The sequence below is a fragment of the Streptomyces sp. NPDC047453 genome (assembly GCF_040643155.1).
Classification (GTDB): domain Bacteria; phylum Actinomycetota; class Actinomycetes; order Streptomycetales; family Streptomycetaceae; genus Streptomyces.
The window spans coordinates 1-112,281 of sequence record NZ_JBEYTS010000025.1; the positions used below are offsets into that span (position 1 = coordinate 1).

Genomic DNA, 112,281 nt, shown 5'->3' on the forward strand with positions numbered 1-112,281 from the left:
GTGCCGCCGGGGCCCGCACGGACGCCGTGGGGCCCGCAGCAGTACTGCTGGGGGCCCCTCGGCGTCCGTGTGCACGCCCCCCGCGGGCCCACCGGACCATGTCCACCCCGCCAGGGCCGCGTCCGCCCCTTCAGGGCCGCGGAAAAGCGGCCAGGGTGGCCGGAACCAAACGGTTCCGGCCACCCCGGCGGCACGTTTCTGCTAGGTCTGCCGAGCGGTCAGCTGTCCTCGTGGGACGCCACCGCGCGGCGCGCGTCGGCGTCCAGCACGCCCCAGCTGATCAGCTGTTCGGTGAGGACCGAGGGCGACTGGTCGTAGATGACGGCGAGTGTGCGCAGGTCGTCCTGGCGGATGGAGAGCACCTTGCCGTTGTAGTCACCGCGCTGGGACTGGATCGTCGCCGCGTACCGCTGGAGCGGGCCCGCCTTCTCGGCCGGCACCGTGGCCAGCCGCTCCAGGTCCAGGACCAGCTTCGGCGGGGGCTCGGCGGCGCCGCCCGGGGTCGTGCCCGGCAGCAGTTCCTGCACGGGGACCCCGTAGAAATCCGCCAGCTCGGCGAGGCGCTGCACCGTCACGGCACGGTCGCCGCGCTCGTACGAACCGACCACGACCGCCTTCCAGCGTCCCTGGCTCTTCTCCTCGACACCGTGGAGGGAAAGGCCCTGCTGGGTGCGGATCGCCCGGAGCTTGGCCCCGAGCTGTTTGGCGTATTCGCTGGACATATGGCTCCCCGGACACTGTGTCGACGCGACTGGCTCGGGTGCCACGCCGCGCGGCTGGTAACTCACTGTGAGGTTACGCAGCGTTACTCTGCCGCGTCAAGCCGAATGGTCCGCAGCGCTGCTTCCGTGGTAACCGCGGCCCGTTGCGCCAAGGGGGTGATCGGGGAGGCCTCCGGTACCTGGTAGCGTGTATGGCGCAATTCCGACGTCCTTTAAGGTCCGTCCCGTGAGGCGGAGAAGGAGGTCCGTTTCTTATGGACTCGCACGAAACCGCGCAAGCCTCCGATGCCCGGCCCGTTCTCGAGGGCCCCGACATCGAGCGGGTGCTGACCCGCATCGCCCACGAGATCGTCGAGCGCGCCAAGGGCGCCGACGACGTGGTGCTCCTCGGCATTCCGACCCGGGGCGTCTTCCTCGCCCAGCGGCTCGCCGTCAAACTCGAGCAGATCACCGAGCGCAAGGTCCCCTGCGGCTCGCTCGACATCACCATGTACCGCGACGACCTGCGCATGCAGCCCCCGCGCGCGCTGGCCCGCACCGAGATCCCCGGTGACGGCATCGACGGCCGCCTGGTCGTCCTCGTCGACGACGTGCTCTTCTCCGGCCGCACCATCCGCGCCGCCCTCGACGCCCTGAACGACACCGGGCGCCCGCGCGCGGTGCAGCTCGCCGTCCTCGTCGACCGCGGCCACCGCGAACTGCCGATCCGCGCCGACTACGTCGGCAAGAACCTCCCCACGTCGCTGCGGGAGACGGTCAAGGTCCTGCTCACCGAGGAGGACGGTCGCGACACCGTGCTGCTCGGTGCCAAGCCGGCCGCCCAGGGCGACCAGCCGTAACACGCGCGCGTACGCATCGCCGTACGCCCCGCGCGTGTGCCCTCGCACGCGCCCGTCTGCCCCAATTCTCCCGAATGAACCGCCTTACGGAGCCTGACAGATGCAGCGTCATCTCATCTCGGCCGCCGACCTCACCCGCGACGACGCCGTCCTGATCCTCGACACCGCCGAGGAGATGGCCCGGGTCGCCGACCGGCCGATCAAGAAACTGCCGACCCTGCGCGGCCGCACCGTCGTCAACCTCTTCTTCGAGGACTCCACCCGCACCCGGATCTCCTTCGAGGCCGCGGAGAAGCGGCTGTCCGCGGACGTCATCAACTTCACCGCCAAGGGATCCTCCGTGTCCAAGGGCGAGTCCCTGAAGGACACCGCCCAGACCCTGGAGGCCATGGGCGTCGACGCCGTGGTCATCCGGCACGGCGCCTCCGGGGCCCCGTACCGGCTGGCCAACTCCGGCTGGATCGACGCCGCCGTCATCAACGCCGGCGACGGCACCCACCAGCACCCCACCCAGGCCCTGCTCGACGCCTTCACCCTGCGCCGCCGGCTGGTCGGCAGGGACGCGGGCCTCGGCCAGGACCTGTCCGGCAGGCGCGTCACCCTCGTCGGCGACGTGCTGCACAGCCGGGTGGCCCGGTCCAATGTCGACCTGCTGCACACCCTCGGCGCCGACGTCACCCTGGTCGCCCCGCCGACCCTGCTGCCGGTCGGCGTCGAGTCCTGGCCCTGCGAGGTCTCCTACGACCTCGACGCCACGCTGCCCAAGTCCGACGCGGTGATGATGCTCCGCGTGCAGCGCGAGCGGATGCACGCCGCCTTCTTCCCGACCGAGCGCGAGTACTCGCGGCGCTACGGGCTGGACGGCGAGCGGATGGCGAGGATGCCCGAGCACGCCATAGTGATGCACCCCGGTCCGATGGTCCGCGGCATGGAGATCACCGCCGAGGTCGCCGACTCCGCCCGCTGCACCGCCGTCGAGCAGGTCACCAACGGCGTCTCCATCCGCATGGCCGTGCTGTACCTGCTGCTCGGCGGCATGGAACCCGCCGCCCAAGCCCGCACCACCGAGGAGAAGTAAGAGACATGAGCAAGATCCTGATCCGTGGTGCCAGGGTGCTCGGCGGCGCGCCGCAGGACGTCCTGATCGACGGCGAGGCCGTCGAGGCGGTCGGCACCGGGCTGTCCGCCGAGGGCGCCGAGATCGTCGAGGCCGACGGCAAGGTGCTGCTGCCGGGCCTGGTCGACCTGCACACCCATCTGCGCGAGCCGGGCCGGGAGGACTCCGAGACCGTCCTGACCGGCACCCGCGCGGCCGCCTCCGGCGGCTACACCGCCGTGTTCGCCATGGCCAACACGTTCCCCGTGGCCGACACCGCCGGCGTCGTCGAGCAGGTCTGGCGTCTGGGCCGGGAGCACGGCTACTGCGACGTGCAGCCCATCGGCGCCGTCACGGTCGGCCTGGAGGGCAGGAAGCTCGCCGAACTCGGCGCCATGCACGAGTCGGCCGCCGGGGTCACCGTCTTCTCCGACGACGGCAAGTGCGTCGACGACGCGGTGATCATGCGCCGGGCGCTGGAGTACGTGAAGGCCTTCGGCGGTGTCGTCGCCCAGCACGCCCAGGAGCCGAGGCTGACCGAGGGCGCCCAGATGAACGAGGGCGTCGTCTCCGCCGAACTGGGCCTGGGCGGCTGGCCGGCCGTCGCCGAGGAGTCGGTCATCGCCCGCGACGTCCTGCTCGCCGAGCACGTCGGTTCCCGCGTCCACATCTGCCACCTGTCGACCGCGGGCAGCGTCGAGATCGTCCGCTGGGCCAAGTCCCGCGGCATCCAGGTCACCGCCGAGGTCACCCCGCACCACCTGCTCCTCACCGACGAGCTGGTGCGTACCTACAACCCGGTCTACAAGGTCAACCCGCCGCTGCGCACCGAGCGGGACGTGCACGCCCTGCGCGAGGCGCTCGCCGACGGCACGATCGACATCGTCGCCACCGACCACGCCCCGCACCCGCACGAGGACAAGGACTGCGAGTGGGCCGCGGCCGCCATGGGCATGGTCGGCCTGGAGACCGCCCTGTCGGTGCTCCAGGAGACCATGGTCGACACCGGCCTGCTGGACTGGGCGGGCATCGCGGACCGCATGTCCTTCGCGCCGGCCCGGATCGGGCGGGCCGTCGGCCACGGCCGCCCCGTCTCGGCAGGTGAGCCCGCCAACCTCACGCTGGTCGACACGGCATACCGTGGGCAGGTGGACCCCGCGGGCTTCGCCTCGCGCAGCAGGAACACCCCGTACGAGGGACGTGAGCTGCCGGGCCGTGTCACCCACACGTGGCTCCGGGGCAAGGCCACGCTCGTCGACGGGAAGCTCACGTGACACCTGCACCTCTGCTCGCAGCCGGGCTCGCGACCGAAATCGCCACGGAAGGGAAATCGGCCGAGGTCACCGACTGGGCCGCCCGTATCGGCTGGCTGATCGGCCTCGTCCTGTTCATCGCCCTCGTCTACTGGCTGATGCGCGAGGGCTGGAAGTGGCGCGCCACCCTCCAGGGCGACCTGCCCGAGCTGCCGAGCACACCCGAGGAACCCGGTCCGGCGAAACTGACGATGACCGGCCGCTACCACGGATCCACCACCGCCGGACAGTGGCTGGACCGCATCGTGGCGCGCGGCCTGGGCACCCGCAGCCGGGCCGAGCTGACCCTGACCGGCGCGGGCCTGGACGTGGTGCGCCCCGGAGCGAGCGACTTCTTCGTCCCGGCCGAGCGGCTGCGCGGGGCCCGGCTCGACAAGGGCATCGCCGGCAAGGTGCTCACCGAGGGCGGGCTGCTCGTCGTGACCTGGGAGCACGGCGATCGCCTGATCGACTCCGGGTTCCGCTCCGACCGGGCGGCCGAGCACACCGAATGGGTCGAGGCCCTCAACTCCATGATCGAGAAGAACAGCACGGAAGGCGCCGAACGATGACCACCTCCACCAGGGGAACCTCGAGGGTTCCCGCCGTACTCGTCCTGGAGGACGGCCGGATCTTCCGCGGCCGTGCCTACGGGGCCGTGGGGGAGACGTTCGGCGAGGCCGTGTTCTCCACCGGGATGACCGGCTACCAGGAGACGCTCACCGACCCGTCGTACCACCGCCAGGTCGTCGTCATGACCGCCCCGCACGTCGGCAACACCGGCGTCAACGACCAGGACCCCGAGTCGAAGCGGATCTGGGTCTCCGGCTACGTCGTGCGCGACCCCGCGCGCCGGCCCTCCAACTGGCGTGCCCAGCGCACCCTGGACGAGGAGCTCGCCGCCCAGGGCGTCGTCGGCATCAGCGGCATCGACACCCGCGCCCTCACCCGTCACCTGCGCGAGCGCGGCGCCATGCGCGTCGGCGTCTTCAGCGGCCCGGCCCTCCAGGACGACGCCGCGCTGCTGGCCCGGGTCCTCGAGTCGCCCCGGATGGAGGGCGCGGACCTGTCCGCCGAGGTGGCCACCGAGGAGGCGTACGTGGTCCCCGCGATCGGTGACAAGAAGTTCACCGTCGCCGCAGTCGACCTCGGCATCAAGGGCATGACCCCGCACCGCATGGCCGAACGCGGCATCGAGGTGCACGTGCTGCCCGCCACCGCCACCGTCGAGGACGTGTACGCGGTCGAGCCCGACGGCGTGTTCTTCTCCAACGGCCCCGGCGACCCGGCCACCGCCGACCACGCCGTCTCCGTCATGCAAGGCGTCCTGGAGCGCGGCACGCCGCTGTTCGGCATCTGCTTCGGCAACCAGATCCTCGGCCGCGCGCTGGGCTTCGGCACCTACAAGCTGAAGTACGGCCACCGCGGCATCAACCAGCCGGTGCAGGACCGTACGACCGGCAAGGTCGAGGTCACCGCGCACAACCACGGCTTCGCCGTCGACGCCCCCACCGACGGGGTCTCCGACACCCCCTTCGGCCGTGTCGAGGTCTCCCACGTCTGCCTCAATGACAACGTGGTGGAAGGCCTCCAGCTGCTCGACAAGCCGGCCTTCAGCGTCCAGTACCACCCCGAAGCGGCCGCGGGACCCCACGACGCCGCCTACCTGTTCGACCGCTTCGTCTCCCTGATGGAGGGCCAGCGTGCCTAAGCGCACCGATATCCAGTCCGTCCTGGTCATCGGCTCCGGCCCGATCGTCATCGGCCAGGCCGCCGAGTTCGACTACTCCGGCACCCAGGCGTGCCGCGTCCTGAAGGCCGAGGGCCTCAGGGTCGTCCTCGTCAACTCCAACCCCGCGACGATCATGACCGATCCGGAGATCGCCGACGCCACCTACGTCGAGCCGATCACCCCGGAATTCGTCGAGAAGATCATCGCCAAGGAGCGCCCCGACGCCCTCCTGCCCACCCTGGGTGGCCAGACCGCGCTCAACACCGCCATCTCGCTGCACCAGAACGGCGTCCTGGAGAAGTTCGGCGTCGAGCTGATCGGCGCCAACGTCGAGGCCATCCACAAGGGCGAGGACCGCGACCAGTTCAAGGAGGTCGTGGAGGCCGTCCGGCGCAAGACCGGGCACGGCGAGTCCGCCCGCTCCGTGATCTGCCACACCATGGACGAGGTCCTGGCCGGCGTCGACGAGCTCGGCGGCTACCCGGTCGTGGTCCGCCCCTCCTTCACCATGGGCGGCGCCGGCTCCGGCTTCGCGCACGACGAGGAGGAACTGCGCCGCATCGCCGGACAGGGCCTGACTCTCTCGCCGACCACCGAGGTGCTCCTGGAGGAGTCCATCCTCGGCTGGAAGGAGTACGAGCTGGAGCTGATGCGCGACAAGCACGACAACGTCGTGGTCGTCTGCTCCATCGAGAACTTCGACCCGATGGGCGTGCACACCGGCGACTCCATCACCGTCGCCCCGGCGATGACGCTCACGGACCGCGAGTACCAGATCCTGCGGGACATCGGCATCGCCGTCATCCGCGAGGTCGGCGTCGACACCGGCGGCTGCAACATCCAGTTCGCGGTGAACCCCGAGGACGGCCGGGTCATCGTCATCGAGATGAACCCGCGCGTGTCGCGCTCCTCCGCGCTCGCCTCCAAGGCGACCGGCTTCCCCATCGCCAAGATCGCCGCCAAGCTCGCCGTCGGCTACACCCTCGACGAGATCCCCAACGACATCACGCGGGAGACCCCGGCCTCCTTCGAGCCGACCCTCGACTACGTGGTCGTCAAGGCGCCCCGGTTCGCCTTCGAGAAGTTCCCGCAGGCCGACTCCACTCTGACCACCACCATGAAGTCGGTCGGCGAGGCCATGGCCATCGGCCGCAACTTCACCGAGGCCCTCCAGAAGGCCCTGCGCTCGCTGGAGAAGAAGGGCAGCCGGTTCACGTTCGTAGGCGACCCCGGCGACCGGCACGAACGGCTGCGCGAGGCCGTCCGCCCGACCGACGGCCGGATCAACGCGGTGATGCAGGCCATCCGCGCGGGCGCCACGGCCGAGGAGGTCTTCGACGCCACGAAGATCGACCCGTGGTTCGTCGACCAGCTGTTCCTGATCAAGGAGATCGCCGACGAGCTGGCCGACGCGCCCGAGCTCACCGCCGAACTCCTCGCCGAGGCCAAGCGGCACGGCTTCTCCGACCAGCAGATCGGCGAGATCCGGGGCCTGCGCGAGGACGTGGTCCGCGAGGTACGGCACGCGCTCGGCATCCGCCCGGTCTACAAGACGGTCGACACCTGCGCCGCCGAGTTCGCCGCGCGGACGCCGTACTTCTACTCCTCCTACGACGAGGAGAACGAGGTCGCCCCGCGCGAGAGGCCCGCGGTGATCATCCTGGGCTCCGGCCCCAACCGCATCGGCCAGGGCATCGAGTTCGACTACTCCTGCGTGCACGCCTCCTTCGCGCTGCACGACGCCGGGTACGAGACCGTGATGGTCAACTGCAACCCGGAGACCGTCTCCACCGACTACGACACCTCCGACCGGCTGTACTTCGAGCCGCTGACCCTGGAGGACGTCCTGGAGATCGTCCACGCGGAGCGGCAGGCCGGCCCCATCGCCGGTGTCGTCGTCCAGCTCGGCGGCCAGACCCCGCTGGGCCTGGCACAGGCCCTGAAGGACAACGGCGTGCCGATCGTCGGCACCCCGCCCGAGGCGATCCACGCGGCCGAGGACCGGGGCGCCTTCGGCCAGGTGCTGGCCGAGGCGGGCCTGCCGGCCCCCAAGCACGGCACCGCGACCACCTTCGCCCAGGCCAAGACCATCGCCGACGAGATCGGCTACCCGGTCCTGGTCCGCCCGTCCTACGTCCTGGGCGGCCGCGGCATGGAGATCGTGTACGACGAGGCGCGCCTGGAGGCGTACATCGCCGAGTCGACCGAGATCAGCCCCTCCCGCCCGGTGCTCGTCGACCGGTTCCTGGACGACGCCATAGAGATCGACGTCGACGCCCTCTACGACGGCGAGGAGCTGTACCTGGGCGGCGTCATGGAGCACATCGAGGAGGCCGGCATCCACTCCGGCGACTCGGCGTGCGCGCTGCCGCCGATCACGCTCGGCGGGTTCGACATCAAGCGGCTGCGGGCCTCCACCGAGGCCATCGCGCGCGGTGTCGGGGTGCGCGGCCTGATCAACATCCAGTTCGCGCTGTCCGGCGACATCCTCTACGTCCTCGAGGCCAACCCGCGCGCCTCCCGTACGGTCCCCTTCACCTCCAAGGCGACCGCCGTGCCGCTCGCCAAGGCCGCCGCCCGGATCTCGCTGGGCGCGACCATCGCCGAACTGCGCGAGGAGGGGCTGCTGCCGAAGAACGGCGACGGCGGCACGCTGCCGCTGGACGCGCCGATCTCCGTCAAGGAGGCCGTGCTGCCCTGGAGCCGCTTCCGGGACACCTCCGGACGCGGTGTGGACACCGTCCTCGGCCCCGAGATGCGCTCCACCGGCGAGGTCATGGGCATCGACTCCGTCTTCGGCACCGCGTACGCCAAGTCGCAGTCGGCGGCCTACGGTCCGCTGCCGACCAAGGGCCGCGCCTTCATCTCGGTCGCCAACCGGGACAAGCGGTCGATGATCTTCCCGGCCCGTGAGCTGGTCGCCCACGGCTTCGAGCTGCTCGCCACCTCCGGCACGGCCGAGGTGCTCAAGCGCAACGGCATCAACGCCACGGTCGTGCGCAAGCAGTCCCAGGGCGCCGGGCCGAACGGCGAGCGGACCATCGTCCAGCTGATCCACGACGGCGAGGTCGACCTCATCGTCAACACCCCGTACGGCACCGGTGGCCGCCTGGACGGCTACGAGATCCGTACCGCGGCCGTGGCGCGCTCCGTGCCGTGCCTGACGACGGTCCAGGCGCTGGCCGCGGCGGTCCAGGGCATCGACGCCCTCCACCGCGGCGAGGTGGGTGTCCGCTCCCTCCAGGAACACGCGGGATTCCTGACCGCGACCCGCGACTAGCGGACCCGAGGGGGACACCGGAAACGGTGTCCCCCTTCGCACGAGGACCCATGGGGACCCATGAGGCCCCGAGGACACCCGAGGACTCAGTGATGTACAAGCTCTTCTTCCGTCTGTTCTTCCAGCGGATGGACCCGGAACAGGCACACCACCTGGCCTTCCGCTGGATCCGCCTCGCCGCCCGCGTCCCGGTGCTGCGCACCTTCGCCGCCGCCGTGCTCGCCCCCCGCCACAAGGAGCTGCGCACCGAGGCCCTCGGGCTGCGGATGCACGGCCCCTTCGGGCTCGCCGCCGGCTTCGACAAGAACGCCGTGGCGATCGACGGGATGTCGATGCTCGGCTTCGACCACGTCGAGATCGGCACGGTCACGGGGGAGCCGCAGCCCGGCAACCCCAGGAAGCGGCTGTTCCGGCTGGTCGCGGACCGCGCGCTGATCAACCGCATGGGCTTCAACAACGAGGGCTCGCTCGCCGTCGCCGCGCGCCTGGCCTCGCGCACGCCCGTGTTCAGGACCGTCGTGGGCGTCAACATCGGCAAGACCAAGGTCGTCCCGGAGGAGGAGGCCGTCGGCGACTACGTGAAGTCCGCCGAGCGGCTGGCCCCGTACGCCGACTACCTGGTCGTCAACGTCTCGTCACCGAACACACCCGGACTGCGCGACCTCCAGGCCACCGAGGCGCTGCGCCCGCTCCTTGCCGCCGTGCGCGAGGCCGCCGACCGGGTCGTGCCGGGGCGCCGGGTGCCGCTGCTGGTGAAGATCGCGCCGGACCTCGCCGACGAGGACGTCGACGCCGTCGCCGACCTCGCCGTGGAACTGGGCCTGGACGGGATCATCGCCACCAACACCACCATCGCGCGCGAGGGACTCGGGCTGACGTCCGCGTCCTCGCTGGTGAAGGAGACCGGCGGGCTCTCGGGCGCGCCGCTCAAGGCGCGCTCCCTGGAGGTGCTGCGCCGCCTCTACGCGCGCGTGGGCGACCGCATCACCCTGGTCGGTGTCGGCGGCATCGAGGACGCCGAGGACGCCTGGCGGCGCATCCTGGCCGGCGCCACCCTGGTCCAGGGCTACAGCGCCTTCGTCTACCAGGGGCCGTTCTGGAGCCGCGCGATCCACAAGGGGCTCGCCGCACGCCTGCGGACCAGCCCGTACGCCACCCTCGCCGACGCGGTCGGCGCCGACGTAAGGAAGGCAGGGGAGACGGCATGAGCCCGACGGAACCCTTCGGCACGCGTCTGCGTCGCGCCATGGACGAGCGCGGCCCGCTGTGCGTCGGCATCGACCCGCACGCCTCGCTGCTCGCCGAGTGGGGCCTGAACGACGACGTGGCCGGTCTGGAGCGGTTCAGCCGCACCGTGGTGGAGGCGCTGGCCGACCGGGTGGCCGCCCTGAAGCCGCAGAGCGCCTTCTACGAGCGTTTCGGCTCGCGCGGCCTCGCCGTCCTGGAGAAGTCGGTCGAGGAGGCCCGGGCGGCCGGGGCGCTGGTCGTCATGGACGCCAAGCGCGGCGACATCGGCTCGACCATGGCCGCCTACGCCGAGTCGTTCCTGCGCAAGGACGCCCCGCTGTTCTCGGACGCGCTCACCGTCTCGCCGTACCTCGGCTACGGGTCGCTGAGGCCCGCGGTCGACCTGGCGCGGGAGAGCGGCGCGGGCCTGTTCGTGCTGGCCCTGACCTCCAACCCGGAGGGCGCCGAGGTCCAGCACGCCGTGCGGCCCGACGGACGCTCCGTCGCCGCGACCGTGCTCGCGCACCTCGCCGAGGAGAACGCGGGGCAGGCCCCGCTCGGCTCCTTCGGCGCGGTGGTGGGGGCCACGCTGGGCGACCTGTCGTCGTACGACCTGGACATGGGCGGGCCGCTGCTCGCGCCGGGGATCGGCGCGCAGGGAGCGACGCCGGCCGACCTTCCGCGGGTGTTCGGCTCCGCGGTGCGCAACGTGGTCCCGAGCGTCAGCCGGGGTGTTCTGCGTCACGGTCCCGAGGTGGGGGCGCTGCGCGGCGCCGCGGAGCGCTTCGCGGAGGAGATCAGGAGTGCGGTGACCGGCGGCTGAGTCACCGGGCGGGCGGCCCGGGGCCCGCCTGAGCCTGGATACATCCTCAAATCCAGGGCATTATGTCCTAAATGCCCGACCTGACGGAGGCTGACCAGGACTTTTCCGCTGTTCTCGCTGACTCTGGCGGACGGGACCGCTAGTCTCCGTCGAGTGGGGGCGCCTCCCACGCCCTCCAGGTAGGGGAGAACGGGCAAGTGTGTTGCTCGTAGCTCCCCAGGTGTGGGGCGACTAGGTTCCTCACCGGTCCGTATCCGACAGTTCGACATCCGAGGTGACGTAGGCGTGGCTCTTCCGCCCCTAACCCCTGAACAGCGCGCAGCCGCGCTCGAAAAGGCCGCCGCGGCTCGCCGGGAGCGGGCCGAGGTCAAGAATCGACTCAAGCACTCCGGCGCCTCCCTGCACGAGGTCATCAAGCAGGGCCAGGAGAACGACGTCATCGGCAAGATGAAGGTCTCCGCCCTTCTTGAGTCCCTGCCGGGCGTGGGCAAGGTCCGCGCCAAGCAGATCATGGAGCGGCTCGGCATCTCCGAGAGCCGTCGCGTGCGCGGCCTCGGGTCCAACCAGATCGCCTCCCTGGAGCGCGAGTTCGGCAGCACCGGCTCCTGAATCCGGGGGCTTGGGGCCGACGTCCCGGGCATCGTGCCATTGCTGGAATAATCGGCGCATGGCTGTAACACCCCGGGGCGCGACCCCCGTACCCCCGGACGCACGTCCGCGGCTGACCGTGCTCTCCGGCCCCTCAGGGGTCGGCAAGAGCACGGTCGTCGCCCATATGCGCAAGGAACACCCCGAGGTCTGGCTGTCGGTGTCCGCGACGACCCGCAAGCCCCGCCCCGGTGAGCAGCACGGCGTCCACTACTTCTTCGTCACCGACGAGGAGATGGACAAGATGATCGCCAACGGCGAACTGCTGGAGTGGGCCGAGTTCGCGGGCAACCGCTACGGCACGCCGCGCGCCGCCGTGCTGGAGCACCTGGAGTCGGGTGTGCCGGTGCTGCTGGAGATCGACCTCCAGGGCGCCCGGCAGGTCCGCGAGTCCATGCCCGAGGGGCGGCTGGTGTTCCTGGCTCCTCCCTCCTGGGAGGAGCTCGTGCGCAGGCTCACCGGGCGGGGGACCGAGCCGCCCGAGGTCATCGAACGGCGGCTGGAGGCGGCGAAGGTCGAACTCGCGGCCGAGCCGGAGTTCGACGAGACCCTGGTCAACACCTCCGTCAAGGACGTGGCTCGCGAGCTGCTAGCCTTGATGGACGTTGTGTGATCGTGACAGTGACCGTGACGGTCGCACCGACTGATTCTTTCCCATCCATCGGAAGGTAGAGCGTGTCCTCTTCCATCTCCGCGCCCGAGGGCATCATCAACCCGCCGATCGACGAGCTCCTCGAGGCCACCGACTCGAAGTACAGCCTCGTGATCTACGCGGCCAAGCGGGCCCGCCAGATCAACGCGTACTACTCGCAGCTCGGCGAGGGCCTCCTCGAGTACGTCGGTCCGCTCGTCGACACCCACGTCCACGAGAAGCCGCTCTCCATCGCCCTGCGCGAGATCAACGCGGGTCTGCTGACGTCCGAGGCCATCGAGGGCCCGGGTCAGTAATTTCTGCGGTTCTTCATATCTGCAGATCGCAGGAGGTTTTTCCACAGGCCCGGCAGCGCGACTGCCGGGCCTGTGGTGTGCTCGGGGGGTGCGGGAGGCGATCCCGCGATGATGCAGCATGGACGCGTACGCCGACGAGCCGCGGCGTGCCTGTTGTCGAGTGCGGGGAGGCCCGGTGAGCAAGCCCAAGGTCGTTCTGGGGGTCGGTGGCGGCATCGCCGCCTACAAGGCGTGCGAGCTGCTGCGCAGGCTGACCGAGTCGGGTCACGACGTGCGTGTGGTGCCGACCGCCTCCGCGCTGCACTTCGTCGGCGCCGCGACCTGGTCCGCCCTGTCCGGCCACCCCGTCTCCACCGAGGTCTGGGACGACGTCCACGAGGTCCCGCACGTCCGCATCGGGCAGCAGGCCGACCTGGTGGTCGTCGCCCCTGCCACCGCCGACATGCTCGCCAGGGCCGCCCACGGCCTTGCCGACGACCTGCTGACCAACACCCTGCTCACCGCCCGCTGCCCGGTGGTCTTCGCCCCCGCGATGCACACCGAGATGTGGGAGCACCCGGCCACCCAGGACAACGTGGCGAGGCTGCGCCGCCGCGGCGCCGTCGTCATCGAACCGGCGGTCGGCCGGCTGACCGGCGTCGACACCGGAAAGGGCCGGCTGCCCGACCCGGCGGAGATCTTCGAGGTCTGCCGCCGAGTGCTCGCCCGGGGCGCGACCGAGCCCGACCTCGCCGGGCGGCACGTCGTCGTCAGCGCCGGCGGCACCCGCGAGCCCCTCGACCCCGTCCGCTTCCTCGGCAACCGCTCCTCCGGCAAGCAGGGCTACGCCCTCGCGCGGACGGCGGCGGCCCGCGGGGCCCGGGTCACGCTCGTCGCCGCCAACACCGCCCTGCCGGACCCGGCGGGCGTGGACCTGGTCCGGGTCGGCACGGCCGTGCAGTTGCGGGAGGCGGTGCTGAAGGCCGCCGCGGACGCCGACGCGGTGGTCATGGCCGCAGCGGTCGCCGACTTCCGTCCCGTGACCTACGCGGCCGGCAAGATCAAGAAGAAGGACGGCGAGGACCCCGCGCCCATCGCGCTGGTACGCAATCCGGACATCCTCGCGGAGATATCAGCCGAACGGGCGCGGCCCGGACAGGTGATCGTGGGCTTCGCCGCCGAGACCGACGATGTCCTCGCCAACGGGCGCAAGAAGCTCGCGCGCAAGGGCTGCGACCTGCTCGTGGTCAACGAGGTGGGGGAGCGCAGGACCTTCGGCGCGGAGGAGAACGAGGCCGTGGTGCTGGCCGCCGACGGCGGCGAGACCCCCGTGCCGCACGGTCCGAAGGAGGCGCTGGCCGACACCGTGTGGGACCTGGTGGCCGCCCGGCTGGGCTGAGCGCCCCCTGCCCTCGCCCGGCCCCCTAAACGCCGAAGCCCGGCGCGTGGCGACTCTGGTCAAGGTCGCCGGGCTTGGGCAGAATGCCCGTGCCGCAGGTCACAGCGCTCCCGAGAGGCGAGACAGGTGGGCCGGTGGCCGAGCGCGACCGATAAACTGTTCTCGGACGACGCCGGGCGCAGCCCCGTGCCCGTCCGCCAATGATCAGCCAGCAGCCGCTGCAACCCCAGGGAGCGTTGTGTCCCGTCGCCTCTTCACCTCGGAGTCCGTGACCGAGGGTCACCCCGACAAGATCGCTGACCAGATCAGCGACACCATTCTCGACGCGCTTCTGCGCGAGGACCCGACCTCCCGGGTCGCCGTGGAGACACTGATCACCACCGGCCTGGTGCACGTGGCCGGCGAGGTCACGACCAAGACCTACGCGGACATCGCGACCCTGGTCCGAGACAAGATCCTCGAGATCGGCTACGACTCCTCCAAGAAGGGCTTCGACGGCGCCTCCTGCGGCGTGTCCGTCTCGATCGGCGCGCAATCCCCGGACATCGCCCAGGGCGTGGACACGGCGTACGAGTCGCGGGTCGAGGGCGACGACTTCGACGAGCTGGACCGGCAGGGCGCGGGCGACCAGGGCCTGATGTTCGGCTACGCCTCCGACGAGACCCCGACGCTGATGCCGCTGCCGATCTTCCTGGCGCACCGGCTGTCCAAGCGCCTGTCGGACGTGCGCAAGAACGGCACGATCCCCTACCTGCGCCCGGACGGCAAGACCCAGGTCACCATCGAGTACGACGGCGACAAGGCGGTCCGCCTGGACACCGTGGTCGTCTCCTCGCAGCACGCCTCCGACATCGACCTGGAATCGCTGCTGGCGCCCGACATCCGCGAGTTCGTCGTCGAGCCGGAGCTGAAGGCGCTGCTGGACGACGGCATCAAGCTGGACACCGAGGGCTACCGGCTGCTGGTCAACCCCACCGGCCGGTTCGAGATCGGCGGCCCGATGGGCGACGCCGGACTGACCGGTCGCAAGATCATCATCGACACCTACGGCGGCATGGCCCGCCACGGCGGTGGCGCCTTCTCCGGCAAGGACCCGTCCAAGGTGGACCGCTCGGCCGCGTACGCGATGCGCTGGGTCGCCAAGAACGTGGTGGCGGCGGGCCTGGCCTCCCGCTGCGAGGTCCAGGTCGCCTACGCGATCGGCAAGGCCGAGCCGGTGGGTCTGTTCGTGGAGACGTTCGGCACCCACAAGGTGGAGCCCGAGAAGATCGAGAAGGCGATCGACCAGGTCTTCGACCTGCGTCCGGCCGCCATCATCCGCGACCTCGACCTGCTCCGCCCGATCTACGCCCAGACCGCCGCCTACGGCCACTTCGGCCGCGAGCTGTCCGACTTCACCTGGGAGCGCACCGACCGCGTGGACGCGCTGCGCGAGGCGGCGGGGCTGTAGGACCGGGGCCGCAGGACCCCGTCCGCCGCGAGACGTGAGCGAGGCCCGGACCCCAGGAGGGTCCGGGCCTCGCTCGCCGTCGGTTGTCGGTCCCGTTTGGTAAGAATGCAAGCGTGAGCAGCGAGAACGGGACGGGGGACGGCGGGGCCGAGGGGGCGCCGCCGGAACAGCTTGCGCTCATCCGGGAGAGCGTGCGCAAGGCGAAGGAGCCGCGGGCCAAGCCGCGCACCTGGCGCGGTGCCGCGCTCGCCGGGGAACTGCCCGTGGCGCGCGTACTGGTCGACAAGGGCGCACTGCACCTCGACCGTTACTTCGACTACGCCGTGCCCGCCGAACTGGACGCCGACGCGCGGCCCGGAGTGCGGGTGCGCGTGCGGTTCGGAGCCGGACGGCACCGGGTGCGCGAGGGACGGCGCGAGGGCGGCGGGCTCATCGACGGGTACCTGATAGAGCGCCGGGCCGAGTCCGACTACGCGGGACCGCTCGCCGCGCTCGCCCAGGTCGTGTCGCCCGAGCCTGTGCTCAGCGAGGAACTGCTCGGCCTGGCACGGGCCGTCGCCGACCGGTACGCGGGCAGCGTCGCCGACGTACTCCAACTCGCCGTGCCGCCGCGCAGGGCACGCGCCGAGGAACGGCCCTCGCCCGCACCCCTGCCGCCGCCGCCCGCACCCGACGCGGGCTCCTGGGCCCGCTACGAGCGGGGGGCCGCGTTCGTGCAGGCCCTGGCCGCGGGTGGCTCGCCGCGTGCCGTGTGGAACGCGCTGCCGGGGCCCGAGTGGAGCGAGGAACTGGCCCGCGCCGTCGCCGCCGCGCTCGCCTCGGGACGCGGTGCGCTCGTCGTCGTTCCGGACGGGCGGGCCGCCGCCCGGGTGGACGTCGCGCTGACGGCCCTCCTCGGCGAGGGACGGCACGCGCTGCTCACCGCCGACGCCGGGCCCGAGAAGCGGTACCGGCAGTGGCTCGCCGTGCGCCGGGGCTCCGTACGGGCCGTCGTCGGCACCCGGGCCGCCATGTTCGCGCCGGTGCGGGATCTCGGGCTGGTCGCGCTGTGGGACGACGGGGACGACAGCCACAGCGAGCAGCACGCGCCGCAGCCACACGCCCGCGAGGTGCTGCTGCTGCGCGCCGCGCAGGACAAGTGCGGTTTCCTGCTGGGCGGTTGGAGCTGCACGGTGGAGGCGGCACAGCTCGTCGAGAGCGGCTGGGCCCGGCCGCTCGTCGCCGCGAGGGAGCAGGTGCGGCGGGCGGCTCCGCTCGTGCGCACGGTGGGCGACGCCGAACTCGCCCGGGACGAGGCCGCGCGGGCGGCCCGGCTGCCCTCGCTGGCCTGGCAGGCGGCCAGGGAGGGACTGCGGCACGGGCCCGTGCTGGTACAGGTGCCCCGCCGGGGCTACGTACCGCGGATGGCCTGCGCGCAGTGCCGAGCGCCCGCGCGGTGCCGGCACTGCTCGGGACCCCTCCAGGGGCAGGACGCGGGGGCGCTCGCCTGTGGCTGGTGCGGGCGGGAGGAGTCCGCCTGGCACTGCCCGGAGTGCGGCTCGTTCCGGCTGCGGGCCCAGGTCGTCGGGGCCCGGCGGACCGCCGAGGAACTGGGCCGGGCGTTCCCGTCCGTACCCGTGCGGACCTCGGGACGCGAGCACGTGCTGGACACGGTGCCGGGGACACCCGCGCTGGTGGTGAGCACCCCGGGCGCGGAGCCGGTCGCCGAGGGCGGATACGCGGCGGCCCTGCTCCTGGACGGCTGGGCCATGCTCGGGCGCCCCGATCTGCGCGCCGGCGAGGACGCGCTGCGGCGCTGGATCGCCGCGGCCGCGCTCGTCCGGCCGCAGCCGGCGGGCGGCACCGTGGTCGTCGTCGCCGAGCCGACCCTGCGGCCCGTGCAGGCGCTGGTGCGCTGGGACCCCGTCGGTCACGCCCTGCGGGAGTTGTCCGAACGCGCCGAACTCGGGTTCCCGCCGGTGTCCCGGATGGCGGCCGTGTCGGGTCCGGAGGAGGCGGTCTCGGACTTCCTCCCCACCGTCGAACTGCCGCGGGAGGCGGAGGTGTTGGGCCCTGTCCCGTTGCCGGTCACGCCTCCGGGCCGCCCCCGCCGCTCCGGTGCGCCTCCGCCCGGCGAGCACTGGACCCGGGCCCTGATCCGCGTCCCGCCCGGCAGCGGGGCCGCACTGGCCTCCGCCCTCAAGTCCGCCCAGGCGGCCCGTATGGCCCGCGGAAACCACGACCCGGTGTGGGTACGCGTCGACCCACCGGACATCGGCTGACTCGGCGACGCCCGCGTGGTGAGGGGCTGCGAACTCCGACCGCCTGTACTGCCGTTCTGCCGCAGGTGCGCGTCCCGGCCGGGCCGCGGGCGCAGAGGTCCGAGTCTCTGTGCGGCGCGGGCGAGTTGGTGCCCCGAGGTGGACGGATCGCCGGTCGGATCGGGCGGTTGGGGCTGTGGGGGCCGGTGTGCCTGGAGGTGCGCCCGAGGGCTTGGCGCGGCGGCGGAGGCCGTTTCACGTCGTACCGGCACGGGCCTCGCCGAGGTGCGCGGCGGCTGTCGGGCCGGGGCGGGTGAGCGGGCCGCATGGTGTCCGGCTGCGCCCGGGACCGCGTGAGAGGGGGGCCGACGGGGCGTCGTCGATGCCCGGTCGGCGGGGGTGTCAGAACCCTCCCGGATGCCCGCCGGGAGGGGACACGGGAAGGGGTCGTCAGCCGTTGCGGGGGCTGGGGAAGGCGGTGGGGCGGGGCTCGTCGCGCAGGACCGGGCTGCCGGACATCGGCTGGGTCGGCATGGAGCGGGCCGCGGGGACCGTGGCGATGCCGGTGCCGACATTGACCGTACGGCTGCCCGTCGGCTCCGGGGTCCGCTCGGTCTCGGTGGCCGCCTGGGCCGCCGCACGGCGGGCGCCGTAACGCCGGTGGACCGCCTGCTTGGTGACGCCGAGGGCCGAGCCGACGGCGTCCCACGAGAAGCCGAGCGAGCGGTCGAAGTCCACGGCGGCCGTGACCAGGGTCTCGACGCTGTCCCGCAGCTCCTGCGCGAGGCGGACGGTCGGGGCGGGGGCGCGTCCGTAGACGACGAAGCCCGTGGAGGGGCCGGAGCGGCGTGGGCGGTAGACGTTGCCCAGCTGGGCGGTGAGCGTGCGCAGCGCGTCCACCTGCCGGCGGACCCGCTCGATGTCCCGCACCAGCAAGTGCAGGCTCGCCCGGGCCTGGGCGTCGTGGGTTGCGTGGTCGGCCATGAACAAGCCTCTCGAACCGGCGTTGAAAGGAATCGGGCCGAGCAGGCGGCCCGCTGGGGTCAACTCTTCCTTGACCAACGCGCTTGCCCTCCACGGGTCACGGTATGGGGGCGTAGGGAAACATTCGTACGCCCCCGGCGCGCCGGACGTGCGCTGCACGGGCGGCCGACGGCCCTCCCTCGTCATCTGCCGCCCGGCCCCGTCACCTGCTGCCCGGCTCCGTGGTCGCCCGTTCGACCTGCCGTCCGCTGCCTGGTCCGGTCATCTGCGGCTCGGCTCTGCGGTCCGCCGCCTGCCGCCTGGTCCTGTTGTCTACGGCTCGGCTCTGCGGTCCGCCCCTGGACTGTCGTCCGCTGCCCGGCCCGGTCGTCCGCTGCCCGCTCCGTGGGCCGCCGCCCGCCGCCCGCCGCCCGTCGCCTGGCCCCGCGGCCCGCCACCCGCCCCGGTCATCTGCCGCCTGGGCCGCCGCCCGCCGCCCGCCGCCCGTCGCCTGGCCCCGCGGCCCGCCACCCGCCCCGGTCATCTGCCGCCTGGTCCGCCGCCCGCCGCCCCGCCCGTCAGCCGCGGGCTTCCGTCCGTGGTCATAGACTGGTGCGCTGCCCGCCGTCCAATCCGCCCGAGAGGCCCAAGCCACCCCATGAAGCTCGTCTTCGCCGGTACCCCCGAGGTCGCCGTTCCCGCTCTGGACGCCCTGCTCGCCTCCGGGCGGCACGAGGTGGCCGCCGTCGTCACCCGGCCCGACGCGCCGGCGGGGCGCGGGCGCAGGCTGGTCGCGAGCCCGGTCGCCGAGCGGGCGGAGGAAGCCGGGATCGAGGTGCTCAAGCCCCTCAAGCCGCGGGACCCGGAGTTCCTGGAACGGCTGAAGGAGATCGCCCCGGACTGCTGCCCGGTCGTCGCCTACGGTGCCCTGCTGCCCAGGGCGGCCCTCGACATCCCCGCCCGCGGCTGGGTCAACCTGCACTTCTCCCTGCTGCCCGCCTGGCGCGGCGCCGCCCCCGCGCAGCACGCCCTCATGGCCGGGGACGAGATCACCGGCGCGTCCACCTTCCTCATCGAGGAAGGACTCGACTCCGGCCCGGTCTACGGCACCGTCACCGAGCGGATCCGGCCCACCGACACCAGCGGCGACCTGCTCACCCGGCTCGCCCTCGCCGGGGCCGGACTGCTCGCCGCGACGATGGACGGCATCGAGGACGGCACCCTCGAGGCCGTGCCGCAGCCGGCCGAGGGCGTCACCCTCGCCCCCAAGATCACCGTCGAGGACGCCCGGGTCGACTGGACGGCGCCCGCCCTGCGCGTGGACCGCGTGGTACGCGGCTGCACACCGGCGCCCGGCGCCTGGACCACGTTCCGCGGCGAGCGGCTCAAGCTGATCCAGGCCGCCCCGGCGCCGCAGCGCACCGACCTCGCCCCGGGCGCGCTCGCCGTCGGCAAGAACGACGTCCACGTCGGCACCGGTTCGTACGCCGTCGAGCTGCTGTGGGTGCAGGCGCAGGGCAAGAAGCCGATGCGGGCGGCGGACTGGGCGCGCGGGGTGCGCATCGCCGAGGGCGAGACGCTCGGCGGCTGACCGGGCGGCCCGAACCGGGACGTAGGCTGGGTGCACCGCGTGTCCGAGCGCGGCGCACCCAGACAACCGGAGCACCTTTTCCGTGAGCGACACCCGTCGGCCCCGCAGGCCCGCCAAGCCCTACCGCCGACCCCAGAAGGACCCCGTCCGCATCCTCGCCTTCGAGGCGCTGCGCGCCGTGGACGAGCGGGACGCCTACGCCAACCTGGTCCTGCCCCCGCTGCTGCGCAAGGCACGCGAGAAGGGCGACTTCGACGGCCGGGACGCCGCGCTGGCCACCGAGCTGGTGTACGGCACGCTGCGCCGCCAGGGAACGTACGACGCGATCATCGCGGACTGCGTCGACCGCCCGCTCCGGGAGGTCGACCCGCCCGTCCTGGACGTGCTGTCCCTCGGCGCCCACCAGCTCCTCGGGACGCGCATCCCGAGTCACGCCGCCGTGTCCGCCACCGTCGAGCTCGCCCGGGTCGTCCTCGGCGACGGGCGGGCGAAGTTCGTCAACGCCGTGCTGCGCAAGGTCGCGCAGCACGACCTCGACGGATGGTTGGAGAAGGTCGCCCCGCCCTACGACGAGGACCCCGAGGACCACCTCGCCGTCGTCCACTCCCACCCCCGCTGGGTCGTCTCCGCCCTGTGGGACTCCCTCGGCGGCGGACGCGCCGGGATCGAGGACCTGCTGGAGGCCGACAACGAGCGGCCGGAGGTGACCCTGGTCGCCCGGCCGGGACGGGCCGGCACCGAGGAGTTGCTGCGCGAGGAGGCCGCGCTGCCGGGCCGCTGGTCGCCGTACGCCGTACGGCTGACCGAGGGCGGCGAACCGGGCGCCGTGGACGCCGTACGGGAGGGCCGGGCCGGCGTGCAGGACGAGGGCAGCCAGCTCGTCGCGCTCGCCCTGGCGAACGCGCCCCTCGACGGCCCCGACGGGAAGTGGCTCGACGGATGCGCGGGCCCCGGCGGCAAGGCGGCCCTGCTGGCCGCGCTCGCCGCCGAGCGCGGAGCCGTCCTGCTCGCCTCCGAGAAGCAGCCCCACCGGGCCGGTCTGGTGGCGAAGGCGCTGGCCGGCAATCCCGGCCCGTACCAGGTGATCGCCGCCGACGGCACGCGCCCCGCCTGGCGGCCGGGCAGTTTCGACCGTGTCCTCGTCGACGTCCCCTGCACCGGGCTCGGCGCCCTGCGCAGGCGCCCCGAGGCGCGGTGGCGGCGCCGCCCGGAGGACCTGGACGGCTTCGCCCCGCTCCAGCGCGGCCTGCTGCGCACGGCCCTGGAGTCGGTGCGCGTCGGCGGCGTGGTCGGCTACGCGACCTGCTCTCCGCACCTCGCCGAGACCCGCGCCGTGGTCACCGACGTGCTCAAGCAGTTCCCCGAGGCCGAGCTGATCGACGCCCGCCCGCTGCTGCCGGGCGTCGGGGCCCTCGGTGACGGTCCCGACGTACAGCTGTGGCCGCATCTGCACGGGACCGACGCGATGTACCTGGCCCTGATCCGCCGCACCGGCTGACCGGCCCCTTCGCGGGTCCGGCCCGCGCCACCTCGCGATGCGTCCGTGGAGCGGGCACGCGGGTGCGCCCCCAGCCGCACCCGCATACGGCGGCCCCGCCCGCGCCCGTGCCTCACGACCGCCGGCATCCCGGCGCCCAGCCGGGTACCGGGGGGAGCCGGCGGGCCCGGGCATGGCACGCTTGGGTCATGGCCGTGCAGATCAACCCCAGCATCCTGTCCGCCGACTTCGCGCGCCTCGCCGAGGAGGCGAAGGCGGTCGAAGGGGCCGACTGGCTCCACGTCGACGTCATGGACAACCACTTCGTCCCGAACCTCACGCTCGGCGTGCCCGTCGTGGAGTCCCTGGCCCGGGCGACGGACACCCCGCTGGACTGCCACCTGATGATCGAGCAGCCCGACCGCTGGGCGCCGCAGTACGTCGAGGCGGGTGCCTCCTCCGTGACCTTCCACGTCGAGGCTGCCGCCGCCCCCGTCCGGCTGGCCCGCGAGATCCGTGCCAAGGGCGCCCGGGCCTCGATGGCCCTCAAGCCCGCCACCCCCATCGAGCCGTACGAGGACCTGCTCCCCGAGCTCGACATGCTCCTGATCATGACGGTGGAGCCGGGCTTCGGCGGTCAGGCCTTCCTGGACATCATGCTGCCCAAGATCCGCCGCACCCGGGAGCTGATCGGCAAGCACGGCCTCCAGCTGTGGCTCCAGGTCGACGGCGGAGTGTCGGCCTCGACGATCGAGCGGTGCGCGGAGGCGGGCGCGGACGTGTTCGTCGCCGGCTCGGCGGTCTACGGTGCGGAAGACCCCGCCGAAGCGGTGCGTGCCCTGCGCGGTCAGGCGGAATCGGCCACCACCAAGGCGTCCTGGGCGTGCGGCCACTGAACAACGGCTGTGTGAACGGCTCCTTATCAGGGCTGATCAAGCGCGCCGGATCTGCAAGGATGAACGGTGAATCCAGAATGTGAACAGCAGTGAGGAGATCGCCGTGTCGGGTATGTCGGCGGGCCGGTCAGCCATGCGGATGGGACCCGCTGAGCTGGTGCAGGCGGCGGCCATGGCCCGCCGTTTCTACCTCGAGGGCAAATCGAAGATCCAGATCGCCGAGGAGTTCGGCGTCAGCCGCTTCAAGGTGGCCCGGGTCCTGGAAACCGCTCTCGAACGGGATCTCGTGCGCATCGAGATCCGCGTGCCGGCCGAGCTGGACGCCGAGCGCTCCGACGCGCTCCGCGCCCGCTACGGCCTCAGGCACGCCGTCGTGGTCGAGTCCCCGGCCGAGGCAGAGGAGACGCCCGACCCCGAGAACCTCGGCGAAGTAGCCGCCGATCTGCTCGGCGAGCTCGTCGACGAGGGAGACGTGCTGGGTCTGGCCTGGGGCCGTTCCACCATCCACATGGCCGCGGCGCTGAACCGGCTGCCGCCGTGCACGGTGGTGCAGCTGACGGGGGTGTACGACGCAGGGACCTCCGAACGCGGCTCGGTGGAGGCCGTGCGCCGCGCCGCCCAGGTCTCGGGCGGCGACGCCCACCCCATCTACGCGCCGATGCTGCTGCCGGACGCGGCCACCGCGGCGGCGCTGCGGCACCAGACCGGGATCGCGCGCGCCTTCGAGTACTTCGACAAGGTCACGGTCGCCTGTGTGTCCATCGGTTCCTGGGAGCCGGGCATCTCGACGGTGCACGACATGCTCAGCGACGAGGAGCGGGCCCACTACGCCTCGCTCGGTGTCTCCGCCGAGATGGCCGCGCACCTCTTCGACGCCGAGGGCCGCCGGATCGGACGGGACCTGGGGGAGCGGTGCATCACGGTCAAGGCCGACCAGCTGCGCCGTATCCCCGAGGTCGTCGCGATCGCGGGCGGGCAGCGCAAGGCGGCGGCGATCGACGCGGTGCTGCGGTCCGGGCTGGTCACCAGCCTGGTCACGGACACCTCGGCCGCGGACTACCTGATGACGGCGGGGCCCACCCCCAGGCCCGCTCTCAACAGGGCGGACCCGGACGGCCCCTGACGAGAGTGCGCGGGACGGCCGTGGGAGCATCGACGACATGCTGCTGCGGTTCGTCCCCCGTGTGCTCGCGGGGCTCCTCGTCACGCTCGCCGTCCTTCTGACGGGCTGCTCGCCCTCCGGGCAGACCGGCTCCGACCCCTCCGCCCCGTCGTGGGCCCGCGGAATGGCCACGATCAGCCAGTCCCGGCTGCCGGCCGAGGCCCGGCAGACCCTGGACCTCGTCGACAAGGGCGGCCCCTACCCGTACCGGCAGGACAACACCGTGTTCGGCAACTTCGAGGGGCGGCTGCCCAAGGAGCCGCGCGGCTACTACCACGAGTACACGGTGCGGACCCCGGGGTCGCGCGACCGCGGGGCCAGGCGCATCGTCACCGGCCAGGGCGGGGAGTTCTACTACACCGATGATCACTACAACACGTTCCGGGCGGTGCTGAGATGAGCGAAGACCTGGCGGGCCGGGTCGTGGTCACGCTGGACCTCGACGGTGTCACGGACAAGGCGGGACTGATGGACCGCGCCGCCCGTGCCCTCGCACTGCCCGGCTGGTTCGGACGGAACTGGGACGCGCTGGCCGACAGCCTCGGCGACGAGACCCTCTGGCCCGCGGAGGCCGTGGAGCGCGGGATGCTGATCGTGGTACGGGGCTGGCAGGCGTACGCGCGGGCCAGGCCGGAGGAGTGGGAGATCGCCGAGGAGGTCTTCGCCGCCTCGGCGGGCGGCCGGCCGGCGCTGGACGTCGCCCTCGCGCTTGGAGGTTCCTCCTAGGGGCGGGCGGCCGTCCTGGACGTTCCGTCCGGGCATGGCACGGCCCGCGCCATGGGAGAATGAAGTACGTGCTCTTTCCCCCTGACGGACCTGTCCGGGGGTCACCTCTGATCGACTGGGATGTGCGGCACGTGCGTTTCCTCAATGACATCCAGCCCGCGTACGACCTGACGTACGACGACGTCTTCATGGTGCCGAGCCGCAGCGCGGTCGGTTCCCGTCAGGGCGTGGACCTCAGCTCTCCGGACGGCACGGGCACCACCATTCCGCTCGTCGTCGCCAACATGACCGCGATCGCCGGGCGCCGCATGGCCGAGACCGTGGCCCGCCGCGGCGGACTGGTGGTCATCCCGCAGGACATCCCGATCGACGTCGTCACCGACGTGATCTCCTGGGTCAAGAGCCGCCACCTGGTCCTGGACACCCCGATCGTGCTGGCCCCGCACCAGACCGTCGCCGACGCCCTGGCCCTGCTGCCCAAGCGCGCGCACAACGCCGGCGTCGTCGTCGACGAGCAGCACCGGCCGGTTGGCGTGGTCACCGACCGGGACCTGACCGGCGTCGACCGCTTCACCCAGCTCGAAGTGGTCATGAGCAAGGACCTGCTCCTGCTGGACGCGGACATCGACCCGCGCGAGGCGTTCAACACCCTGGACGGGGCCAACCGCCGCTACGCGCCCGCCGTGGACGAGGACGGCAGGCTCGCCGGCATCCTCACCCGCAAGGGCGCCCTGCGCGCCACGCTGTACACCCCGGCCACCGACGCCCGGGGGAAGCTGCGCATCGCCGCCGCCGTGGGCATCAACGGCGACGTGGCCGGCAAGGCCGAGCAGCTGCTCGACGTGGGCGTCGACACCCTCGTCATCGACACCGCGCACGGCCACCAGGAGTCGATGATCAGCGCCGTCAAGCTGGTGCGCGACCTCGACCCGCGGGTGCCGGTCGTCGCCGGCAACATCGTCTCCGCCGAGGGCGTCAGGGACCTGATCGAGGCGGGCGCCGACATCGTCAAGGTCGGTGTGGGTCCGGGCGCCATGTGCACCACCCGCATGATGACCGGCGTGGGCCGCCCGCAGTTCTCCGCGGTCCTGGAGTGCGCGGCCGAGGCGAGGAAGTACGGCAAGCACGTGTGGGCCGACGGCGGTGTCCGCCACCCGCGCGACGTGGCGATGGCGCTCGCGGCCGGTGCGTCCAACGTGATGGTCGGCTCCTGGTTCGCCGGCACCTACGAGTCGCCCGGCGACCTCCAGCACGACGCCAACGGCCGCCCCTACAAGGAGTCGTTCGGCATGGCCTCCGCGCGCGCGGTGCGCAACCGCACCTCCGAGGAGTCGGCGTACGACCGCGCCCGCAAGGCGCTGTTCGAGGAGGGCATCTCCACCTCCCGGATGTTCCTCGACCCGGTCATGCCGGGCGTCGAGGACCTGATCGACTCGATCATCGCGGGCGTCCGCTCCTCGTGCACCTACGCCGGGGCCGGCTCCCTGGAGGAGTTCGCCGACAAGGCCATCGTCGGCATCCAGAGCGCGGCAGGCTACGCCGAGGGCAAGCCGCTGCACGCCAGCTGGAACTGAGCCGCCGAGTCCCGAGAAAAGATCCACCCACAGTGCTGAACGATCTCGACGAACGCATCGTGCACGCCCTCGCCGAGGACGCCCGCCGCTCCTACGCGGACATCGGGCAACTGGTCGGCCTGTCCGCGCCCGCAGTGAAGCGGCGCGTGGACCGACTGCGCGCCACCGGGGCCATCACGGGTTTCACCGTGCGGGTGGATCCGGCCGCGCTCGGCTGGGAGACCGAGGGGTTCGTCGAGATCTACTGCCGGCGCCACACCTCGCCGGAGACCATCCAGCGCGGCCTGGAGCGCTACCAGGAGGTCGTGTCCGCCTCCACCGTCACCGGTGAGGCGGACGCGATCGTCCAGGTCTTCGCCGCCGACATGCGGCACTTCGAGCGGGTCCTGGAGCGGATCGCCGGCGAGCCGTTCGTGGAACGGACGAAGTCGGTGCTGGTGCTCTCACCCCTGCTGCGACGCTTCTCCTCCGGCGCGCCGGGCTAGGGTCACGGACGGCAGCGTGTCGTCGACCTGCGGTCGATCGCCGACAGCAGGCGCCGCATGCCCATCGCGTGCCCGCCCGTGGCGATCACCAGCCGCCGGTAGAGGCCGCCGGCCGGGCCGGGGAAGGCGGCCCGGGTCTCGGCGCGCAGCCGCGAACGCCCGGGACCGGCTGGTTCGAGGCGGAACGTCAGCGCGTACGACGAGAAGCGATGGCGCCCGGTGAGCACCAGTTCCCGGCCCGGGTCGGCGGTGACCACCCGGAACCCGGGGAGAGTCGAGCCCTCCGCGAAGGGGCGCGGTCCGGACGCCGCGCGGTCGGCGCACCCGACCAGGCGGGCGTAGCGGGCCGCACCGGGACCGCGGAACGATCCCTCCAGCGCGGCGCCGAGCCCGCGCCACACGGCGTCGGTGTCCGCCGCGACGACGGTCGTGTGCTCGTCGACGTAGGGCAGCGAGGTGATTCCGGCGGCGTCCATGAAGGCCCCCTTCAGCCGGCCGTCTTGCGTGCCAAGGCGTTGTTCCCTATCGAATTGTGCACGCTGAAGCTCACCGCGTCCGGACGGTAGCGGTCGTCCGACCACTCCACGGGGCGCCCCTCACGGGTCGTCGTCACCCGGCGGACCCGCAGCAGCGGGCTCGTGCGGCGGATGCCGAGCAGTTCGGCGTCCTGGGCGCCCGCCGCGACCGCGTCGATGAGGTGTTCGCCATAGGCGAAGACCAGGCCGGTGTCCTCGTAGAGCCGTTGGGTGACGGACGCGCAGTCCGGCTCGATCGCCTCGACGGCGGGGGCGACCCAGTCGGCGTACACGGTCCGCTCCACCAGGACCGGCTCGCCGTCCAGTCCGCGTACCCGCAGAACGTGCAACACCGGTGTGCCCTCGTCCAGTTGCAGCCGGACGGCGTCCTCCTGGGTTGCCGGGCGGTACTCCTGGGCCACCACGTGCCCCGTCGCCTCCCGCCCCATGGCGCGGGCCCACTGGGCGAAGCTGCGCAGCTCGGCGAAGCTCTGGCTGCGACGGCTGGCCAGCACGACCCGGCGGGCACCCTGCCGGGAGCCGATCAGCCCCTCGGCGGTGAGGGCCGCGACGGCCTGGCGGACCGTACCGCGTGCGACGCCGTACTGGGCGGCCAGGGCCGTCTCGGTCGGCAGCCGGCTGCCGACGGTGTACTCCTCGCGGTCGATGGCCCGCCGCAGGGCGTCGGCGATCTCCTCGTGTCGTGCCGTCATGCTTCCCCTCTGAGTCGACAGCTGTGCACAGCGTAGGCAGCCTAATCGAGTTTCAGCGTCGATCCGGCCGGACGAAACTGTGCAGGTGAAAGGCCTTCGAGGTTTCGTCGGCGTTCACTTACAGGACATCATCGACGGGCGTACTGAGGCCAACTTGTTCAGACAAGTTCTCCGCTCTGCCTCACCCCTCGTGCGCACCCCTGGAGAGACCGTGACCGTGTCCTTGCCGAGAACAGCCCTCCTGGGCGGCTCCCTCGCCGTCGTCGCCGCGCTCGCCCTGAGCGCCTGTGGCGCCGCCCCCGACAAGGCGTCGGCGACCGCCGACGGCAAGAGCGCCGCCACCGCCACCTCCGCCGCCGACCTCGGCGGGATGGACGCGCTGGTCGCGGCGGCCAAGAAGGAGGGCAGGCTGCACGCCATCGCGCTGCCCCGCGACTGGGCCAACTACGGCGCCCTGATCGACGGCTTCGAGAAGAAGTACGGCATCAAGATCGAGGTCGAGAACCCGGACGGCTCCAGCCAGGACGAGATCAACGCCGTCACCTCCCGCAAGGGCCAGGATCGCGCCCCGGACGTGCTGGACCTCGGCAGTTCCTTCGCACTCAGCGCCGCCGCGCAGGGCCTGCTCGCCCCGTACAAGGTGGTCGCGTTCGACGACATCCCGGCCGGTCAGAAGGATCCGCAAGCCCGCTGGTACAACGACTACGGCGGCTATGTCTCCATCGGCTGCGACGCCAAGCGGGTCAAGGAGTGCCCGACCACCTTCAAGGACCTGCTCAAGCCGGAGTACAAGGGTCAGGTCGCCCTCAACGGCAACCCGACCAAGGCCGGCGCGGCCTTCGGCGGCGTCTACGCGGCCGCCCTCGCCGCCGGCGGCTCCTTCGACGACATCCAGCCCGGCATCGACTTCTTCGGCAAGCTGAAGAAGAACGGCAACTTCACCCCCGTCGAGTCCACCCCCGCCACCGTCGAGCAGGGCGAGACGCCGATCAGCATCGACTGGGACTACCTCAACGCCGGGTACGCCGACGAGTTCAAGGCCAAGGGTGTGGACTGGAAGGTGGTCATCCCCACCGACGGCCGGTACGCCCAGTACTACTCCCAGGCCATCAACAAGGACGCCTCGCACCCGGCCGCCGCGCGGCTGTGGCAGGAGTACCTCTACAGCGCCGAGGGCCAGAACCTGTGGCTCAAGGGCTACGCCCGTCCGGCCCTGATGCCCGCCATGGAGAAGGCCGGCACCCTCGACCAGGCCGCCGCCGTCAAGCTGCCGGAAGTCGACGGCACGCCCACCTTCCCGTCCGAGGCGCAGCAGGCCAAGGCCAAGGACGTCCTCGGGCAGGGCTGGGGGAAGGCCGTCTCCGGATGACCACCGCCCTCACGCGGGCGGACGTGGCGCCCGCCGCTTCGGTGAAGCGGCGGCGCCGCGCCCCGGGATGGCTCGCCGTCGTCCCGCTGCTCGCCTTCACCACGCTCGCCTTCGGACTGCCCGCCCTGGCGATGCTGAACGGCGCGTTCACCGTCCAGGACCCGGCGACGGGCGCCGAGTCCCACACCGCGGCCAACCTGACGACCTCCCTGCACGGCGCCTACCTGACCGCCCTGCTCGGCAGCGTCAAGCTGTCCGCCGTCGCCGCCGGGCTCGCGGCCCTGCTCGGACTGCCGCTGGCGCAGGCGGTCGTGACCTCCCGCTCCCCTGTGCTGCGCGAGGCCGTGCTCACCGCCTCCGGAGTGCTCGCCAACTTCGGCGGCGTCCCGCTGGCGTTCGCCTTCGTCGCCACCCTCGGCAACGCCGGTGTCCTGACCCGGCACCTCGGCCTGACCGAGAAGGGCTGGGACCTGTACAGCTTCTGGGGCCTGGTGATCGTCTACCTGTACTTCCTGATCCCGCTGATGGTGCTCACCATCACCCCCGCGCTGGACGGCCTGCGCTCCCAGTGGCGGGAGGCGGCGCAGAACAACGGCGCCACCGCCGTGCAGTACTGGCGGCACGTCGCCCTGCCCGTCCTCGCGCCGTCCCTGCTCGGCGGGCTGGTCCTGCTCTTCGGCAGCGCCTTCGCCGCCTACGCCACCGCGGCCGCCATGGTCGGCAGCTCGGTGCCGCTGGTCACCCTGCAGATCGCCGACGCCCTCTCCGGCAACGTGCTGGTCGGCCAGGAGCACGTGGCCCTCGCCCTCAGCCTCGACATGGTCCTGGTCGCGGGCCTGGTCATGGCCGTGTACCTGCCCCTGCAACGCCGGAGCGCCCGATGGCTCGCCTGAACCCATGGCGGTGGGCCGTCCTCGGTCTCGCCGCGCTGTACTTCCTGATCCCGCTTGCCGCGTCCGTGGTGTTCACGGTCGACGTACCGGGCCGGGGCGTCACCTTCGACGCCTACACGCGGATCGTCTCCACCGAGGGCTTCGTCTCCAGCCTGCTGCTGTCGCTGGAGCTGGCCGCCGCCACCATCGCCGCCGTTCTGCTGCTGATGGTCCCCGCCATGGTCGCGCTCCGGCTCGGCGCGCCCCGGCTGCGGCCCGTCGTCGAAGTGGTGTGCCTGCTGCCGCTGGTCGTGCCGCCGATCGCGTACGTCGCGGGGATCGCGACCGTGCTGAAGTGGGGACCCGAGCACCTGTCCCGCACCCCGCTGTTCCAGACGTTCGTGGCCCTGCAGGACCCGGACTTCCCCGTCGTGCTCGTCCTCGCCTACGTCGTTCTGGCGCTGCCCTTCGTGTACCGGGCCCTGGACTCCGGGCTCCGCGCGATCGACGTGCGGACCCTCGTCGAGGCCGCCCGCAGCTGCGGGGCCTCCTGGCCGCAGGCACTGATCCGGTCCGTGCTGCCCAATCTGCGCGGTGCGCTGCTGAACGCCGCCTTCCTCACCCTGGCCCTGGTCCTCGGCGAGTTCACCGTCGCCCAGCTGCTGGGTTTCCGGCCCTTCGCCGTGTGGATCTTCAGCATCGGCGGCTCGCAGGCCCAGATGTCCGTCGCCGTCTCCGTGCTCAGTCTCCTCGTGACCTGGGCACTGCTCCTCGCGCTCGCCGGTGCCGGCGGACGCACCCGAACCGCTTCGTCCCGGGGATGAACCATGACCGCCACCACTCTTGAGAAGACCGCCACGACGCAGGCCGCCACCGTCGAATTCCGCGGACTGCGCCGGGAGTTCGGCGCCACCGTCGCCCTCGACGGACTCGACCTGACCGTGCGGCCGGGGGAGCTCCTGGCGCTGCTCGGGCCCTCCGGCTGCGGCAAGACCACCGCGCTGCGCATGCTCGCCGGGTTCGAACACCCCGACTCCGGTGAGGTGCTGGTGGACGGCGCCGACGTCACCCGGGTCCCGGCCCATCGCCGCGACGCCGGGATGGTCTTCCAGTCGTACAGCCTCTTCCCGCACCTGAGCGCCCGCGACAACGTCGCCTTCGGACTGCGGATGCGCAAGGTGCGTACGGCCGAACGCCGGTCCCGTGCCGCCGAGTTGCTGGAGCTGGTCGGCCTCGCCGACAAGGGCGACCGATTCCCGCACGAGCTCTCCGGCGGACAGCAGCAGCGGATCGCGCTGGCCCGCGCGCTCGCCCTGCGCCCCCGGGTCCTGCTCCTCGACGAGCCGCTGTCGGCCCTCGACGCCAAGGTCCGGCTGACCCTGCGCGAGGAGATCCGCAGGCTCCAGCAGGAGCTCGGCATCACGACCCTGTTCGTGACGCACGACCAGGAGGAGGCCCTGTCGATGGCCGACCGGGTAGCCGTGATGCGCGCCGGGCGGCTCGAACAGTGCGCACCTCCGGCCGAGTTGTACGGCCGTCCCGCCACTGCCTTCGTCGCCGAGTTCGTCGGCACGACGAGCCGGATCCCGGGCCGGCTGTCCGACGGCGGCGTCGAGGTGCTCGGGCAGCGGCTGCCGGTCGACGGTGCGGCGCCCGCCGCGAGCGAGGTGGACGTGCTCGTGCGGCCCGAGGCCGTCCAGGTGCGGGCGGCCGAGGACGGCGGCGCGCGGGTGGTCGCCACTGCCTTCCTCGGTGCGACCGTCCGGATCACCGTCCGGCTGGCGGACGGCACCGAGGTGAAGGCCGACCTGCCCGCGCACGAAGCCGCCGGGCTCGCCCCCGGCACCGCCGTGAGCGTGTCGCTGCCCGAGCGGCCCGTCCTTGTGGCAGAACGCCCGAACAAGTCGTGAAGCCCCAGCCGTGGGACAGCCAGTCGTGAAGAACCGGTCCTGAAGAACCCGCTGTGAAAGAGAACCACGTGACCTCCTGCCCCCGGCTCCCTCTCCAGGCCGTCCTGTTCGACATGGACGGCACGCTCGTCGACACCGAGCGGCTGTGGTGGGAGGCGGTGGAACACGTCGCCGGCAGACCCCTGACCGAGGCGGACCAGCCCGAGGTGCTCGGCCGCCCCGTCGAGCACACGGCGGGCTGGCTGGCCGCGGCCTCCGGCGCACCGGCCGCGGACGTGGCCCGGGAACTGCACCGGGAGTTCACCGACCGGGTCCGCACCGGCACCGTGCCCCGCCCCGGCGCCCTCGACCTGCTCGACGCCCTCGCCCGGGAGGGCGTACCCACCGCCCTGGTGACCGCGTCGCCCCGCACCGTCGCCGACATCGTGCTCGACGTCCTCGGCCCCGGGCGCCTGGCGGTGTCCGTCACCGCCGACGACACCGACCTCACCAAGCCCGCCCCCGACCCCTACCTCGCCGCGTGCCGCGCCCTGGGTGTCGACCCCGCCGCCTGCGTGGCCGTCGAGGACACGCAGACCGGTGTCAGCTCCGCCGAGGCGGCCGGGTGCGCGGTGCTCGCCGTGCCGTCACTCGCCCCCATCGACGCGGCACCCGGACGCAGGCTGCGCGAGAGCCTGACCGGGGTCACCCCCGAGGAGCTGTCCGCCATGGTGAGCGGCGAACTGCGGGTGATGAGCTGGAACCTCTGGCTCGGCGGGAGCAAGGTCGACGACCACCGGGCCAAGCAGCTCGAGGCGATCCTGGAGTGCGGCGCGGACGTCGTGGGCCTGCAGGAGACCGGGGGCACCGCGGCCCAGGAGCTCGCCGGGGAACTCGGCTGGTACCACCACCGGGCCGGCGAGAACCTCGGCGTCATCAGCCGCCACCCGATCACCGCGCACCTCGGCGACCCGGACGTCGGCTTCTACGGCGCCGCCGGGGTCCGGATCGCGCTCGGGCCGGGCCGCGAGGTCGACGTCTGGACGGCCCACCTGCACTACACGCCCTACGGCCCGTACGAGTCGGCCTTCGACGGGCTCGCGGCGGACCGGCTGATCGCCCACGAGGAGGTGCGACTGGCGCAGATGCGGGACGCCCTGCGCCGGATCGACGAGGAGGGCGACCCGGCCGTACCGGTCGTCCTGGTCGGCGACTTCAACTGCCCCTCCCACCTGGACCGGCCGGACGTCGCCTGGCCGGTGACGAAGGCGGCCGAGGAGGCGGGCCTGCGCGACTCCTACCGCCAGGCCCATCCGGACCCGGCCTCCGACCCGGGGCACACCTGGTCACCGATCCACCCGGTGCACGAGGACGGCAGCGGGCGGCCCGAGCCGCAGGACCGCATCGACTACGTGTTGCACCGAGGGCTGCGGGTGCTCGACTCCCGGACGTACGTCAGGGGCACCCCGCGTCCCTGGCCGGACGTGGCCGGCAACGACTGGCCCTCGGACCACGCGGCGGTCGTGACCGCCTTCGGCGTGCCAGGGGGCCACCGAGGCCGGCCCGGCGCGTAGCGAGCACTGGGGGCGGTCGGCCCGGAGCCGCTGAGGGAGGCCGCGGGGCGGCTGCGGGACCTGTGCCGCGACCCCGTCCCGCGGGGGCGCAACGAATCGCCGCCCCTCCCGGGTTGTACGCAACGAATCGCTCACCGGCGCGCAACGGCTCCGGCTTGTCCGCCGGAGACGGCCGAACGTACGGTCTAACCGACCCCCGAACGCCCCGTACCGCTGAGGAACATCCATGCGCACCGCCCTGCTCCAGAGCTCCGGCCGCCCCGGCTCCGTCGCCGAGAACCTCAAGGTGCTCGACGACGCCGCCGGCCGGGCCGCCGCCGCGGGGGCCGGGCTGCTGGCGACGTCGGAGCTGTTCCTGACCGGGTACGCGATCGGCGACGGCATCGGCCGCCTGGCCGAGCCCGCCGACGGCGACTCGTCGGACGCGGTCGCGGAGCTGGCCCGCCGGCACGGGCTGGCCGTCGCCTACGGCTACCCGGAGCGGGACGGCGAGACGGTCCACAACTCCGTGCAGCTGATCTCCGCCGACGGCACCCGCCTCGCCAACTACCGCAAGACCCACCTGTTCGGCGACTTCGAGCACGGCCAGTTCACGCCGGGCGAGCAGCCGGTCGTCCAGGCGGAGTTGAACGGACTGACCGTCGGCCTGATCATCTGCTACGACGTGGAGTTCCCGGAGAACGTGCGCGCCCACGCGCTGGCCGGCACCGACCTCCTCGTCGTCCCGACGGCGCTCATGCACCCGTTCGAGTTCGTCGCCGAGTCCCTGGTCCCGGTGCGCGCCTTCGAGAACCAGATGTACGTCGCCTACGTCAACCGGGTCGGTACCGAGGGCGAGTTCGAGTTCGTCGGGCTCTCGGCCCTGGCCGGCCCCGACGGGGTGGCCCGCACCCGCGCCGGCCGGTCCGAGGAACTGGTCCTCGCGGACGCCGACCCCGCCTTCCTGGCCGCCTCCCGCGAGGCCAACTCGTATCTGGAGGGCCGCCGCCCCGGCCTCTACGGGTCCCTCGTCTGACCCCCGGACCTCCCCTCACTCCCCACCCCAGTTCTTTCGCGCAAGGAGTCCGCACCCCATGACGTCCACGGTGCCCAACGCCGTCGAGCACGCCGACGAGCAGCAGCCGCCGATCACCATGTTCGGCCCGGACTTCCCGTACGCGTACGACGACTTCCTCGCCCACCCGGCGGGCCTCGGCCAGGTCCCCGCGACCGAGCACGGCACCGAGGTCGCGATCATCGGTGGCGGCCTTTCCGGCATCATCGCCGCCTACGAGCTGATGAAGATGGGCCTCAAGCCCGTCGTCTACGAGGCCGACCGGATCGGCGGCCGACTGCGCACCGTCGGCTTCGAGGGCTGCGACGAGTCGCTGACCGCCGAGATGGGCGCCATGCGCTTCCCGCCGTCCTCGACCGCCCTCCAGCACTACATCGACCTGGTGGGCCTCGAAACACAGCCGTTCCCCAACCCCCTGGCCGAGGCGACCCCGTCGACCGTCGTCGACCTCAAGGGCGAGTCGCACTACGCCGAGACCATCGACGACCTGCCGCAGGTCTACCGGGACGTGGCGGACGCCTGGAACAGGTGCCTGGAGGAGGGCGCCGACTTCTCCGACATGAACCGTGCCCTGCGCGAGCGCGACGTGCCGCGCATCCGCGAGATCTGGTCCCGGCTGGTCGAGAAGCTCGACAACCAGACCTTCTACGGCTTCCTGTGCGACTCCGAGGCGTTCAGGTCCTTCCGGCACCGCGAGATCTTCGGCCAGGTCGGCTTCGGCACCGGCGGCTGGGACACCGACTTCCCCAACTCCATCCTGGAGATCCTGCGCGTCGTCTACACCGAGGCCGACGACCACCACCGCGGCATCGTGGGCGGCTCGCAGCAACTGCCGCTCAGGCTCTGGGAGCGCGAGCCGGAGAAGATCCTGCACTGGCCCTACGGCACGTCGCTGAAGTCCCTGCACGTGGACGGCGAACCGCGCCCCGCCGTGACCCGGCTGCACCGCACCGCGAACAACCGGATCACGGTGACGGACGCGAACGGCGACATCCGCACCTACAAGGCGGCCGTCTTCACCGCCCAGTCCTGGATGCTGCTGTCCAAGGTCCAGTGCGACGACGCGCTCTTCCCGATCGACCACTGGACCGCGATCGAGCGCACCCACTACATGGAGTCCAGCAAGCTCTTCGTGCCCGTCGACCGGCCGTTCTGGCGGGACAAGGCCGTCGACGACAAGGGCGAGCCGACCGGCCGGGACGTGATGTCGATGACGCTCACCGACCGCATGACCCGCGGCACCTACCTGCTCGACGACGGCCCGGACAGGCCCGCCGTCATCTGCCTCTCCTACACCTGGTGCGACGACAGCCTGAAGTGGCTGCCGCTGTCCGCGAACGAGCGGATGGAGGTCATGCTGAAGTCGCTGTCGGAGATCTATCCGAACGTCGACATCCGCAAGCACATCATCGGCAGCCCGGTGACCGTCTCCTGGGAGAACGAGCCCTACTTCATGGGTGCGTTCAAGGCCAACCTGCCCGGTCACTACCGCTACCAGCGGCGCCTGTTCACCCACTTCATGCAGGACCGGCTGCCCGAGGACAAGCGGGGCGTCTTCCTCGCCGGCGACGACATCTCCTGGACGGCCGGGTGGGCCGAGGGCGCCGTGCAGACCGCGCTGAACGCGGTCTGGGGCGTCATGCACCACCTCGGCGGCGGCACCGACCCGGCCAACCCCGGCCCCGGCGACGTCTACGACGAGATCGCTCCGGTCGAACTCCCGGAGGACTGACAGGAGTCCAGGGCGGTCACACCCCGGCCGCCCGTGCCTTCTCGAACACCTCCGCCGCGACGTCCTTGAGTTCCTCGGCGTCCCGCAGGCGGCCCTGCACGTCGATGAGGATCTCCTCCAGGCCGATCGCCGCGTACGGGAGGAGGTCCTCGACGATCTGGTCCGCGTCGCCCTGGAAGGGCCGGCGGCCGGTGCCGTCGTACGCCTTCGCCGAGTACGCCGCGTTCACCCGCAGCACCGTCTGGATCGGCTGCTGCCGGCCCCGCTCGGCGGCCAGGTCCCGCAGCGCGTCCCACTGGCTCGCGACCTGCTCGGCGCCCATGGCCACCGGCAGCCAGCCGTCGGCATGCTCGACGAGCCGCTCCCGGGCCCTGCGGGTGCTCGCGGCCAGCAGGATCGGGATCGGCCGGGCCGGCTTGGGGCCCACCACGGCCGACTCGATCTTCGTGATACGGCCGTCGTAGCGCACCGGGTCGGGCCCCCACACGGCCCGGCAGACGTCGATCACCTCGTCCAGCACCCGGCCGCGCTCCTTGATCGGCCGGATCCCCGCCGCCGCGTACTCGTCCAGGGACCAGCCCGTGCCGAAGCCGGCGATCACCCGGCCGCCGCCGGCCGCGTCCAGCGAGGCGAGGGACCTGGCGAGCTGGAACGGCACGTGCAGCGGCGCGACCAGCACGCTGCTGCCCAGCCGGACCCGCTCGGTGACCGCCGCGGCCAGGGTGAGCGTGACCAGCGGGTCGGCCACGTGCCGGTACGAGTCGGGCCAGGGCACGCCCTCGATGCCGTACAGCCCCTGCGTGGCGGGTTCCGGGAACAGGGCCCGCTCGTACACCCACACGCTGTCGTAGCCGATGCGCTCCACGGCGCGTGCCACGTCGGGCACGTCCCTGCCGAGGTCGTACTGCCGGTTCTGCGGAAGACCGATTCCCAGACGGGTCGCCATGACGGTGCGCTCCTTCGTGATCGTCCGTGTTCCACGGTCAACGTACAGTGATCGCGGGGGAGTTCTGTGAAGGTGCCGGGCGGATGTCCGGATCAGTCCGGCAGCGGCGTGAGCATCATGCGGCAGTCGAAGCCGACCGCGTCGTCCAGCCGCCGGGCGAACTCCTCGGCCACGTCGGGCAGTCGGCGCAGCGCCCACAGCGCCCGCGCGGCGGACCAGCTCGCCTCCCGGGCCCGCTCCAGGTCCCACGAGCCGAGCAGGTGGGTGAGCGGATCGGTGATGCGGAGCAGTTCGGGGCCGGGCGTCAGGTCCTCGCGGACGCGCTCCTCCAGCGACAGGAGGAAGTCGCCCAAGCGGTCGAACTCGCCCTCCAGTTCGGACGGTTCGCACTGCGCCTCCCGGCAGGCGTCCACCACGGCGAGGGCCAGGTCGTGGCCGATGTGCGCGTGGATGCCCGCCAGCGCGAACTGAGCCGGCCGGACTCCGGGGTGGCGGCGGAACTGGAACACCGGCCGCCAGCAGGCGGGCGGCCGCCGCCCTTCGGTGGCCGCGTCCACGGCGGCGAGGTACCGCCCGGCGAGCGGTGTGTCCAGTGTGGTCGCGGGCCACTGGCCGGCCGCCTCGGCGGCGGCGAGGTAGACACGGTGGAAGACCGCGACCCCGTCGCGCTCGGGAAGCCCGGCGGCCAGGTCGCGCATGGTGGCGGCCAGCGCGTCCACTGTGTCCGGGCCATGGGTGAGTTGTGCCGATTGCCCCATGGGGGCAGCGTCCCAGGCCCGGGACGGCCCGGGCGCCGACGGGCCCGGCGCTTCCCCGGAACGGGGGAACGCGCCCGCCGGCGAACGGGGCGGAGGGGGCGTGCGAGGCAGGCCGGGCGGAGGGGGACCTACGAAGCCGGCCCGGTGCCCTGAGCCTCCCCGCCGTACGACGACGTGCCCTCGTCCAGCAGCGGCTCCTGCTTCTTGAGGTGGGCGGGCGCGAACGCGCGCAGCGCGTGGTAGCCGGTGATGACGACCAGGGTGCCGAGTGCGATGCCGCTGAGGGAGAAGGTGTCGCTGAACTTCAGGCTGACGTTGCCGACGCCGATGATGATGCCCGCCGCGGCCGGCACCAGGTTCAGCGGGTTGCGCAGATCGACCTTGGCGTTGATCCAGATCTGCGCGCCGAGCAGGCCGATCATGCCGTACAGGATGACGGTGATGCCGCCGAGGACGCCGCCCGGGATCGCGGCCACGATCGCGCCGAACTTGGGGCAGAGGCCGAACAGCAGCGCGAAGCCCGCGGCGGCCCAGTACGCGGCCGTCGAGTAGACGCGGGTCGCGGCCATCACGCCGATGTTCTCGGAGTAGGTGGTGTTCGGCGGGCCGCCCACCGCGGTCGACAGCATGGAGGCCACACCGTCGGCCGAGATCGCGGTGCCGAGCTTGTCGTCCAGCGGGTCGCCGGTCATCTCGCCGACCGCCTTCACATGCCCCGCGTTCTCCGCGACCAGGGCGATGACGACCGGCAGTGCCACCAGGATCGCCGACCACTGGAAGCTGGGCCCGTGGAAGGACGGCAGCCCGATCCAGTCGGCCTTGCCCACGCCCGAGAGGTCCAGGCGCCAGTGGTCGGTGAGCTTGCCGCTCGCGTCGACCGAGTGGATCCTGCCGAAGACCTGGTCGAAGACCCAGGAGGCGGCGTAGCCGAAGACCAGGCCGAGGAAGATCGCGATCCGGGACCAGAAACCGCGCAGGCACACGACGGCCAGCCCGGTGAACAGCATCACGAGCAGGGCCGTCCACTGGTCCTGCGGCCAGTAGGTGGAGGCGGTCACCGGGGCGAGGTTGAAGCCGATCAGCATGACGACCGCGCCGGTGACGATGGGCGGCATCGCGGCGTGGATGATCCGCGCCCCGAAGCGCTGCACGGCGAGGCCGACCAGGAACAGCGCGACACCGACGACGAAGACCGCGCCGGTCACGGTGGCGCTGGTGCCGCCCTGCGCCCGGATGACCGCGGCGACGCCCACGAAGGAGAGCGAGCAGCCCAGGTAGCTGGGCACCCGGCCGCGGGTGGCGAGCAGGAAGATCACGGTCGCGGCGCCCGACATCATGATCGCGAGGTTGGGGTCGAGACCCATGAGCACGGGGGCGACGAAGGAGGCGCCGAACATGGCCACGACGTGCTGGGCGCCGAGTCCTGCCGTGCGAGGCCACGAGAGCCGTTCGTCGGGCCGGACCACTGCTCCAGGTGCGGGCGTGCGCCCGTCACCGTGCAGCTTCCAGCGCACGCCGAGGTTCATGGTGGGATTTCGCTTTCTCTGTACGTGGAGCTTGTCCGCACCATTGTCGGGGGTGCCCGGAGGTCCCGTACCCACCCGCCCCTGCTCAGACGCCGCTCAGGCCCTGCTCAGAAGCCGCTCAGGGCCGCGGGTCGGGAACCGCGGTGCTCGCGGGGCCGACCTTCGTCCGGTCCCGGTCGCCCGCCCTGAGCACCCCCGCGAAGGCGACCAGACCGCACGCCAGCAGGGTCACCAGGCCGAAGGACACCACCAGGCTGGTCGCCTGGGCCAGCCCGCCGATCGCGCTCGGGGCGACCAGCCCGGAGGTGTACGTGATGGTCGCGACACCGGCGATGGCCTGGCTGGGGTTCGGGCCGCTGCGGCCGGCCGCGGCGAAGCACAGCGGTACGACGACCGCGATACCGAGGCCCATCAGCGCGAACCCGGTCATCGCCACCACCGGATGGCCCTCGGCGACGACGAGCAGGCCGCCCACGACCGCCAGCACGCCGCTCGCCCGCACCGTGCGCACGGCGCCGAACCGGTCCACCACCCGGTCGCCCGCGATCCGCGCGACCGCCATGGTGAGGGTGAAGCCCGTGGTGCAGGCCGCCGCGAGGCCGGCCGAGGTCTCCAGCTGGTGCCGCAGGTAGACCGCCGACCAGTCCAGGCTCGCGCCCTCCGCGAACACCGCGCAGAACCCGATCGCGCCGATCAGCAGCGCCGACTTGGGCGGCAGCGCGAACCGCGGCGGCGGCTCCTCGTCCTTGGCGGGCTGGAGGTCCAGCACCCAGGTGCAGGCGGCCACGCCCAGCACGGTCAGCACGGCGGCCGTCAGCAGATGGTGCAGCCGCGCGTCCGAGCCGAGGTGCGCGGCGACCGTGCCGGCCGCCGAGCCGACCAGGGCTCCCGTGCTCCACATGCCGTGCAGTCCGGACATGATCGAGCGGTCGAGCCGGTTCTCGACCTCCACCCCGAGGGCGTTCATCGCGACGTCCGCCATGCCCGCCGTGGCGCCGTAGACGAACAGGCCGAGGCACAGGGTCAGGAGGTTCGGCGCGAGGGAGGGCAGGACGAGGGCGAGCGTCCACAGGGCGATCAGGCCGCGCAGCGCGTTGCGGGCGCCGAAGCGGTGACTGATGCCGCCCGCGAGCGGCATCGCGAGAGACGCGCCGAGCGCCGGGAAGGCCAGCGCGAGCCCCAACTGTCCGGGGCTGACCCCGACGTGGTCCTGGATCCACGGCACGCGGGTCGCGAACGAGCCGGTGACGGCGCCGTGTACGGCGAAGACGGCCGCCACGGCGTACCGGGCGCGCCGCACCTCGAGCTGTTCGTAGACCGCTGCACTCATTGTCCGGCCCCTCCCGGGCTGACCGCCGTTGCCCCTCGCGCCGTCGCGCCGACGTAAACTATCAGGGAACCTGCCTGATAGATAGCGGCTATCACGGACGGCAGCAGCCCGCAGATCTGGGAGGATTCCCGGCATGCCCGCATCCCCGAGCACCGCCAGGGCCATCAACGACCGGCTCGCCCTGCGGCTGCTTCAGCAGCAAGGACCGCTGACCGCAGGGCAGTTGAAGCAGCTCACCGGTCTGTCCCGGCCCACCGTCGCCGACCTCGTCGAACGGCTGACGGCCTCCGGCCTGATCACCGTGGTCGGCGAGTCCGGCGAGCAGCGGCGCGGGCCGAACGCGCGGCTGTACGGCATCGTCGCCGATCTCGCCCACCTGGCCGCCCTCGACGTGCGCACCGAGAGTGTGTCCGTGATCGTCGCCGATCTGCTGGGCCGGGAGCTGGCCGCGGAGTCCGTGCCGATCGGCGGGGACACCGGCACGGGGCCCGCGCTGGAGCAGGCGGTCGGTCTGGTGGAACGGGTGGTCAAGGAGGCGGGGGCGGAGCGGCTGCACACGGTCGGCATCGGCGCGCCGGGGCTGATCGACCCGGTCACCGGCGAACTCCGTGACTCCACGGGGCTGCCCGAGTGGCACCGCAGGCTGGTGGCGGCGCTGCAGGAGCGGCTGCCGCGGGCCCGGGTCACCGTCGAGAACGAGACCAACCTCGCGGCGCTGGCCGAGCAGCGCGACGGGGCCGCCCGGGGCCGGGACACGTTCGTCCTGCTGTGGCTCGGCCACGGCACGGGTGCGGCCGTCGTCCTGGACGGAACCCTGCGCCGCGGTGCCTCCGGAGGTACCGGCGAGATCGGCTTCCTGCCCGTACCGGGCACCGACGGCCTCCCCTCGGCGACGGACTGCGCGGGCGGCTTCCACTCCCTGGCCGGCGCGACAGCGGTGACGGAACTGGCCGCGCGGCACGGGCTGTTGGCGGAGCGGGTCGGGCCGGAGGGGGTCAGGTCGGAGGGGGCGGGTGCGGAGCCGGTCGCCGCGGAACTGGTACGGGCGGCGGTACGGGCGACCACGGGGGCGGCTGCCTCAGCTGCGGAGGACCCTGCCGCGGCCTCGGACTTCCTCGATGCCCTGGCCGACCGCGTCGCCCTCGGGGTGGCCTCGGTGGTGGCCGTCCTCGATCCCGGATGCGTGGTCCTCGGGGGCGAGATCGGGCAGGCCGGCGGTGAGGTGCTCGCCGCGCGCGTGGCGGAGCGCGTGGCGCGGATGTCCCCGCTGCGCACCGACGTGAGGGCGGGCGCGCTCGGCGGCCGGGCGGTGCTGCGTGGCGCGCTCGTGACCGCCCGCGACCGCGCCCAGGACGACTTGTTCGCCCCGCCGGCGCGCTGACACCGCAAGGAGGCCGGCCCGGCGCCGTACGGGATTCGGCCCGGCACCGTACGGAATTCGGCCTGGCGCCATACGAACTCCACAGCTCGCGTCGGACGTTCGGCCCGGCGCGGCGGAACTTGCATGCCCCACGCACCTGTTGACCTGCATGGTCTAGTCCTCTTAGTGTCTGAGTTCCGTGCAGACCGGTCCGGCGGCGGTGACGACGGCCCTTGCCCGCCGCCGGACCTCCACGCCCGCGCACGGCACGGCGGGCGGTACGTTCTGTGAGCCACTCCACACGCTTCGTCCGCAGTCGCGCCGATCAGGCGTGGCACACTGGCTCTGTACCAGTAGCAGCGCACTCCGGGGTCGGTGAAAGTCCGAACCGGCGGTTACAGTCCGCGACCCGGTCGCTTCCAGCGGCCGGTTGACCAGGTGGAATTCCTGGACCGACGGTTAAAGTCCGGATGGGAGGCAGTGCGCGGCGAGCGAGCACACCCGTGTGCGCCGCCGTCTCTGGGCTCGCCCTCCGCGGGCGGGTCCCGTCCGGCGTCGCCCTCCGAGTGTCCTCGTTCGTGCAGTCTGTCGACGTCGGCAGCCCCCGGAGTCCGTGCCCGAAGAGGCAGGAGGACCCGGGAAGTGTTCACCGGAATCGTCGAAGAGCTGGGCGAAGTCACCGCCGTGGAGGACCTCGGCGACGCCGCCCGCTTCCGGCTCCGCGGCCCCGTCGTGACCGAGGGAGCACGGCACGGCGACTCCATCGCCGTGAACGGGGTCTGTCTCACCGTCGTCGAGCACGAGGGCGACGAGTTCACCGCCGACGTCATGGCGGAGACCCTCAAGCGCTCCAGCCTCGGAGTCCTCACCACCGGCTCCCGCGTCAACCTCGAACGCCCCACCGCCGTGGGCGCCCGCCTCGGCGGCCACATCGTGCAGGGGCACGTCGACGGCACCGGCACGATCCTGGACCGCACCCCCTCCGAGCACTGGGAGATCGTGAAGATCTCGCTGCCGCCGGACCTCGCGCGCTACGTCGTCGAGAAGGGCTCCATCACCGTCGACGGCATCAGCCTCACCGTCGTCGAGGCCGGCGACGAACACTTCACCGTCAGCCTCATCCCCACCACCCTGGCGCTGACCACCCTCGGCCTGAAGCAGCCCGGCGACCCGGTCAACCTCGAGGTGGACGTCGTCGCCAAGTACGTCGAGCGGCTGCTGGGCGACCGTGCGCGGGGAGCCCGACAGTGAACTGGCTCAACTCCGAGGCGTTCACCCTCTTCGGCCAGCACATCAAGTGGTCGGACATGACCGGCAACGTCATCGGCCTGCTCGGCCTGGCGTTCGGCTGGCGGCGCTCCATCTGGAGCTGGCCGACCCAGTTCCTGTCCGGCCTGATCCTGTTCGCGGCGTTCGCCACCGCCCATCTCTCGGGCAGCGCGGGCAAGCAGATCGTCGTCATGGTCGTCGCCGTCTTCGGCTGGTGGCAGTGGAACCGCGGCAAGGGCCGGGCGGCGGACGGCCACATCGCCGTACGGTTCGCCACCTGGCGCGAGCGTGCCGTGCTGCTCGGCGCCGCCGCGGTCGGCACGGTCGCCGTCGCCGGACTGTTCCAGGCCTACCCGTCGCTGTCCTGGGACCCCTGGCCCGACGCCTACATCTTCGTCGGCACCGTCGTCGCCATGTACGCGCAGGCACGCGGCATGGTCGAGTTCTGGTTCGCCTGGCTGCTCGTCGACGTCGTCGGCGTACCGCTCAACTTCGCCAACGGCTTCGCCTTCTCCGGCTTCGTCTACATCGTCTACGGCGCGCTGGTCCTGTGGGGCATGCGCGACTGGTGGCTGCGCACCCGCACGGACGCGCGGCCGGTCCTGGAAGGAGCGCCCGCATGAGCGCGGCAACCGTCCTCTACGGCACCGACAACGTCGAGGACTTCACACTCGACCCGGTCGAGCGGGCCGTCGCCGACATCGCGGCCGGCCGCCCGATCGTGGTCGTCGACGACGAGAACCGCGAGAACGAGGGCGACCTCGTCATCGCCGCGGAGAAGGCGACCCCCGAGATCGTCGCCTTCATGATGAGCGAGTGCCGCGGCCTGATCTGCGCACCCATGGAGGGCGAGGAGCTGGACCGCCTGAGGCTGCCGCAGATGGTCGAGGAGAACACCGAGTCGATGAAGACCGCCTTCACGGTCTCCGTCGACGCCGGTGCCGCCCACGGCGTCACCACCGGCATCTCGGCCTCCGACCGCGCCACCACCCTCCAGCTGCTGGCGAGCGGCACCGCGGAGCCGACCGACCTCGTCCGGCCCGGCCACGTCTTCCCGCTGCGCGCCCGCCCCGGCGGCGTGCTCGTCCGCCCCGGCCACACCGAGGCGGCCGTCGACCTCGCCCGGCTCGCGGGGCTGCGCCCGGCCGGCGCGATCGTCGAGATCGCCGGTGAGGACGGCCGGATGCTCCGCCTGCCCGAACTGATCGTCTTCGCCCGCAAGCACGGCCTGACGATCATCTCCATCGAGGACCTGATCGCGCACCGGCGCTCGCCTGAGCTCCAGGCCCCGTCCGAGCAGGGGGAGCGGCCGTCCCAGGCCGAGGTCCGCCGCGAGGCCGAGGTCCGCCTGCCCACCGCGCACGGCGTCTTCACCGCGTACGGCTACCGCTCCACCGCCGACGGCGTCGAGCACGTGGCCCTGGTGCACGGCGAGATCGGCGACGGCGAGGACGTCCTGGTCCGCGTCCACTCCGAGTGCCTCACCGGAGACGTCTTCGGCTCCCAGCGCTGCGACTGCGGCCCCCAGCTCGACACCTCCCTGGAGCGCATCCAGAAGGAGGGCCGGGGAGTGGTGGTCTACCTGCGCGGCCACGAGGGACGCGGCATCGGCCTGATGTCCAAGCTGCGCGCCTACGAGCTTCAGGAGCGCGGCCGGGACACCCTCGACGCCAACCTCGAACTCGGACTGCCCGCCGACGCCCGCGACTACGGCGCCGGCGCGCGGATCCTTCAGGACCTCGGGGTCAGGAGCGTGCGCCTGCTGACCAACAACCCCGACAAGACCGACGCCCTGCTCCGCCACGGCCTGAAGGTCACGGGACGGGAGCCGATGCCCGTCCAGGCCGGCGAGCACAACCTCCGCTACCTGCGCACCAAGCGGGACCGGATGGGGCACGACCTGCCCTGGCTGGACACCACCGCCGTGTCCACCTGCGGCAACCAGTAAGCGAAAAGACTCGAGGAGACACGTGAGCGGCAAGGGTGCACCGGAACTGTCCGTCCGGAACGTCGGAGACCTCAGGGTCGCCGTCGTCGCGGCGCAGTGGCACGAGAAGGTGATGGACGGACTGGTGGACGGGGCCCTGCGCGCCCTGCACGAGCTGGGGATCGACGAGCCGACCCTGCTCCGGGTGCCGGGCAGCTTCGAGCTCCCGGTGGTGGCGAAGGTCCTGGCCGGGCGCGGCTACGACGCGGTCGTCGCCCTCGGCGTCGTCATCCGCGGCGGCACCCCCCACTTCGACTATGTGTGCCAGGGCGTCGCCAACGGCCTGACCCAGGTGTCGGTCGAGACCGGCGTTCCGGTCGGCTTCGGCGTGCTCACCTGCGACACCGAGGAGCAGGCCCTGGACCGGGCCGGCCTGGCGGGATCCAGCGAGGACAAGGGCCACGAGGCGGTCACCGCGGCGGTCGCGACCGCCGCCACGCTGCGCTCGGTATCCGAACCCTGGCGGTGAGCAGCCGCCCGGAGCGCGTAGGGTTGGCACCACCATGTCCAAGAAGACGTTCGAGGAGCTCTTCACCGAGCTCCAGCACAAGGCCGCCAACGGCGACCCCGCCACCTCCCGCACCGCCGAGCTGGTCGGCAAGGGCGTCCATGCCATCGGCAAGAAGGTCGTCGAGGAGGCCGCCGAGGTCTGGATGGCCGCCGAGTACGAGGGCAAGGAGGCGGCCGCCGAGGAGATCTCGCAGCTGCTGTACCACGTCCAGGTGATGATGGTCGCCCGCGGCATCTCCCTGGACGACGTCTACGCCCATCTCTGAGCACTCCGAACACTCCGAGCACCAGCAACCGCACACACTGCCGTACAAGACGAACGAAGGAAGCCGACCTCATGCTGCGCATCGCCGTCCCCAACAAGGGTTCACTCTCCGGCCCTGCGGCGGACATGCTGCATGAGGCCGGCTACCAGCAACGGCGGGAGTCCAAGGAGCTGCGGATCGTCGACCCGGTCAACGAGGTCGAGTTCTTCTACCTCCGCCCCCGTGACATCGCGATCTACGTCTCCACCGGCCGCCTGGACATCGGAATCACCGGCCGTGACCTGCTCATCGACTCCGGCGCGGGCGCCGAGGAGATCCTGCCGCTCGGCTTCGCCCGCTCCACCTTCCACTACGCGGCCAAGCCCGGCTCGGTCGGCGGCGTCGAGGACCTGAACGGCAAGACGGTCGCCACGTCCTACGAGGGCATCGTCAGCAAGCACCTCGCCGACAGCGGCATCGACGCCTCCGTCGTCCACCTGGACGGCGCCGTGGAGACCGCCATCGAGCTCGGTGTGGCCGAGGCCATCGCCGACGTCGTCGAGACCGGCACCTCGCTGCGCAACGCCGGACTGGAGATCGTCGGCGAGTCGATCATGAAGTCCGAGGCGATCGTCGTCCGCCGCACCGGCGCCGACGCCGAGGAGCCCAAGGTGCAGCAGTTCCTGCGCCGCCTCCAGGGCGTCCTGGTGGCCCGGACGTACGTGATGATGGACTACGACTGCCGGGTCGAGCAGCTGGAGAAGGCCGTCGCGCTCACCCCGGGCCTGGAGTCCCCGACCGTCTCCCCGCTGCACAACGAGGGCTGGGTCGCCGTGCGCGCCATGGTCCCCGCCAAGGAGGCGCAGCGGATCATGGACGATCTGTACCAGCTCGGCGCCCGGGCCATCCTCACCACGGCCATCCACGCCTGCCGTCTCTGAGGGACGAGGAGGCACACAGAGATGTCCGATCTGCCCGCACTTCCCGTCACTTTCCGGCCGGGCCGCACCCGGGCCGTCCTGCTCACCGCCGGAGCGGCCATCTTCGTGGTGATCACGACCGTGGGGCTGCTGCTGGAGCAGCTCAGCCCCGGCGAACGGGTGAGTTTCGCCTTCACCGGCGCGCTCCTGGCCGGGGTCCTGGTCCTGCTCGCCCGCCCGAAGGTGGTCGCCGACGACTCGGGTGTCACCGTCGTCAACATCGCCGGTCGGCGCCGTCTGGCGTGGGCCGAGATAATCCAGGTCAATCTGCGCCCGGGTGATCCGTGGGTGTTCCTGAACCTCAGCGACGGCACCAGCCTGGCCGCGCTCGGCATCCAGCCGGGCATCGCGAAACAGCAGGCCATCGCCGATGCACGCGCCCTGCGCGCGCTCGTCGAGGCCCGTTCGGTCTCGGGCCCCGAGGGGTCCCCGGACGCACCTCGGGGCTGACTCGGTGACGTCCGCCCTGCCGCATCTGCCGGTGTCTTGATTAATCTGGTTACGGACGCGTTTTCGCTGCGCCTCCGCCCCTGGGTTCCACGACCGGTGCCAGGGGCTCCTGCTACCCGAGGAGTGACTCCCTCCGGCGATGGACGGATCGTCCTGCAGTACCTGCGCCGCCCCCTGCCGACATAGCGCGGACCTGTTCCGCGTATATGCGGAGGCGGCGGCATCATGACCATCCCCTTGCTGCTCCTCGGAGCGGCGTTCCTGCTCATTCTCGCCAACGGCTTCTTCGTCGCGGCCGAGTTCGGCCTGGTCACGGTCGAGCGCCCGGACGCCGAGAAGGCCGCAGAGGAGGGCGACAGACGGGCCCTCAGGGTCGTCGAGTCCCTCAAGGAGCTGTCCTTCCAGCTCTCCGGCACCCAGCTCGGCATCACCATCACCTCCCTGGTCGTCGGCATGCTCGCCGAACCGGCGCTGGCCGGGCTGCTGCGCGGCCCGTTCGCGGCGGCCGGTGTCCCCGGCGGAGCCGTCTCCGGGGTCGCCGTCGTCGTCGGCATGCTGCTGGCCTCGGCGGTCCAGATGGTGATCGGCGAGCTCGTACCCAAGAACTGGGCGGTCTCGCGGCCCCTCCAGGTGGCGCGCTTCGTGGCCGGCCCGCAGCACCTCTTCTCGCGCCTGTTCCACCCGGTGATCGCGGCGCTCAACACGGTCGCCAACCGGCTGGTGCGCGCCCTGGGCGTCGAACCCACGGAGGAGCTGGCCTCCGCCCGCACCCCCGGCGAGCTGGTCTCGCTGGCCCGCCACTCGGCCCGGGCCGGTGCGCTCGAACAGGACACCGCGGACCTCTTCGTGCGCACCCTGTCCCTGGGCGACCTGACCGCACAGCACGTCATGACCCCGCGGGTGAAGGTCAGCGCGCTGCAGTCCTCGGCGACCGCCGAGGACGTGGTGAACCTCACCCGTGCCACCGGCCTGTCCCGCTTCCCCGTCTACCACGAGAAGATCGACGAGGTCGTGGGCATGGTCCACCTCAAGGACGCCCTCGCGGTGCCGTCCGACGAGTGGCTGCGCACCCCGGTGGGCCGTATCGCCCGTCCGGCGCTGCTTGTCCCCGAGACCCTGCCGGTGCAGCCGCTGCTCGCCCAGTTGCGCAACGAGCAGCCGATCGCGGTCGTCGTCGACGAGTACGGCGGCACCGCGGGCGTCGTCACCCTGGAGGACATCGTCGAGGAGCTCGTCGGCGAGGTCCGCGACGAGCACGACGCCACGGACGTGCCGGAACTCGCGCCGGCCCCGCCCGAGGACGGCAGCCCCGCCTGGGACGTCGACGGCGGCTGCCGTGTCGACCTGCTCCGGCGGATCGGCCTGGACGCGCCCGAGGGCCCGTACGAGACCGTCGCCGGCCTGGTCGCGGACCTGCTCGGCCGCATTCCGGCCCCCGGCGACAACGCCGAGCTGCCGGGCTGGCGGCTGGCCGTGCGCCAGGTCGGGCACTACCGCGCGGAGCGGGTCCGGCTGGTCCGCACCGTCTCCATGACCGACCCGGTCCCGGCCGTGGCGGAGGCCGCCCGATGAGCGTGATCCAACTGCTTTTCGCCGCGCTGCTGGTCCTCGCCAACGGCTTCTTCGTCGGCGCCGAGTTCGCCCTCGTCTCCGTCCGCCGCAGCCAGATCGAACCGCTCGGCACGGCCCGGGCCCGCCAGGTGCTGCACGGTCTGGAGCGGCTGCCGCAGATGATGGCCGCCGCCCAGTTCGGCATCACCATCTGCTCGCTGACCCTGGGCGCCGTCGCCGAGCCGACGGTGGCCCGCCTGCTGGAGCCAGTGTTCGCATGGCTCCACATGCCCAGCGGCATGGTCCACCCGCTCGGCTACGTCATCGCGCTGGCGGCCGTGGTCTTCTTCCACCTCGTCATCGGCGAGATGGTGCCGAAGAACCTCGCGATGGCCGCGCCGGAGAAGGCCGCGCTGTGGCTCGGCCCCGGTCTGGTCACCTTCGCCCGGCTGTGCCGGCCGATCACGGTGGCGCTCGGCGCCTGCGCCAAGGGTGTCCTGCGGATCTTCCGCGTCGAGCCCAAGGACGAGGTCGAGGCCGCCTTCACCAGCGTGCAGCTGGGCCGGCTGGTGGAGGACTCCCGCCAGGCGGGGCTGCTCGACCCCGAGGAGCAGGAGCGTCTGGAGGACGCCCTGGAGCTGGGCTCCCGCCCGGTGACCGACGTCCTGCTCCAACGCGAGGCGCTGGTCACGGTCCGCCCGTCGGTCACCTCGGCCGAGATCGTCGCCCTCACCGCCCGGACGGGTTACTCCCGCTTCCCGGTGGCTGCGGACAACGGTGCCTTCCTGGGCTACGTGCACGTCAAGGACGTGCTCGACCTGGAGAACCTCGACGGGCCGGTGCCGCAGCGGGCCTGGCGGCCGATGACCACGCTGCGGGCAGATCTGCCGCTCGACGACGCCCTGACGGTGATGCGCCGGGCCGCCACCCATCTGGCCCAGGTGGCCGACACCACCGGCCGCGTGCTGGGCCTGGTCGCCCTGGAGGACGTTCTGGAACTCCTGGTCGGCGAGGTCACAGACCCGGCCCACCGCACTCCGACTCTCACGTCCCCCCGCCCCACCCCCAGACAGGCCCTCACCGCCTGACCCATCATGGCCACCGGCCCACCCGCTTCACGGGGTGGGCCGGTGGCCGTTGCACCGGGCATCGCCCGCCCCGCCGGGGCGGGTTTCTGTCTTCGGAGGGGTCCCTCGCCTGTTGCACCGGGGGCGCCCCCGAGGGCTGCCCCCCATTGCCCACTGGGGGCCGCCGCACAGCGCCGTCGTGGTGCCGCGCGGCGGACCGGTGCGCCGAGCTTCGTTCACAGGCCGGGGCAGCTCGTCAGCCGGGGGCCGGATCCGGATCCGGGCCCAAGGGCCGGGACTGGTGCCAGAGGTGTTCGTACTGGTGGAGCCAGTAGCGGTGCCACCTCTCGTGGGTGCGGCGGGTGAGTCGCAGGTGCATTCGGCTGGTGACGGCCTCGTTGCGGATGCCGTGCAGTTCCAGGACCAGCCAGCCGTCCCGCTCACCCGGGTCGACGGCCAGCAGGCTGAAGCCGGGGTTGTAGGGGAGCACCCGGTACTCGAAGGTGCCGGTGCGCGGCCAGGAGTCCATCGTGCGGAGCTGCCGGAGCACCGTGTCGAGCGACGGCCGCAGCCGCTGCAGCGGAGCCTCCAGGCTGTCGTCCAGCTGGTGTTCGGCGACCGCGACGGCGTCCGTGGCCGCCGGGTCCAGCACCACCACCCGCACCGACCCCTCCGGCCGGCTCAGCACATGGTGCCGCAGCGCCTGGGACACCTGCGGCGTCAGGAAGTTGACCGCGCTCGGCGCGAACAGCCAGACCGTACGGGCTGTTTCCAGCCGCTTGGCGAGCGGCGGCGAGGCCTCTTGGAGCGCGACCCGGTCCCCCAGCAACTCGTCCCCGGAGGGGACCCGGGTCTCCAGCGCCGACCGGTACACCAGCAGGGCCACCGCAGCGAGCAGCGCCGCCCACCGCAGGTCCACCGGCACGATGTCACCGATGACCGACAGCACGGCGAACACGGCGGCCAGCGCCGCGGCCACATAGACCTCGACATTGCGCAGATGCCTCATCCGGGCCGATGTTTCCGCATGGCGGGATCCACCGCAACTGCCCCGTGCGCGGCACTTGTTGAAGTGGGCGCACCGCTGCCTCCGCCCCCGCCGGTGTGGCATGGTTCACTACACGGCGCGCCCGGCGCACGCGGTCCGGCCGGCGCGGCGGCTCTCCGCACCCCCGAACTTCCGTACCGTCCGGGAACACTCGCGCGACCCGCCAGGAGGCCGGCCATGCTGATCCGGATCGTCTCAGCACCCTGTGTGAGCGCCTATCTCAACCTGGACCACCACTTCGTGGAGCTGGGCGAGGTCGCCGCCCATCTGCGCGACCGCGCCGGACACGAGGTCCGAGTCGTCGACGGCGTCCTGCCCGAGGTCACCTGGGACACGGTCGTCGAGGAGGCGCTGCACGCCACCGGACTCGTCGTCCTGCACGTCACCCTGGACAACACCCTGGAGACGGCCCGTACCATCCGGCTGCTGCGCCAGCTGTCCCCCGGCACCCGGATCGCCCTGTACGGGCGGGGCGCCTACCACCTGCGCCGGCTGTTCCAGCGCACCGACGCCGACTGGATCGTCCTGGAGCAGGACTGGGAGCCGGCGCTCGCCGAGATCGCCGCCCAGGTGGCCGCCGGCGCCGAGCCGGGACCTGTGCCCGGCACCCTGACCCGGACGGCCGGCACCTGGACCCGCGGCCCGGCCGGCGTCCGCCTGGCCGGCGACTGGGAGCTGCCCGCACTGGACCTGCTGCCCGTCGCCGGGTACGCGCGGCTGCCCGCGGACGAGTCGTACCCGGGCCGCGAACCCGAACGGGAGCTCGCGGTCGGTGTGTCGCGCGGCTGCGACAGCTACTGCGGCTACTGCCCGATCCCCGACGTGATGGGCCGCCACGAGTACTTCCGCACCGGCCTGGACACCCTGGCCGGCTATCTGCGCGCGGCCCGTGAGAGCCACGGATACACCGCCGTCTCGCTGTTCGGGGCCAACTTCACCGCCCACCGCGACTACGTCCACGACTTCTGCGCCCGCGTCGGCGCCCCGCGCACCGGGGTCACCTGGAAGTGCGTCACCTCGCACGGCGAACTCGACCCACCGCTGCTGGGCGAGATGGCCGCGGCCGGCTGCACCCGGGTGGCCGTTGGCGTGGAGTCGCTGCTCCCGGACGGCCGGAACCGCTTCTCCGGGCGCATCGGTGCCGAGCGGCTGGCCGACCTGGGCGCCTGGTGCGCGGCCGAGGGCATCCTGCTGATCTGCTTCGTCATGGTCGGGCTGCCCGGCCAGACCCGCCACGAGGTCGCGCTGACCCTGGACACCGTGCGCGCGGCCGGCGCCGTACCCCGCCCGATGACGTACGTCGACTACCGCCGGCTCGCCGCGGCCGAGGACTTCGCCGATGTGTTCTGGGCCAACCGCAAGACGGTGAGCGAGCCGTTCGGCCGCGGCATCCTCTCCATGCGGGACACGGCCCTGGCCGTGCACTCCTGGGAACGCTGGCTGGAGACGGTGGGCCCGGCCGACGGCCGGCCCTCCGGCGAGCGTCCCGCCGCGGCGTCCCGCCGGCCGGCCCCGTGAGCGTCCCCCCGGCCCCGGACCTGGCCCCCACCGGGCCCGGCGGGGCGCCCTGGCCGGTCACCACCTGGTACGGCGCGGTGGAGACCGAGTTCACCGCGGTCTTCGTCCAGGACCTGTGGAGTACGTCGCTGCGCACCGCCGTCGCGCACTGGCTGGGCCCGGCCGCCGTGCACTACGTCGAGGCGATGCCCGGCCGCAAGTACCGCGCCGTACTGCCCTGGCTGACCCTCGGCCGCCCCGGCCGGCTGGCCCACCGCTGTCTGGTGCCGGAGTTGCTGTTCGCGGTCTTCTACTGCCTCGACGACCTGCTCGACCGCAAACGCGTGCGCTACGGCACCGCCACGGCCTACGCGGCCCACGGACGCCGCGAGCTGACCCGCTCCCTGGACGCCGCCCGGCGGGGCGTGCCGCGCTCGGGACCGCTCGCCGGGCTGGCCGGCGCCCTGTGGGAGGAGTGCGTGAGCGGGATGGCCGACGGTCAGTCACAGCGGCACGCGCTGACCCCGGGCGCGTTCTCCTGGGAGCGCTACACCGAGGCGGCCCGGCGGCGCACCGCCTTCGTCGGGCGCGCCTGGGCCGACGTCCTGACCGCCGGCGGCGACCAGCGCGCGGCGGCCTTCGTCACCACGGCCTACCCCTGGTGCGCCGAGGCCGGCCAGCTGCGCAACGACCTGCGCAACACCACCGCCAGGGAGAGCCGCGACGGCGGACTGCGCCACTCCGACCTCGGCGACGGCAGGGTGACCGCGGTCTCGGGACTGCTGTGGCGGCGCGCCGACGCCGCCGACCGGCAGTGGCTCGCCACCCGGGTGTGGGGCCGCGGCCCGCTCGGCACAGAAGCACTCGTCCGGGTGGACCGGATGCTGGAGCACTACGCCGTGCGCTCCCATGTCGCCCTGGCCGCAGGCCGGTTGACCCGCCGGATCCGGGCGGCGCTCGGTGCGATCGAGGACCCGCGGGTGTGTGCGGTGTGGGACGCTTGGATCACCCGGCAACTGGAGGTCGGGGTGCGGCACGGCTACGGCTACGGCTACGGCCGGGGCGACGCCTCCGTCTCCCGCTTCCGGTCCGCCGTCGCGGAGTTGCGCGGCCCCGCCAGGCGGACGGACACCGAGTGATCGACGGACGTACGACCGACGCACGACGAACGGGGACGGTGGACGCGGATGACAGCAGCCGACGGAGTGTTCGGACACCTCGCCGCACGGGCCGCGGAGGGCCGCCTGGCCGTCCTCGTGGGCGCCGGACTGTCCATGGGCGCCGGATACCCCGGCTGGAGCCGGCTCTTCGCCCCGCTCGGGCAGGCGCTGGGCCCGGCGGCCGGTGGCACCCCGCTGCCCGACGACCTGCCCGCGCTGGCCGAGGCGTACGAGGCGGAGTACGGCCGCAACAGCCTCGTCTCCCATCTGCGCCGCGAACTGCGCCGCTCCCTCGCCTACACCGAGGCGCACCGGGCACTGGCCGCCACCGGCCTCAAGGAGATCCTCACCACCAACTACGACGTGCTGCTCGAGGAGGCCCTGCAGGACGTCGCGGGCCCGGTCGACGTCGTCGTACGGGACTCCGACCTCGCCTACACCGCCCCCGCCCGCCCCCGGCTGGTCAAGATGTGCGGCGATGTGCTCAACCCGGAGACGCTGACCGTCACTCGCCGGGACTTCGCGGTCTACGGCGCGGTCAAACCCAGACTCGCCGAGCACGTCCGCGGCCTGCTGGAGAGTCATGAACTGCTGGTGCTCGGCGCCGGCCCGTCCGACCCGGAGTTCAACATGCTCTGGGACCTGGCGACCGCCGGGCTCGGTGAGCACAAACCCGTCGGCTGGGTGCTGACCGCCGACGTCTCGCCCCTGCAACAGCGGGTCGCGCTGACCCGGGGGCTGCGCACCCTGCCGCTCGACGTGACGGACGACGGCGTCACCCGGGCCCTGGCCCGATGGCTGGACGGACTGAGCGCCGCCCATGCCTGACACCCTGCCGGAGTTCGACCCGCACCTCGTCGTCGAACTGGCCCGGGCCTGGGAGGCCGGCTCCCTGGCCGTGGTCCTGGGCCCCGAGTTCGACCGCGAGACGGACGAGGCCGTCCGCACGGCGCTGCTCGCCGAACTCGGTCGCGCCGACGAGTCCTCGCCCCCTCCGCTGGGCCGGCTCACCGAGGAGTACCTGGTCCGCTTCGGCCGCGCCGCCCTGATCACCCTGTTGCGCACCGCAGCACGCCCGGCGGTGCCCGGCGAGACGTCCGTACAGCCCCCGTCCCCCTCCGAAGCGCTCCATGAATGGCTCGCGGCCCGTCCACCGGCCTGCCTCCTGGTCACCTCGCTGTATCCGACGGCCGAACACGGCTACCGCCGCTTCCGACGCCCCTTCCACGTCGTCAAGACCGAGACGGCGATCGCCTTCTGGGACACCGCACAGCCCCAGATCGTCCATCTCTTCGGCTGTCTGGACGCCCCGCAGGACGCCCTGCTCAGCGAACGGGAGCGGCGGGCCGCCCGCTTTCTGCGCCCCCTGCTCACCGCCCGCCTGGCCGACCTGCCCGCCTCGCACACCCTGGTCCTCGCCGGCTTCGCTCCGCACGACCCGGTCCTCGACGAACTCCTGGCCCCCGCCCTGCACTCGCTCGGCGCCTACTGGCGCGGCGCCGTCGTGGTGCTGCCCGAGGCCGACGAGGGCGTGCGCGCCGCCTATGGCGGGCGCCAGATCAAGGTCGTCACCACGGGCGGCACCCCCGCCGCCGTCTACACCCGGGACCTGCTCGACCTGGTCCGCAGCACCGCCGAACGGCAGGGCCCCGAGGCGCTGCGCGGAGAGTCACCGGCCATAAGGGAGTGCGAGGAGCAACTCGGTGTCCTCGGCTGGAGCGCACAGCACTCGGTACGGCTGAGCGACCGCGCCGTGGAGTCCGTCTTCGGCCACCCCACCGAACCCGGGCCGCTCACCGCGCACATCGTGGAGGGCGAGCTGTCGGGCGGCGATGTGCGCCGGCTCGCCGAACGCGTCGGCGGACACGGCCGGGGCATGGCCGTCACCGAGACCAGGATCTCCAACACCGCCCGCCGGCTCGCCGCCGCCGACGACCGGCTCGAACTGCACACACGCCAGTCCCTGCTGGAGCGGGTCCTCGGCGTCGAACCGTATCTGCGCTGGATCCTCGACGAGTACGAGAACGGAACCCAGCGCGGCGCCTATGTGGACCTCCAGTGCCGGCGTCCGCTGTCCGACGCGGTGGCCCCGGTGCGCGGCGACGCCTACTGGCTCGACGACTACGTCGACTCCTGGCTGCGCGAGCGCTCGCACAGCCAGCTGACCCTGCTCGGCGAACCCGGCAGCGGCAAGTCCTGGTACTGCCGGCACCTCGCCTACGCCCTGGCCCGTCGCTGCCTGGACGACCCCGACCGCGGACGTGTCCCCGTGCTCGCCCTGCTGTCGGAGATGCCGGCCACCGGCTCGCTGGAGGACTTCCTGATCGCGCAGATGCGCGGCAAGGGCGCCGAACTCCTCGGCGGCAAACAGTCCTTCCGGTACGCCAACGACACCGGCCGGCTGGTCGTCATCCTCGACGGGCTCGACGAACTGCGCTGGCAGGTCACCCCCGAGCGCGCCCGGCGCACCCTGGCCGAACTCGCCGATCTGGTAGGCCCCCGGAGCAAGATCCTGCTGGCGAGCAGGCCCGGCTACTTCGAACAGGACCGCTCCGCCCTGGGCCCCGGCGGTGCTCCGGGCGCGCCGCCGTCCGGGACCGCGCCCGAGCACACCGCCGGCGTCCCCGGACTCCGGCTCTCGGACGGGTCCACCTTCGAGGTGATCCGGCTCGCCGACCTCGGCTACGAGCAGCGCGTCCAGGCCCTGGTGCGCCGGCTCGGCACCCGGGCGGAACCGGTGCGGCGACTGATCGACGCCAGCAGCGCCCTGACCGACCTGGCCCGGCTGCCCGGTCTGCTCGACCTGATGTCCGTGGTGCTGGCCGTGCCCGGTCGCGAGGCCCCCAGGACCGCCTCGGAGCTGTTCGAGGAGTACGTCACCGTCCTGCTCGGTGGCGCCGAACGCGTCGCCGTCGACGGCGCGGCGGTCCGCGCCGACACCGACCGGCTCGCGGCGCTCGCGGGCCGGATGCGCAGCCGGGCCACCCACTCCCTGCCGTTGTCCGAGGCCCGCGGCATCCTCGGCGTGCCCGAGCCCGCCGCCTCCGTCAGGACGGCCGGGCCGCTGAGCACCGACCCCCGCTGGGAGGCCTTCCTGCGGGTGGCCGCCGACGGCACCGTGCGCTTCCGGCTCAAGACCATGCGCGAGTTCCTCACCGCGCGCAGCCTGTGCACCGCGCTGCGGGCCGGGGACCGGGCCCCGCTGGACGAACGGCTGCTGCTGCCCGAACCGGTCGGCTACCTGGCCGAGCAGCTGGCCTCCGCCGGACTGTCGCCGCTGGACTGGCTGCCCCCGGGCGGGTCGGCGCCGGCCGTCCGCGAGCCCGCCGCCGGACCGGTGGGCTCCCTGGTCGGCGGCCGGCTGCCCGCCAACTGCCTCTCCCTGGCCAACCGCATGGGCGTCTCTCTGGCCGGCCGCTCGCTGCGCGGACTCGATCTGCGCGGCGCCGACCTCCAGGGGGCCCGGCTGGCCGGCGCCGATCTGCGCGACTGCGATCTGCGCTCGGTGCTGCTCCAGGGTGCCGTGGTGACCGGAGCCGACCTGCGGGGCGCCTGGCTGCACGGCGCGATGCTGCACGAGACCCAGGTGGTCTCCGCGGTGGGCATGTTGCCCGACGACGGCGAGGTCGTGGCCGGCACCGCCGAGGGCCTGGTGCAGGTGCTGGACCGGGCCCGCCTGGAAACCGTGGAGAGCATGCGCTGCCCGGGGGTCTTCCGCAACATGGCCCTGATGTCCCACGGCCGCTATGTGGTGGCGGCCGCTCTCGACGGCGGCGTGTATCTGGCGGACCGGGAGAACGGGCAGGCGTTCCTGGAGATCGCCCACCACGGCGCCCCCACCACCTCCGCCGTCGCGGTCGGGGACACCCGGCTCGCCTCGGGCGGCACCGACGGCACCGTACGGCTGTGGACCCTCGACGGCGACGAGGTGTGGCAGATGCGAGTCTCCTCCGGCTATGTGCGCTCCCTCGCCCTGGACCCGGACGCCGGTCTGATGTTCGCCGGCTCCTCCGCCGGAACCGTCGCCGCGCTCGACGCCGTCACCGGCCGGCCCGTCAGGCAGTGGGTGCCGCACCCGGACGCCGGGGTGTACTGTCTGTGCGCGCTGCCGGGCACGGGCCTGGTGGCCAGCGGCAGCGACGACCGCAGGATCCGGCTCTTCGCCCAGGACGACGGCAGCCATGTCGCCGACCTCGCCGTACTGGGGGACACGGTGCTCGGCCTGGTGTACGACGCGGGCACCGGAGTGCTCTACTGCGGCTGCCGGGACGGCACGCTCAGCTCCTGGGACCTGAGGCACCGGGAGCGCAACTGGTCGGTGGGCGGGGGACACGCCGTGCTCTCCGTGGCGCTGCACACCAAGTCCGGGGTGGTCGCGACGGCCGGCGCGGACGGCTGGGTACGCCTGTTCGACAGTGGTTCGGGGGAGCCTCTGGGCGAGCGGCTGGTCGGCCGCCGCTCCGAACCGGACTGGGACGGCGTGGACCTGCGGGGCACCACGGGCTGGCACCGGGAGTGGCTGCGCTTCATGGGCGAGCGCGGCGCGATCCTCGACGACTGACCGCCCTCGGTGGCGGGGGCCGTGCTCACACCCCCGACGGATCCTGGGGCCCCCGTCCCGACAGCACCTCCCCGTACGCCTGCATCAGGTCCGGCAGTCTCAGGGTCGACAGGTCGTCCCGGGTCGGCGTTGCCGGGTACGTCGACAGCCGCAGGTCCCGGTAGGCGCAGCTCTTCTCGTACAGGGTCCGCAGGAACCGGCCGTTGCCGAGTTCGTCGATCCAGCCCTGGTCGACCACGTGCCCGGCGATCGAGTGCAGCTCGTCCCGGGCCTCGTCGTCCCACAGGTCACCGTTCTCCGTGGCGAGCACCTTGCCGATCTCGGTGAGCTCCCCGGGCCGGTACGACGGGAAGTCCACCCGGGTGGTGAAGCGCGACGACAGCCCGGGGTTCGCGGCGAGCAGGCGGTCCATGCCCTCGGGGTAGCCGGCGAGGATCACCACCAGGTGGTCGCGGTTGTCCTCGGCCCGCTTGAGCAGCACCTGCAGGGCCTCGTCGCCGTACGCGTCGCCCTTGCCGTAGCCCGAGTTCGACAGGGAGTAGGCCTCGTCGACGAAGAGCACGCCGCCGATCGCGGAGTCGATCAGCTCGTTGGCCTTGACGGCGGTCTGCCCCAGGTACTCGCCGACCAGGTCCGCCCGCTGCGCCTCCACCAGGTGGTCGCCGCCGAGCAGGCCGAGCGCGTAGAAGACACGGCCGAGGATGCGGGCGACGGTGGTCTTCCCGGTGCCCGAGGGGCCGGAGAAGACGAAGTGGCGTTTGGGCGGCTGAACGGGCAGCCCCTGCCCGGCCCGCAGCCGCGCCATGTTCAACTGTGCCGACAGGGCCTTGACCTGCCGCTTCACCGGTTCGAGCCCCACCATGCGCTCGAGTTCGGAGAGCGCTTCCTCCAGTAACGCCGGATCGGTGGGCCCGGTGGGCAGCGGCACGTCGGCCGCCGGGGTGCGCCGGCGCACCGCCGGATCGGTCACCGACGGCAGCGGACCGGTCACCGACAGGTCGGTCCCGGACAGCTTCAGGTCCCGGCCCTCGGTGCCGAACAGCGGGTCCAGCAGATCCGGGCCGTCCATGATGTCCTGCCCGAGGCCGGTGAGGGTGATCGCGGCGAGGCCGGCCGTGTCCTCGTACCCGTCGCCCTCGGCGATCGCCGCGAGCCGCGCCGAGGTGTCCATGAAGGCCGGATCGACCCGGTGCACCGCCCGGTACAGGGGCAGCGCCGCCGCGCTGCGGCCGGTGCCCTCGAGGGCCCGCGCCAGCCAGTACCTGAGTTCCTTGCGCTGCGGCTGCTCGCTGCGGCAGCGCATCAGCGCGGCCGACAGCAGCGGCTCGGCCTGCCCGTACATCTCCAGGCGCACCCGGGCCATGCCGCCGAACAGTCCGGCCTCGATGCCGAGCAGCGGATCGTCGAGCAGCGTGTCGGTGTGCCGGACGAGCTGTTCCCAGTCCTTGACGAGGTAGGCGCGGCAGGCGTGCAGAAAGCGGACCTGGGCGTCGGCGTCCACCGGCGGCAGCCCGGCCAGCGCGCGGTCCAGCTCGGGGACATGGCGGCCGTCCAGCCAGTGCGAAGCGTGCGCGAGCAGCAGGTCGCGCGGGCTCTCCAGCACGGGCTGCACCCACCAGCCCAGCCAGTACCAGGAGTTGAGGGCGCGGCGGTGCCGGGCGCGCTGTTCGCCGAAGCGTTCGCGGTGCCGGAACATCCTCAGCAGCGCGGTCGTCGTGTCGACGCGCAGCGCGTGCAGGCCGAGCCAGCCGTCGGCCATCCCCGGGTCCAGCCGCACCGCGGCCCGGAACTCCTCCTCCGCCTGCGGATAGGCGCCCATGGTGTAGGCGTCCACGCCTCGCAGCCACGCGAGGTCGGCCGGGGCCTTCGGGCCCTGCGTGCCGAAGTCCATCACGTCCCCCACAAACCGTGCCCCCGAAGGTTCGCCGCCAGGTATCCACCTGACGGCTTCCTGTGGTCGAACCGCTGTATCGCGGACCGGAGTTGCAGGTGCGCGAAGCAGTCGTTCAAAGGTCGCACCGAGGGCATCGTACCTGCGGGGCCGCCGCTCGCCGAAGGGTGCCGCACAGGCCGTTCCGCGAGGTGGCGGCGCACAGGACGCATCCGGTGTGGTGACCGAGGGTGAGCAAATGACGTCGCGCAGCGTCCGGAAAACGCGAAGAGGGCAGAACGAAGCCCCCGATCACGGGGGAACAACCGGGGGCTTCGTGACTGCGGGCGGTGCGCAATGACCGCTCATTGAGAACGTAAGACCTGTACGGCCCCCGGGTCAAGCGGAGTTGAGGGACTCGGGAAAGTAACCCGGCAAGGCCTTCACAAGTTCAGCGCACCGCCGACGGCCCGTCACCGTGGGTGACGAACTGGTCCGGTCCAACGGCCCCGGCAGGCCCCGGCAACACCACGTATCCCTGTGGCAACTGCCGCACCAGAAGATCGGCGAAGGGCCGCGAGGGGTCCTCGGCGAAGTGCCGCCGCTCGGCCTCGACCCACCCGGACCAGAACTCCCGCTGCTCCTCACCGTCGCGCGACCGGCCCCGCGCCCAGGCCTCCTCGCGCGGCAGATCCATCCACAGCAGGTGCGCCAGATGCGGACGCAGCGCCCGCCGTCCGGCGCCCACGCCCTCGACGAGGACCACAGGCGCCGGCGGCAGCGCCCGCGCGGCGGCCCCGAACCGCCGCGCCCGCCAGTCGTAGGGGGCATAGCGCGCCGTCGCCCCCCGCCCAAGGGGTTCGACGACCTCACTCAGCAGCCGACCCTCCCACGCGAACAGCTCCTGATGGCTCGCGACGTCGTCCAGGTGCAGCACGGGCGCGCCGCCCAGCGCCGCGGCCAACTCCCCGGTGAACGTGGACTTCCCGGATCCCGCGTGCCCGTCGACGCCGACCAGCCGCACGGTCCCGCAGGACGGCGGCGCATCACGAAGGAGGGCGGCGAGGGCGCGGATGGCGATTCCCGGTGTGTGCAGAGGGGGCGTGTTCTCCGTGGTCATTCTAGTGACCGCTCCCCGCGCCGCCGGTGGCCGCGGCGGGCCGCGCGGGCGGGCCGCCTGCCCGGCGGCGCGGGGACTCGGCGCAGGTCATGCCAGTGGTGGAGACCAATATTGGTAGGCGTGGCGTATGCCGAAGTGCTGGCAGGAGGCGGGCGTCACGGCCATAGTGGGCGCAGCCACGGACCCGCCCGACTTCGGACTACCTGGGGGTCATCCACCCATGAGCAGAGCCGAACAGCCGTCCCGTAGATCCGTCCTGGCCGTCGCGGTCGCCGCGGCGGCGATGGCGGGTGGCGCGGCCCCGGTGGCCGCCGCGACCACGGCCGCCCCCGCCACCGGCGCCAAGGACGCCGGAGCCGCCCCGGCCCGCCCGGTCGACTACCGCGCCTGGACCACGTACACCGACTGGCGCGCGGGCACGGCCCGCGGCACCCGCGCCGTCGCGGGTGCCCGGCCCGGACTGGAGATCGCGCAGCCCGCGGGCACCACCGACTACACCGACCCGCACACCGGCACGACCGCGACCTGGGAGTACGCCACCTGGACAAGCCCGGTGCACCGGCTGTCCGTGCCGGCCACGGAGGCGGTCGCCTCCTGGAACGCGCACACCCCGGCCGGCACCTGGATCCAGGTCGAACTGCGCGGCACGTACTCCGACGGCACGGACACCCCCTGGTACGTGATGGGCCGCTGGGCGGCCGGCGACCAGGACGTCAAACGGACCTCCGTCGACGGCCAGAGCGACGGCCGCAGCACCATCTGGACGGACACCTTCTCCCTGGACGCCCCGGCCTCCGGGCTGCGTCTCACCTCCTACCGGCTGCGGCTCACGCTCCACCGCAGGCCCGGCACCCGGCTCACGCCCACCGTCTGGCGGATCGGCGCCATGGGCTCCGACGTCCCCGACCGCTTCACCGTCCCGGCCTCCGCCCCCGGCGTGGCCAAGGAGTTGACCGTCCCGCGCTACTCGCAGTCGATCCACTCCGGCCAGTACCCCGAGTACGACAACGGCGGCGAGGCCTGGTGCAGCCCCACCTCCTCCCAGATGATCATCGAGTACTGGGGCGGACGGCTCACCCCCGAGCAGTTGTCCTGGGTCGACCCGTCCTACGCCGACCCGCAGGTCTGCAACGCGGCCCGGTACACGTACGACTACCAGTACGAAGGCTGCGGCAACTGGCCGTTCAACGCCGCCTACGCGGCCACCTTCAAGGACCTCCAGGCAGTGGTGACCCGGCTCGGCTCGCTCACCGACCTGGAGACGCTGATCGCGGCCGGCATCCCGGCCATAACGTCCCAGTCCTTCCTCAACACCGAGCTGACCGGCGCCGGTTACGGCACCAGCGGCCACCTCATGACCGTCATCGGCTTCACCGCCGACGGTGACGTGGTCGCCAACGACCCGGCCTCGCCGAACGACGCGGCGGTACGGCGTGTCTACCGGCGCCGGGAGTTCGAGAACATCTGGCTCAGGACCAAGCGCTACAACGCCTCCGGCAAGGTCGCCTCGGGCTCCGGCGGCATCTGCTACCTGTACTTCCCGACCCACCTCACGGGCCACCAGCGCAAGGCGCTCGCCGCCGTGGGCGTGAGCTGACCGGAACTCCGCGCCTGTACGAAGGCCCCGGGCGACCGGGGCCTTCAAGGCGACCTGCCTCCGGGCCATGCCGGCCTGCCATACTGCGGTTGTCCGACCGCCAGTTGGAGGCCAGGGTCGAATTGAACATCAGTCAACCGCGTGAGACCGCCCGCCCCCAAGCTCTGGGTGAGACCGTCCGCCCCCAAGCTCTGAACTCCGTTCGGGCAGGGGGGACCCCCAGCCGGGTGCGCGGCACCGAGCGCTCCGAGGGGCGTCGCGCCGAACTCCTCGCCGTCGGACGGAGGTTGTTCGCCGACACGTCCTACGACGCCCTCTCGATGGACGACATCGCCCGGCAGGCCCATGTGGCCAAGGGACTGATCTACTACTACTTCCGGTCCAAGCGCGGCTACTACCTGGCGATCATCGAGGACTCCGTCGCCGACCTGGTCAGCTCCGCGGCGCGGGGCCTGGAGATGCCGGCCGTGGACCGGGTGCACCGCACCATCGACGGCTACCTGCGCTATGCGGAGCTCAACCAGGCCGCCTACCGCACCATCGTCAGCGGCGGCGTCGGCTTCGACACCGAGGTGCACGCCATCCGGGACGGCGTGCGCGAGGCCATCGTCGCGACCATCGCGGAGGGTGCCTACGGCCGTACCGCCATCGCCCCGGTGGCCCGCATGGGGCTGCTCGCCTGGGTGTGCAGTGTCGAGGGCGCCACCCTCGACTGGATCGGCCGGCCCGGACTCTCCCGGGAGACCGTGCGCGAGTTGCTGGTGAAGACCCTCGGCGGCGCCCTGCGCGCCATCGAGGAGATCGACCCGACCCATCCGGCCCCCGCACCCGCCCGCCGCGACGACTGAGAGACAGGGGCCCAGGAGGGGTGAGGAGGAGAGGCGGAGGGGACCTCGCCCTCCGCCCCGCCCCCTCGGATGCGGCGCTACTTGATCGCCTTGATCAGCTCACCGCTCGCGGTGTCCCCGCTCAGCTCCCAGAAGAACGTCCCGCCCAGGCCCTGGTCGTTCTTGTAGTTCATCTTGGTCGCGATGGTCGCCGGAGTGTCGTAACTCCACCATTGGTTGCCGCACTTGGCGTACGCGGTGCCGCCCACCGTGCCGGTCGCCGGGCACTTGGTCCTGAGCACCTTGTAGTCGTCGATGCCCTGTTCGTACGTGCCCGCCGCCGGTCCGGTCGCCGTACCGCCGGGCGCGGACTGGGTGACGCCGGTCCAGCCGCGGCCGTAGAAGCCGATGCCGAGCAGCAGCTTCGAGGAGGGGATCCCGAGGCCCTTGAGCTTGGCGATGGTCGCCGAGGTGGTGTACTCCGTCTTCGGAATGCCGGAGTAGGAGGTCAGCGGCGAGTGCGGAGCCGTCGGCCCGGCCGCGTCCCAGGCGCCGAAGTAGTCGTAGGTCATGGGGTTGTACCAGTCGACGTACGCCGCGGCGCCCGCGTAGTCCGCCGCGTCGATCTTGCCGCCGCTGCTGGCGTCCGCCGGGATCGCGGCGGTGACCAGCGCACCGCCGAACTTGGCGCGCAGCGCCGCCATCAGGTTCTTGTAGGCCGCGCGGCCGCTGGTGTCGCAGGTGTTGCCGCAGGCGTTGGGGTACTCCCAGTCGATGTCGATGCCGTCGAAGACGCCCGCCCACTTGGAGTTTTTGACCAGGTCGTAGCAGGACTGGGCGAAGGCGGCCGGGTGCTTCGCGGCCTCGCCGAAGCCGCCCGACCAGGTCCAGCCGCCGAACGACCACAGCACCTTCAGACCCGGGTGCTTCTTCTTCAGCTTCAGCAGCTGGTTGAAGTTGCCGCGCAGCGGCTGGTCCCAGGTGTCGGCGACCCCGTCCACCGACTCGTCGGCGGTGTAGGCGCGGTCGGTCGCCGCGTACGAGTCGCCCATGGCGCACTTGCCGCCGGTGACGTTGCCGAAGGCGTAGTTGATGTGGGTGAGCTTCGCCGCGGAGCCGGAGGTCTCGATGTTCTTGACGTGGTACTTGCGGTCGTAGACGCCCCATTCGGTGAAGTAGCCGACCACCTTGGAGCCCGCGGCGGCCGGCTGGGCGGCGGACCGGGTGGGGGTGGCGGTGGCGGTGGCCGTGCCCGCGCCGGCGAGCAGTCCGGCGCCGAGCGCGACGGTACAGGCGGCGGACAGCAGCGCCCGGAGGCGGTGCGGAGTGTGCATCGGTGTCTCCTCGTGGGGGAGAGGGGATCGTGCCGATTGGCATGAACGCGGTAAGCGCTGGTTCGGGCACCCTAGGAGGACTAGACCAGTGTGGTCAATGGTTCGGACCAATTTCGGGCCCCCGGGATTTCTTGAAGTAAGCGGTCGTTAACCGGTGACGAGATGCCTCGGATCGGGCATACTCACAGCGCACAGCCGCTGGTCAGCAGCTTCCGTGACCCGGGATCGCCGACACCGGCTGGCCCGAGAAAGACCCCGGCGGAGCCGCCCCACCCAAGGCGCACATCCGCCGATGTGCCCGAAAGGGAGGAGAGCGTCGCCATGCCCGACCGCGCCCCGCAGCCGGTGGACCGGCAACTGCCCACGGAGGAGGCCCGGGATCTGATCTCGCTCGTCCGCGACATCGCGCAGCACGAGATCGCCCCGAAGGCGGCCGAGGAGGAGGACGCGGGACGCTTCCCGCGCGAGGTCTTCACCCTGCTCTCCCGCTCCGGCCTGCTCGGCCTCCCTTACGACTCCGAGTACGGCGGCGGCGACCAGCCCTACGAGGTCTACCTCCAGGTCCTGGAGGAGCTGGCCGCGGCCCGTCTCACCGTCGGCCTCGGCCTGAGCGTGCACACCCTCGCCTCCTACGGGCTCGCCGCCTACGGCACCAAGAAGCAGCAGGTCGAGCATCTGCCCGCGATGCTGGGCGGCGGCCTGCTCGGCGCGTACGCCCTCTCCGAGCCGGCCTCCGGCTCCGACGCCGCCTCGCTCAGCACCAAGGCGGTCCGGGACGGCGACGGCTGGGTGCTCACCGGGACCAAGTCCTGGATCACCCACGGCGGGATCGCCGACTTCTACACCGTGATGGCCCGCACCGGAGAGCGGGGCCCGCGCGGGATCACCGCCTTCCTCGTTCCGGGCGACGCCGAGGGCCTGAGCGCCGCGGCCCCGGAGAAGAAGATGGGCCTGAAGGGCTCGCCCACCGCGCAGATCCACCTCGACGGTGTGCGGGTCGGCGACGACCGGCGCCTGGGGGAGGAGGGGCAGGGCTTCGCCATCGCCCTGTCCGCGCTCGACTCCGGACGCCTCGGCATCGCGGCCTGCGCCATCGGCCTCGCCCAGGCCGCGCTGGACGAGGCGGTCGGCTACGCCGCCGGACGGCAGCAGTTCGGGCGGCCGATCTCCGACTTCCAGGGGCTGCGCTTCATGCTCGCCGACATGGCGACGCAGATCGAGGCGGGCCGCGCGCTGTACCTGGCGGCGGCGCGGCTGCGGGACGCGGGCCTGCCGTTCGCGCGGCAGGCGGCCATGGCCAAGCTGTTCTGCACGGACGCGGCCATGAAGGTGACCACGGACGCCGTCCAGGTGCTCGGCGGATACGGCTACACCACGGACTTCCCGGCCGAGCGCTACATGCGCGAGGCCAAGGTCCTGCAGATCGTCGAGGGCACCAACCAGATCCAGCGGATGGTCATCGCCCGTCACGTCGCGGGTCCCGAGACCCGCTGAGCTGCGCGAGACCGGCCGGCGGCGCCGCCAGCCGGACCCACTCCGGGTCGTGACGTCCCGGCAGGGTGCGGCCCCGGTCGGCCCAGGTGCGCATCAGGTCGCGGTAGATCGGCGGGTCCGTGGGCTGCGACGGCACAGACGGAACCGATTCTGCGGGCGGCGGCGGCACGAAGACGCGCCGCCGTCGTCCGGCTGCCGGATGCGTGGTGGTCATACCCGGGCAACGCGGAGTGCGGCGGGCAGGTCACCGCCCGGTGGAATCGAGCGTGAGTTCACCGGCGTCCGGGCCTGCGACCTCCGGGGAGCCGGGGGCGCTGTTCGGGCACCACGGCGGCCTGTGCGCCCCGGCCGTGGTGCGCGGACGGACGCGGGTGCCACGCGGGTGCCCGGCGGTGCGGCGCCGCTCAGGCGGCCAACCGGCGCAGCTGCGGCACGCGCATCGGGCGGGAGCCCGGGCCGCCGACGTGCGAGAAGGGCTGCATGCGCCAGTCGAGGCTCTGCGGGAGCGTCAACAGCAGCGCGGTGTCCTGCTCCTGGGGGTCGGCGGACTCGTCCGCGGGCCGGGCCTCGGACGCCCAGCGCCCCGTACCGGCGCAGACCGTGAGCCCGAACGGGTTCCACGGCGAAACGCACAGCGCGTGCTCCGGCAGTACCTCCTCGTCCGCCAGCAGGGCGATGGGCTGCGCGCACTCCGGGCAGAACACCCGGTACATCTCGAAGGTGTCGTAGGCGTCGGATTCCGCGCCGTCCACGTCGTCGTCGACGTCGGGTTCCAGGTTCTCCGGCTGGAACTCGATGACCGACTGGCGTCGCCTGGGCACAGAACGACCAGGGCGCTTGAGACTCTGCATGGGATTCTCCCCCTAAGGCTGGGCCGTGAAGGCGCTGCGGCCTCGACCACAGCAAGCACTTCCCGTCCGCTCTCGCCGGTAATCACGAGAACATCACGGAGAGGCTTCGGGGTGTGTGGTGTTGGTCACATGTCGCTCGCAGGTGCCCGCCGTGGTGGGTTTGTCCGCCGGTGGGACACGACCCGGGCCGCTCGGCTGTCCCGGGAGATCAGGCGCACTGTAGGTTCTTGCGCCATGGAGGAGCTGGACCGACAGATCGTGCAGCTGCTCGTCAAGGACGGGCGGATGAGCTACACCGACCTGGGCAAGGCCACCGGTCTGTCCACGTCGGCCGTGCACCAGCGGGTGCGGCGGCTGGAGCAGCGTGGTGTCATCCGCGGCTACGCCGCCGTCGTCGACGCCGAGGCGGTGGGGCTGCCCATGACCGCCTTCATCTCGGTCAAACCCTTCGATCCCAGCGCCCCCGACGACATCGCCGACCGGCTGGCCGGCGTCCCCGAGATCGAGGCCTGCCACAGCGTCGCCGGCGACGAGAACTACATCCTCAAGGTCCGCGTCTCCACCCCGCACGAGCTGGAGGAGCTGCTGGCCCGCGTACGCACGTTGGCGGGCGTCTCGACCCGTACGACGGTGGTCCTCTCCACCCCGTACGAATCCCGCCCGCCCCGTATCTGACCCGATCCGGCGCAGAAGACACGTCCCGGGGCGCGGGGCGGGCTCGCCGGGGGCGCCTGCGGTGGAGTTCCGGGGCGTGTCCGGGTGACCTGCGTGCCGGAGGGTTCGGGGCAGGCGGGAGACTGGGGGGCATGAGTGAGCGTGCTGCCGAGGTCCGGACCGTCCTTCTCCGGAGGGGCGAGGTCCACAGTCCCGCCGACCCGTTCGCGACCGCCATGGTCGTGGAGGCGGGCCAAGTGGCCTGGGTCGGCTCGGAGGGGGCGGCCGACGCCTTCGCCGACGGTGTCGACGAGGTGGTCGACCTGGACGGCGCCCTCGTCACCCCGGCGTTCACCGACGCCCATGTGCACATCACCGCCACCGGACTCGCGCTCACCGGTCTCGACCTGTCCGACGCCCCCTCTCTGGAGGTGGCGCTCGCCCGGGTACGGGACTTCGCCGCCGCCCGCCCGGACGACCGCGTCCTGCTCGGCCACGGATGGGACGCGGCCCGCTGGCCCGGCGGACGTCCCCCGGCGCGCGCCGAACTCGACGAGGCCACCGGCGGCCGGCCGCTCTACCTCAGTCGTATCGACGTGCACTCCGCGGTCGTCACCACGGCGCTGCTCGACCTCGTACCGGAGATCCACGGGCCCGTGGACGGCCCGCTGACCGCCGACGCCCACCACGCCGTACGTGCCGCCGCGTTCGCCGCCGTCACCCCCGCCCAGCGCGCCGAGGCGCAGCGCGCGGCGCTCGCCCGTGCCGCCTCGCTCGGCATCGGATCGGTGCACGAGTGCGGCGGCCCGCGCATCTCCTCCGAGGACGACTTCACGGGTCTGCTGCGGCTCGCCGCCGAGGAACCCGGCCCCCGGGTCGTCGGCTACTGGGCCGAGCAGGACGTCGACAAGGCGCGCCGGCTGGGCGCCGCCGGCGCCGCCGGTGACCTCTTCGTCGACGGCTCCATCGGCTCGCACACCGCCTGCCTGCACGCGCGCTACACCGACGCCGCCCACACCGGCACCGCCTACCTGGACGCGGCCGCCGTCGCCGCCCACGTGGCCGCCTGCACCGAGGCGGGCCTCCAGGCGGGCTTCCACGCCATCGGCGACGCCGCCGTCACCGCGGTCGTCGACGGAGTGCGTGCCGCCGCGGAGAAGGTCGGCCTGGCCCGCGTCCGCGCCGCCAGGCACCGCGTCGAGCACGCCGAGATGCTCACGCCGGAGACCGTCGCCGCCTTCGCCGAACTCGGTCTCACCGCGTCCGTGCAGCCCGCCTTCGACGCTCTGTGGGGCGGCGAGGAGGGCATGTACGCCCAGCGCCTGGGCGTCGAGCGGGCCCGGACGCTGAACCCCTTCGCGGCCCTGCTGCGCGCCGGCGTCCCCCTGGCCTTCGGCTCCGACAGCCCCGTTACCCCGCTGGACCCGTGGGGCACGGTCCGGGCGGCGGCCTTCCACCGCACCCCCGAGCACCGCGTCTCCGTCCGCGCCGCGTTCACCGCGCACACCCGCGGCGGCTGGCGGGCGGTCGGACGGGACGACGCGGGCGTCCTGGTGCCCGGCGCCCCCGCGGACTACGCCGTCTGGCGCACCGGCGATCTCGTCGTCCAGGCCCCCGACGACCGGGTCGCGCGCTGGTCGACCGACCCGCGCTCGGGAACGCCCGGGCTGCCCGACCTCACCCCGGGCGGTGACCTGCCCGTCTGCCTGCGGACCGTGGTGGGCGGGCGGACGGTGTTCGTACGGCCGGGCGAGTGATCTCCCGGGGACGCGCTGCGCCGCCCGGTGCCCGCCGCTGGGTCGCGCGACCTGCGCATCCTCTGCCCCGACCCGGCGCTCATGGACGTTTGTACAGGTCAAGGCACTGGTTGACAGGCGACGGCAGCGGGCCGATAGGTTCTGCCGGGTCCACCACCGGACGCCCGGCCGGGGAACTTCCGTACCCGCGTCGCGGCGCCGCTGCGTCAGGGACGGTGTGCCGCACCGGGTCACCGTCGCTGGGAGCCAGGCTCAGCGCCCGCGTCCGCGGGGGAACGTTCCGGACGGTCGGCAAGGTGTGACCCGGGTGGGGCCCGGGCGCTCAGTAGACAACGGCTTTCGGTAGACCCGCAGCCAGCGGGTCCCAGGTCGGCCCGAAGGGCGCCGGGCCCCCATCCGCCGGACGGGCGGATCCATGACACGATCGAGGCGTGGGCGCTTACCCCGCTCTTGCCGAATCGACACCCCCGTACGCCTGCGATGTCACGTCCTCGCAGGCCGGGGCCACTATGGTGGTTCCCTGCTTACGGACATGAAGGGGCAGTAGTGAACGACGGCGACGGCACCCCCGCGGCCGGCTCCCGAGCCCGGGACAGGCGACTCGGCCCGCTCGGCACGGCCTTGGTGATCATTCCGACCTACAACGAGGCGGAGAACATCAAGACGATCGTGAGCCGGGTGCGCACGTCCGTCCCCGAGGCGCACGTCCTCGTGGCAGACGACAACAGCCCCGACGGCACGGGCAAGCTCGCCGACGAGCTGGCGGCCGATGACGGGCACGTGCACGTGCTGCACCGCAAGGGCAAGGAGGGCCTCGGCGCCGCCTACCTCGCGGGCTTCCGCTGGGGCCTGGAGCGCGACTACGGCGTCCTGATCGAGATGGACGCCGACGGCTCCCACCAGCCCGAGGAACTGCCCCGGCTGCTGACCGCCCTCAAGGGCGCCGACCTGGTCCTCGGCTCCCGCTGGGTGCCGGGCGGACGCGTGGTGAACTGGCCGAAGTCCCGCGAGTTCCTCTCGCGCGGCGGCAGCACCTACTCCCGGATCGCCCTGGACCTCCCCCTGCGGGACATCACCGGCGGCTACCGCGCCTTCCGCAGGGAGACGCTGGAGGGCCTGGGCCTGGACGAGGTCGCCTCGCAGGGCTACTGCTTCCAGGTCGATCTGGCCCGCCGTGCCGTGAAGGCCGGCTACCACGTCGTCGAGGTCCCCATCACCTTCGTGGAGCGCGAGCACGGCGACTCCAAGATGAGCCGCGACATCCTCGTCGAGGCGCTGTGGCGGGTCACCGCGTGGGGCGTGGGGGAGCGGGTGACCAAGATCACCGGCCGGGGCGACAAGCCCCGGGCATAGTGCTTATCCGGGATTGAGCAGCCGCCAGGCACACTGGGAGCATGACGACTGGCGCTCCGACCTCTTCGTACTCCGCCCGGCCCCGGCGTTCCCGGCCCCGCCGGTACCTGCCACTGAGCCTCGCGGTGTGGATCGTGCTGGAGATCTGGCTGCTGACGGTGGTCGCGGGAGCGGCGGGCGGGTTCACGGTCTTCCTGCTGCTGGTCGCCGGCCTCGTCCTCGGCGCCGTGGTGATCAAGCGGGCGGGCCGCCGTGCCTTCCAGAACCTCAACGAGGCGCTCCAGCAGGGCGGCGCCCCCTCCGCGCGCCGCGGTGGCAACGGCCTGATGATGCTGGGCGGCCTGCTGCTGATGATCCCCGGCCTGATCTCGGACGCGGTGGGCCTGCTCCTGCTGCTTCCGCCGGTCCAGCAGACCGTGAGCCGCTACGCGGAGCGGACCGTCGACCGCAGGCTGCGTGAGGCCACTCCCGGCACGCTCGGCGACGCCTTCCAGCAGGTCCGCATCCACCGCCCCGACGGCAAGGTGGTCCAGGGCGAGGTGATCAGGGACGAGTCGGCGGACGCGGCAGGGCCGGCGGACGCGTCAGGGGAGCAGCGCCCGCCGCTGACCCGGTGACGCGACGCATCGCGCCACTCGTGCCACCGAGAACGAGCATGGCAGCGGGCGCCGTACGTGAACGTACGGCGCCCGCTGCCATGCTCGGCGTCCGTGGCGTGCGCTGTGAACCGGCCCGGCCCCCGGCGGGACTACGCGCTCTTGCGGCTGTCCCGGGGATGGACGGCGATGTTCATCGCGCCGGACCGCAGCACGGCGAGACGCTCCTCGAGGACCTCTTCGAGCTCCTCGCGGGTACGCCGCTCCATCAGCATGTCCCAGTGCGTACGCGCCGGCTTCGCCTTCTTCTCCTCCGGCCCGTCGCCATCCACCAGGAGTGCCTGGGCCCCACAGACCTTGCACTCCCACTCCGGCGGGATCTCCGCCTCGACCGAGAAGGGCATCTCGAAACGATGTCCCTTCTCGCATGCGTACTCCACGGCCTGGCGCGGAGCCAGGTCGATACCGCGGTCGGTCTCGTAGCTGGTCACCACGAGGCGCGTGCCGCGAAGAGCTCGCTCACTCATGAATCGTGCCTCCCGGGCTTGTCGCCCACAGGACAGGTGTCGCTGTCGTCGTCATCCGGTCAACGTCCGGTCGGCGGTAAAGATTCCCGTTCCGATGTCCCGTTCCGGGTCATGCGTCGCCGTCGTAGCCGCAGCCTTGTCAACCAGTGCAGTACCCACCGGCGCCCGGTTTGTCACATCCGTTAGGAGATGTCACCCAGCGTTTCGGCATCTTTGACGCGCAGTAACGGTACGCCTGGCAGGCCAAACGCGTACACTACCGCCCTTTCGCCTTGAGCGCTAAATCCGATCCGGAACGGGGTTGCCCGCGTCGCCGATCGCACGGCGCACCGGAACCCGGGCGAGCAGCACGAACCCGATCGCGAAGAACGCCACCAGCGAGATGATCGCGTCCCGGTAGCTGCCGGTCAGCTGGTAGGTGATCCCGAACAGCAGTGGGCCAAGCCAGCTCATGCCCCGGTCGCTCATCTCGTACGCCGAGAAGTACTCGGCCTCCTTGCCGGGCGGGACCAGGTGCGAGAACAGCGACCGGGACAGGGCCTGGCTCCCGCCGAGGACCAACCCGATACCGGCCGCCAGCACGAAGAACCACATCGGCGCCCCGGCGGGCAGGAAGTACCGGTCGCCAGGATCACCGCCCACGCGGCCAGCGAGCCGAGGATCGTGCGCTTGGCCCCGTACCGGCGGGCCAGCCGTCCCATGCCGAGCGCCCCCGCCACCGCCAGCACCTGCACCATCAGCACCGCCGTGATGAGCGTCGACTGGCTCAGGCCCAGCTCCCGCGAGCCGTACACCGAGGCCTGCGAGATCACCGTCTGGATGCCGTCGTTGTAGACGAGGTAGGCGAGCAGGAAGGACAGGGTGAGCGGTTTGCCCCGCATGTCCCGGATAGTGGAGGCGAGTTGGCGCCAGCCGTGGACCCGCGCCGCGGCGGGGGTGGCGCGGCGGTCGCGCAGCCGCTTCAGCGGGACGAGTGTGAAGAGGCCCCACCACAGACCGGCCGAGGCCAGGCAGATGCGCACGGCCGTCGACTCGGAGACGCCGAAGGAGTCGTGGGCGGTGAACAGGACGAGGTTCGCCACCAGCACCAGTGAGCCGGCCGCGTAGCCGAAGGCCCAGCCGCGCGAGGAGACCGCGTCGCGCTCCTCGGGCGGGGCGATCTGCGGCAGATAGGAGTTGTAGAGGACCATCGAGACGGCCACCGACGCGTTGGCGACCACCAGCAGCAGACCGCCGAGCAGATAGCGGTGGCCGTCCAGGAAGAACAGGCCCGTGGTGGCGCCGGCGCCCCCATAGGCGGCGGCCGCGAGGAGCGGCTTCTTGCGGCCGGTGCGGTCGGCCGCCGCGCCGGCGACCGGCATCAGCACGATCGCCACGATGACGGACGCCGAGACGCAGTACGCGAAGAACGACCCCGCCCGCACCGGGATGCCCAGCGGGTGCACGAACCCGTCCGCGTCCGCCGCCGACTCGGCGACCGCCGTGAGGTAGGGGCCGAGGAAGACGGTGAGCACGCTCGTGGAGTAGACGGAGCACGCCCAGTCGTAGAAGTACCAGCCGCGCTGCTCGCGGCGCCGGTCGGCGGCCTCGTCGCCGGCCTGCCCTGCCCGCACGGTGTCACTGCCCACCCGTGCCCTCGCTTCCCCGCTGGTTCCCCGGTTGCCGATGGTCCGCGAAGGCGAGCGGAGGTGCGTCGGGCCTCAGGCCCAGACGCCCCGGTCCTCCATGACCTTGCGCAACGTGTCGATGTGATCCGTCATGATGCCATCGACACCGAGGTCAAGGAGCCGGTGCATCAGCGCGGGTTCGTTGATCGTCCACACGTGCACGTGCAGCCCGCGCGCGTGGGCGGTGCGCACGAACCGCCGGTCGACCACCGGGACGCCGTACTGGGAGACGGGCACCTGCGCGGCCACCGCGGACCGGCGTGGCACCGCCGGCAGGCCCCAGGAGCGCAGCCGCAGAGCCAGTACCCCGCGGGTGCCGTACGAGGTCGCGAGGCGGGGCCCGGCCAGGCGCTGCGCCCGGACCACGCGCGCTTCGGAGAACGAGCCGACGCATACGCGGTCCCAGGCGTTCGTCCGCTCGATCAGGTCCAGCAGGGGGCGCAGGGCGGGCTCCGCCTTGACGTCGACGTTCCAGCGGACCTCGGGGAAGTTCTCCAGCAGCTCCGCGAAGAGCGGCACCGGCTCCCGGCCCGCCACGCGCGCCTGGCGCACGTCCTCCCACGGCAGGTCCGCGATCCGGCCCGCGCCGTCGGTCACCCGGTCCAGGGTCGCGTCGTGGAAGGCGACGAGCCGGCCGTCCGCCGTGGCGTGCACGTCGGTCTCCATGTAGCGGTAGCCGAGTCCGGCCGCGTGCCGGAACTGTGCCACGGTGTTCTCCAGCCCGTCGGCCGCCCCGCCGCGGTGCGCGAACGGGATGGGTCCCGGGTGGTCGAGGTACGGGTGGCGTACGGGCGTGGTCACGGACGCAGTATCGCTCGCTCGGGTGTCCCGGCGGCAACGGGCTTGTCTCCGGGCGGCGCCGGAACGGCGAACACACGCAGGAAGAGCTGGGCCAGCGGGCCGATGGACACCGCGTACAGCACCGTGCCGACGCCGATCGTGCCGCCGAGGGCGAAGCCGGTGACCACGACCGCCACCTCCACGGCCGTCCGCATCAGACGGATCGAGCGGCCGGTGCGCTGGTGCAGCCCCGTCATCAGTCCGTCGCGGGGGCCGGGCCCGAAGCGGGCGGCGATGTAGAGGCCGGTGGCCACTCCGTTGAGCACGATGCCCGCCAGGAGCAGCGGAACCCGGACGGCCAGTATGCGGGCGTCGGGCATCAGGGCGAGGGTGCCGTCCAGGGCGAGGCCGACGACGAAGACGTTGGAGACCGTGCCCAGGCCGGGACGCTGGCGCAGCGGGACCCACAGGAGCAGCACCACCGCGCCGATGATGATCGACACCACGCCGATCGTCAGGCCCGTCAGTTCGGACAGTCCCTGGTGCAGCACGTTCCATGGCTCCAGGCCCAGGCCCGCCCGGACGAGGAGCGCGGAGCTGGCGCCGTACAGCGCGAGGCCGACGTAGAGCTGGATCAGTCGTCGCCCGAGGCGGGCCGGTGTGGACAAAGTTGTCCCCCCTGGTGGTGGAAGTGGCCTGGTGGATGACACTCTGTGGCGTGGGGAGAATATCCATCCATGGCCAATTCGATGAAGGTGGACTGGTCGTCATGACGCAGTGGACCTCTGCGGTGGGCGCCGCGCAGCTCGCTCGGCTGCTCAAGTCCCAGCAGGACCGCCCGGCGGGCCCGGGCTCACGCCGCCTGCCTGCCTACCGCGCGCTTGCCGACGGTATCCGGCTGCTGGTGCTCGAAGGCCGTGTCCCGGTGGCCGCCCGGCTGCCCGCCGAGCGCGAACTCGCCCTGTCCCTCTCTGTCAGCCGCACCACGGTCGCCGCCGCGTACGAGGCCCTGCGCACCGAGGGCTTCCTGGAGTCCCGGCGCGGCGCGGGCAGCTGGACCGCGGTGCCGGCCGGTAATCCGCTGCCCGCACGCGGACTGGAGCCCCTGCCGCCGGAGGCACTGGGCTCGATGATCGACCTGGGCACCGCGGCCCTGCCGGCGCCGGAGCCGTGGCTCACCCGCGCCGTGCAGGGCGCGCTGGAGGAACTGCCGCCCTACGCCCACACCCACGGCGACTATCCCGCCGGGCTGCCCGCACTCCGTTCGATGATTGCCGAGAGGTACACCACGCGCGGGATCCCCACCATGCCCGAGCAGATCATGGTGACGACCGGCGCCATGGGCGCCATCGACGCCATCTGCCACCTCTTCGGCGGCCGCGGCGAGCGCATCGCCGTCGAGTCGCCGTCCTACGCGAACATCCTCCAGCTGATGCGGGAGGCGGGCGCCCGGCTCGTGCCCGTGGCCATGGCCGAGGGGCTGACCGGGTGGGACCTGGACCGCTGGCGTCAGGTGCTGCGCGAGGCCGCGCCCCGGATCGCCTACGTCGTCGCCGACTTCCACAACCCGACCGGCGCGCTCGCCGACGAGGAGCAGCGGCGCAGGCTGGTGGAGGCGGCCCGCTCGGCGGGGACGGTGCTCGTCGTCGACGAGACGATGAGCGAACTGCACCTGGAGCCGGGGCTCGCGATGCCGCGGCGGGTGTGCGCCTTCGATTCGGCCGGATCCACGGTGATCACCGTCGGCTCGGCCAGCAAGGCCTTCTGGGCCGGGATGCGCATCGGCTGGGTGCGCGCCGCCCCCGACGTGATCCGCAGCCTGGTCGCCGCGCGGGCCTACGCCGACCTGGGCACCCCCGTGCTGGAGCAACTGGCCGTGAACTGGCTGTTCAGCACCGGAGGGTGGGAGGAGGCCGTGGCGGTCCGACGGGACCAGGCCCGCGACAACCGGGACGCCCTGGTCGCGGCGGTCCGGCGCGAGCTGCCCGGCTGGGAGTTCGAGGTCCCCGCCGGCGGCCTCACGCTGTGGGTGCGCACCGGCGGCCTGTCGGGCTCCCGCATCGCCGAGGCGGGCGAGCGGGTGGGCGTCCGTGTTCCCTCCGGTCCGCGCTTCGGCGTCGACGGCGCCTTCGAGGGCTATGTCCGCCTGCCGTTCACGGTCGCGGGCGCGGTGGCGGAAGAGGCGGCGACGCGGCTGGCGGCGGCGGCCCGGCTGGTGGAGGCGGGGGGCTCCGGCGGGGGCGAGTCCCCTCGCACCTTCGTCGCCTGAGCGCTGCCCGGGCCCGGTGGGCCGGCTCGGGGCGGCGCGCCTTGCCTCCGTTTGCGGCTTCGCGGTTCACGAGGGCTCCGGCGAAGGTGCTCACGAGGGCTCCGCGATCGCTTCCGTCACCGCCTCCGTGGGCTCCGCGACTGCTTCCGTCACCGCTTTCGTGGGCTCCGCGACTGCTTCCGGCATCGCCTCCGTGGGCTCCGGCACCCGCTCGCCGTCGGCCGGCGTGGTCTTCGGCGGCAGAAGATCCAGCACGGCCTGCCGGTGCGCGTCGCTCGTCGCGTCGTCGTAGGGGTCGGGTGTGAACGGCACCTGGAGCCGGTGGACCGGCTTCGTCCCCAGCCGGGCGTACCCGCGTCCGGCCGGGACGACGGGCAGCGGCGTCGTGTGCGGCGGCGCTCCCAGCACCGCCTTGAGCTGCTCCGCCGTCGCCGACCCGAGGACCACACGCGCGCGTGTGTGCTGCCGTACCGCGTCGCTCAACGCCTCCGCGCTGTCGAACTGCTCGGCCACGACGACGGCCACACTGACCGCCCGTCCGTGCCGCAGCGGCATCTGGAGCAGCGCCTGCGGGTCCTTGCGGCCGTCCGTGGCGGCCAGGTGCGTGAACGCGGTCGGCCGGTCGAGCAGCAGCCACAGCGGTCGCTTGGTGTCCTCCGGAGGCGGATGGCCCGCCTGCCGCGCACGGTTGACGGCGATCAGCCTGCGCTCGGTCTCGGTGGCCGCCCACTCCAGGCTCGCCAGCACCCCGGCCAGCCCGCACTCCACCGCGAGAACCCCGTCCCGGCCGGTCAGGCAGGCGAACTCGCCGGTGCCGCCGCCGTCGACGATCAGCACGTCGCCGTGCTGGAGGGCCTGGAGCGCGATGGAGCGCAGCAACGTCGAGGTGCCGCTGCCGGCCTGGCCCAGGGCCAGCAGGTGCGGCTCGGTGGAGCGCAGACCCGTGCGCCAGACGACCGGCGGTACGTCGCGCTGCTCCTCGCCGTAGCCGAGGGGGAGCGTGCGCTGGACCTCGGTGGGGTCGGTGAAACCGAGCACGGTCTCGCCCGGCGCCGTGACGAAGCGCTGCGCGGCGATGTCCGAGGGCAGCGGGGCGAGCGCGGTGACGGTGAGCTGGTTGCCCTCCTCGTCCCAGGAGAAGAGGTACTCGCGGCCGCGGCCCGCCTTGACGGTGAGCAGGTGCTCGATCCGCGCGCGGGACTCGGTCTCGCCGTCGGTGAAGTACGCGGGGTAGCGGATCAGCAGGTGGCGCACGCGTCCCGAGTCGTCGAACTCGAAAGTGGGGAACGCCTTCTCCCACTCGCCCCCGTGCGCGTACAGCGGTGCCGGGTCCTCGGCCGCCGAGAAGTAGGGGACCAGGGCCTCGTACAGGGAGGCCAGGCGCTGGATGCGCGACTCGTCGGGGCCCTCGGGCTGTGGCGGGGTGCGGTCGCGGCCCCGCCAGCCCGCCGCCGCCATGAGGACGATGCAGGCGAGCAGCGGCCCGTACGGCACCAGGGCCACGACCAGGATCACCGAGGCGACCAGGAAGAGGAGCGGTCCCCGCCGATCCTTCGGAGTCTCCGTCCACTTGCGCCCCCCGGCCCCGGCCAGTCGGCCCAGACCACGCGAGATCGTGATCAGCGGGTGGAGGACGTCGGTGGCGCCGCCCGCCGCCGTCCGGGCCAGCTCCCGGCCGCGGGAGATCTGTGCGCTGCCGTTGCTCAGGATGCGAGGGAGAGGGCGCCGGGCCACTTCTTGCTCCAGGGGTGCGTGCGGAGGGGGGCGGAATCAGAAATTGAGCCCGCCCAAGAGGCTCGCGACGCTTGCGCCCCCGGCCTTGATGCTCGGGGCCACGCCGGTGCTCGACAGGTAGAAGCCGAAGAGCCCGCAGATCGTCGCGTGCGAGCTCTTCAGCCCGTGGTTGCGGCAGAACAGGAAGACGACGCTGCCGAGCAGCACAACGCCCGAGATGTTGAGGATCATTGTCTCTCTCCTGGTTCACGGGGACAGTCACCATGAGTTCTTCCAGGCTCACAGAATGTATCTATAGGACAAAAGCTGCAACTGGGTGAAATCAAGTAGATTTCCCCCGGTGGGCGGGCTGCTCCGCGCCCGCCGGACACGTCTGCTGCGCTCACCGGGCGCTGTGGTGATCTTTGCCTCGAGCGGTGCCCGACATGTGCCGCCGAAGCCAGTACGCTGGCGATTCACCCGGACGGCGTCACCGCTCGCCGCCGTACCGGCTCGCGCACGACCGCCCCGCTCGCTGTCGTACGCTCCCGCAGTCCCCAGCAGTCGTAGTGAGAGGCGGTCCGGCCGATGAGTGAAGCCCCCGACCCCGAGGTCGTGGAGCTGGCGACCAAGATCTTCGATCTGGCCCGGCAGGGGCGGACCGAGGCACTCGTGGCGTACGTCGACGCGGGCGTCCCGGCCGACCTCACCAACGACCGGGGCGACTCCCTGGTGATGCTCGCCGCATACCACGGCCACGCAGCCGCCGTCCGCGCGCTGCTGGCCCGAGGCGCCGACGCCGACCGCGTCAACGACCGGGGCCAGACCCCCCTCGCCGGAGCGGTCTTCAAGGGCGAACAGGAAGTGATCAAGGCCCTCCTGGAGGGCGGCGCGGACCCCTCCGCCGGCACCCCCTCGGCCGTCGACACGGCCCGGATGTTCGGCAGGACGGAGCTGCTGGAGATGTTCGGCGAGAGCTGATCCCCGGGCCGAAAGCAGCCGCTTCGGCCCTTCTGGCCAGGAACGACACAAATAACGGGGGAGGCGGTACAGGGCCGCCGGATATTTCGGTCGCGGCAGCGCGGACGCCGGGTCATCATGACGTCGTGATTCACGGACGCGATGGCTGGGCAGGTGTTGCCGCACCGCGCGGGCCGTGATCCGGCCCGTATGGGCCACGGACGAGAGGCAGAGGAAGATGGTCTACAGCAAGCAGCGGACGGCGGGCGCCCCGACGTGTTGTCGCGCGGCCAGGTAGTACGAGTTCCCCGGTTGCGTCGACGCTTGATGTGAGGCTGTTTCCCATGTTCGATCCGGTCATAGCGCCCAGCGGTACGCTGCTCGGCCTGCTCCAGCGGGGCCGCGGCGACGGCACGCTGCACGCGCTCACCGCCCCCCGCGCCGAAGCGCTGGCGGCACTGAACCACTGCGTGCTGCTCGACCCACGCCACGACTGGCAGGTGGAGAACCGCTCCCTGTACTACGCCCGGCTCTTCCTCGACCTCGACGGCGAACTGGACCGGATCGAGGAGCACCTCTTCGACCCCGAGGACGCCCTCGACACCGACGAGTCACGCACCGGACTCGCCCTCGCCGTGCTCGGGCACCTCGCCTCCTACGGCAGGCGGGACGCGCTCGCCCTGCTGCGCAGGTACGCCGCCACGGGCGCCAATTGGGCCTGGGCCCTGGACGAACTGGCGCTCAGGGACGACGACGCGGGGCTGCGAGCTCTCGCCGCGCCGGTCCTCGCGCGCTTCGCCACCGACGCCGAGGGCGAGGCGGAGCTGGCCGCCGCGGTGCGCGACGCCTTCGAGCCCCGGCCGTGGCGGCTGTGGGCCGACGACCCGCGCGAGCCGGTCGCCACCCGCGTGCGTGCCGCGCACGAGGCCGGCAGCTTCGACCTCTGGCAACGGCAGATGCGCCCCACCGGACCCCGGCCCGGATGGAGCGTGCAGGCGGTGTTCGAGTGGGCCCAGCAGGGCGCCGAACGCGGCGCGCCCCGCCATGTCCCGGCGGCCCGCTGTCTCACCGCCGTCGCCGGGCCCGAGGACCGGCCCGAGATCCTGCGCGCCGCCCGCGCCGGTACCGACGCGGCCCGCTGTACCGCCCTGCGCTACCTCGCCGACGGCGACGACCCCGACGCCCTGGACCTGATCGAGGCCGCGGTGTCCGACGGCTCGGTTTTCGTGGTGGAGGCCGCTGTCGACGCCTTCGAACGCATGCGCGGGGCCGCCGCCGTCGACCGGGCACGAGGCTGGGTCCACCGCCCCGACCCGCTGGGCGCCGCCGCCGGACGTGTGCTCGCCTGCCGTGGCGCGGTCCGGGACCGCGACCTCGTTCTCGCCGCCCTGCGGGAGGCGGTCCGGGGCGAAGGCCCCGACGCACCCACCCTGTGGACGCTGGTCGACGGCGCCGGCCGGCTGGGCATCACCTGCGCCGCGCCCGTGCTGCGCCACGTCTACCGCGAGACCGCCTCCTCCCATCTGCGCGGCCGGGCCGCCCGGGCCCTGGCCGCCACCGACCCCTCCTTCCCCGCCGGATTCGCCGTCGAATGCCTGTGGGACTGCGAGGAGACCACCCGCGAGATCGCCGCCCGGCATGCCGAGACCGGCGACACGCGCGTCGTCGAGCGACTGCGCCGACTCGCCGCCGACCCGGCCGAGGAGGACGAGGTCCAGACCGCTGTGCGCAGCCGGATCGGACCGGACACGCCCACCGGGTGAACGTCCGGTGACCCGGGGGCCAGGGGCGCGTGGCCGGGGGCCGTCCGGTCCGGCCGCACAGCCCAACGCTCATGGGACGTTCCTCGTCCGGAAAGATCCACGTTGACGCGGGCACGTCCGGCACGGCGACAACACCGGTATGCGTGTCGTCATCGTGACCGAATCCTTTCCCCCCGATGTGAACGGCGTGGCCCACTGCGCGTTCCAGACCGCCCGGCACCTCGTCGATCGCGGTCACGCCCCCCTCGTCGTGGCTCCCGCCACCGCCGCCTCGGCCGGGCCCGACGCCCCCGCGCCGTGCCCCGTCGTGCGCGTCCCCTCCCTTCCGCTCCCGGGCTACCCCCAGGTCCGCGTCGCCCTGCCCAGCAGGCGCGTCGCGACGGCGCTCACCGAGCACCGCGCCGACCTCGTCCACCTGGCCGGCCCCTTCGTCCTCGGCGTCCGCGGCATGGCGGCCGCCACCCGGCTCGGCATCCCCGCCGTCGCCGTCTACCAGACCGACCTCGCCGGCTATGCCCGCACCTACATGGGCGCCGGCGAGGCGGCGGCCTGGCGGCGCATCCGCTCCGTCCACGCCGCCGCCGACCTCACCCTCGCCCCCTCCAGCGCCGCCCAGCAGGACCTGGAGGCGCACGGCGTGCCCCGGGTCAGTCTGTGGGGCCGCGGCGTGGACACCGTCCGCTTCCGCCCCGAGCACCGCGACGAGGCACTGCGCCGCGAACTCGCCCCGAACGGCGAGCTGATCGTCGGCTATGTCGGCCGCCTCGCCCCCGAGAAGCAGGTCGAACTGCTCTCCGGCGTCTGCGGCCTGAACGGCGTACGGGTCGTGGTGGTGGGCGACGGGCCCAGCCGCGCCCAGCTGACCGAGGCCCTGCCGGGCGCGGTCTTCCTGGGCCGTCGCACGGGCGACGACCTCGCGCGGATCTTCGCCTCGCTGGACGTCTTCGTGCACACCGGCCCCTTCGAGACGTTCTGCCAGACCGTGCAGGAGGCCATGGCCTCCGGGGTGCCCGTCGTCGCGCCCGCCGCGGGCGGCCCGCTCGACCTGGTCGCCCACGGTCGCACCGGGCTGCTCGTGCCGCCGCGCGACGCGGCCGCCGTGCGCGACGCCGTGTGGGCGCTGGCCGCCGATCCGGCACTGCGGGCGTCGTTCGCGGCGGCCGGCCGCTCAGCGGTCGAGGAGCGCACCTGGGCGGCGGTGGGCGACCAGCTCATCGCCCACTACGAGGGCGTGCTCGCCGCGCGCCGGACGGCGGTGGCGGCATGACCACGGCGCCGCTCACCCTCGTGCGGCTCGCGAACTTCGTCGCCCCCGCCTCCGGCGGACTGCGCACCGCCCTGCGCGAACTCGGCAAGGGCTACAAGGCGGCCGGCCACGAACCGGTGCTGATCATCCCGGGCGACCGCCACACCGACGAGGAGACCGAGCAGGGCCGCGTGATCACCCTGCCCGGGCCGTTGCTGCCCGGCACCGGCGGCTACCGCGTCCTCACCGACAAGCGGCGGGTGGCCGCCCTCCTGGAGGAGCTCGCACCGGACCGCCTCGAGGTCTCCGACCGCACGACGCTGCGGTGGACCGGCAAGTGGGCCCGGCGGGCCCGGGTCCCCGCCGTGATGGTGTCCCACGAGACCGCCGACGGCGTGCTGCGCACCTGGGGCTTGCCGCAGAACCTGTCCCAGCGCGCCGCCGACGCCCTCAACGTCCGTACCGCGCACACCTACGCGCGCGTGGTGTGCACCACCGAGTTCGCCGAGCGCGAGTTCGTGCGGGTCGGCGCGCGCAACGTCGTGCGCGCGCCCCTGGGTGTCGACCTGGTGGAACGGCACCCCGCGCTGCGGGAGGCGGCTCTGCGCGCCCAGTACGCGCGCGACGACGAGTCGCTGCTGGTGATGTGCTCCCGGCTGTCCGTGGAGAAGCGGCCCGGCAACGCGCTGGACGCGCTGGAGGCACTGCTGCGGCGCGGACGGCGGGCGGTGCTGGTGGTGGCCGGGGACGGTCCGCTGCGGACGCGGCTGGAGCAGCGGGCCCGTGAGCGGGCGCTGCCGGTGACGTTCCTCGGGCACGTCCGCGACCGCGACCGGCTCGCCGCGCTCCAGGCCTCCGCTGACGTGTGCCTGGCACCCGGGCCGGCCGAGACCTTCGGGCTCGCCGCGCTGGAGGCGATGGCCTGCGGTACCCCCGTGGTGGCCAGCGCCTCCTCCGCGCTGCCGGAGGTGATCGGTGCCGCCGGCGACAGCGCGGCGGATCACGGCGAGGCGTTCGCCGACGCCGTGGAGGGCCTGCTGGCACGCCCGGAGCGGGAGCGGCGCGAGGCGGCACGCGCGCGTGCGGAGTGCTTCGGGTGGACCGCCTCCGTGGAGGCGTTCCTCGCCGCACACGACGTACCGGCTCCCGCCCGGCGCCCGTTGCCGGAGGGCGTGGCATGAGATCCCTGCGCTTCGTCGCCCTCGGCGATTCGCTGACCGAGGGCGTCGGCGACCCCACGGGCGACGGATGGCGCGGCTGGGCTGCACTGCTCGCCGGGGGCCTCGCCGAGCAGCCCTCGGCCGTGGAGTTCACCAACCTCGCGGTCAGCGGGGCGCAGACCCGCGACGTCCTGGAGCGGCAGACCCCGGCCGGGCTGGAGCTGCGGCCGGACGTCGTGTCGGTCGTCGTCGGCGTCAACGACACCCTGCGCCGCACCTTCGACATCCACGCGGTGGCCGCCCGGCTCGACCGGGTCTTCGCGGCCTTCACCGGCCGGGGCGCGGTCCTGCTGACGGCCTGTCTGCCCGACCCCGGCGCGATGCTCGGCCTGCCCGGCGCGCTGGCCCGCCCGCTGGCCCGGCGGCAGCGGGCGGTCAACACGGTGGTCCACGCCCTGTCGGAGCGGTACGGCGCCGTGCACCTGCACGCCGACGCGGGCCAGTGGCTGACCGACCGCGCGATGTGGAGCGCGGACCGGCTGCACCCGGGGGAGCGCGGGCACCGTCAAATCGCCGTCCGTTTCCACGCGTTGCTCGCGGAGACGGGCGTGGCGAGCGGGCCCGCGCCCTCGCCCGAGCCGGAGTTCCCCGCGCCCACCAGGTCGGCGAGCCTGTGGTGGCTGGCCACGGCGGGCACCGCCTGGGTGGCCCGCCGCTGCACCGACCTGCTGCCGCAACTGCTCACCCTGGCCGCCGACGAACTCCGCCACCACGCCCGCGGCACGAGCACCCGCCTCGACCTGCGCTCGTCGGCATCGGTATCGGCGGCCCTGGCCGCGCTGTCCGCGCCGGAGGGAGCGGAGCCGGAGGTGGCTTGAGCCGGGAGGGGCTGGGGCTTGGGACGGCCGGAGTCTGGAGCGGCCAGAGCTTGGACCCGGTCCAAGCCGGAAGTGGCCTGAGCCCGTAGCGGCCTGAGTCCGAAGTGGCCCGAGTCCGGCGGCGACCGGAGCCCGGAGCGGCCCGAGCCGGAAGCAACCCGAGCGGGGAAGCCGCCTGCACAAGGTGGGAAATTCGAGCCGGAGCACCCGTACGGGCCGGCCCGGGTGCCGTGCGCCACGGTTCCTGCCCCGTCCCAGCAGGGACCGCGCGGCGCCTTCAACGGCCCCCGAACCGTGCCCCGCCGACCACGTAGCGTACGACCCGCGGTGGCTGACGGGCCCTGCCCTACCTCACCCGCGACCGGCGGATCCTCCGTGCTCTGTGCGAGGGCGGGCGGGACGACGTACCGCGCCGGCCGCGTCCGTGCCGTTTGGGTCGTTGTCGGACCGAGGACCTAATCTGTGCACCGTGACTTCGCCTGCATCGACGGACAGCGTTCCGCCCCAGCTCAGCGCGGGGCCGCGCCCTGCCCAGGGGCCGGCCGCCGACGAGGGGCTGGCGCGGCGGCTGCGCGCGCTCGCCTGCACCGCGCCGCTGCACGACCTGGACGCCCGCAAGGCCAACCTCGCCGGCGAGTACTCGGTGTACGGCATGGCGGAGGTCGCGCTCGCCGCCATCGACCTCGTCACCCTCAACATGGACTTCGACACCGGCGCCGACCACGACCAGGTCGTGGCCCGGCTCGTCCCGCGCGTCGCCGCGCAGGCCCCGCGGCGCCCGGCCGGCGAGCACGAGCGCGTGGCCCGCTGGGTCCTGGAGAACCTGATCAACGTCGGCAGCGTCGACCGCGGCTTCCGCGCGGCGTACGGCACCTTCGGGCCGGACGGCACGTATGTGCGCCGCGACTACGACTTCAAGCTGATCGAGGAGGTCCCCGGCCCCGGCGGCAGCGTCTACCTGCGCACGACGGACGAGGCGGTCAACGTCCTCGTCGGCGCCCTCGACACCGACGTCACCAGCGCCCAGATCGCCGCCGAGGTCAAGCTGGAGGTGCTCATCAGCCGCGGCCGCCTCGCGGACGCCCAGCTCGCCGCCGAACAGGCCCGCTACCGGACCGTGCAGTACTCGGAGACCCTGCGCAGGGCCCTGGAGGCGACCCGGCGCAACGTCCGGGCGGTGGACTGGCTCAGCGCCGTCCCCGACATGATCGCCGAGGCCCTGGACCACGTCGCCGACCGCTACCGGCACGAGAACGCGATCCTGACCAACATCCGCAAGGCGCGCGACGAGTCCGAGGACCCCGAGCACAAGCGGCGCGCCGCCGAGCTGGTCGACATCGTCAAGGACTGCATCCGCAGGCACACCCAACTGCAGTCCCGGCTGCTGGAGGCCGGGCCCCTGTTCCGCGCCGAGCAGGACCGGCAGGCCTTCGCCACCCCCCTGACCACCTCCGGGACCGACCTCTACGGCCACCTGCTCGCGCCCACCCTCCCGCTGCCGCTGGAACGGGCGATCCGGGTCACGGACGCCTTCTTCGCGCGCGGGACCGGGCTGCGCACGCCGGCGTCCGTCCGTGTCGCCGACCTCGTGGACATCCTGCTGACGCCGCCCGTCGAGCGGGAGCACCTGGGCGCCGAGATGCCCGAGCCCGACCTGATCGCCACCCCGGACGACAGCCGGTTCAGCGAGGAGCAGCTCGCGGCCGCCATGGAGCTGCTGGACCTGCCGGCCGACGCGCCGCGACGGCTGTCGGGCCTGCTCGCCGAGGCCCGCGACAAGGACCCCGACCTGCCGTACCTGGTCGCCCTGCTGGCCGTCCACGCGGCCAGCCCCCCGGTCGGCACCGCCTACCGGCAGGGCGAGGAGAAGCTGCTGTTCGCCGTGGACGACGGGACCGAACTGGACGATCAGGAGTTCGGCGGCGCCGACCTCGTCGTCGGCACGGCACTCCTGGACGCGGCGGGCATGGCGGCCGACCGGACGGAGGCGGCGTGAGCCCCGCCGGCAACCGTACGCACGAGCGACACCCCAGCAAGGAGCCCCAACCGTGACCGAGCACGTCGACCGGAGTGAGCCGGAAGCCGCAGGCGCGCCCACGGCGGTCGCCGTCACACCCGCCGACGCCGCCGACGCGGCCCGGCTCGTCGCCTTCGGGCTCCAGCCCAGGCTTCAGCCCGCCCGCGACCAGGAGTACGCCGACCTGCTGCGCCGCCACCGCGAGGACCCGGCGTTCGCACGGCTCGCGGACGCTGTGGCCGCCGGACTCGGGCTGGTCGTCCTTGAGGTGTCCCCGCGCGCCGGGATGGCGGTCACAGCCGCCGAGGACTCGGTGTTCGCCGTCCGCATGGGCGACTACGCGCGCCGTACCGCCGCCGACTCCGGCGACCGCTTCCTGCACGGACTGGCCCACCTCGCGGTGGCCGCCCTGGCGTTCCCGCGCCCCGAGGACCTCGCCGACGACGGCTACATCGGGCGCGTCACCGTCAACGGCGTGGACGCCTTCGTCCGCCAGGCCTGCCGCCGCCTGGAGGAGCGCGCCGAGGAGCGGGGCGAGAACACCGACCCGGCCACGGACGCGCCCGGCCTCGAGGCCGCCTGGCGGATCTGGGCCAGACGCAGCGCGACCGGGGCGACCAAGGACGCACGCCGGCCGGCCGCCTCCACCACGGGCATCGTGGCCAAGGCCCTGGCGTTCCTGACCGACTCCGGGTTCCTCCAGCGCACCGGTGACGAGAGCGGCGGCACGTACCGCACGACGGCCCGCTACCAGCTCCAGGTGCGCGACATGGCGGGCAGCGCCGCCCTGGCCGAACTCCTCGAACTGGGTATCGTCCCGATGGCCGGCGGCGCACCGAGCCTGCTGCCCGCCGAGGACGGCGACGACCTGGACCTGGTGGCCGACGCCGGGCTGCCGTTCCACTCCTGAGGCCCTGCCGCCTCCCGCCGCCCCCGTTTGCAAGAACCCCGCCACCCCCTCAACTGCAAGAAGACTGACGAGAGTCCGCCATGTACGAGCTGTCCCGGGTCCGCCTCTACTCCATCGGGCCCGCCGGTGCGCGCTACGCCGACACCGTGCTTGACCTGCGGGGCGTGGGCGAGCCGGTGCCCGACCCCGCGCCCATCCAGGCGGAGTTCTTCGAGGCGGAGCCGGTCGGACCGCCGCGCCGGCCCGCCCCCGCCGGTGTGCTGTTCCTGGAGAACGGCGGCGGCAAGTCCGTGCTGCTCAAGCTGATCTTCTCGGTGATGCTGCCCGGCCACCGCAACACCCTCGGGGGCGCCAGCTCCGGCGTGCTGCGCAAGTTCCTGCTCGCCGACGACTGCGGGCACGTGGCGCTGGAGTGGCAGCACGTGCAGACCGGCGAGTGCGTGGTCGTCGGCAAGGTCAGCGAGTGGCGCGGGCGCCAAGTCTCCAACGACCCACGGAAGTTCGCCGAGGCCTGGTACTCCTTCCGGCCCGGACCCGGACTCACCCTGGACAACCTCCCCGTCGCCGAGGCCACGTCCGTACGGCCGTCCGCCGAGGGCCAGTCGGGCGCTCGGGGCCGCCGCCGCACCATGAAGGGCTTCCGGGACGCGATCACCGAGGCGGCCAAGACCTACCCGTACCTCGAGGTGCACTTCGAGGAGATCCACGAGCGCTGGACCGAGCACCTGGGCGACCTCGGCCTCGACCCCGAACTCTTCCGCTACCAGCGGGAGATGAACGCCGACGAGGGCGAGGCGGCCGGACTGTTCGCGGTGAAGAAGGACTCCGACTTCACCGACCTGCTGCTGCGTGCCGTCACCGACACCCGCGACACCGACGGGCTCGCCGACCTGGTCAGCGGGTTCGGCAACAAGCTGGGCCGGCGCGCCGAGCTGATCGCCGAACGGGACTTCACCGCGGGCTCGGTCGACCTGCTCGGCCGGATCGTCGAGGCCGCCGAGTCCCGCACCCGCGCGCGTGACGTCCACGCCGCGGCCGAGCGGCGCACCCGGACGCTGGCACGGCGGCTGTCCGCCCGGGCGGTACGGGAGCGGGTCCGGGCCGCCGACCTCGCCCAGCGCGTCACGGCCGCCGCCTACGGCGTCACGCACTCCGAGGGCGCCCGCGAGCGCAGCGCGCTGATCGCCGCCGAACTCGCCTACCGGCACGCCTCACTGGCCCTCGCCGCCGCCGAGAAGTCCGCGGCCGCGCAGAAGCGGGAGCTCGCCGACGCGCGCACCCTGTACGCGGCGTGGCAGGCCGCCGAGGCCGTGCTGCGCCACCGCGCCGCCGCCGACCGCGTGGCCCGTGTCTCCGCCGCGATCCAGGAGGCCGAGCGGGACGCGGCCCCGGCCCTGGCCGCGCGCACCAAGGCCGCCACGGATCTCGTACGGGCCCTGCACACGGCCGCCGAGAGCGCCGAGACCGTCGCCAACGAGGAAGAGGAGCGGTCCGCGCGGCTCCAGGAGGTCGGCGAGTCCGCCTACCGGGACCAGACGGCCGCCGCGACCGAGGCGCAGCGCGCCCGCAGCGAGGCCGGGCATCTGCGCCAGCGCCTCGCCGAGGTCGAGCAGGAGACCGCCGAGGCGGTCCGCGCGGGCTGGCTGGACGACAGCGCGCCCGACGCCGATCCGGCCCGTGCGGCCCTGGCCGCCAGCGACGCGGAGAAGACGGCGGTCGCTGCCTGGGACCAGGTCCGCGAAACTGCCCGGAAGGCCACGGAACAAGCGCGCGAGGCCGCCTCGGCCGAATCCCGCGCGGAACTCACCGCGGCCCGCGCGGCCGACGCGGCGACGGCGGCCCAGCGCGCCTACGAGACCGAACGCCGCACGGCCGAGGCGCTGGCGGCCGAGGGGCGGCTCGCGGAACTGCTGAGCCTGCCGGGCGCGACCGGGGCCGCGCGGGCAGGACTGCCGGCGCCCCGGACCGGACCGGACGCCACGGGCGCCACCGCGTCGGGTGCCGAGGCGGCCCACCGCACCGGAGGGGCGCCGTACGGCACCCCGGGGCGGCAGGGTGCCGCGGAGGCGGACCAGGCCGGGGCCGAGGGCACGCTCACCCCCGAGGACCTGGACCGCTTCGCCGACGAGCTGCGCGAACTGCTCGACGGCGCCGTCTCCTCCGCGGAGCGGCACCTGTTCGAACTGCGCACCGCCGCCGCCGACGACTCCCGGATCCTCGGCGCGCTCGGCGACGGCGGGCTGCTGCCGCCCGGCCCGGACGTACTGGCCACGGTGGAGTTCCTCGGCGAGCACGGCATCCCCGCGCTGCCCGGCTGGCGCTACCTCGCCCAGGCCGTCGACCCCGCCGACCACGCGCGCGTACTGGCCGCCCGGCCCGAGCTGGTCGACGGCGTGATCATCACCGACCCGGACACGCACGCGCGTGCCCGCGAGGCCCTCGCGGACGCGGCCCTGCTGCCGCGCTCCACCGTGGCCGTCGGCACCGCGGCCGCCCTGCTCGCCCCCACCCCGGCCGACGGCGCGCCGCAGGGCGACGTGTTCCTGGTCCCGCCGAACCCGGCCATGCACGACGAGCTCGCCGCCGACGAGGAACGGCAGGCGCTGCGCGCACGGGCCACCGAGCGGGACGAGGAGATCCGCACCCTGGCCGCCCGGCTCGGCAAGGACCGGGAGCTGGCGGCGCGGCTCGCCTCCTGGCGCACCGGCTGCCCCGCCGGCCGGCTGCCGGAGCTGGCACAGGCCGCCCAGGAAACGCGTGTGTTCGCCGAGGAGGCCGAGGCCGAGCTGGCCGAGGCGCGCAGCCTGCGGGCGGAGGCCGACGAGGCCGCCGCCGAGGTCGCCCAGGAGCGCGACGAGCGGCAGGAGGCCGCCCAGAAGGCGCGGCGGGCCGCCGACGCCCTCGCCGGACTCGCGTTCCGGCTGCGCGAGCGGGCCGGCTGGCAGGCCCGGCTGCGTGAACTCGCCGACGAGGCGGCCGAGTCCGAGGCCCGCGCCCAGGTCTGCCTGGAACGCGCCCGCGCCGCCGACGAGGACCGGCGCGCCGCTCAGCGCGCCGCCGACGACACCCGCCGCACCGCACGGGCGCTGCGCGCCGAGCGCTCCGAGATCGCCGGGGCCCCCGACGGCGTGCCGGAGAGCGACGGGGAGGCGCCCAAGGCGTCCCTGCCCGCCCTGCGCGAGGCCTACCGCGCCGCCTCCCAGGTCTACGAGAAGGTCGGTGTCGGTGCGGACCTGCGCGCCGAGCAGGCCCGAGCGGAGAGCGACGAGAGCGCCGCCCGCGCCGAACTCGACCGGCTCAGCAACAAGGTCCGTACCCGCGCGGAACAACTCCTGGAGTCCCCCGAGGGCTCCGACGGGCCGTCCCGGCAGGGCGCCGCCGCCCGCGCCGAGGAGCTGGTGCAGCTCCTGGAGACCCGGATGTCCTCCGCGAGTGAACAGCTCGGCCGGCTGCGCGGCGAGGCCGAGCGGCACGCGCCCGAGGACGGCGAGGTACACACCGAACTCCCCGAGGACCTGCTCCCGCGCGACGCCGAGCACGCACAGGCCCTGCTGCGCACGGCCACCGCGGAACTCGCCTCCCGGACCGGGGCGCTGGCCCAGGCCCGCGAGGCGCACGCCGAACTGCTGGAGTCCCACCGCGCCGCCGAGGACGCGGCCGGCGGTTTCGACGAGATCGCCGGCATGCTGCGCGACCAGATGCGCGAGCACACGAGCGACGAGGAGCAGGAGGAACCCGAGCCGTACCCGGGCAGCCCGGAGGACGCCCGGCAGGCGGCCGCCGAGGCCCGCAGGTCACTGCGCGGCTGCGCCGCCGACCTGTCCGCCGCCGAGGCCGCCGTCCGCGAGGCGAGCGACATCCTCGTCCGGCACGCCAACTCCACCCGCTACGAGCAGGTGCGCACCCCCGCCCGGCAGCAGATCCGCGAACTGCCCGCCTCCGCCCTGCCCGAGCACGCCAAGAAATGGGCGGAGGCCTTCGCGCCCCGGCTCCGGGTGCTCACCGACGAGCTGGCCCAACTGGAACGCAACCGGGACTCGATCGTGGACCGGTTGCGCGGACTGGTCGAGTCGGCGCTCGCCACGCTCAGGTCGGCCCAGCGCCTGTCCCGCCTTCCGGAAGGGCTCGGCGAGTGGTCCGGGCAGGAGTTCCTGCGCATCCGCTTCGACGAGCCCGACCAGGCCACGCTCACCGAGCGGCTCGGCGAGGTCATCGACGAGGCGACCCGCGCCGCCGTGAAGAAGAACTCGGACCTGCGGCGCGACGGCATGTCCCTGTTGCTGCGCGGAGTCGGCGCGGCGCTCCAGCCCAAGGGCGTCGCCGTGGAGATCCTCAAGCCGGACGCCGTCCTGCGCGCCGAGCGGGTCCCCGTCGGGCAGATGGGCGACGTGTTCTCCGGCGGCCAGCTGCTCACCGCGGCCATCGCCCTGTACTGCACGATGGCCGCCCTGAGGTCGAACGACCGCGGCCGCGACAAGCACCGCCACGCGGGCACGCTCTTCCTGGACAACCCGATCGGCCGCGCCAACGCCACCTATCTGCTGGAGCTCCAGCGGGCTGTCTCGGACGCCCTCGGTGTGCAACTCCTCTACACCACCGGCCTGTTCGACACGACGGCGCTCGCCGAGTTCCCCCTGGTGATCCGGCTGCGCAACGACGCCGACCTCAGGGCCGGGCTGAAGTACATCAGTGTGGAGGAGCATCTGAGGCCGGGGCTGCCGCAGCAGACTCCCGCGGGCGAGGCGGTGCACAGCGAGATCACGGCGACCCGGATGTTCAAGCGCCCGGCGTGACGGCCCGGCCGGGCCGGGGCACTCGACCGGCTCGACCGAGCCCGGCCACACGACCGGCCGCCGTCCGCCGGCGGCCGGTACCCCTACGGATGCGACAACTGGCTCGAGCCGCCCGGGCCGTGTATCCGCTTCCCTGCCCGCTCGGCCCGCCGCGCCTGACGCCGCTCGCGCCGCAGAGCCCGCGCGGTGCTGCTCGGCACCGACACCACGCCGTTGCGCTGGTTCCACACCTGGCGGGTCACCCACACGTCGAGCGCCGCCCAGGTGGCCACCACCGTGCTGGCCACGCTGCTCAGAAGCATCGGGAACGCCAACCACGCCCCGGACACGCTGAACAGGAACGCCACCACGGCCTGTATCAGCGTCACGGAGACGATCAGCACCGCCCGCACGGCGGCCGAACGCACCGGATCCGGCAGCCTGCGCCGCCGCGCGGGCTCCTCGACCCACAACGGCTTGTAGGACGGCTGCCCGCCCCGCCCGCCCGTGTGCACCGAAGACCCGTACGCCCCCGGCCGCTCCGCTGTCCCCATCACTGCGTCCCTCCCCACCGCCGGCAGACCGCTCGCCCCGGTGCCCGAAGAACCGGCTCCCCAGTGGCTGCCCGGCTTGCGCTGTTTTACGCGGCCCGGACGCGCACTGCGCCTCCTGTGGCCGATTCCGCCCCCATCTCCCATGGACAAGGACGAACGAGACGTCACGAAGATTCCCGGCCGACGAAAAAAATCGGTCAACCGACCAGGCTGGGCGCCCCGTTCCCGTACCCCCGCCACCACGGCCTTCCAGACCGGCATCTCCCGCAATGCCCCGACAACTCACCCGCACCCGGCACTCATACGGAAGTACTGGTTCCGGACAGCTCTTCGAGTTGACTGCATGTCGGTAGTAGGCTCGCGCCGTTTGTTGACGCACATGTGTACCCCCGGGCCTCTGGGGGACGAGCTGGGGGAGGCCATGCGCTTTCGCGGGAAGTCCATCCGCCGGAAGATCGTGGCGCTGCTGCTCGTGCCGCTGCTCTCGCTCACCGCGATCTGGGCCTTCGCCACGCTGATCACCGGGCGGCAGGTGACGCAGCTGTTCAACGCGTCCTCCGTGGTGGAGGAGGTCGCCTACCCCACCGAGGACACCGTCCGGGTCCTGCAACAGGAACGCCGCCAGACCCTCGTCCATCTCGCCGACCCCCGCGCCTCCGACGGCCTCGCCGCACTGCGGCGCAGCAGGAGCGCCACCGACGAGGCGATCGCCAGGATCCGCAGGACCGCGAAGAACCCCGACGTCCGCGAAGCGCTCGGCCCGTCCGGTGCCGGACGCCTGAGCGTCGCGATGGACGCCTTCGACGGCATCGACTCGCTGCGCCGCAGTGTCGAGGACCGCACCGTCGGGCGCGCCGAGGCACTCGACCTCTACAACCAGCTCATCGACCCCTGCTACGCCCTGCTCGCCAACCTCCACGTCGTCGACGACGTCGACCTGGCCCGGCAGTACCGCGCCCTGGTCGGCCTTGCCCAGGCCCGCGAACTCCTCTCCCGCGAGGACGCGTTGCTCGGCTCCTCGCTGATTGTCGGCCGCCTGTCCCGCGACGAGACCCGCGGCATCTCCGACCTGGTCGCCCAGCGCTCCCTGCTGTACGGCGTCGACCTGCCCCTGCTGCCCTCCTCCGAACGCGGCCGCTACGACCGCTTCTGGCAGAACGCCTCCTCCGCGCCGCTGCGGACCGCCGAACAGGCCGCCGTCTCCAGCACGTCCGGCACACCGCGGGGGGTGAGCGTGCAGAGCTGGGACACCGCCGCCGGGGACGTCCTCGACGAGCTGGGCACCCTCAACGACGAGGCGAACGACCGCTTCCAGGACCGTGTCCGCCCGGTCGCGATGGACGTCATCCTGGAGGCCGCCGTCGCGGGCGTCCTCGGCCTGATCGCCGTGCTGGTCTCGCTCGTCCTGTCCGTGCGCGTCGGCCGCGGCCTCATCCGCGACCTCAGGCAACTGCGCCTGGAGGCCCACGAGGCCTCCGGTGTCCGGCTGCCCAGCGTGATGCGCCGGCTGTCGGCCGGCGAACAGGTCGACGTCGAGACCGAGGTCCCGCGCCTGGAGTACGACAGGAACGAGATCGGCGAGGTCGGCCAGGCCTTGAACACCTTGCAGCGGGCCGCCGTCGAGGCCGCCGTCAAACAGGCCGAACTCCGCGCCGGAGTCTCCGAGGTCTTCGTCAACCTCGCCCGTCGCAGCCAGGTCCTGCTGCACAAGCAGCTCACCCTCCTCGACGCGATGGAACGCCGCACCGAGGACACCGACGAACTCGCCGACCTGTTCCGGCTGGACCACCTCACCACCCGTATGCGCCGGCACGCGGAAGGCCTGGTGATCCTGTCCGGTGCCGCCCCGTCCCGGCAGTGGCGCAAGCCCGTCCAGCTGATGGACATCGTGCGCGCCGCCGTCGCCGAGGTCGAGGACTACGAACGCATCGAGGTCCGGCGGCTGCCGCGCACCGCGGTCACTGGCCCCGCCGTCGCCGACCTCACCCATCTCGTGGCCGAACTCCTGGAGAACGCCACGGTGTTCTCGCCGCCGCACACCGCGGTCCAGGTCGTCGGCGAACGCGTCGCCAACGGCTTCACCCTGGAGATCCACGACCGGGGCCTCGGCATGGCCGCCGAGACGCTGCTGGACGCCAACCTCCGGCTCGCCGAGACACCCGAGTTCGAGCTCTCCGACACCGATCGGCTCGGGTTGTTCGTGGTCAGCCGACTCGCCCAGCGGCAGCACGTCCGGGTCTCTCTCCAGCCGTCCCCGTACGGCGGCACCACCGCGATCGTCTTCATCCCCGACGCGCTGCTGACGGACGACGTCCCGGACACCAACGGCATCGGCTTCCGCCTCGACCGGCCCACCGGGAAGGCCGACCGGGAGGGAGGCCGCAGGGCCGCTCTCGCCCAGGCACCCGTGCAACTGCCCGGACTGCCCGCCTCGGTCCTGGACGGGCCGGTGGAGCTGGAGGCACCCGTCGACCTGGACGCCCTCGAGAACTTCCCGGACGTCCTCGACGAGGAGGCCGGCGAGCACGGCGGACTGTTCGGTCCGCGACCCTCCCCGGCACGGCAGACGGCGCACGAGGCGCTGCCACGCAGCCTCGCCGAGCACCGGCAGAGCACGAGCCGGCGTGGCACGCCGCAGGAGACCGGCGAGGAGGAGAACCCGGGGCGCGCGGTCCCGCTGCCCCGGCGCCGGACACCCAAGCTGGTCAGCTCCCACGGACGCCCGGTCACCGAGCAGAGGTCCCGCCGTGAGACGGTCGGCGCCGAGGACCCGGCGGGTCCCGGCCGCCCGGAGCGCGAACCGGCGGCCCCGCTGCCGACCCGTCGTCGCGGCGAGTCCCCGCCCGGACCGGCCACGGCAGCGGCCGACGGCCGCAGGGAACGCGACAGCACCGAGGAGTCCCCGGCCACGAGCCAGGGAACGCGGCAGGCTCCGGCCCTTCCGCGGCGCACCGTCCGACCCGCGCCCGCCGGCGGCAGGCCGGACGGCGAGGAACGAGACCGGGCCGAAGCACCCGGCGGCCCGGGACCCGACGCGGGTCCGCTGCCCCGGCGCACACGGCAGGCCAGTCTCGCCCCGCAACTGAAGCGGAGCCCCGGCCGGCCCGAAGGGACCGGCCCCGACGCCGTCGAACGCGACGCCGACGAGGTACGCAGCCGGATGGCCTCGCTCCAGCGCGGCTGGCAGCGCGGCCGCGAGGAGAACGCCGCGGGGGACCATGCCCCGGACGGCAGCACAGCACAAGGAACGACAAAGGGGGACGGTCGATGACCGCACCGAAGGCGACCGGCCACACCACGACGGACAAGACGGGCAAGACAGACGAAATCAACAGAGTGAACAAGGTGGAGCTGAACTGGCTCCTCGACGAACTCGTGGACAGGGTCGCGAGCATCCGCAAGGCCATCGTCCTGTCCCGGGACGGACTGGCCACCGGCGTGTCCAAGGACCTGACCCGGGAGGACAGCGAGCACCTGGCCGCCGTGGCCTCCGGCTTCCACAGCCTCGCCAAGGGCGTGGGCCGGCACTTCGACGCGGGCGGCGTCCGCCAGACGGTCGTCGAGCTCGACGACGCCTTCCTGTTCGTCACAGCGGCCGGCGACGGCAGCTGCCTCGCCGTCCTGTCGGACGCCGACTCCGACGTCGGCCAGGTGGCCTACGAGATGACACTGCTGGTCAAGCGGGTCGGTGCGCATCTGGGTGCCGCTCCGCGCACCGATGTGCCCTGAGGCGGGTAGTGGGATGACATGAGCGGAGACGGTCAGGCACGAAGCCACTGGTTCGACGACGAGGCCGGACCGGTGGTCCGTCCGTACGCCATGACACGGGGCCGCACCAGCCATGCGGCCCAGCACCGCCTCGACCTGATCGCGGTGGTCGTCACGGAGCCCCATGTGGAGGACCCGGAGGCGGACGTCACGCTGTCCCCGGAACACGTGGACATCGTCGGGCTGTGCCGCTCTCCGCAGTCGGTCGCCGAACTCGCCGCGGAGCTCGATCTGCCCATCGGCGTGGTGCGCGTGCTCGTCGGCGACCTCGTGGACGAGGAGTACGTCCACGTGACGCGTCCGGTGCCGCCGGCGGAACTGCCGGACGAGAGCATCCTGCGGGACGTGATCAACGGCCTGCGGGCGCTGTGAGGGGTGGGAAAGCAGGGTGGTGACATGACGGGCTGGCAGTTCTGGGTCGACCGGGGCGGCACGTTCACCGACATCGTCGCGCGCCGCCCGGACGGACGTCTGGTCACGCACAAGCTGCTGTCCGACAACCCCGCGCGGTACGCCGACGCGGCCGTCGCGGGCATCCGCGCCCTCCTGGACGGCTCCGCCCGTTCCATCGAGTCGGTCCGCATGGGCACCACCGTGGCCACCAACGCCCTGCTGGAGCGCACGGGCGAGCGGACCGTCCTCGTCGTCACCCGCGGCTTCCGGGACGCCCTGCGCATCGCCTACCAGAACCGCCCGCATATCTTCGCCCGCCGTATCGAGCTGCCCGGGCTGCTGTACGAGCGGGTCGTCGAGGTCGACGAGCGCATCGCGGCCGACGGCACCGTCCTGCGCGCCCCCGACCTGGACGCGCTCGCCGGACCCCTGCGGCAGGCGTACGACGACGGGATCCGCGCCGTCGCCGTGGTCTGCCTGCACAGCCATCTGCACCCCGCGCACGAGAGGGCCGTCGGCGAGCTGGCCGCCCGCGTCGGCTTCCCGCAGATCTCGCTGTCCAGCGAGGTCAGCCCCCTGATGAAGCTCGTCCCGCGCGGCGACACCGCCGTCGTCGACGCCTACCTGTCGCCCGGGCTGCGCCGCTACGTCCAGCACGTCTCCGATGAACTGGACGGCGTGCGGCTGATGTTCATGCAGTCCAACGGCGGGCTCGCCGAGGCCGGGCAGTTCCGCGGCAAGGACGCCGTCCTGTCCGGCCCCGCGGGCGGCATCGTCGGCATGGCCCGCATGTCCCGGCTCGCCGGCTTCGACCGGGTCATCGGCTTCGACATGGGCGGCACCTCCACCGACGTCTCCCACTACGCGGGCGCGTACGAACGCGTCCTCACCACGCAGATCGCCGGCGTCCGGCTGCGCGCCCCCATGCTCGACATCCACACCGTGGCCGCCGGCGGCGGCTCGGTCCTGCACTTCGACGGCACCCGCTACCGGGTCGGACCGGACTCGGCGGGCGCCGACCCGGGACCCGCCTGCTACCGGGGCGGAGGCCCGCTCGCCGTCACCGACGCCAACGTCATGCTCGGCCGCATCCAGCCCGCCCACTTCCCCGAGGTGTTCGGCCCCGGCGGCGACCAGCCCCTCGACGAGGCACTCGTCCGCGAACGCTTCACCGGCCTCGCCCGCGAGATCCGTGAGCGGACGGGCGACGACCGCACCCCCGAGCAGGTGGCCGAGGGCTACCTGCAGATCGCCGTCGCCAACATCGCCAACGCCGTCAAGCGGATCTCCGTGCAGAAGGGCCACGACGTCACCCGCTACGCCCTCACCACCTTCGGCGGTGCGGGTGGACAGCACGCCTGCATGGTCGCCGACTCGCTCGGCATCCGTACCGTGCTCGTCCCGCCCATGGCGGGCGTTCTGTCCGCGCTCGGCATCGGCCTCGCCGACACCACGGCCATGCGCGAGCAGTCCGTCGAAGCACCCCTGGAGCCCGCCGCCATGCCGGGCGTGCTGAAGACCGCCGACGATCTGGAGGGCGCGGCCCGCGCGGAACTGCGCGCCGAGGACGTCCCCGAGGAGCGTGTCCGCGTCACCCGCCGCGCGCAGCTCCGCTACGACGGCACGGACACGACCCTCACCGTCGAGCTGACCGAGCCCGCCGCCATGCGGCGTGCCTTCGAAGAACGTCATCGCGCCACGTACTCCTTCACGCTCGACCGCCCGATCGTCGTCGAAGCCCTCTCCGTGGAAGCCACCGGCATCACCGAACCCCCCGATCTGTCCGCCCTCTCCCCGTACGAGCCCGCCCGGGCCGGCCGCTCCGCCGCTCCGGAGACCGTCCGCCTCCACACCGGCGGCGCCTGGCGCGACGTACCCCTCCACCGCCGTGAGGACCTGCCCCCCGGCGAGGCCGTCACCGGCCCCGCGATCGTCACCGAGGCCAGTGCGACGACCGTCGTCGACGACGGCTGGCGGGCCGTGGCGCGGGACGACGGGCATCTGCTCCTGGAACGCGTGGCGGTCACGCAGAGTTCCGATCTCGGTACGGAAGCCGACCCGGTCCTGCTGGAGGTGTTCAACAACCTCTTCATGTCGATCGCCGAGCAGATGGGCGCCCGGCTGGAGTCCACGGCCCAGTCGGTCAACATCAAGGAGCGCCTCGACTTCTCCTGCGCCCTGTTCGACCCGGACGGAAACCTGGTGGCCAACGCCCCGCACATCCCCGTGCACCTGGGCTCGATGGGCACCAGCGTCAAGGAGGTCATCCGGCGCCGCGGCCCCCGGACGCGGCCGGGCGACACCTACGCGGTCAACGACCCGTACCACGGCGGCACGCACTTGCCGGACGTCACCGTCGTCACCCCGGTGTTCGACACCGCCGGCACACACGGTGACCGCATCCTCTTCTACGTCGCCTCGCGCGGCCACCACGCCGAGATCGGCGGGATCGCGCCGGGCTCCATGCCGGCCGGCAGCCGCACCATCGAGGAGGAGGGCGTCCTCTTCGACAACTGGCTGCTCGCCGAGAACGGCCGCCTGCGCGAGGAGGAGACCCGCCGCCTGCTGACCGGCGCGCCCTACCCCTCCCGCAACCCGGAGACCAACCTCGCCGACCTGCGCGCCCAGATCGCCGCCAACCAGAAGGGCGTCGACGAGGTCGCCCGCATGATCGAGGACTTCGGCCTCGATGTCGTCCAGGCCTATATGCGGCACGTCCAGGACAACGCGGAGGAGGCCGTCCGCCGGGTCATCGACGCCCTGGACGACGGGGAGTACGCGTACGAGACCGACTCGGGCGCCGTCATCCGCGTACGCGTGCGCGTGGACCGCGAACACCGGTCGGCGACGATCGACTTCACCGGCACCTCCGCGCAGCTCGCGACCAACTTCAACGCCCCGTTCTCCGTGGTCAACGCGGTCGTCCTCTATGTCTTCCGCACGCTGGTCGCCGACGACATCCCGCTCAACGACGGCTGCCTGCGCCCCCTGGAGATCATCGTGCCGCCCGGCTCCATGCTCTCGCCGCGGCCCCCGGCCGCCGTCGTCGCGGGCAACGTCGAGACCTCCCAGGCGATCACCGGCGCCCTCTACGCGGCGCTCGGCGTCCAGGCGGAAGGCTCCGGCACGATGAACAACATCACCTTCGGCAACGAGCGCCACCAGTACTACGAGACCGTCGCCTCCGGCTCGGGCGCGGGCGACGGATTCCCCGGCGCCTGCGTCGTCCAGACGCACATGACCAACTCCCGGCTCACCGACCCCGAAGTCCTCGAATGGCGGCTGCCCGTACGGCTGGAGGAGTTCACGGTCCGGCACGGCAGCGGCGGCGCCGGACGGTGGCCGGGCGGGGACGGCGCGGTGCGCCGCATCCGCTTCCTGGAGGCCATGACCGTCTCCACACTCTGCCAGCACCGCAGGGTGCGCCCCTACGGCATGGCGGGCGGCGAGCCCGGCGCACTGGGCGCCAACCGGGTGGAACACGCGGACGGCACGGTCACCGAACTCGGCGGAAGCGACTCCGCGGACGTCGCCCCCGGCGACGTACTGGTCGTCGAAACCCCCGGCGGCGGAGGATACGGCCCGCCGTCGCCCGACCCACATCGAGCAGGAGAAGAGATCGATGATCTTCGGCCGTTCTGAGCGCGGCAAGCCCCCGGTCGAGCCCGTCACGCTCAAGATCCTGGTGGCCGGCGGCTTCGGCGTGGGCAAGACGACCCTCGTCGGCGCGGTCAGTGAGATCAGGCCGCTGCGCACCGAGGAGCTGCTGACCGAGGCCGGGCGGCCGGTCGACGACGTCAGCGGCGTGGAGGGCAAGCACACCACCACGGTGGCCATGGACTTCGGCCGTATCACGCTGCGCGAGGACTTGGTGCTGTACCTGTTCGGGACGCCGGGGCAGGAGCGGTTCTGGTTCATGTGGGACGAGCTGTCCGAGGGCGCGCTCGGCGCGGTCGTGCTGGCCGACACCCGCCGCCTCGAGGACTGCTTCGCCGCCGTGGACTACTTCGAGCGGCGCTCCATCCCCTTCCTCGTCGCCGTCAACTGCTTCGAGGCCGCCGCCCGCTATCCCGTGGACACCGTCCGCCAGGCCCTCGACCTCGACGACCACGTCCCGCTGCTGCTGTGCGACGCCCGCGAACGCGAGTCGGTGAAGGAGGTCCTCATCGAGGTCGTCCAGCACGCGATGGCCCACGCCGCGGACCGCCGCCGGGCCGCCGCCATCTGACGCCGCGTACGAGGGCCCAGGGGACTCCTGGTTCTCGCCTAGTTCTCGCCGTCCTCCAGCCAGCCGAAGCTCTTCTCCACGGCCTTGCGCCAGTTGCGGTACTCGCGGTCACGGACCGAGGCGTCCATGGACGGGGTCCACTCGGCGTCCTTCTGCCAGTGCGACTTGAGCTCTTCGAGGTCGTTCCACACGCCCGTGGCCAGTCCGGCCGCGTACGCGGCGCCCAGGCAGGTCGTCTCGGAGATCCTGGGACGGATCACCGGCACGTCGAGCACGTCCGCCTGGTGCTGCATGAGCAGGTTGTTCTTGGTCATGCCGCCATCGACCTTCAGGGTCGTCAGCCGGACCCCGGAGTCCTGGTACATGGCGTCCACGACCTCGCGCGTCTGCCAGCTGGTCGCCTCCAGCACCGCCCGCGCCAGGTGCGCCTTGGTGACGTACCGGGTCAGGCCGGTGATCACCCCGCGCGCGTCGGAGCGCCAGTACGGCGCGAACAGGCCGGAGAAGGCGGGCACGATGTACGCGCCGCCGTTGTTCTCCGCGCTCGCCGCCAGCGGCTCGATCTCGTCCGCGGTGCGGATGATGCCGAGCTGGTCGCGGAACCATTGCACCAGCGCGCCCGTGATGGCGATGGCGCCCTCCAGGCAGTACACGGGGGCCTCGTCGCCGATCTTGTAGCCCATGGTGGTGAGCAGGCCGCTCTTGGACGGCACGGGCCGGTTGCCCGTGTTCAGCAGCAGGAAGCTGCCGGTGCCGTACGTGTTCTTGGCGTCGCCCACGTCATAGCAGGCCTGCCCGAACACGGCCGCCTGCTGGTCGCCGAGGGCGGAGGCCACGGGAACCCCGGCGAGCTGGCCGACGGCGGTCCCGTACACCTCGGAGGAGGATCTGATCTCGGGCAGCATCGCCTCGGGGACGTTCATGGCGGACAGGATCGACTGGTCCCACTGGAGGCTCTGCAGGTTCATCAGCATGGTGCGGCCGGCGTTGGTGACGTCGGTGACGTGCCGGCCGCCGTCGACTCCGCCGGTGAGGTTCCAGATCAGCCACGTGTCGATCGTGCCGAAGGCGATCTCACCGCGCTCGGCGCGATCGCGCAGGCCTGGCACGTTGTCCAGCAGCCAGACCGCCTTGGGGCCGGAGAAGTAGCTGGCGAGCGGCAGGCCGGTCTGCTCGCGGAAACGATCCTGCCCTTCGGAGCCGCCCAGCTCGTTGCAGAGCGCCGCGGTCCGCGTGTCCTGCCAGACGATCGCGTTGTGCACGGGCTTGCCGGTGGCCCGGTCCCACAGGACGGTCGTCTCGCGCTGGTTGGTGATGCCGAGGGCGCTGAGCTGGTCGGCACGCAGCCCCGCCTTGGCGAGGGCGCCCGCGACCACCGCCTGCACCTTCGACCAGATCTCGGTGGCGTCGTGCTCCACCCAGCCCGGCTTGGGGAAGATCTGGCGGTGCTCGCGCTGGTCGACGGCGACGATGGCGCCACTGTGGTCGAAGACGATGCAGCGGCTCGAGGTGGTGCCCTGGTCGATGGCGGCCACGAACCTCTCGGCGTTGTCCGTCATGGCTATCCCTTGGGGAGTGGAGAAACGGCTGAGGGCCGGGACCATTCATCCCCTGCGCCCTCACTGGTAACAGTTTGTCCCACGTTGACGAAAACAGCCCGGGATGGGCGGCGAAGGCGCCGACGCCCGAGACGACCGGGTCCGGGGAGTGGGGGAAGTGTTCACCCGCCCACAGGGAGCGTCAAGGACACCGGCGGCAACGGTGACAACCACCGACGGAGGACGTCCGCCCGCTGATCGGATACAGTCCGCGCGTGCCCGAAACCCCGCACCCGACCGCCAACTCCGTACCGCACTCCCACTGTTCGAGCTGCGGAGCGCCTTACGGCGAGGGCGTCACCGGCTGGCCCCGCACCTGCCCGGCCTGCGGCACCGCGGCCTACCGCAACCCGCTGCCGGTCGCGGTGGCCCTCCAACCCGTGTACGACACCCGGGGCACCGCCCTGGTCGTCATCACCCGCACCATCGCCCCCGCGCGCGGGGGCACGGCTCTGCCGGGCGGCTACATCGACGACCACGAGGACTGGCGCCAGGCCGTCGTCCGCGAGCTCCAGGAGGAGACCGGGATCGAGGCGGCCGCACGCGATGTGCGGCTCGCCGACGCGATGAGCTCGCCCGATGGACATCTGCTGCTCTTCGGACTGCTTCCGGAGCGCCCCGCCGAGGGCCTGCCGCAGTTCACCCCCACCGACGAGACGGAGGATCGCCACCTGCTGCGCAGGCCCGCTGAGCTCGCCTTCCCGCTGCACACCCGGGCCGTCCGGGCCTGGTTCGACGGCCGCTACCTCTGAAAGGCCGCAGACGCTCCAACGGCTGCTCGGTGCCCGCCCGAACTCAGGACGCGCCGAGCCCCCGTATGCGCACCGGGTGGGGCGGCTCGCCGGCACCCTCCCGCTCGCGCTCGACGACCACCTCCCCGCCCTGCCAACGGGTCGCGTAGCGTTCGATCTCCGGCTCCTCCCAGCCGTCGCCCGCGTCCGGCACCACCAGCCCGCCGCCCGTACGCCCCGGGGCGGGCGCCCACGCCTCCAGCTCCAGGCCGCCGCCCTCACCCCGCACGGGAATGACGGCGCCCGCGCGCGCGAACACCGGAATCCGCGCGAGCGGGGCGTCGACCAGCACCTGCCCCGGCCCCTCGTACGCCCGTCCCGTCGCCGTGTCGTACCAGCGGCCCCGCGGCAGCCGCACCGCCCGCCGGTCCGTACCGGAGTCGAGGACGGGCGCCACCAGAAGGCCGTCGCCGAGCAGGAAGGCGTCCTCGCAGTCCCGCAGAGCGCGGTCCTCCGGCGCGCCCCACCACAGCGGCCGCACACAGGGCGCCCCGGTGCGCCGCGCCAGGTGCGCAAGCGTCACGAAGTACGGCAGCAGACGCCGGCGCTCGACGAGCGCCACGCGCGCGTGCTCCAGGACCTCCGGAGCGAAATCCCACGGCTCCCCGCGCTCCGCCCGCGGGCTCGCGAGCGTGCGGAACAGCGGCAGAAAGGACCCCAGTTGGAGCCGGCGCAGATACAGCTCGGGGGAGGGGAGGCCATCGGACCCGCCCACGTCCGGGCCGGAGTACGGCACTCCGCACAGACCCACTCCCAGCACCAGTGACAGCGACGCCCGCAGTCCCGGCCAGCCGGTGGCCACGTTGCCCGGCCAGATGCCGCCGTAGCGCTGCATCCCGGCCCAGCCCGAGCGCGAGAAGAGGAACGGCCGCTCCTCGGGCACCAGGTCTCGCAGCCCCTCGTACGCCGCCTCGGCCATGCACAGGGCGTACACGTTGTGTGCCTGGCGATGGTCGCCGCCCCGGCCCTCCAGGGCGTGCCGGGCAGACCTGGGCAGGGTCGTCTCGCCGAAGGCGGCGAAGGAGGTCGGCTCGTTCATGTCGTGCCGGAAACCGGCGAAGCCCTGCCCCAGCCGCTCCCGGTACAAGCCGCCCCACCACTGCCGCACGCGCGCGTGCGTGAAGTCCGGGAAAACCGCTTCTCCGGGCCGGGCGACGCCCCGCACCACCCGGCCCGAGGCGTCCCGCACGAAGGCGTCCGCGGCCGTTCCGCCGTCGTACACGGCGTTCCCCGGCGCGGCCCTCACGGCAGGTTCGACGACGGACACCATCCGGATCCCGTCGCGCCGCAACTCCTCGGCCAGCACCGGCAGCTTGGGGAAGCGGTCCTCGTCGACGGTGAACACCTGGTGCGCGTCGTGGTGGTCGGTGTCCAGGTGCACGGCGTCCAGCGGCAGTTCGTGCTCGTGGTAGCTCGCGACGATCCGCCGCACCTCCTGTTCGCCGCCGGAGCCCCACCGTGCGTGATGGTGCCCCAGGGCCCATGCGGGCGGGACCGCGGCCGGTCCGGTGAGCGAGGACCAGACGTGCGCCACGCGCGCGGGGGTGCCGGCGACCACCCAGCAGCGCAGCGGACCGCCGGCCATCCTGAACTCGCTCGCCCCGGCCCGGTCGTGGCCCGAGCCGGCGCCCTCCGCCCCCTCCCGGAGCGTGACCGTGCCGTCCCAGGAGTTGTCGTGGAACACCAGGTGCGTGCCCGCGTCGGCCACGACCAGCTGGACCGGCATGGTGACGTGGAGCGGGTCGTCACCGGGACCGAACGCATGGCCCGGATCGGTGTTCCACAGGCGATAGGTGCCGTCGCGCAACCGGGGACCACCGGCCCGGCCGCCGAGACCGAAGAACCGCGCGTCGGCCGCCACCTCCGACCGCTGCGACCACCGTGCGGGGCCCCCGTCGACCGGCTCCCACCACCGGGGCGGCAGATCACGGCGCAGCGGCACGCCCCCGGGCGTGCGGACCTCGATCGCGCCGAGCCGCGAGACACCGACGGTGACCCGCTCGGCCACGACCCGCCAGCCACCGTCCTTGTCCGGCTCCAGCACCGCACGCGGGTCCGGCTCGGGGCACGGGCGGGCGAGCGCGTACGACGGCTCGGGCCCGGCGCCGTCCCAGCCCCAGAAGACGGCCCCGTTCCCGGCGACGGCGATACGGAGCTCCGAGCGGGCGAAGCGGACGACACCGCCCCCGGGCCCGGGCGCCACGTCCCGCACCGCACCGGGCACCCGCGCGCGTTCGGCCCCCCGCGACGGCAGGCCGCCGGCGTCCGCACGCCGCCGGCGCCACGCGGCGCGTACGGTGCGCAGCCCCTGGGCCACCCCCGCCGAACCGACCGCCTTCATCGAACGCACCAGGTCACGACCGTCCATGCTGCTCACCCTGCCATCGACGGCCATTGGCGCGTGTGGCGTTCAACTGCCGTTCATCCGTGCCGCGACCACATCTTCACGACGCGGACTATGTGCGGTGCACCCTGGTGCAGAAGTCGATCACATGGCATCGTCCGTGTCAGCCGCGTCACGCGCACACCCCAGCACGTGCGCGGACCGACGCACACGACGCGCACAGTCCGGGAGCCGCCCCATGTCGACCGCGAACCCCCTGCCGCTCTGGCGGCCCGATCCGCAGCGGATCGCCCAGGCACAGATCACGAAGTTCCAGTCCTGGGCGGCCGAGCACCACGGCGCCCCGGCCCTGGGCGGTTACCCGGCCCTGCACCGCTGGTCCGTCGACGAGCTGGAAACCTTCTGGAAAGCCGTGACGCAGTGGTTCGACGTACGGTTCACCAGCCCCTACGCGCGCGTGCTGGGCGACCGGTCGATGCCCGGCGCCGAATGGTTCCCCGGCGCCACCCTGAACTACGCCGAACACGCCCTGCGCGCGGCCGCCACGCGCGCGAACGAGCCCGCCCTCCTCCACGTCGACGAGACGCACGAACCGCGCCCGGTGACCTGGTCCGAGCTGCGCCGCCAGGTGGGCTCCCTGGCCGCCGAGCTGCGCGCCCTCGGCGTACGCCCGGGGGACAGGATCAGCGGCTATCTGCCGAACATCCCCCAGGCCGTCGTCGCCCTCCTCGCCACGGCCGCCGTCGGCGCCGTCTGGACGTCCTGCGCCCCCGACTTCGGCGCCCGCAGCGTCCTCGACCGCTTCCAGCAGGTGGAACCGGTCGTCCTGTTCACCGTCGACGGCTACCGCTACGGCGGCAAGGAGCACGACCGCCGCGACGTCGTCGCCGAACTGCGCCGCGAACTGCCCACCCTGCGCGCGGTCGTCCACATCCCGCTCCTGGGCACCGAAGCCCCCGAGGGCGCCCTGGAGTGGTCCTACCTGACCTCCGCCGACGTCGACCCCGTCTTCGAACCGGTGCCCTTCGACCACCCCCTGTGGGTGCTGTACTCCTCGGGCACCACCGGCCTGCCCAAGGCGATCGTGCAGTCCCAGGGCGGCATCCTCGTCGAGCACCTCAAGCAGCTCGGCCTGCACTGCGACCTCGGCCCAGGGGACCGCTTCTTCTGGTACACGTCGACCGGCTGGATGATGTGGAACTTCCTCGTCTCCGGGCTGCTGACCGGCACGACGGTCATCCTGTACGACGGCAGCCCCGGCTACCCCGACACCGGCGCCCAGTGGCGTATCGCCGAACGCACCGGAGCCACCCTGTTCGGCACCTCCGCCGCCTACGTGATGGCCTGCCGCAAGGCGGGAGTGCACCCCTCGCGCGACTTCGACCTGCCGAAGGTGCGGTGCGTCGCGACGACCGGATCGCCGCTGCCGCCCGACGGATTCCGCTGGCTGCACGACGAGGTCCGCGAGGACCTGTGGATCGCCTCCGTCAGCGGCGGCACCGACGTGTGCTCCTGCTTCGCGGGAGCGGTACCGACCCTCCCGGTCCACATCGGCGAGCTCCAGGCCCCGTGCCTGGGCACCGACCTCCAGTCCTGGGACCCGAACGGCGCACCGCTGATCGACGAGGTCGGCGAACTCGTCGTCACCAACCCCATGCCGTCCATGCCGATCCACTTCTGGAACGACCCCGACGGCAGCCGCTACCACGACAGCTACTTCGCCATGTACCCCGGCGTGTGGCGGCACGGCGACTGGATCACGCTCACCTCCCGCGACTCGGTGATCATCCACGGCCGCTCCGACTCCACGCTCAACCGCCAGGGCGTGCGGATGGGCTCCGCCGACATCTACGAAGCCGTCGAACGCCTCCCCGAGATCAAGGAATCCCTCGTCATCGGCGTCGAACAGCCCGACGGCGGCTACTGGATGCCCCTCTTCGTGCAGCTGGCACCCGGAGCCGCGCTCGACGACGCGCTGCTCGGCCGCATCAAGCGGACCATCCGCGAACAGCTCTCCCCACGCCACGTCCCCGACGAGGTCATCGAGGTGCCGGGCATCCCGCACACCCTCACAGGCAAGCGCATCGAGGTCCCGGTCAAGCGCCTTCTCCAGGGCACGCCGCTGGACAAGGCGGTCAACCCCGGCTCGGTCGACGACCTCGACCTGCTGCGCTTCTACGAGGAGCTGGCCCGCAAGCGCGCCTGAGCGCCGCGTCCCCCCACCGCCCCACGGTGGGGGGACCCGCAGGCTCCGTGAACGCCTGCCCGCCCCCGTTGTCAGTGGCTCCGGTTACGGTGAGTGAGCATTGATCGACTGCGCTCACAGGGGGAAACATGGCGCACACCGACCATCTGACCATGCGGCGCGTCCTGCGCCGGGAGATCGCCGGCACCATCGGCCTGCTCACCGACGAACAGGACTTCCGCGCCATGCGGCGCTACCGCAGCTTCACGTTCGACGACCACACCACCTATCTCCACCAGGTCGAGAAACTCCTCCAACTCGTGGCCGCTCAGGGCGGCCACACCACGGTGGCCCTCTTCGACCCGGAGGAGTACGCCGAATACTGCGCCGCGAGCGGCCTCGACCCCGACATCCCGTCCAGCCGCGCCCGCTTCACCGCCGAACTCGCGAGCACGGGCCCCACCCTTCCCTACGACGGCCGGCCCCTGGCCGAGCTCGTCCCCGACCTCGTCGACGAGGCCGTCCGCCAGGCCACCTGGGAGTACGCCTCCACCCTGCTGGCCCGGCTCGGCCCCTGTGCCTCCTGCGGCGAGAACATCGGCCGTGCCGCCTTCGCACGGGCCGCGGACCTCGTCGTCCGCATCCTCGACACGGCCCCGCCCGGCAACCGGCACCTGGTGTGCAGCGTCACCGGCACACCTGAAACCCTTGTCGCCGTCCTCCACGCCGACGACGAAGGCGACGCCACACAGCTCGACGAGGCCGAAGCCCTGGAGTTCACCACGGTCCTTGCCCTCGGCATCGCCACCGACGGCCCCGGCGGACTCGTCATGCGTACCACCGCCCCCGGCACCGCCGACCGCGTCTACGGCTGGCGACTGCGCGCCGGCGGCCTCGAACCCCTCACCGCCGGCGAGGTCTTCGACGCCTACTGCACCGACATCGAATCCGGTGACCTGATCTCCCCGGAATCCGGCGTCGACTACGGCGAGCCGCCCGACCTCGGAGCGGAAGAAGGACCCGCCCCACAGCACGGCTGAAACACCCGAGGGGCGCCCCACCCGACAGGTGGAGCGCCCCTCGAAGACCAGCCGGCGAACGGCGGGCCACGGTCACTCGCCGGACAGCACCGCCTGCGCCGCGGTGCGCGCCTCGTCCGCGCTGTCCGCGGCACGCGCCGCCGCGGCCGCACGCTCGCACTGCGCCAGCGTGTACTTCGCCAGCGTCGCCCGTACATAGGGAAGCGACGCCGCACCCATGGAAAGGGAGGTGACACCCAGACCGGTCAGCACACACGCGAGCATCGGGTCGGACGCGGCCTCACCGCAGACCCCGCAGCTCTTGCCCTCGGCCCGCGCCGCCTCGGCGGCGATCGCGACCAGGTCGAGCAGCGCGGGCTGCCACGGGTCCTGCAACCGCGACACCGCGCCCACCTGACGGTCGGCGGCGAAGGTGTACTGCGCCAGGTCATTGGTCCCCAGCGACAGGAACTCCACCTCCTGAAGCACCGAGCGCGCCCGCAGCGCGGCCGACGGGATCTCGACCATCGCACCGAACTTCGCCCGCAGCCCCGCGGCACGGCACGCGTCCGCGAACGCCTTGGCGTCCGTCCGGTCCGCGACCATCGGGGCCATCACCTCGAGGTAGACCGGCAGGCCCTCGGCAGCCTTTGCGAGCGCCGACAACTGGGTGCGCAGCACCTCGGGGTGCTCGAGCAGCGTCCGCAGCCCCCGCACACCGAGAGCCGGGTTCGGCTCGTCGGCCGGCGTCAGGAAGTCCAGCGGCTTGTCCGCGCCCGCATCCAGCACACGCACCACGACCCGGCCCTCGGGGAAGGCCTCCAGCACCTGCTGGTAGGTCTCGACCTGCTTCTCCTCGGACGGCGCGCTCTTGCTGTCGTCCAGGAACAGGAACTCGGTCCGGAACAGACCGACACCCTCGGCACCGGCCGCGAGCGCCGCCGCCACATCCGCGGGACCGCCGATGTTCGCGAGCAACGGCACCTTGTGGCCGTCCGAAGTGGCACCGGGACCGGTCGCGGAGGCCAGCGCCGCCTTGCGCTCGGCGGCCGAGGCCTCCAGCTGCGCCTTCTTCTCCTCACCGGGGTTCACGAAGATCTCGCCGGTGCTGCCGTCGACGGCGATCACCGTGCCCTCGGCCAGCTCGACGGCGCCGGGCAGCGCCACGACGGCCGGCACACCGAGCGCCCGCGCCAGAATCGCGCTGTGACTCGTCGGCCCGCCCTCCTCGGTGACGAAGCCCAGGACCAGGGTCGGGTCCAACAGCGCCGTGTCCGCCGGCGCCAAGTCACGGGCGACCAGCACATACGGCTCGTCGCTGTCCGGCACACCCGGCATCGGCACACCGAGCAGACGGGCGACGATACGATTCCGCACGTCGTCCAGGTCGGCCACCCGGCCCGCGAGGTACTCACCGGCACCGGCGAGCAGGTCCCGGTAGGCGGCGAACGCGTCGTACACCGCGCGCTCGGCCGTGCTGCCGACGGCGATACGCCGATCCACATCCGCGATCAGCTCGGGGTCCTGCGCCATCAAGGCCTGCGCCTCGAGCACCGCCTGCGCCTCGCCGCCGGCCAGATTGCCGCGCGCCATCAGATCGGCTGCCACGGCCTCCACCGCCTGACGGGCGCGCCCCTGTTCACGCTCCGCCTCTTCCGCGGGGATCTGCCTGGCAGGCGGCTCCAGCACCGCCGTCCCCATGTGCCGAACCTCGCCAATCGCCACACCGTGGCTCACACCGACGCCTCGCAGCGTTGTCTCCATCTCACCCGTCTCCGATAGTGCGGCGGGTCCCACCGCCGCGGTGGTTGTCGTGCGCCGTCCCCGGGAAGGCCGCCCCTGGGAAGGCAGTGGTGTCACTCCCAGGTGAAGAGACGGTCGCCGGCCTTCACTTCTCCGTTGTCGCGGAGATCGGAGAGGCTGTCGGCGGTGGCCTCCAAGGCCACGACCGGGCACACGGGGGACTTGCCCGCGGCTTCGACGGCGGCGGGGTTCCAGCGCACCACCGCCTGGCCGCGCACCACCGTGTCGCCCTTCTTCACCAGCAGCTCGAAGCCCTCGCCGTTGAGCTGCACGGTGTCGATGCCGAGGTGGGTGAGCACCCCGCGCCCCTCCTCGTCGACGACGACGAAGGCGTGCGGGTGCAGCGAGACGATGACTCCGTCCACGGGGGCCACGGCGTCGGCGGGCTCGCGTACCGGGTCGAGCGCCGTGCCGGGGCCGACCATGGCCCCGGAGAAGACCGGATCCGGCACGGCGGCCAGTCCGATGGCGCGTCCTGCGACGGGGGACGTCACGGTGGTCATGGGAAGCCTCCCAGGGGTGGAGATTCATGTGCGCCGTCACTGCCTCGCCGGAGACGGCGCAGTGCGGCAGCAGGCTATGTCACGGTAAGGACCGGTTACGGGCGAGAGCTTACACAGCTCACGTTGGTGGTCTAGACCACCAAACGAAATGATTTGCACCCACTCCGCGGATCCATGTACAGTCGTACCCCTGCTCGGGGCTGAGTGACGCCACCAGGCGTCCTTGCCGGGCAGCACTCATACTTGTCAGATCCTATCCCGGGATCACCTTCTGCATGCCCGCAGGACGGTGGTCAGGGAGACCGGAAAAGCCTGATAGAGTTTGGATCACCGAAGGGAAGCGCCCGGAGGAAAGCCCGAGAGGGTGAGTACGAAGGAAGCGTCCGTTCCTTGAGAACTCAACAGCGTGCCAAAAGTCAACGCCAGATATGTTGATACCCCGTCTCCAGCAATCTGCTGGGGCGAGGT

91 protein-coding genes, 1 pseudogene and 1 riboswitch are annotated in these 112,281 nt (G+C 72.8%); of the genes and pseudogenes, 67 read left to right on the top strand and 25 right to left on the bottom strand.

What is annotated here, in order from left to right; genetic code table 11:
• Positions 1 to 218: 218 nt before the first annotated feature.
• Positions 219 to 722, bottom strand: coding sequence for a transcriptional regulator BldD (bldD, locus tag ABZ818_RS22005; protein WP_242774960.1), 504 nt, complete (start codon positions 720 to 722; stop codon positions 219 to 221).
• A 254-nt stretch (positions 723 to 976) separates the two neighbouring features.
• On the opposite strand from bldD, the gene pyrR reads away from it, so the two are divergent.
• The 14 genes from pyrR (at position 977) to ABZ818_RS22075 (ending at position 17,696) form a co-directional block, all read left to right on the top strand.
• Positions 977 to 1,561: a bifunctional pyr operon transcriptional regulator/uracil phosphoribosyltransferase PyrR gene (gene pyrR, locus ABZ818_RS22010; protein WP_361417017.1), complete on the top strand. Its 585-nt coding sequence runs from the start codon at positions 977 to 979 to the stop codon at positions 1,559 to 1,561.
• Between the two features lie 100 nt (positions 1,562 to 1,661).
• The gene (locus ABZ818_RS22015) at positions 1,662 to 2,639 is read left to right on the top strand and encodes an aspartate carbamoyltransferase catalytic subunit (RefSeq protein WP_361417020.1); all 978 of its coding nucleotides are present in this window, start codon (positions 1,662 to 1,664) and stop codon (positions 2,637 to 2,639) included.
• 5 nt (positions 2,640 to 2,644) lie between these two features.
• On the top strand, positions 2,645 to 3,931 hold the full coding sequence (locus ABZ818_RS22020; RefSeq protein WP_361417023.1) for a dihydroorotase: 1,287 nt from the start codon (positions 2,645 to 2,647) through the stop codon (positions 3,929 to 3,931).
• A complete protein-coding gene (locus ABZ818_RS22025) occupies positions 3,928 to 4,521 on the top strand; it encodes a hypothetical protein (RefSeq protein WP_361417026.1) in 594 nt (197 codons plus the stop codon). Before ABZ818_RS22020 ends, ABZ818_RS22025 begins: the two co-directional genes overlap by 4 nt.
• Positions 4,518 to 5,660 carry a glutamine-hydrolyzing carbamoyl-phosphate synthase small subunit gene (gene carA, locus ABZ818_RS22030; RefSeq protein ID WP_361417029.1) on the top strand — a complete coding sequence of 381 codons (1,143 nt, stop codon included), beginning with the start codon at positions 4,518 to 4,520 and terminating at the stop codon, positions 5,658 to 5,660. Before ABZ818_RS22025 ends, carA begins: the two co-directional genes overlap by 4 nt.
• The gene (carB, locus tag ABZ818_RS22035) at positions 5,653 to 8,961 is read left to right on the top strand and encodes a carbamoyl-phosphate synthase large subunit (RefSeq protein ID WP_361417032.1); all 3,309 of its coding nucleotides are present in this window, start codon (positions 5,653 to 5,655) and stop codon (positions 8,959 to 8,961) included. The genes carA and carB overlap by 8 nt, the downstream gene beginning before the upstream one ends.
• A 92-nt stretch (positions 8,962 to 9,053) precedes the next feature.
• Complete coding sequence (locus ABZ818_RS22040; protein ID WP_361417035.1) at positions 9,054 to 10,169, top strand: quinone-dependent dihydroorotate dehydrogenase; 1,116 nt, start codon at positions 9,054 to 9,056, stop codon at positions 10,167 to 10,169.
• Positions 10,166 to 11,011, top strand: coding sequence for an orotidine-5'-phosphate decarboxylase (pyrF, locus tag ABZ818_RS22045; protein WP_361417038.1), 846 nt, complete (start codon positions 10,166 to 10,168; stop codon positions 11,009 to 11,011). The genes ABZ818_RS22040 and pyrF overlap by 4 nt, the downstream gene beginning before the upstream one ends.
• 285 nt (positions 11,012 to 11,296) lie before the next feature.
• Positions 11,297 to 11,620 carry an integration host factor gene (locus ABZ818_RS22050; protein WP_003977346.1) on the top strand — a complete coding sequence of 108 codons (324 nt, stop codon included), beginning with the start codon at positions 11,297 to 11,299 and terminating at the stop codon, positions 11,618 to 11,620.
• 58 nt (positions 11,621 to 11,678) lie between these two features.
• Complete coding sequence (gene gmk / locus ABZ818_RS22055; RefSeq protein ID WP_361417041.1) at positions 11,679 to 12,272, top strand: guanylate kinase; 594 nt, start codon at positions 11,679 to 11,681, stop codon at positions 12,270 to 12,272.
• Between the two features lie 62 nt (positions 12,273 to 12,334).
• Positions 12,335 to 12,607, top strand: a complete 273-nt coding sequence (gene rpoZ / locus ABZ818_RS22060) for a DNA-directed RNA polymerase subunit omega (protein WP_030577387.1) — start codon at positions 12,335 to 12,337, stop codon at positions 12,605 to 12,607.
• A 175-nt stretch (positions 12,608 to 12,782) separates the two neighbouring features.
• A complete protein-coding gene (coaBC, locus tag ABZ818_RS22065) occupies positions 12,783 to 13,985 on the top strand; it encodes a bifunctional phosphopantothenoylcysteine decarboxylase/phosphopantothenate--cysteine ligase CoaBC (protein ID WP_361417044.1) in 1,203 nt (400 codons plus the stop codon).
• Between the two features lie 238 nt (positions 13,986 to 14,223).
• Positions 14,224 to 15,435: a methionine adenosyltransferase gene (gene metK, locus ABZ818_RS22070; protein WP_361417047.1), complete on the top strand. Its 1,212-nt coding sequence runs from the start codon at positions 14,224 to 14,226 to the stop codon at positions 15,433 to 15,435.
• 113 nt (positions 15,436 to 15,548) lie between these two features.
• Positions 15,549 to 17,696 (top strand): primosomal protein N', encoded by a 2,148-nt coding sequence (locus tag ABZ818_RS22075; RefSeq protein WP_361417050.1) that lies wholly within the window; start codon positions 15,549 to 15,551, stop codon positions 17,694 to 17,696.
• Between the two features lie 429 nt (positions 17,697 to 18,125).
• Here the strand turns inward: ABZ818_RS22075 and ABZ818_RS22080 are convergent, their stop codons facing one another.
• Positions 18,126 to 18,659, bottom strand: coding sequence for a hypothetical protein (locus ABZ818_RS22080; RefSeq protein WP_361417053.1), 534 nt, complete (start codon positions 18,657 to 18,659; stop codon positions 18,126 to 18,128).
• A 637-nt stretch (positions 18,660 to 19,296) separates the two neighbouring features.
• On the opposite strand from ABZ818_RS22080, the gene fmt reads away from it, so the two are divergent.
• The 8 genes from fmt to ABZ818_RS22120 all read left to right on the top strand — a co-directional run bounded on the left by fmt (position 19,297) and on the right by ABZ818_RS22120 (position 26,549).
• Positions 19,297 to 20,229, top strand: coding sequence for a methionyl-tRNA formyltransferase (gene fmt, locus ABZ818_RS22085; RefSeq protein WP_361417056.1), 933 nt, complete (start codon positions 19,297 to 19,299; stop codon positions 20,227 to 20,229).
• 82 nt (positions 20,230 to 20,311) lie between these two features.
• The gene (locus ABZ818_RS22090; protein ID WP_361417059.1) at positions 20,312 to 21,727 is read left to right on the top strand and encodes a transcription antitermination factor NusB; all 1,416 of its coding nucleotides are present in this window, start codon (positions 20,312 to 20,314) and stop codon (positions 21,725 to 21,727) included.
• A gap of 188 nt (positions 21,728 to 21,915) precedes the next feature.
• A complete protein-coding gene (gene rpe / locus ABZ818_RS22095; protein WP_361417062.1) occupies positions 21,916 to 22,602 on the top strand; it encodes a ribulose-phosphate 3-epimerase in 687 nt (228 codons plus the stop codon).
• Positions 22,603 to 22,681: 79 nt separating this feature from the next.
• Complete coding sequence (locus ABZ818_RS22100) at positions 22,682 to 23,725, top strand: sugar-binding domain-containing protein (RefSeq protein ID WP_361417065.1); 1,044 nt, start codon at positions 22,682 to 22,684, stop codon at positions 23,723 to 23,725.
• A gap of 37 nt (positions 23,726 to 23,762) precedes the next feature.
• Complete coding sequence (locus tag ABZ818_RS22105; protein ID WP_361417068.1) at positions 23,763 to 24,164, top strand: ribonuclease domain-containing protein; 402 nt, start codon at positions 23,763 to 23,765, stop codon at positions 24,162 to 24,164.
• Positions 24,161 to 24,490: a barstar family protein gene (locus tag ABZ818_RS22110; RefSeq protein WP_361417071.1), complete on the top strand. Its 330-nt coding sequence runs from the start codon at positions 24,161 to 24,163 to the stop codon at positions 24,488 to 24,490. Before ABZ818_RS22105 ends, ABZ818_RS22110 begins: the two co-directional genes overlap by 4 nt.
• A 131-nt stretch (positions 24,491 to 24,621) precedes the next feature.
• On the top strand, positions 24,622 to 26,064 hold the full coding sequence (locus tag ABZ818_RS22115) for a GuaB1 family IMP dehydrogenase-related protein (protein ID WP_361417074.1): 1,443 nt from the start codon (positions 24,622 to 24,624) through the stop codon (positions 26,062 to 26,064).
• A 32-nt stretch (positions 26,065 to 26,096) separates the two neighbouring features.
• Positions 26,097 to 26,549 carry an Lrp/AsnC family transcriptional regulator gene (locus ABZ818_RS22120; RefSeq protein WP_141362818.1) on the top strand — a complete coding sequence of 151 codons (453 nt, stop codon included), beginning with the start codon at positions 26,097 to 26,099 and terminating at the stop codon, positions 26,547 to 26,549.
• 2 nt (positions 26,550 to 26,551) lie between these two features.
• Here the strand turns inward: ABZ818_RS22120 and ABZ818_RS22125 are convergent, their stop codons facing one another.
• Together ABZ818_RS22125 and ABZ818_RS22130 are read right to left on the bottom strand one after the other, a co-directional pair.
• On the bottom strand, positions 26,552 to 27,025 hold the full coding sequence (locus ABZ818_RS22125) for a hypothetical protein (protein ID WP_361417077.1): 474 nt from the start codon (positions 27,023 to 27,025) through the stop codon (positions 26,552 to 26,554).
• An 11-nt stretch (positions 27,026 to 27,036) separates the two neighbouring features.
• Positions 27,037 to 27,777 carry a GntR family transcriptional regulator gene (locus ABZ818_RS22130; protein ID WP_361417080.1) on the bottom strand — a complete coding sequence of 247 codons (741 nt, stop codon included), beginning with the start codon at positions 27,775 to 27,777 and terminating at the stop codon, positions 27,037 to 27,039.
• Between the two features lie 211 nt (positions 27,778 to 27,988).
• Here ABZ818_RS22130 and ABZ818_RS22135 point away from each other — a divergent pair, with 211 nt between their 5' ends.
• The 7 genes from ABZ818_RS22135 (at position 27,989) to ABZ818_RS22165 (ending at position 36,267) form a co-directional block, all read left to right on the top strand.
• A complete protein-coding gene (locus tag ABZ818_RS22135) occupies positions 27,989 to 29,146 on the top strand; it encodes an extracellular solute-binding protein (RefSeq protein ID WP_361417083.1) in 1,158 nt (385 codons plus the stop codon).
• Entirely contained in the window at positions 29,143 to 30,039 is an 897-nt protein-coding gene (locus ABZ818_RS22140) for an ABC transporter permease subunit (protein WP_361417086.1), read from the top strand. Before ABZ818_RS22135 ends, ABZ818_RS22140 begins: the two co-directional genes overlap by 4 nt.
• On the top strand, positions 30,027 to 30,842 hold the full coding sequence (locus ABZ818_RS22145; protein ID WP_361417089.1) for an ABC transporter permease subunit: 816 nt from the start codon (positions 30,027 to 30,029) through the stop codon (positions 30,840 to 30,842). The genes ABZ818_RS22140 and ABZ818_RS22145 overlap by 13 nt, the downstream gene beginning before the upstream one ends.
• Positions 30,843 to 30,845: 3 nt before the next feature.
• Positions 30,846 to 31,928 (top strand): ABC transporter ATP-binding protein, encoded by a 1,083-nt coding sequence (locus tag ABZ818_RS22150; protein ID WP_361417092.1) that lies wholly within the window; start codon positions 30,846 to 30,848, stop codon positions 31,926 to 31,928.
• Positions 31,929 to 31,996: 68 nt separating this feature from the next.
• Positions 31,997 to 33,481, top strand: a complete 1,485-nt coding sequence (locus tag ABZ818_RS22155; protein ID WP_361417095.1) for an HAD-IA family hydrolase — start codon at positions 31,997 to 31,999, stop codon at positions 33,479 to 33,481.
• Between the two features lie 226 nt (positions 33,482 to 33,707).
• Positions 33,708 to 34,496: a carbon-nitrogen hydrolase family protein gene (locus ABZ818_RS22160; RefSeq protein WP_361417098.1), complete on the top strand. Its 789-nt coding sequence runs from the start codon at positions 33,708 to 33,710 to the stop codon at positions 34,494 to 34,496.
• A 58-nt stretch (positions 34,497 to 34,554) separates the two neighbouring features.
• The gene (locus ABZ818_RS22165; RefSeq protein WP_361417101.1) at positions 34,555 to 36,267 is read left to right on the top strand and encodes an NAD(P)/FAD-dependent oxidoreductase; all 1,713 of its coding nucleotides are present in this window, start codon (positions 34,555 to 34,557) and stop codon (positions 36,265 to 36,267) included.
• Between the two features lie 16 nt (positions 36,268 to 36,283).
• Here the strand turns inward: ABZ818_RS22165 and ABZ818_RS22170 are convergent, their stop codons facing one another.
• From ABZ818_RS22170 to ABZ818_RS22185, 4 genes are all read right to left on the bottom strand, one after another.
• The gene (locus ABZ818_RS22170; RefSeq protein ID WP_361417104.1) at positions 36,284 to 37,213 is read right to left on the bottom strand and encodes an LLM class F420-dependent oxidoreductase; all 930 of its coding nucleotides are present in this window, start codon (positions 37,211 to 37,213) and stop codon (positions 36,284 to 36,286) included.
• A gap of 92 nt (positions 37,214 to 37,305) precedes the next feature.
• Positions 37,306 to 37,971, bottom strand: a complete 666-nt coding sequence (locus tag ABZ818_RS22175) for a DUF5995 family protein (RefSeq protein ID WP_361417107.1) — start codon at positions 37,969 to 37,971, stop codon at positions 37,306 to 37,308.
• A 128-nt stretch (positions 37,972 to 38,099) separates the two neighbouring features.
• The gene (locus ABZ818_RS22180; RefSeq protein WP_361417110.1) at positions 38,100 to 39,497 is read right to left on the bottom strand and encodes a solute carrier family 23 protein; all 1,398 of its coding nucleotides are present in this window, start codon (positions 39,495 to 39,497) and stop codon (positions 38,100 to 38,102) included.
• Positions 39,498 to 39,615: 118 nt separating this feature from the next.
• On the bottom strand, positions 39,616 to 40,827 hold the full coding sequence (locus ABZ818_RS22185; protein ID WP_361417113.1) for an MFS transporter: 1,212 nt from the start codon (positions 40,825 to 40,827) through the stop codon (positions 39,616 to 39,618).
• Between the two features lie 133 nt (positions 40,828 to 40,960).
• On the opposite strand from ABZ818_RS22185, the gene ABZ818_RS22190 reads away from it, so the two are divergent.
• The 10 genes from ABZ818_RS22190 to ABZ818_RS22235 all read left to right on the top strand — a co-directional run bounded on the left by ABZ818_RS22190 (position 40,961) and on the right by ABZ818_RS22235 (position 50,267).
• On the top strand, positions 40,961 to 42,208 hold the full coding sequence (locus tag ABZ818_RS22190) for an ROK family transcriptional regulator (protein ID WP_361417116.1): 1,248 nt from the start codon (positions 40,961 to 40,963) through the stop codon (positions 42,206 to 42,208).
• A 336-nt stretch (positions 42,209 to 42,544) separates the two neighbouring features.
• Positions 42,545 to 42,675: riboswitch (FMN riboswitch) on the top strand.
• 154 nt (positions 42,676 to 42,829) lie between these two features.
• Entirely contained in the window at positions 42,830 to 43,438 is a 609-nt protein-coding gene (locus tag ABZ818_RS22195; RefSeq protein WP_361417119.1) for a riboflavin synthase, read from the top strand.
• Entirely contained in the window at positions 43,435 to 44,079 is a 645-nt protein-coding gene (locus ABZ818_RS22200) for a nicotinamide mononucleotide transporter family protein (protein ID WP_361417122.1), read from the top strand. Before ABZ818_RS22195 ends, ABZ818_RS22200 begins: the two co-directional genes overlap by 4 nt.
• Complete coding sequence (locus ABZ818_RS22205) at positions 44,076 to 45,404, top strand: bifunctional 3,4-dihydroxy-2-butanone-4-phosphate synthase/GTP cyclohydrolase II (RefSeq protein WP_361417125.1); 1,329 nt, start codon at positions 44,076 to 44,078, stop codon at positions 45,402 to 45,404. Before ABZ818_RS22200 ends, ABZ818_RS22205 begins: the two co-directional genes overlap by 4 nt.
• A gap of 22 nt (positions 45,405 to 45,426) precedes the next feature.
• Positions 45,427 to 45,912 carry a 6,7-dimethyl-8-ribityllumazine synthase gene (ribH, locus tag ABZ818_RS22210; protein WP_361417128.1) on the top strand — a complete coding sequence of 162 codons (486 nt, stop codon included), beginning with the start codon at positions 45,427 to 45,429 and terminating at the stop codon, positions 45,910 to 45,912.
• 34 nt (positions 45,913 to 45,946) lie between these two features.
• On the top strand, positions 45,947 to 46,219 hold the full coding sequence (locus tag ABZ818_RS22215; protein ID WP_031486114.1) for a phosphoribosyl-ATP diphosphatase: 273 nt from the start codon (positions 45,947 to 45,949) through the stop codon (positions 46,217 to 46,219).
• 71 nt (positions 46,220 to 46,290) lie between these two features.
• Positions 46,291 to 47,139, top strand: a complete 849-nt coding sequence (gene hisG / locus ABZ818_RS22220) for an ATP phosphoribosyltransferase (RefSeq protein ID WP_361417131.1) — start codon at positions 46,291 to 46,293, stop codon at positions 47,137 to 47,139.
• 21 nt (positions 47,140 to 47,160) lie between these two features.
• Positions 47,161 to 47,628 carry a PH domain-containing protein gene (locus tag ABZ818_RS22225; protein ID WP_361417134.1) on the top strand — a complete coding sequence of 156 codons (468 nt, stop codon included), beginning with the start codon at positions 47,161 to 47,163 and terminating at the stop codon, positions 47,626 to 47,628.
• Positions 47,629 to 47,853: 225 nt separating this feature from the next.
• Positions 47,854 to 49,200, top strand: a complete 1,347-nt coding sequence (locus ABZ818_RS22230) for a hemolysin family protein (RefSeq protein WP_361417137.1) — start codon at positions 47,854 to 47,856, stop codon at positions 49,198 to 49,200.
• Complete coding sequence (locus ABZ818_RS22235; RefSeq protein ID WP_361417141.1) at positions 49,197 to 50,267, top strand: hemolysin family protein; 1,071 nt, start codon at positions 49,197 to 49,199, stop codon at positions 50,265 to 50,267. Before ABZ818_RS22230 ends, ABZ818_RS22235 begins: the two co-directional genes overlap by 4 nt.
• A gap of 235 nt (positions 50,268 to 50,502) precedes the next feature.
• Here ABZ818_RS22235 and ABZ818_RS22240 read toward each other — a convergent pair whose 3' ends face one another.
• Entirely contained in the window at positions 50,503 to 51,255 is a 753-nt protein-coding gene (locus ABZ818_RS22240) for a hypothetical protein (RefSeq protein ID WP_361417144.1), read from the bottom strand.
• Between the two features lie 216 nt (positions 51,256 to 51,471).
• On the opposite strand from ABZ818_RS22240, the gene ABZ818_RS22245 reads away from it, so the two are divergent.
• The 4 genes from ABZ818_RS22245 to ABZ818_RS22260 are packed head-to-tail and all read left to right on the top strand — an operon-like array spanning position 51,472 to position 58,512.
• Positions 51,472 to 52,812: a radical SAM protein gene (locus tag ABZ818_RS22245; RefSeq protein WP_361417147.1), complete on the top strand. Its 1,341-nt coding sequence runs from the start codon at positions 51,472 to 51,474 to the stop codon at positions 52,810 to 52,812.
• Positions 52,809 to 53,930, top strand: a complete 1,122-nt coding sequence (locus tag ABZ818_RS22250) for a hypothetical protein (protein ID WP_361417150.1) — start codon at positions 52,809 to 52,811, stop codon at positions 53,928 to 53,930. Before ABZ818_RS22245 ends, ABZ818_RS22250 begins: the two co-directional genes overlap by 4 nt.
• A 48-nt stretch (positions 53,931 to 53,978) precedes the next feature.
• Positions 53,979 to 54,779: an SIR2 family protein gene (locus ABZ818_RS22255; RefSeq protein ID WP_361417153.1), complete on the top strand. Its 801-nt coding sequence runs from the start codon at positions 53,979 to 53,981 to the stop codon at positions 54,777 to 54,779.
• Positions 54,772 to 58,512, top strand: a complete 3,741-nt coding sequence (locus ABZ818_RS22260; RefSeq protein ID WP_361417156.1) for an NACHT domain-containing protein — start codon at positions 54,772 to 54,774, stop codon at positions 58,510 to 58,512. The genes ABZ818_RS22255 and ABZ818_RS22260 overlap by 8 nt, the downstream gene beginning before the upstream one ends.
• A 25-nt stretch (positions 58,513 to 58,537) precedes the next feature.
• Here ABZ818_RS22260 and ABZ818_RS22265 read toward each other — a convergent pair whose 3' ends face one another.
• Both ABZ818_RS22265 and ABZ818_RS22270 read right to left on the bottom strand, forming a co-directional pair.
• Positions 58,538 to 60,403 (bottom strand): AAA family ATPase, encoded by a 1,866-nt coding sequence (locus ABZ818_RS22265; protein ID WP_361417159.1) that lies wholly within the window; start codon positions 60,401 to 60,403, stop codon positions 58,538 to 58,540.
• Positions 60,404 to 60,833: 430 nt separating this feature from the next.
• Complete coding sequence (locus ABZ818_RS22270) at positions 60,834 to 61,502, bottom strand: hypothetical protein (RefSeq protein WP_361417162.1); 669 nt, start codon at positions 61,500 to 61,502, stop codon at positions 60,834 to 60,836.
• A 220-nt stretch (positions 61,503 to 61,722) separates the two neighbouring features.
• Here ABZ818_RS22270 and ABZ818_RS22275 point away from each other — a divergent pair, with 220 nt between their 5' ends.
• On the top strand, positions 61,723 to 63,099 hold the full coding sequence (locus ABZ818_RS22275) for a peptidase C39 family protein (protein ID WP_361417165.1): 1,377 nt from the start codon (positions 61,723 to 61,725) through the stop codon (positions 63,097 to 63,099).
• A gap of 191 nt (positions 63,100 to 63,290) precedes the next feature.
• Complete coding sequence (locus ABZ818_RS22280; protein ID WP_361417260.1) at positions 63,291 to 63,947, top strand: TetR/AcrR family transcriptional regulator; 657 nt, start codon at positions 63,291 to 63,293, stop codon at positions 63,945 to 63,947.
• A gap of 77 nt (positions 63,948 to 64,024) precedes the next feature.
• Here ABZ818_RS22280 and ABZ818_RS22285 read toward each other — a convergent pair whose 3' ends face one another.
• Positions 64,025 to 65,260: a glycoside hydrolase family 18 protein gene (locus ABZ818_RS22285; RefSeq protein ID WP_361417168.1), complete on the bottom strand. Its 1,236-nt coding sequence runs from the start codon at positions 65,258 to 65,260 to the stop codon at positions 64,025 to 64,027.
• Between the two features lie 321 nt (positions 65,261 to 65,581).
• On the opposite strand from ABZ818_RS22285, the gene ABZ818_RS22290 reads away from it, so the two are divergent.
• A complete protein-coding gene (locus ABZ818_RS22290) occupies positions 65,582 to 66,754 on the top strand; it encodes an acyl-CoA dehydrogenase family protein (protein WP_361417171.1) in 1,173 nt (390 codons plus the stop codon).
• Here the strand turns inward: ABZ818_RS22290 and ABZ818_RS22295 are convergent.
• The gene (locus ABZ818_RS22295; RefSeq protein WP_361417174.1) at positions 66,717 to 66,968 is read right to left on the bottom strand and encodes a hypothetical protein; all 252 of its coding nucleotides are present in this window, start codon (positions 66,966 to 66,968) and stop codon (positions 66,717 to 66,719) included. The genes ABZ818_RS22290 and ABZ818_RS22295 overlap by 38 nt on opposite strands.
• Before the next feature lie 190 nt (positions 66,969 to 67,158).
• Positions 67,159 to 67,605, bottom strand: a complete 447-nt coding sequence (locus tag ABZ818_RS22300; protein WP_361417177.1) for a hypothetical protein — start codon at positions 67,603 to 67,605, stop codon at positions 67,159 to 67,161.
• Between the two features lie 234 nt (positions 67,606 to 67,839).
• On the opposite strand from ABZ818_RS22300, the gene ABZ818_RS22305 reads away from it, so the two are divergent.
• The 4 genes from ABZ818_RS22305 to fxsA all read left to right on the top strand — a co-directional run bounded on the left by ABZ818_RS22305 (position 67,840) and on the right by fxsA (position 71,986).
• On the top strand, positions 67,840 to 68,280 hold the full coding sequence (locus tag ABZ818_RS22305; RefSeq protein WP_141362887.1) for an Lrp/AsnC family transcriptional regulator: 441 nt from the start codon (positions 67,840 to 67,842) through the stop codon (positions 68,278 to 68,280).
• 131 nt (positions 68,281 to 68,411) lie between these two features.
• Positions 68,412 to 70,016 carry an amidohydrolase gene (locus ABZ818_RS22310; RefSeq protein WP_361417180.1) on the top strand — a complete coding sequence of 535 codons (1,605 nt, stop codon included), beginning with the start codon at positions 68,412 to 68,414 and terminating at the stop codon, positions 70,014 to 70,016.
• 546 nt (positions 70,017 to 70,562) lie between these two features.
• Positions 70,563 to 71,369, top strand: coding sequence for a polyprenol monophosphomannose synthase (locus ABZ818_RS22315; RefSeq protein ID WP_361417183.1), 807 nt, complete (start codon positions 70,563 to 70,565; stop codon positions 71,367 to 71,369).
• 41 nt (positions 71,370 to 71,410) lie between these two features.
• Entirely contained in the window at positions 71,411 to 71,986 is a 576-nt protein-coding gene (gene fxsA / locus ABZ818_RS22320; RefSeq protein WP_361417186.1) for an FxsA family membrane protein, read from the top strand.
• A 131-nt stretch (positions 71,987 to 72,117) separates the two neighbouring features.
• Here fxsA and ABZ818_RS22325 read toward each other — a convergent pair whose 3' ends face one another.
• The 4 genes and pseudogenes from ABZ818_RS22325 to ABZ818_RS22340 form a co-directional block, all read right to left on the bottom strand.
• Positions 72,118 to 72,492 carry an RNA polymerase-binding protein RbpA gene (locus ABZ818_RS22325; RefSeq protein WP_003977404.1) on the bottom strand — a complete coding sequence of 125 codons (375 nt, stop codon included), beginning with the start codon at positions 72,490 to 72,492 and terminating at the stop codon, positions 72,118 to 72,120.
• Positions 72,493 to 72,771: 279 nt separating this feature from the next.
• Positions 72,772 to 74,120, bottom strand: a pseudogene (locus tag ABZ818_RS22330) (MFS transporter).
• 72 nt (positions 74,121 to 74,192) lie between these two features.
• Positions 74,193 to 74,960, bottom strand: a complete 768-nt coding sequence (locus ABZ818_RS22335) for a glycerophosphodiester phosphodiesterase (RefSeq protein WP_361417189.1) — start codon at positions 74,958 to 74,960, stop codon at positions 74,193 to 74,195.
• Complete coding sequence (locus tag ABZ818_RS22340) at positions 74,957 to 75,607, bottom strand: hypothetical protein (protein WP_361417192.1); 651 nt, start codon at positions 75,605 to 75,607, stop codon at positions 74,957 to 74,959. Before ABZ818_RS22340 ends, ABZ818_RS22335 begins: the two co-directional genes overlap by 4 nt.
• A gap of 101 nt (positions 75,608 to 75,708) precedes the next feature.
• Between ABZ818_RS22340 and ABZ818_RS22345 the strand changes: the two genes are divergently transcribed.
• On the top strand, positions 75,709 to 77,208 hold the full coding sequence (locus tag ABZ818_RS22345) for a PLP-dependent aminotransferase family protein (protein WP_361417195.1): 1,500 nt from the start codon (positions 75,709 to 75,711) through the stop codon (positions 77,206 to 77,208).
• 90 nt (positions 77,209 to 77,298) lie between these two features.
• Here ABZ818_RS22345 and ABZ818_RS22350 read toward each other — a convergent pair whose 3' ends face one another.
• Both ABZ818_RS22350 and ABZ818_RS22355 read right to left on the bottom strand, forming a co-directional pair.
• Positions 77,299 to 78,942, bottom strand: coding sequence for a hypothetical protein (locus tag ABZ818_RS22350; protein WP_361417198.1), 1,644 nt, complete (start codon positions 78,940 to 78,942; stop codon positions 77,299 to 77,301).
• Positions 78,943 to 78,978: 36 nt separating this feature from the next.
• Positions 78,979 to 79,173 carry a hypothetical protein gene (locus tag ABZ818_RS22355; protein WP_361417201.1) on the bottom strand — a complete coding sequence of 65 codons (195 nt, stop codon included), beginning with the start codon at positions 79,171 to 79,173 and terminating at the stop codon, positions 78,979 to 78,981.
• A 336-nt stretch (positions 79,174 to 79,509) separates the two neighbouring features.
• On the opposite strand from ABZ818_RS22355, the gene ABZ818_RS22360 reads away from it, so the two are divergent.
• The 8 genes from ABZ818_RS22360 to ABZ818_RS22395 all read left to right on the top strand — a co-directional run bounded on the left by ABZ818_RS22360 (position 79,510) and on the right by ABZ818_RS22395 (position 92,648).
• Positions 79,510 to 79,902: an ankyrin repeat domain-containing protein gene (locus ABZ818_RS22360; RefSeq protein ID WP_225075996.1), complete on the top strand. Its 393-nt coding sequence runs from the start codon at positions 79,510 to 79,512 to the stop codon at positions 79,900 to 79,902.
• A 323-nt stretch (positions 79,903 to 80,225) separates the two neighbouring features.
• Positions 80,226 to 81,644: a HEAT repeat domain-containing protein gene (locus tag ABZ818_RS22365; protein ID WP_361417204.1), complete on the top strand. Its 1,419-nt coding sequence runs from the start codon at positions 80,226 to 80,228 to the stop codon at positions 81,642 to 81,644.
• Positions 81,645 to 81,783: 139 nt separating this feature from the next.
• The gene (locus ABZ818_RS22370; RefSeq protein WP_361417207.1) at positions 81,784 to 82,911 is read left to right on the top strand and encodes a glycosyltransferase family 1 protein; all 1,128 of its coding nucleotides are present in this window, start codon (positions 81,784 to 81,786) and stop codon (positions 82,909 to 82,911) included.
• Entirely contained in the window at positions 82,908 to 84,071 is a 1,164-nt protein-coding gene (locus ABZ818_RS22375; RefSeq protein ID WP_361417209.1) for a glycosyltransferase, read from the top strand. Before ABZ818_RS22370 ends, ABZ818_RS22375 begins: the two co-directional genes overlap by 4 nt.
• Entirely contained in the window at positions 84,068 to 84,928 is an 861-nt protein-coding gene (locus ABZ818_RS22380) for an SGNH/GDSL hydrolase family protein (RefSeq protein ID WP_361417212.1), read from the top strand. Before ABZ818_RS22375 ends, ABZ818_RS22380 begins: the two co-directional genes overlap by 4 nt.
• 469 nt (positions 84,929 to 85,397) lie before the next feature.
• Positions 85,398 to 86,924: a hypothetical protein gene (locus tag ABZ818_RS22385; protein WP_361417215.1), complete on the top strand. Its 1,527-nt coding sequence runs from the start codon at positions 85,398 to 85,400 to the stop codon at positions 86,922 to 86,924.
• A gap of 52 nt (positions 86,925 to 86,976) precedes the next feature.
• Positions 86,977 to 87,855: a hypothetical protein gene (locus tag ABZ818_RS22390; protein ID WP_361417218.1), complete on the top strand. Its 879-nt coding sequence runs from the start codon at positions 86,977 to 86,979 to the stop codon at positions 87,853 to 87,855.
• An 80-nt stretch (positions 87,856 to 87,935) separates the two neighbouring features.
• On the top strand, positions 87,936 to 92,648 hold the full coding sequence (locus ABZ818_RS22395) for a hypothetical protein (RefSeq protein ID WP_361417221.1): 4,713 nt from the start codon (positions 87,936 to 87,938) through the stop codon (positions 92,646 to 92,648).
• Positions 92,649 to 92,731: 83 nt separating this feature from the next.
• Here the strand turns inward: ABZ818_RS22395 and ABZ818_RS22400 are convergent, their stop codons facing one another.
• Entirely contained in the window at positions 92,732 to 93,208 is a 477-nt protein-coding gene (locus ABZ818_RS22400; RefSeq protein WP_361417263.1) for a hypothetical protein, read from the bottom strand.
• Between the two features lie 394 nt (positions 93,209 to 93,602).
• Here ABZ818_RS22400 and ABZ818_RS22405 point away from each other — a divergent pair, with 394 nt between their 5' ends.
• The 5 genes from ABZ818_RS22405 to ABZ818_RS22425 are packed head-to-tail and all read left to right on the top strand — an operon-like array spanning position 93,603 to position 101,570.
• Complete coding sequence (locus ABZ818_RS22405; RefSeq protein WP_361417224.1) at positions 93,603 to 96,452, top strand: nitrate- and nitrite sensing domain-containing protein; 2,850 nt, start codon at positions 93,603 to 93,605, stop codon at positions 96,450 to 96,452.
• Positions 96,449 to 96,910, top strand: a complete 462-nt coding sequence (locus ABZ818_RS22410) for a roadblock/LC7 domain-containing protein (protein ID WP_361417227.1) — start codon at positions 96,449 to 96,451, stop codon at positions 96,908 to 96,910. The genes ABZ818_RS22405 and ABZ818_RS22410 overlap by 4 nt, the downstream gene beginning before the upstream one ends.
• Positions 96,911 to 96,928: 18 nt before the next feature.
• Positions 96,929 to 97,321, top strand: coding sequence for a DUF742 domain-containing protein (locus ABZ818_RS22415; RefSeq protein ID WP_361417230.1), 393 nt, complete (start codon positions 96,929 to 96,931; stop codon positions 97,319 to 97,321).
• Between the two features lie 24 nt (positions 97,322 to 97,345).
• A complete protein-coding gene (locus tag ABZ818_RS22420; protein ID WP_361417233.1) occupies positions 97,346 to 100,984 on the top strand; it encodes a hydantoinase B/oxoprolinase family protein in 3,639 nt (1,212 codons plus the stop codon).
• Positions 100,965 to 101,570 carry an ATP/GTP-binding protein gene (locus ABZ818_RS22425; RefSeq protein ID WP_361417236.1) on the top strand — a complete coding sequence of 202 codons (606 nt, stop codon included), beginning with the start codon at positions 100,965 to 100,967 and terminating at the stop codon, positions 101,568 to 101,570. The genes ABZ818_RS22420 and ABZ818_RS22425 overlap by 20 nt, the downstream gene beginning before the upstream one ends.
• A gap of 38 nt (positions 101,571 to 101,608) precedes the next feature.
• Here the strand turns inward: ABZ818_RS22425 and glpK are convergent, their stop codons facing one another.
• A complete protein-coding gene (gene glpK, locus ABZ818_RS22430) occupies positions 101,609 to 103,129 on the bottom strand; it encodes a glycerol kinase GlpK (protein ID WP_361417239.1) in 1,521 nt (506 codons plus the stop codon).
• 254 nt (positions 103,130 to 103,383) lie between these two features.
• Here glpK and ABZ818_RS22435 point away from each other — a divergent pair, with 254 nt between their 5' ends.
• On the top strand, positions 103,384 to 103,920 hold the full coding sequence (locus ABZ818_RS22435) for an NUDIX domain-containing protein (RefSeq protein ID WP_361417242.1): 537 nt from the start codon (positions 103,384 to 103,386) through the stop codon (positions 103,918 to 103,920).
• 43 nt (positions 103,921 to 103,963) lie between these two features.
• On the opposite strand, the gene ABZ818_RS22440 is transcribed toward ABZ818_RS22435, so the two are convergent.
• Positions 103,964 to 106,327 carry a TIM-barrel domain-containing protein gene (locus ABZ818_RS22440; protein WP_361417245.1) on the bottom strand — a complete coding sequence of 788 codons (2,364 nt, stop codon included), beginning with the start codon at positions 106,325 to 106,327 and terminating at the stop codon, positions 103,964 to 103,966.
• 214 nt (positions 106,328 to 106,541) lie between these two features.
• Here ABZ818_RS22440 and ABZ818_RS22445 point away from each other — a divergent pair, with 214 nt between their 5' ends.
• Both ABZ818_RS22445 and ABZ818_RS22450 read left to right on the top strand, forming a co-directional pair.
• Complete coding sequence (locus tag ABZ818_RS22445) at positions 106,542 to 108,509, top strand: acetoacetate--CoA ligase (protein ID WP_361417248.1); 1,968 nt, start codon at positions 106,542 to 106,544, stop codon at positions 108,507 to 108,509.
• Positions 108,510 to 108,637: 128 nt separating this feature from the next.
• On the top strand, positions 108,638 to 109,528 hold the full coding sequence (locus ABZ818_RS22450; RefSeq protein WP_361417251.1) for a hypothetical protein: 891 nt from the start codon (positions 108,638 to 108,640) through the stop codon (positions 109,526 to 109,528).
• 72 nt (positions 109,529 to 109,600) lie between these two features.
• Here the strand turns inward: ABZ818_RS22450 and ptsP are convergent, their stop codons facing one another.
• Positions 109,601 to 111,271, bottom strand: coding sequence for a phosphoenolpyruvate--protein phosphotransferase (ptsP, locus tag ABZ818_RS22455; protein WP_361417254.1), 1,671 nt, complete (start codon positions 111,269 to 111,271; stop codon positions 109,601 to 109,603).
• Positions 111,272 to 111,363: 92 nt separating this feature from the next.
• On the bottom strand, positions 111,364 to 111,813 hold the full coding sequence (locus ABZ818_RS22460; RefSeq protein ID WP_361417257.1) for a PTS glucose transporter subunit IIA: 450 nt from the start codon (positions 111,811 to 111,813) through the stop codon (positions 111,364 to 111,366).
• Positions 111,814 to 112,281 lie beyond the last annotated feature (468 nt).

What these genes read in the sequence shown, in the direction of transcription:
- bldD (WP_242774960.1), bottom strand. Translation starts at nt 722, where the DNA reads ATGTCCAGCGAATACGCCAAACAGCTCGGGGCCAAGCTCCGGGCGATC.
- pyrR (WP_361417017.1), top strand. Translation starts at nt 977, where the DNA reads ATGGACTCGCACGAAACCGCGCAAGCCTCCGATGCCCGGCCCGTTCTC.
- ABZ818_RS22015 (WP_361417020.1), top strand. Translation starts at nt 1,662, where the DNA reads ATGCAGCGTCATCTCATCTCGGCCGCCGACCTCACCCGCGACGACGCC.
- ABZ818_RS22020 (WP_361417023.1), top strand. Translation starts at nt 2,645, where the DNA reads ATGAGCAAGATCCTGATCCGTGGTGCCAGGGTGCTCGGCGGCGCGCCG.
- carA (WP_361417029.1), top strand. Translation starts at nt 4,518, where the DNA reads ATGACCACCTCCACCAGGGGAACCTCGAGGGTTCCCGCCGTACTCGTC.
- ABZ818_RS22040 (WP_361417035.1), top strand. Translation starts at nt 9,054, where the DNA reads ATGTACAAGCTCTTCTTCCGTCTGTTCTTCCAGCGGATGGACCCGGAA.
- pyrF (WP_361417038.1), top strand. Translation starts at nt 10,166, where the DNA reads ATGAGCCCGACGGAACCCTTCGGCACGCGTCTGCGTCGCGCCATGGAC.
- gmk (WP_361417041.1), top strand. Translation starts at nt 11,679, where the DNA reads ATGGCTGTAACACCCCGGGGCGCGACCCCCGTACCCCCGGACGCACGT.
- ABZ818_RS22080 (WP_361417053.1), bottom strand. Translation starts at nt 18,659, where the DNA reads ATGGCCGACCACGCAACCCACGACGCCCAGGCCCGGGCGAGCCTGCAC.
- fmt (WP_361417056.1), top strand. Translation starts at nt 19,297, where the DNA reads ATGAAGCTCGTCTTCGCCGGTACCCCCGAGGTCGCCGTTCCCGCTCTG.
- rpe (WP_361417062.1), top strand. Translation starts at nt 21,916, where the DNA reads ATGGCCGTGCAGATCAACCCCAGCATCCTGTCCGCCGACTTCGCGCGC.
- ABZ818_RS22105 (WP_361417068.1), top strand. Translation starts at nt 23,763, where the DNA reads ATGCTGCTGCGGTTCGTCCCCCGTGTGCTCGCGGGGCTCCTCGTCACG.
- ABZ818_RS22110 (WP_361417071.1), top strand. Translation starts at nt 24,161, where the DNA reads ATGAGCGAAGACCTGGCGGGCCGGGTCGTGGTCACGCTGGACCTCGAC.
- ABZ818_RS22125 (WP_361417077.1), bottom strand. Translation starts at nt 27,025, where the DNA reads ATGGACGCCGCCGGAATCACCTCGCTGCCCTACGTCGACGAGCACACG.
- ABZ818_RS22130 (WP_361417080.1), bottom strand. Translation starts at nt 27,777, where the DNA reads ATGACGGCACGACACGAGGAGATCGCCGACGCCCTGCGGCGGGCCATC.
- ABZ818_RS22140 (WP_361417086.1), top strand. Translation starts at nt 29,143, where the DNA reads ATGACCACCGCCCTCACGCGGGCGGACGTGGCGCCCGCCGCTTCGGTG.
- ABZ818_RS22145 (WP_361417089.1), top strand. Translation starts at nt 30,027, where the DNA reads ATGGCTCGCCTGAACCCATGGCGGTGGGCCGTCCTCGGTCTCGCCGCG.
- ABZ818_RS22150 (WP_361417092.1), top strand. Translation starts at nt 30,846, where the DNA reads ATGACCGCCACCACTCTTGAGAAGACCGCCACGACGCAGGCCGCCACC.
- ABZ818_RS22160 (WP_361417098.1), top strand. Translation starts at nt 33,708, where the DNA reads ATGCGCACCGCCCTGCTCCAGAGCTCCGGCCGCCCCGGCTCCGTCGCC.
- ABZ818_RS22165 (WP_361417101.1), top strand. Translation starts at nt 34,555, where the DNA reads ATGACGTCCACGGTGCCCAACGCCGTCGAGCACGCCGACGAGCAGCAG.
- ABZ818_RS22170 (WP_361417104.1), bottom strand. Translation starts at nt 37,213, where the DNA reads ATGGCGACCCGTCTGGGAATCGGTCTTCCGCAGAACCGGCAGTACGAC.
- ABZ818_RS22175 (WP_361417107.1), bottom strand. Translation starts at nt 37,971, where the DNA reads ATGGGGCAATCGGCACAACTCACCCATGGCCCGGACACAGTGGACGCG.
- ABZ818_RS22180 (WP_361417110.1), bottom strand. Translation starts at nt 39,497, where the DNA reads ATGAACCTCGGCGTGCGCTGGAAGCTGCACGGTGACGGGCGCACGCCC.
- ABZ818_RS22185 (WP_361417113.1), bottom strand. Translation starts at nt 40,827, where the DNA reads ATGAGTGCAGCGGTCTACGAACAGCTCGAGGTGCGGCGCGCCCGGTAC.
- ABZ818_RS22190 (WP_361417116.1), top strand. Translation starts at nt 40,961, where the DNA reads ATGCCCGCATCCCCGAGCACCGCCAGGGCCATCAACGACCGGCTCGCC.
- ABZ818_RS22205 (WP_361417125.1), top strand. Translation starts at nt 44,076, where the DNA reads ATGAGCGCGGCAACCGTCCTCTACGGCACCGACAACGTCGAGGACTTC.
- ABZ818_RS22215 (WP_031486114.1), top strand. Translation starts at nt 45,947, where the DNA reads ATGTCCAAGAAGACGTTCGAGGAGCTCTTCACCGAGCTCCAGCACAAG.
- hisG (WP_361417131.1), top strand. Translation starts at nt 46,291, where the DNA reads ATGCTGCGCATCGCCGTCCCCAACAAGGGTTCACTCTCCGGCCCTGCG.
- ABZ818_RS22225 (WP_361417134.1), top strand. Translation starts at nt 47,161, where the DNA reads ATGTCCGATCTGCCCGCACTTCCCGTCACTTTCCGGCCGGGCCGCACC.
- ABZ818_RS22230 (WP_361417137.1), top strand. Translation starts at nt 47,854, where the DNA reads ATGACCATCCCCTTGCTGCTCCTCGGAGCGGCGTTCCTGCTCATTCTC.
- ABZ818_RS22235 (WP_361417141.1), top strand. Translation starts at nt 49,197, where the DNA reads ATGAGCGTGATCCAACTGCTTTTCGCCGCGCTGCTGGTCCTCGCCAAC.
- ABZ818_RS22240 (WP_361417144.1), bottom strand. Translation starts at nt 51,255, where the DNA reads ATGAGGCATCTGCGCAATGTCGAGGTCTATGTGGCCGCGGCGCTGGCC.
- ABZ818_RS22245 (WP_361417147.1), top strand. Translation starts at nt 51,472, where the DNA reads ATGCTGATCCGGATCGTCTCAGCACCCTGTGTGAGCGCCTATCTCAAC.
- ABZ818_RS22255 (WP_361417153.1), top strand. Translation starts at nt 53,979, where the DNA reads ATGACAGCAGCCGACGGAGTGTTCGGACACCTCGCCGCACGGGCCGCG.
- ABZ818_RS22260 (WP_361417156.1), top strand. Translation starts at nt 54,772, where the DNA reads ATGCCTGACACCCTGCCGGAGTTCGACCCGCACCTCGTCGTCGAACTG.
- ABZ818_RS22265 (WP_361417159.1), bottom strand. Translation starts at nt 60,403, where the DNA reads ATGGACTTCGGCACGCAGGGCCCGAAGGCCCCGGCCGACCTCGCGTGG.
- ABZ818_RS22270 (WP_361417162.1), bottom strand. Translation starts at nt 61,502, where the DNA reads ATGACCACGGAGAACACGCCCCCTCTGCACACACCGGGAATCGCCATC.
- ABZ818_RS22275 (WP_361417165.1), top strand. Translation starts at nt 61,723, where the DNA reads ATGAGCAGAGCCGAACAGCCGTCCCGTAGATCCGTCCTGGCCGTCGCG.
- ABZ818_RS22285 (WP_361417168.1), bottom strand. Translation starts at nt 65,260, where the DNA reads ATGCACACTCCGCACCGCCTCCGGGCGCTGCTGTCCGCCGCCTGTACC.
- ABZ818_RS22290 (WP_361417171.1), top strand. Translation starts at nt 65,582, where the DNA reads ATGCCCGACCGCGCCCCGCAGCCGGTGGACCGGCAACTGCCCACGGAG.
- ABZ818_RS22295 (WP_361417174.1), bottom strand. Translation starts at nt 66,968, where the DNA reads ATGACCACCACGCATCCGGCAGCCGGACGACGGCGGCGCGTCTTCGTG.
- ABZ818_RS22300 (WP_361417177.1), bottom strand. Translation starts at nt 67,605, where the DNA reads ATGCAGAGTCTCAAGCGCCCTGGTCGTTCTGTGCCCAGGCGACGCCAG.
- ABZ818_RS22305 (WP_141362887.1), top strand. Translation starts at nt 67,840, where the DNA reads ATGGAGGAGCTGGACCGACAGATCGTGCAGCTGCTCGTCAAGGACGGG.
- ABZ818_RS22310 (WP_361417180.1), top strand. Translation starts at nt 68,412, where the DNA reads ATGAGTGAGCGTGCTGCCGAGGTCCGGACCGTCCTTCTCCGGAGGGGC.
- fxsA (WP_361417186.1), top strand. Translation starts at nt 71,411, where the DNA reads ATGACGACTGGCGCTCCGACCTCTTCGTACTCCGCCCGGCCCCGGCGT.
- ABZ818_RS22325 (WP_003977404.1), bottom strand. Translation starts at nt 72,492, where the DNA reads ATGAGTGAGCGAGCTCTTCGCGGCACGCGCCTCGTGGTGACCAGCTAC.
- ABZ818_RS22345 (WP_361417195.1), top strand. Translation starts at nt 75,709, where the DNA reads ATGACGCAGTGGACCTCTGCGGTGGGCGCCGCGCAGCTCGCTCGGCTG.
- ABZ818_RS22355 (WP_361417201.1), bottom strand. Translation starts at nt 79,173, where the DNA reads ATGATCCTCAACATCTCGGGCGTTGTGCTGCTCGGCAGCGTCGTCTTC.
- ABZ818_RS22360 (WP_225075996.1), top strand. Translation starts at nt 79,510, where the DNA reads ATGAGTGAAGCCCCCGACCCCGAGGTCGTGGAGCTGGCGACCAAGATC.
- ABZ818_RS22365 (WP_361417204.1), top strand. Translation starts at nt 80,226, where the DNA reads ATGTTCGATCCGGTCATAGCGCCCAGCGGTACGCTGCTCGGCCTGCTC.
- ABZ818_RS22370 (WP_361417207.1), top strand. Translation starts at nt 81,784, where the DNA reads ATGCGTGTCGTCATCGTGACCGAATCCTTTCCCCCCGATGTGAACGGC.
- ABZ818_RS22375 (WP_361417209.1), top strand. Translation starts at nt 82,908, where the DNA reads ATGACCACGGCGCCGCTCACCCTCGTGCGGCTCGCGAACTTCGTCGCC.
- ABZ818_RS22380 (WP_361417212.1), top strand. Translation starts at nt 84,068, where the DNA reads ATGAGATCCCTGCGCTTCGTCGCCCTCGGCGATTCGCTGACCGAGGGC.
- ABZ818_RS22395 (WP_361417221.1), top strand. Translation starts at nt 87,936, where the DNA reads ATGTACGAGCTGTCCCGGGTCCGCCTCTACTCCATCGGGCCCGCCGGT.
- ABZ818_RS22405 (WP_361417224.1), top strand. Translation starts at nt 93,603, where the DNA reads ATGCGCTTTCGCGGGAAGTCCATCCGCCGGAAGATCGTGGCGCTGCTG.
- ABZ818_RS22410 (WP_361417227.1), top strand. Translation starts at nt 96,449, where the DNA reads ATGACCGCACCGAAGGCGACCGGCCACACCACGACGGACAAGACGGGC.
- ABZ818_RS22415 (WP_361417230.1), top strand. Translation starts at nt 96,929, where the DNA reads ATGAGCGGAGACGGTCAGGCACGAAGCCACTGGTTCGACGACGAGGCC.
- ABZ818_RS22420 (WP_361417233.1), top strand. Translation starts at nt 97,346, where the DNA reads ATGACGGGCTGGCAGTTCTGGGTCGACCGGGGCGGCACGTTCACCGAC.
- ABZ818_RS22425 (WP_361417236.1), top strand. Translation starts at nt 100,965, where the DNA reads ATGATCTTCGGCCGTTCTGAGCGCGGCAAGCCCCCGGTCGAGCCCGTC.
- glpK (WP_361417239.1), bottom strand. Translation starts at nt 103,129, where the DNA reads ATGACGGACAACGCCGAGAGGTTCGTGGCCGCCATCGACCAGGGCACC.
- ABZ818_RS22440 (WP_361417245.1), bottom strand. Translation starts at nt 106,327, where the DNA reads ATGGACGGTCGTGACCTGGTGCGTTCGATGAAGGCGGTCGGTTCGGCG.
- ABZ818_RS22445 (WP_361417248.1), top strand. Translation starts at nt 106,542, where the DNA reads ATGTCGACCGCGAACCCCCTGCCGCTCTGGCGGCCCGATCCGCAGCGG.
- ABZ818_RS22450 (WP_361417251.1), top strand. Translation starts at nt 108,638, where the DNA reads ATGGCGCACACCGACCATCTGACCATGCGGCGCGTCCTGCGCCGGGAG.
- ptsP (WP_361417254.1), bottom strand. Translation starts at nt 111,271, where the DNA reads ATGGAGACAACGCTGCGAGGCGTCGGTGTGAGCCACGGTGTGGCGATT.
- ABZ818_RS22460 (WP_361417257.1), bottom strand. Translation starts at nt 111,813, where the DNA reads ATGACCACCGTGACGTCCCCCGTCGCAGGACGCGCCATCGGACTGGCC.